The sequence below is a fragment of the Nesterenkonia cremea genome (genome assembly GCF_014642675.1).
GTDB lineage: Bacteria > Actinomycetota > Actinomycetes > Actinomycetales > Micrococcaceae > Nesterenkonia > Nesterenkonia cremea.
Genome location: NZ_BMIS01000005.1, coordinates 56818 through 172160, shown reverse-complemented (window position 1 = coordinate 172160; position 115343 = coordinate 56818). Strand labels below are relative to the sequence as shown.

At 66.6% G+C, this 115343-nt stretch carries 100 protein-coding genes, 3 tRNA genes and 1 riboswitch (2 of these 104 only partly in view); of the genes, 31 read left to right on the top strand and 72 right to left on the bottom strand.

Annotated features, from left to right (window positions below):
* A protein-coding gene (locus IEW85_RS07410; RefSeq protein WP_188684214.1) for a DNA-processing protein DprA crosses the window boundary here: on the top strand, window positions 1–245 show its 3' portion. Its footprint begins 1183 nt before the window's first position; 245 of the gene's 1428 nt are visible here — the last part of the coding sequence; the start codon falls outside the window, past its left edge; it ends in the stop codon at window positions 243–245.
* A 48-nt stretch (window positions 246–293) separates the two neighbouring features.
* On the opposite strand, the gene rnhB is transcribed toward IEW85_RS07410, so the two are convergent.
* The 9 genes from rnhB to ffh form a co-directional block, all read right to left on the bottom strand.
* Window positions 294–962, bottom strand: coding sequence for a ribonuclease HII (gene rnhB / locus IEW85_RS07405; RefSeq protein ID WP_188684212.1), 669 nt, complete (start codon window positions 960–962; stop codon window positions 294–296).
* Between the two features lie 9 nt (window positions 963–971).
* On the bottom strand, window positions 972–1745 hold the full coding sequence (gene lepB / locus IEW85_RS07400) for a signal peptidase I (protein WP_229658882.1): 774 nt from the start codon (window positions 1743–1745) through the stop codon (window positions 972–974).
* Entirely contained in the window at window positions 1738–2460 is a 723-nt protein-coding gene (gene lepB / locus IEW85_RS07395) for a signal peptidase I (protein WP_188684208.1), read from the bottom strand. Before lepB (IEW85_RS07395) ends, lepB (IEW85_RS07400) begins: the two co-directional genes overlap by 8 nt.
* Window positions 2461–2499: 39 nt before the next feature.
* Window positions 2500–2895 (bottom strand): 50S ribosomal protein L19, encoded by a 396-nt coding sequence (rplS, locus tag IEW85_RS07390; RefSeq protein ID WP_188684206.1) that lies wholly within the window; start codon window positions 2893–2895, stop codon window positions 2500–2502.
* A 191-nt stretch (window positions 2896–3086) separates the two neighbouring features.
* Entirely contained in the window at window positions 3087–3869 is a 783-nt protein-coding gene (gene trmD / locus IEW85_RS07385) for a tRNA (guanosine(37)-N1)-methyltransferase TrmD (protein ID WP_188684204.1), read from the bottom strand.
* A 10-nt stretch (window positions 3870–3879) separates the two neighbouring features.
* Window positions 3880–4452 (bottom strand): ribosome maturation factor RimM, encoded by a 573-nt coding sequence (gene rimM, locus IEW85_RS07380; protein WP_188684202.1) that lies wholly within the window; start codon window positions 4450–4452, stop codon window positions 3880–3882.
* 14 nt (window positions 4453–4466) lie between these two features.
* Window positions 4467–4706, bottom strand: coding sequence for an RNA-binding protein (locus IEW85_RS07375; RefSeq protein ID WP_188684318.1), 240 nt, complete (start codon window positions 4704–4706; stop codon window positions 4467–4469).
* Between the two features lie 17 nt (window positions 4707–4723).
* On the bottom strand, window positions 4724–5149 hold the full coding sequence (rpsP, locus tag IEW85_RS07370) for a 30S ribosomal protein S16 (RefSeq protein WP_188684200.1): 426 nt from the start codon (window positions 5147–5149) through the stop codon (window positions 4724–4726).
* A 210-nt stretch (window positions 5150–5359) separates the two neighbouring features.
* Window positions 5360–6985, bottom strand: coding sequence for a signal recognition particle protein (gene ffh, locus IEW85_RS07365; protein ID WP_188684198.1), 1626 nt, complete (start codon window positions 6983–6985; stop codon window positions 5360–5362).
* A gap of 84 nt (window positions 6986–7069) precedes the next feature.
* Here ffh and IEW85_RS07360 point away from each other — a divergent pair, with 84 nt between their 5' ends.
* The 3 genes from IEW85_RS07360 to IEW85_RS07350 are packed head-to-tail and all read left to right on the top strand — an operon-like array spanning window position 7070 to window position 13176.
* Entirely contained in the window at window positions 7070–10144 is a 3075-nt protein-coding gene (locus IEW85_RS07360) for a glycosyltransferase family A protein (RefSeq protein WP_188684196.1), read from the top strand.
* The gene (locus IEW85_RS07355) at window positions 10145–10462 is read left to right on the top strand and encodes a hypothetical protein (protein WP_188684194.1); all 318 of its coding nucleotides are present in this window, start codon (window positions 10145–10147) and stop codon (window positions 10460–10462) included.
* Window positions 10459–13176 (top strand): glycosyltransferase, encoded by a 2718-nt coding sequence (locus tag IEW85_RS07350; RefSeq protein WP_188684192.1) that lies wholly within the window; start codon window positions 10459–10461, stop codon window positions 13174–13176. Before IEW85_RS07355 ends, IEW85_RS07350 begins: the two co-directional genes overlap by 4 nt.
* Before the next feature lie 3 nt (window positions 13177–13179).
* Here the strand turns inward: IEW85_RS07350 and IEW85_RS07345 are convergent, their stop codons facing one another.
* A complete protein-coding gene (locus IEW85_RS07345) occupies window positions 13180–15348 on the bottom strand; it encodes an acyltransferase family protein (protein WP_188684190.1) in 2169 nt (722 codons plus the stop codon).
* 74 nt (window positions 15349–15422) lie between these two features.
* On the opposite strand from IEW85_RS07345, the gene wecC reads away from it, so the two are divergent.
* The 3 genes from wecC to IEW85_RS07330 all read left to right on the top strand — a co-directional run bounded on the left by wecC (window position 15423) and on the right by IEW85_RS07330 (window position 19427).
* Complete coding sequence (gene wecC, locus IEW85_RS07340) at window positions 15423–16673, top strand: UDP-N-acetyl-D-mannosamine dehydrogenase (protein WP_188684188.1); 1251 nt, start codon at window positions 15423–15425, stop codon at window positions 16671–16673.
* An 81-nt stretch (window positions 16674–16754) separates the two neighbouring features.
* Window positions 16755–17930: a signal recognition particle-docking protein FtsY gene (gene ftsY, locus IEW85_RS07335; RefSeq protein ID WP_229658881.1), complete on the top strand. Its 1176-nt coding sequence runs from the start codon at window positions 16755–16757 to the stop codon at window positions 17928–17930.
* 252 nt (window positions 17931–18182) lie between these two features.
* Complete coding sequence (locus IEW85_RS07330) at window positions 18183–19427, top strand: ammonium transporter (protein WP_188684186.1); 1245 nt, start codon at window positions 18183–18185, stop codon at window positions 19425–19427.
* A 132-nt stretch (window positions 19428–19559) separates the two neighbouring features.
* Here IEW85_RS07330 and IEW85_RS07325 read toward each other — a convergent pair whose 3' ends face one another.
* From IEW85_RS07325 to IEW85_RS07300, 6 genes are all read right to left on the bottom strand, one after another.
* Window positions 19560–20738 carry an MFS transporter gene (locus IEW85_RS07325; RefSeq protein WP_188684314.1) on the bottom strand — a complete coding sequence of 393 codons (1179 nt, stop codon included), beginning with the start codon at window positions 20736–20738 and terminating at the stop codon, window positions 19560–19562.
* A 72-nt stretch (window positions 20739–20810) separates the two neighbouring features.
* Window positions 20811–24392: a chromosome segregation protein SMC gene (gene smc / locus IEW85_RS07320; RefSeq protein ID WP_188684184.1), complete on the bottom strand. Its 3582-nt coding sequence runs from the start codon at window positions 24390–24392 to the stop codon at window positions 20811–20813.
* 51 nt (window positions 24393–24443) lie between these two features.
* On the bottom strand, window positions 24444–25760 hold the full coding sequence (locus IEW85_RS07315) for a type II toxin-antitoxin system HipA family toxin (protein ID WP_229658880.1): 1317 nt from the start codon (window positions 25758–25760) through the stop codon (window positions 24444–24446).
* Window positions 25741–26082, bottom strand: a complete 342-nt coding sequence (locus tag IEW85_RS07310) for a helix-turn-helix transcriptional regulator (RefSeq protein WP_188684180.1) — start codon at window positions 26080–26082, stop codon at window positions 25741–25743. The genes IEW85_RS07315 and IEW85_RS07310 overlap by 20 nt, the downstream gene beginning before the upstream one ends.
* Window positions 26083–26176: 94 nt before the next feature.
* The gene (gene wecB, locus IEW85_RS07305; RefSeq protein WP_188684178.1) at window positions 26177–27325 is read right to left on the bottom strand and encodes a non-hydrolyzing UDP-N-acetylglucosamine 2-epimerase; all 1149 of its coding nucleotides are present in this window, start codon (window positions 27323–27325) and stop codon (window positions 26177–26179) included.
* 275 nt (window positions 27326–27600) lie between these two features.
* Window positions 27601–27918 (bottom strand): hypothetical protein, encoded by a 318-nt coding sequence (locus IEW85_RS07300; protein WP_188684175.1) that lies wholly within the window; start codon window positions 27916–27918, stop codon window positions 27601–27603.
* 106 nt (window positions 27919–28024) lie between these two features.
* Here IEW85_RS07300 and IEW85_RS07295 point away from each other — a divergent pair, with 106 nt between their 5' ends.
* The 3 genes from IEW85_RS07295 to IEW85_RS07285 all read left to right on the top strand — a co-directional run bounded on the left by IEW85_RS07295 (window position 28025) and on the right by IEW85_RS07285 (window position 34306).
* Window positions 28025–30373, top strand: a complete 2349-nt coding sequence (locus IEW85_RS07295) for a glycosyltransferase family A protein (RefSeq protein ID WP_188684173.1) — start codon at window positions 28025–28027, stop codon at window positions 30371–30373.
* A complete protein-coding gene (locus IEW85_RS07290) occupies window positions 30373–32463 on the top strand; it encodes an acyltransferase family protein (RefSeq protein ID WP_188684171.1) in 2091 nt (696 codons plus the stop codon). Before IEW85_RS07295 ends, IEW85_RS07290 begins: the two co-directional genes overlap by 1 nt.
* Before the next feature lie 76 nt (window positions 32464–32539).
* On the top strand, window positions 32540–34306 hold the full coding sequence (locus tag IEW85_RS07285) for a hypothetical protein (RefSeq protein ID WP_188684169.1): 1767 nt from the start codon (window positions 32540–32542) through the stop codon (window positions 34304–34306).
* A 577-nt stretch (window positions 34307–34883) separates the two neighbouring features.
* On the opposite strand, the gene IEW85_RS07280 is transcribed toward IEW85_RS07285, so the two are convergent.
* On the bottom strand, window positions 34884–35945 hold the full coding sequence (locus IEW85_RS07280; RefSeq protein WP_188684167.1) for a hypothetical protein: 1062 nt from the start codon (window positions 35943–35945) through the stop codon (window positions 34884–34886).
* Between the two features lie 273 nt (window positions 35946–36218).
* Between IEW85_RS07280 and IEW85_RS07275 the strand changes: the two genes are divergently transcribed.
* From IEW85_RS07275 to IEW85_RS07265, 3 genes are read left to right on the top strand one after another with little or no spacing between them, the layout of a single operon-like run.
* Entirely contained in the window at window positions 36219–37493 is a 1275-nt protein-coding gene (locus IEW85_RS07275; protein ID WP_188684165.1) for a nucleotide sugar dehydrogenase, read from the top strand.
* Window positions 37494–37551: 58 nt separating this feature from the next.
* Entirely contained in the window at window positions 37552–38505 is a 954-nt protein-coding gene (locus IEW85_RS07270) for an ABC transporter permease (protein ID WP_229658879.1), read from the top strand.
* Window positions 38502–39527: an ABC transporter ATP-binding protein gene (locus IEW85_RS07265; protein WP_229658878.1), complete on the top strand. Its 1026-nt coding sequence runs from the start codon at window positions 38502–38504 to the stop codon at window positions 39525–39527. The genes IEW85_RS07270 and IEW85_RS07265 overlap by 4 nt, the downstream gene beginning before the upstream one ends.
* Window positions 39528–39614: 87 nt before the next feature.
* On the opposite strand, the gene ndk is transcribed toward IEW85_RS07265, so the two are convergent.
* From ndk to ileS, 4 genes are read right to left on the bottom strand one after another with little or no spacing between them, the layout of a single operon-like run.
* Complete coding sequence (ndk, locus tag IEW85_RS07260; RefSeq protein ID WP_188684163.1) at window positions 39615–40028, bottom strand: nucleoside-diphosphate kinase; 414 nt, start codon at window positions 40026–40028, stop codon at window positions 39615–39617.
* Window positions 40028–40477, bottom strand: a complete 450-nt coding sequence (locus tag IEW85_RS07255; protein ID WP_188684162.1) for a DUF4233 domain-containing protein — start codon at window positions 40475–40477, stop codon at window positions 40028–40030. The genes ndk and IEW85_RS07255 overlap by 1 nt, the downstream gene beginning before the upstream one ends.
* A complete protein-coding gene (locus IEW85_RS07250; RefSeq protein ID WP_188684161.1) occupies window positions 40464–42005 on the bottom strand; it encodes a bifunctional folylpolyglutamate synthase/dihydrofolate synthase in 1542 nt (513 codons plus the stop codon). Before IEW85_RS07250 ends, IEW85_RS07255 begins: the two co-directional genes overlap by 14 nt.
* On the bottom strand, window positions 42002–45349 hold the full coding sequence (ileS, locus tag IEW85_RS07245; RefSeq protein ID WP_188684160.1) for an isoleucine--tRNA ligase: 3348 nt from the start codon (window positions 45347–45349) through the stop codon (window positions 42002–42004). Before ileS ends, IEW85_RS07250 begins: the two co-directional genes overlap by 4 nt.
* A 285-nt stretch (window positions 45350–45634) precedes the next feature.
* Here ileS and IEW85_RS07240 point away from each other — a divergent pair, with 285 nt between their 5' ends.
* Window positions 45635–46342: an MgtC/SapB family protein gene (locus tag IEW85_RS07240; protein WP_188684159.1), complete on the top strand. Its 708-nt coding sequence runs from the start codon at window positions 45635–45637 to the stop codon at window positions 46340–46342.
* A gap of 80 nt (window positions 46343–46422) precedes the next feature.
* Here the strand turns inward: IEW85_RS07240 and valS are convergent, their stop codons facing one another.
* Entirely contained in the window at window positions 46423–49041 is a 2619-nt protein-coding gene (gene valS / locus IEW85_RS07235) for a valine--tRNA ligase (RefSeq protein ID WP_188684158.1), read from the bottom strand.
* Between the two features lie 130 nt (window positions 49042–49171).
* Between valS and IEW85_RS07230 the strand changes: the two genes are divergently transcribed.
* Window positions 49172–49936: an SDR family oxidoreductase gene (locus IEW85_RS07230; protein ID WP_188684157.1), complete on the top strand. Its 765-nt coding sequence runs from the start codon at window positions 49172–49174 to the stop codon at window positions 49934–49936.
* A 408-nt stretch (window positions 49937–50344) separates the two neighbouring features.
* Here IEW85_RS07230 and IEW85_RS07225 read toward each other — a convergent pair whose 3' ends face one another.
* The 3 genes from IEW85_RS07225 to IEW85_RS07215 all read right to left on the bottom strand — a co-directional run bounded on the left by IEW85_RS07225 (window position 50345) and on the right by IEW85_RS07215 (window position 55973).
* Window positions 50345–50947 carry a mycothiol-dependent nitroreductase Rv2466c family protein gene (locus IEW85_RS07225; RefSeq protein ID WP_188684156.1) on the bottom strand — a complete coding sequence of 201 codons (603 nt, stop codon included), beginning with the start codon at window positions 50945–50947 and terminating at the stop codon, window positions 50345–50347.
* Window positions 50948–51031: 84 nt separating this feature from the next.
* Window positions 51032–52525: a mycothione reductase gene (locus IEW85_RS07220; RefSeq protein ID WP_188684154.1), complete on the bottom strand. Its 1494-nt coding sequence runs from the start codon at window positions 52523–52525 to the stop codon at window positions 51032–51034.
* A 4-nt stretch (window positions 52526–52529) separates the two neighbouring features.
* Window positions 52530–55973 (bottom strand): pyruvate carboxylase, encoded by a 3444-nt coding sequence (locus IEW85_RS07215; protein ID WP_188684152.1) that lies wholly within the window; start codon window positions 55971–55973, stop codon window positions 52530–52532.
* Between the two features lie 203 nt (window positions 55974–56176).
* On the opposite strand from IEW85_RS07215, the gene IEW85_RS07210 reads away from it, so the two are divergent.
* Together IEW85_RS07210 and IEW85_RS07205 are read left to right on the top strand one after the other, a co-directional pair.
* A complete protein-coding gene (locus IEW85_RS07210) occupies window positions 56177–56506 on the top strand; it encodes a putative quinol monooxygenase (protein ID WP_188684150.1) in 330 nt (109 codons plus the stop codon).
* A gap of 88 nt (window positions 56507–56594) precedes the next feature.
* A complete protein-coding gene (locus IEW85_RS07205) occupies window positions 56595–57380 on the top strand; it encodes a ParA family protein (protein ID WP_188684148.1) in 786 nt (261 codons plus the stop codon).
* A gap of 66 nt (window positions 57381–57446) precedes the next feature.
* On the opposite strand, the gene IEW85_RS07200 is transcribed toward IEW85_RS07205, so the two are convergent.
* The 14 genes from IEW85_RS07200 to IEW85_RS07135 form a co-directional block, all read right to left on the bottom strand.
* Complete coding sequence (locus IEW85_RS07200) at window positions 57447–57986, bottom strand: MerR family transcriptional regulator (protein ID WP_188684309.1); 540 nt, start codon at window positions 57984–57986, stop codon at window positions 57447–57449.
* Between the two features lie 192 nt (window positions 57987–58178).
* Window positions 58179–58739, bottom strand: a complete 561-nt coding sequence (locus tag IEW85_RS07195) for a bifunctional nuclease family protein (RefSeq protein ID WP_188684146.1) — start codon at window positions 58737–58739, stop codon at window positions 58179–58181.
* Window positions 58740–58785: 46 nt separating this feature from the next.
* Window positions 58786–59529, bottom strand: coding sequence for a transcriptional regulator FtsR (ftsR, locus tag IEW85_RS07190; protein WP_188684144.1), 744 nt, complete (start codon window positions 59527–59529; stop codon window positions 58786–58788).
* A 128-nt stretch (window positions 59530–59657) separates the two neighbouring features.
* Complete coding sequence (locus tag IEW85_RS07185; protein WP_229658877.1) at window positions 59658–60149, bottom strand: FHA domain-containing protein; 492 nt, start codon at window positions 60147–60149, stop codon at window positions 59658–59660.
* Between the two features lie 30 nt (window positions 60150–60179).
* Window positions 60180–60566: a glycine cleavage system protein GcvH gene (gene gcvH, locus IEW85_RS07180; RefSeq protein WP_188684141.1), complete on the bottom strand. Its 387-nt coding sequence runs from the start codon at window positions 60564–60566 to the stop codon at window positions 60180–60182.
* A gap of 62 nt (window positions 60567–60628) precedes the next feature.
* Window positions 60629–61477: a carbohydrate ABC transporter permease gene (locus IEW85_RS07175; protein WP_188684139.1), complete on the bottom strand. Its 849-nt coding sequence runs from the start codon at window positions 61475–61477 to the stop codon at window positions 60629–60631.
* Entirely contained in the window at window positions 61478–62446 is a 969-nt protein-coding gene (locus tag IEW85_RS07170; RefSeq protein ID WP_229658876.1) for a carbohydrate ABC transporter permease, read from the bottom strand.
* Window positions 62443–63750, bottom strand: a complete 1308-nt coding sequence (locus tag IEW85_RS07165; protein ID WP_188684136.1) for an extracellular solute-binding protein — start codon at window positions 63748–63750, stop codon at window positions 62443–62445. Before IEW85_RS07165 ends, IEW85_RS07170 begins: the two co-directional genes overlap by 4 nt.
* Before the next feature lie 170 nt (window positions 63751–63920).
* Window positions 63921–65213: an ATP-dependent Clp protease ATP-binding subunit ClpX gene (gene clpX / locus IEW85_RS07160; protein ID WP_188684134.1), complete on the bottom strand. Its 1293-nt coding sequence runs from the start codon at window positions 65211–65213 to the stop codon at window positions 63921–63923.
* 137 nt (window positions 65214–65350) lie between these two features.
* Complete coding sequence (locus IEW85_RS07155) at window positions 65351–65989, bottom strand: ATP-dependent Clp protease proteolytic subunit (RefSeq protein ID WP_308420873.1); 639 nt, start codon at window positions 65987–65989, stop codon at window positions 65351–65353.
* An 80-nt stretch (window positions 65990–66069) separates the two neighbouring features.
* Window positions 66070–66657 (bottom strand): ATP-dependent Clp protease proteolytic subunit, encoded by a 588-nt coding sequence (locus IEW85_RS07150; protein ID WP_188684303.1) that lies wholly within the window; start codon window positions 66655–66657, stop codon window positions 66070–66072.
* 213 nt (window positions 66658–66870) lie between these two features.
* A complete protein-coding gene (gene tig / locus IEW85_RS07145) occupies window positions 66871–68226 on the bottom strand; it encodes a trigger factor (RefSeq protein ID WP_188684132.1) in 1356 nt (451 codons plus the stop codon).
* 54 nt (window positions 68227–68280) lie between these two features.
* A tRNA-Pro gene (locus IEW85_RS07140) sits at window positions 68281–68354 on the bottom strand.
* A gap of 173 nt (window positions 68355–68527) precedes the next feature.
* Window positions 68528–68600: transfer RNA gene (locus IEW85_RS07135), tRNA-Lys, on the bottom strand.
* A 231-nt stretch (window positions 68601–68831) separates the two neighbouring features.
* On the opposite strand from IEW85_RS07135, the gene IEW85_RS07130 reads away from it, so the two are divergent.
* The gene (locus IEW85_RS07130; RefSeq protein WP_188684131.1) at window positions 68832–69389 is read left to right on the top strand and encodes a DUF4282 domain-containing protein; all 558 of its coding nucleotides are present in this window, start codon (window positions 68832–68834) and stop codon (window positions 69387–69389) included.
* A 52-nt stretch (window positions 69390–69441) separates the two neighbouring features.
* On the opposite strand, the gene IEW85_RS07125 is transcribed toward IEW85_RS07130, so the two are convergent.
* On the bottom strand, window positions 69442–69975 hold the full coding sequence (locus IEW85_RS07125) for a hypothetical protein (RefSeq protein ID WP_188684129.1): 534 nt from the start codon (window positions 69973–69975) through the stop codon (window positions 69442–69444).
* 48 nt (window positions 69976–70023) lie between these two features.
* Here IEW85_RS07125 and bcp point away from each other — a divergent pair, with 48 nt between their 5' ends.
* From bcp to IEW85_RS07100, 5 genes are all read left to right on the top strand, one after another.
* On the top strand, window positions 70024–70518 hold the full coding sequence (bcp, locus tag IEW85_RS07120; protein ID WP_188684127.1) for a thioredoxin-dependent thiol peroxidase: 495 nt from the start codon (window positions 70024–70026) through the stop codon (window positions 70516–70518).
* A 77-nt stretch (window positions 70519–70595) separates the two neighbouring features.
* Window positions 70596–70676: transfer RNA gene (locus IEW85_RS07115), tRNA-Leu, on the top strand.
* Window positions 70677–70710: 34 nt separating this feature from the next.
* Window positions 70711–72345, top strand: coding sequence for an ABC transporter substrate-binding protein (locus IEW85_RS07110; RefSeq protein ID WP_188684125.1), 1635 nt, complete (start codon window positions 70711–70713; stop codon window positions 72343–72345).
* Between the two features lie 106 nt (window positions 72346–72451).
* Entirely contained in the window at window positions 72452–73969 is a 1518-nt protein-coding gene (locus tag IEW85_RS07105) for a malate:quinone oxidoreductase (RefSeq protein ID WP_188684123.1), read from the top strand.
* Between the two features lie 13 nt (window positions 73970–73982).
* Window positions 73983–74861, top strand: coding sequence for an alpha/beta fold hydrolase (locus tag IEW85_RS07100; RefSeq protein WP_188684121.1), 879 nt, complete (start codon window positions 73983–73985; stop codon window positions 74859–74861).
* Between the two features lie 25 nt (window positions 74862–74886).
* Here the strand turns inward: IEW85_RS07100 and IEW85_RS07095 are convergent, their stop codons facing one another.
* The 3 genes from IEW85_RS07095 to IEW85_RS07085 are packed head-to-tail and all read right to left on the bottom strand — an operon-like array spanning window position 74887 to window position 80863.
* A complete protein-coding gene (locus tag IEW85_RS07095; protein WP_188684119.1) occupies window positions 74887–76221 on the bottom strand; it encodes a hypothetical protein in 1335 nt (444 codons plus the stop codon).
* Window positions 76218–79622, bottom strand: coding sequence for an AAA family ATPase (locus tag IEW85_RS07090; RefSeq protein ID WP_188684117.1), 3405 nt, complete (start codon window positions 79620–79622; stop codon window positions 76218–76220). The genes IEW85_RS07095 and IEW85_RS07090 overlap by 4 nt, the downstream gene beginning before the upstream one ends.
* Window positions 79622–80863, bottom strand: coding sequence for an exonuclease SbcCD subunit D (locus IEW85_RS07085; protein ID WP_188684115.1), 1242 nt, complete (start codon window positions 80861–80863; stop codon window positions 79622–79624). Before IEW85_RS07085 ends, IEW85_RS07090 begins: the two co-directional genes overlap by 1 nt.
* A gap of 79 nt (window positions 80864–80942) precedes the next feature.
* A riboswitch (TPP riboswitch) is annotated at window positions 80943–81063 on the top strand.
* Between IEW85_RS07085 and IEW85_RS07080 the strand changes: the two genes are divergently transcribed.
* From IEW85_RS07080 to IEW85_RS07070, 3 genes are all read left to right on the top strand, one after another.
* Window positions 81054–81686, top strand: a complete 633-nt coding sequence (locus tag IEW85_RS07080; protein WP_188684113.1) for an ECF transporter S component — start codon at window positions 81054–81056, stop codon at window positions 81684–81686. It overlaps the preceding riboswitch by 10 nt.
* An 11-nt stretch (window positions 81687–81697) precedes the next feature.
* Window positions 81698–84052, top strand: coding sequence for an ATP-binding cassette domain-containing protein (locus tag IEW85_RS07075; RefSeq protein ID WP_188684111.1), 2355 nt, complete (start codon window positions 81698–81700; stop codon window positions 84050–84052).
* Between the two features lie 37 nt (window positions 84053–84089).
* Window positions 84090–84839, top strand: a complete 750-nt coding sequence (locus tag IEW85_RS07070; RefSeq protein WP_188684110.1) for an ADP-ribosylglycohydrolase family protein — start codon at window positions 84090–84092, stop codon at window positions 84837–84839.
* A gap of 15 nt (window positions 84840–84854) precedes the next feature.
* Here IEW85_RS07070 and IEW85_RS07065 read toward each other — a convergent pair whose 3' ends face one another.
* From IEW85_RS07065 to clpS, 7 genes are read right to left on the bottom strand one after another with little or no spacing between them, the layout of a single operon-like run.
* Window positions 84855–85970 (bottom strand): 3'-5' exonuclease, encoded by a 1116-nt coding sequence (locus IEW85_RS07065; protein WP_188684108.1) that lies wholly within the window; start codon window positions 85968–85970, stop codon window positions 84855–84857.
* Window positions 85971–86615 carry an RdgB/HAM1 family non-canonical purine NTP pyrophosphatase gene (gene rdgB / locus IEW85_RS07060; RefSeq protein ID WP_188684107.1) on the bottom strand — a complete coding sequence of 215 codons (645 nt, stop codon included), beginning with the start codon at window positions 86613–86615 and terminating at the stop codon, window positions 85971–85973.
* Complete coding sequence (rph, locus tag IEW85_RS07055; RefSeq protein ID WP_188684105.1) at window positions 86612–87388, bottom strand: ribonuclease PH; 777 nt, start codon at window positions 87386–87388, stop codon at window positions 86612–86614. Before rph ends, rdgB begins: the two co-directional genes overlap by 4 nt.
* Window positions 87375–88163 (bottom strand): MBL fold metallo-hydrolase, encoded by a 789-nt coding sequence (locus tag IEW85_RS07050; RefSeq protein ID WP_188684103.1) that lies wholly within the window; start codon window positions 88161–88163, stop codon window positions 87375–87377. The genes rph and IEW85_RS07050 overlap by 14 nt, the downstream gene beginning before the upstream one ends.
* Window positions 88160–89050, bottom strand: coding sequence for a glutamate racemase (gene murI / locus IEW85_RS07045; RefSeq protein ID WP_188684101.1), 891 nt, complete (start codon window positions 89048–89050; stop codon window positions 88160–88162). The genes IEW85_RS07050 and murI overlap by 4 nt, the downstream gene beginning before the upstream one ends.
* A complete protein-coding gene (locus IEW85_RS07040; RefSeq protein WP_188684100.1) occupies window positions 89047–89718 on the bottom strand; it encodes a DUF2017 family protein in 672 nt (223 codons plus the stop codon). Before IEW85_RS07040 ends, murI begins: the two co-directional genes overlap by 4 nt.
* The gene (gene clpS, locus IEW85_RS07035) at window positions 89718–90017 is read right to left on the bottom strand and encodes an ATP-dependent Clp protease adapter ClpS (RefSeq protein ID WP_188684098.1); all 300 of its coding nucleotides are present in this window, start codon (window positions 90015–90017) and stop codon (window positions 89718–89720) included. The genes IEW85_RS07040 and clpS overlap by 1 nt, the downstream gene beginning before the upstream one ends.
* A gap of 24 nt (window positions 90018–90041) precedes the next feature.
* Here clpS and IEW85_RS07030 point away from each other — a divergent pair, with 24 nt between their 5' ends.
* From IEW85_RS07030 to IEW85_RS07015, 4 genes are all read left to right on the top strand, one after another.
* Window positions 90042–91367, top strand: coding sequence for a nicotinate phosphoribosyltransferase (locus tag IEW85_RS07030; RefSeq protein ID WP_188684096.1), 1326 nt, complete (start codon window positions 90042–90044; stop codon window positions 91365–91367).
* A 140-nt stretch (window positions 91368–91507) separates the two neighbouring features.
* Complete coding sequence (locus tag IEW85_RS07025) at window positions 91508–92152, top strand: isochorismatase family protein (RefSeq protein ID WP_188684094.1); 645 nt, start codon at window positions 91508–91510, stop codon at window positions 92150–92152.
* 8 nt (window positions 92153–92160) lie between these two features.
* A complete protein-coding gene (locus tag IEW85_RS07020) occupies window positions 92161–92535 on the top strand; it encodes a VOC family protein (protein WP_188684093.1) in 375 nt (124 codons plus the stop codon).
* Between the two features lie 363 nt (window positions 92536–92898).
* A complete protein-coding gene (locus IEW85_RS07015; RefSeq protein ID WP_188684092.1) occupies window positions 92899–93357 on the top strand; it encodes a GNAT family N-acetyltransferase in 459 nt (152 codons plus the stop codon).
* Between the two features lie 77 nt (window positions 93358–93434).
* On the opposite strand, the gene IEW85_RS07010 is transcribed toward IEW85_RS07015, so the two are convergent.
* The 6 genes from IEW85_RS07010 to IEW85_RS06985 all read right to left on the bottom strand — a co-directional run bounded on the left by IEW85_RS07010 (window position 93435) and on the right by IEW85_RS06985 (window position 101117).
* Window positions 93435–95249: a DEAD/DEAH box helicase gene (locus IEW85_RS07010; protein ID WP_188684091.1), complete on the bottom strand. Its 1815-nt coding sequence runs from the start codon at window positions 95247–95249 to the stop codon at window positions 93435–93437.
* A gap of 11 nt (window positions 95250–95260) precedes the next feature.
* Window positions 95261–95602 carry a DUF3039 domain-containing protein gene (locus IEW85_RS07005; protein ID WP_188684301.1) on the bottom strand — a complete coding sequence of 114 codons (342 nt, stop codon included), beginning with the start codon at window positions 95600–95602 and terminating at the stop codon, window positions 95261–95263.
* A 34-nt stretch (window positions 95603–95636) separates the two neighbouring features.
* Window positions 95637–97217 carry a transporter gene (locus tag IEW85_RS07000; protein ID WP_188684090.1) on the bottom strand — a complete coding sequence of 527 codons (1581 nt, stop codon included), beginning with the start codon at window positions 97215–97217 and terminating at the stop codon, window positions 95637–95639.
* The gene (locus tag IEW85_RS06995) at window positions 97202–97957 is read right to left on the bottom strand and encodes an ABC transporter ATP-binding protein (protein ID WP_188684089.1); all 756 of its coding nucleotides are present in this window, start codon (window positions 97955–97957) and stop codon (window positions 97202–97204) included. The genes IEW85_RS07000 and IEW85_RS06995 overlap by 16 nt, the downstream gene beginning before the upstream one ends.
* 55 nt (window positions 97958–98012) lie before the next feature.
* Window positions 98013–98972 carry a co-chaperone YbbN gene (locus tag IEW85_RS06990; protein WP_188684088.1) on the bottom strand — a complete coding sequence of 320 codons (960 nt, stop codon included), beginning with the start codon at window positions 98970–98972 and terminating at the stop codon, window positions 98013–98015.
* 87 nt (window positions 98973–99059) lie between these two features.
* The gene (locus IEW85_RS06985; RefSeq protein ID WP_188684087.1) at window positions 99060–101117 is read right to left on the bottom strand and encodes a hypothetical protein; all 2058 of its coding nucleotides are present in this window, start codon (window positions 101115–101117) and stop codon (window positions 99060–99062) included.
* Between the two features lie 100 nt (window positions 101118–101217).
* Here IEW85_RS06985 and IEW85_RS06980 point away from each other — a divergent pair, with 100 nt between their 5' ends.
* On the top strand, window positions 101218–102288 hold the full coding sequence (locus IEW85_RS06980) for an AI-2E family transporter (RefSeq protein WP_229658875.1): 1071 nt from the start codon (window positions 101218–101220) through the stop codon (window positions 102286–102288).
* Window positions 102289–102331: 43 nt separating this feature from the next.
* Here IEW85_RS06980 and IEW85_RS06975 read toward each other — a convergent pair whose 3' ends face one another.
* The 16 genes from IEW85_RS06975 to rho all read right to left on the bottom strand — a co-directional run.
* Complete coding sequence (locus IEW85_RS06975; protein WP_229658874.1) at window positions 102332–102631, bottom strand: Rv1322 family protein; 300 nt, start codon at window positions 102629–102631, stop codon at window positions 102332–102334.
* Between the two features lie 38 nt (window positions 102632–102669).
* A complete protein-coding gene (nucS, locus tag IEW85_RS06970; protein ID WP_188684085.1) occupies window positions 102670–103362 on the bottom strand; it encodes an endonuclease NucS in 693 nt (230 codons plus the stop codon).
* 101 nt (window positions 103363–103463) lie between these two features.
* Window positions 103464–103730 carry a F0F1 ATP synthase subunit epsilon gene (locus IEW85_RS06965; protein ID WP_188684083.1) on the bottom strand — a complete coding sequence of 89 codons (267 nt, stop codon included), beginning with the start codon at window positions 103728–103730 and terminating at the stop codon, window positions 103464–103466.
* A gap of 6 nt (window positions 103731–103736) precedes the next feature.
* Complete coding sequence (gene atpD, locus IEW85_RS06960) at window positions 103737–105194, bottom strand: F0F1 ATP synthase subunit beta (RefSeq protein WP_188684081.1); 1458 nt, start codon at window positions 105192–105194, stop codon at window positions 103737–103739.
* A 41-nt stretch (window positions 105195–105235) separates the two neighbouring features.
* Window positions 105236–106123, bottom strand: a complete 888-nt coding sequence (locus tag IEW85_RS06955; RefSeq protein WP_188684079.1) for a F0F1 ATP synthase subunit gamma — start codon at window positions 106121–106123, stop codon at window positions 105236–105238.
* Between the two features lie 50 nt (window positions 106124–106173).
* Window positions 106174–107796, bottom strand: coding sequence for a F0F1 ATP synthase subunit alpha (atpA, locus tag IEW85_RS06950; protein WP_188684077.1), 1623 nt, complete (start codon window positions 107794–107796; stop codon window positions 106174–106176).
* A gap of 56 nt (window positions 107797–107852) precedes the next feature.
* Window positions 107853–108662: a F0F1 ATP synthase subunit delta gene (locus IEW85_RS06945; protein WP_188684075.1), complete on the bottom strand. Its 810-nt coding sequence runs from the start codon at window positions 108660–108662 to the stop codon at window positions 107853–107855.
* Window positions 108662–109213: a F0F1 ATP synthase subunit B gene (locus IEW85_RS06940; protein WP_188684295.1), complete on the bottom strand. Its 552-nt coding sequence runs from the start codon at window positions 109211–109213 to the stop codon at window positions 108662–108664. Before IEW85_RS06940 ends, IEW85_RS06945 begins: the two co-directional genes overlap by 1 nt.
* 80 nt (window positions 109214–109293) lie before the next feature.
* Window positions 109294–109497: an ATP synthase F0 subunit C gene (locus IEW85_RS06935; protein WP_188684073.1), complete on the bottom strand. Its 204-nt coding sequence runs from the start codon at window positions 109495–109497 to the stop codon at window positions 109294–109296.
* An 81-nt stretch (window positions 109498–109578) separates the two neighbouring features.
* Complete coding sequence (atpB, locus tag IEW85_RS06930; RefSeq protein WP_229658873.1) at window positions 109579–110388, bottom strand: F0F1 ATP synthase subunit A; 810 nt, start codon at window positions 110386–110388, stop codon at window positions 109579–109581.
* Window positions 110389–110586: 198 nt separating this feature from the next.
* Window positions 110587–111003, bottom strand: a complete 417-nt coding sequence (locus IEW85_RS06925) for a hypothetical protein (RefSeq protein ID WP_188684068.1) — start codon at window positions 111001–111003, stop codon at window positions 110587–110589.
* Window positions 111000–112136: an MraY family glycosyltransferase gene (locus IEW85_RS06920; protein WP_188684066.1), complete on the bottom strand. Its 1137-nt coding sequence runs from the start codon at window positions 112134–112136 to the stop codon at window positions 111000–111002. Before IEW85_RS06920 ends, IEW85_RS06925 begins: the two co-directional genes overlap by 4 nt.
* The gene (locus IEW85_RS06915) at window positions 112133–112789 is read right to left on the bottom strand and encodes an L-threonylcarbamoyladenylate synthase (RefSeq protein WP_188684064.1); all 657 of its coding nucleotides are present in this window, start codon (window positions 112787–112789) and stop codon (window positions 112133–112135) included. The genes IEW85_RS06920 and IEW85_RS06915 overlap by 4 nt, the downstream gene beginning before the upstream one ends.
* Window positions 112777–113700, bottom strand: coding sequence for a peptide chain release factor N(5)-glutamine methyltransferase (gene prmC, locus IEW85_RS06910; protein ID WP_188684062.1), 924 nt, complete (start codon window positions 113698–113700; stop codon window positions 112777–112779). Before prmC ends, IEW85_RS06915 begins: the two co-directional genes overlap by 13 nt.
* Window positions 113700–114782 carry a peptide chain release factor 1 gene (gene prfA / locus IEW85_RS06905; RefSeq protein ID WP_188684293.1) on the bottom strand — a complete coding sequence of 361 codons (1083 nt, stop codon included), beginning with the start codon at window positions 114780–114782 and terminating at the stop codon, window positions 113700–113702. Before prfA ends, prmC begins: the two co-directional genes overlap by 1 nt.
* Window positions 114783–114921: 139 nt before the next feature.
* Window positions 114922–115343: the final stretch of a transcription termination factor Rho gene (gene rho / locus IEW85_RS06900; protein ID WP_229658872.1), read on the bottom strand. Its footprint extends 1540 nt past the window's final position; 422 of the gene's 1962 nt are visible here — the last part of the coding sequence; the start codon falls outside the window, past its right edge; the stop codon is at window positions 114922–114924.

Here is a 115343-nt window from a genome sequence, read left to right as displayed (position 1 = left end):
CCCTGAGCCCCGGTGAGGAGGCGGAGGCGGCGGCAAGCCGTCCGGAGGATTCACTGGGAGAAGCGGACCGTCTGCTGCTGGACGCGCTGCCCAAACGACGACTCAGCGCACCGGGGAAGCTCTCCGAGGTGGCAGGACTGCCGATGCCCCAGGTCTTGGGCGGGCTGAGCAGGCTTCAGCGCAAGGGTCTGGCCCGATCGGTCAACGGCCAGTGGGGCAAAGCCCTCAGCCGCGCGTCCAGCTGAGACGCAGCTTGGGCCCAGACGCCGGTCCTGCTCAGACGCTGGTTCTACTCACACGCCCAGGTTCCAGCTCCGGCGATGGAAGGAGGTGGCTCCGCTGGTGGCCAACGCCTGCCGGTGTGCGGCCGAGCCGTAGCCGCGATTGGAGTGCCAGCCGTACTCCGGGTGGTCCACCGCCAACTCCTCCATCAGGCGGTCCCGCTCCACTTTGGCGATCACACTGGCGCAGGCCACTGTCAGACAGCGGACATCGGCTTTGACCTCGCAGCGGACACGTGCGGAGGTGCCACCGGTCAGCCAGTCGTGCGAACCGTCCAGGATGACTGCATCCAGCCGGGTGCCCAGCTGCTGCTCCACGGCGTTGAGCGCGGCCAGACCGGCGCTGCGCATGGCGGCACCGATCCCCACGGCGTCGATCTCCTCGGCCTGCCGGTGCTGCACGCTGAAGGCGGCGGCATGTTCGCAGATGATCGGAGACCAGCGGGTGCGGGCCTTGGCGGTCAGCAGCTTGGAGTCCCGGACCCCGTCCAGATGCTCCACCACTCCGGTCTCGGCCGAGACCTGCTGCAGCAACGGGTCGGCCATATCGAAGACGGAGACTCCGATGGTCACCGGACCGGCCAGGGCCCCTCGTCCGACCTCATCGACTCCTGCGATATAGCGCGAGCCGGTGGCCGCCGCCAGGCGCAGCTCCGGCAGCAGTGTTGCGTTCTCAGGCATTCTGCAGGCTCAGCCGTCCTCGGCCCGCGCCTCGTCCTCAGCGGGTGGCTCCTCGGGGACCTGTTCGAAGGGGTCCCGGTCGGACCCACCGCCGGCCCAGTTGTTCATCGGCCAGATGACCGCGGCCGAGCGTCCGATGATGTCGTCCATCGGCACCGCTCCCATATCCGGGTCGGAGGCGTGGGCGCGGGAGTCTGCCGAGGCGCTGCGGTGATCACCCAGCAGCCAGACCGAATCCTCGGGCACCGTCACCTCGAACTCCGTGGCGCTCGGTGCATCGCTGGGAAAGAGATAGGGCTCATCGATGGGCTCGCCGTTGACCAGGATCCGGCCCTCGTCGTCGCAGCACTCGATGTGGTCGCCCTCCATGCCGACCACACGCTTGACCACGTAGTGGGAGGAGGTGTCCGGCATCAGGCCCACGAAGATCATCGCGTCCTGGAAGGCGTTGGTCTCCGGTGCGGCGCCGCTGCCCCACCATTCGCGGGTGTCTTCGAAGACGACCACATCGCCGCGGTCGATATCCATGACCCCTGGGGCCAGCAGGTTGACCACGATCCGGTCGTCCACCTGGAGCGTCTCCTCCATGGACTCCGAGGGGATGTAGAAGGCGCGTAGGAAGAAGGTCTTCACCACGAAGGAGATCACGATGGCCAGCACGATCACGATCGCGCATTCGGTCACGAAGGACAGGAACGGGCTGCGTTCCTTCAGGGTGCCCCGGCGTTGGGAGGACTCCCGCCGCTGCCGGCGGGTCTGCGGTTCCTCTTCGCTCTCAGCCATCGTTCTCTCCGTTCTCGAGCCGGCGGCGATCATCCCAGGGCCAGAACACATCGGTCGCTCGTCCGATGATCCGATCTTCGCTGATCATACCCCCGCCGGGCGCTCCCAGCAGGGCACGGGAATCGATGGAGACCTCACGGTGATCGCCCATCACCCACACCCGTCCCGGCGGGACCGTGGATTCGAAGGAGGTGCCTGAGGCCGGCCTCTCTGCAGTGGGCGGAGTCTGCAGGTAGGGCTCCTCCAGCGGCTCGCCGTTGATGGACACCCGCCCCTGGTCATCGCAGCAGGCCACGGTGTCACCGCCCACAGCGATCACCCGCTTCACGTAGGTGTCCGGAGGGGACCCGATACCGAACCAGTGCCCCACCTGCTCCAGGGTCTGGACCAGCACGCCGGACTCGCCCTCATAGGGGGCGAAGGAGCCTGTTCCGTCGAAGACGATCAGGTCCCCGCGCTGAGCGCCGTCCTCATCCGGGTAGCCTTTCTCCACCAGGATCCGCTCGCCGTCGTCGAGGGTGGGGTGCATGGAGTCCTGGCTGACCGTATAGACATCGGCCACCAGACTGCGCAGCAGCACTGTGGCGATCAGCGCCAGCAGCACTGCGGCGCCGAAGAGGTGGCGAAGCTTCAGCCGTCGTGCCCCGCCGGCATGCGAAGAGCCCCGGGCCGGAAGCTCGGAGGCTTCGGGCCCAGGGCTCTTCTGAGAATTCATTCAGAGAATGATGTCAGCGCATGATGCGTCAGGCGAGGCTCAGGCCTCGGTGACTGCCTCGACGTCCTCGCCCTGCTGACGGGCGATGGCGGACTCGCGCTTCTCGGGGATGCGAGCAGCCTTACCGTGACGGTCACGCATGTAGTACAGCTTGGCACGACGCACATCACCGCGGGCAGCGACCTCGATCTTCTCGATGATCGGGGTGTGCACCGGGAAGGTGCGCTCCACGCCCACACCGAAGGAGATCTTGCGGACGGTGAAGGTCTCACCGACGCCGCGACCCTGGCGACCGATCACGTAGCCCTTGAAGACCTGGACACGAGTGGTCTTGCCCTCAATGATGTTCACGTGCACGTTGACGGTGTCGCCTGGGCCGAACTCCGGGATGTCGTTCCGCAGGCTGGCTGCGTCGACGAAGTCAAGCTTATGCATAGCTCTCTCCTCCAGGGATCTGCCACAGGTCAGTTCCCTGATATCAGGGACCCGGGCCGCACGCACAGGCATGCGGCACTGGTCTACAGTCTTGGGGTTCCGGGTTCGGCGGAATGCCGGCACCCGGGGCCCGTCTGTTGACGCCTCTCCCCTATGGCAGAGTCAGCGCCCAGCAGGCACAGGGGTCCATCCTACCTGGATTCGCGCTCCTGCGCGACCACATGGCGCGCCCAGATGTCAGGGCGTCCCTTCCGGGTCCGCAGCTCCTGCTGCTCACGCCGCCAGGCCGCGATCTTCGCGTGGTCTCCGGAGAGCAGGATCTGCGGGGTCTCGTGCCCGCGCCACTGCGCCGGTTTGGTATAGACGGGATATTCCAGCAGACCGTCGCCGGCATGGGATTCCTCGTCCAGAGACTCGGGGTTGCCGATGACGCCGGGAATCAGGCGAGTGATGGCCTCCGCCATCACCACGACGGCGGCCTCTCCCCCGTTGAGCACATAGTCGCCGATGCTCATCGGACGGACTTCGAAGTGGTCCTGGGCCCAGTCGCTGACCCGCTGGTCGATGCCTTCGAAGCGGCCTGCGGCGAAGACCAGGTGGTCCCGCTGCGCCAGCTCCTCGGCCGCGCGCTGGGTGAAGAGCTCGCCGGAGGGGGTGGGGATGATCAGCACGGGACGCTGCGAAGGGCCCGAGTCAGCCGCAGAATCGGACTCGCCGGCGTGGGGCTCAACGGCGTCACCGCCGGAAGCCTGCAGCACAGACTCCAGCGCCTGGGCGATGGGCTCTGGCTTCATGACCATGCCGGCACCACCTCCGGCGGGCGGGCTGTCCACCGTCCGGTGCTTATCGGTGGTGAAGTCCCGGGGCTGGATGCGGTTGACCTCCAGCAGGCCGTCCTGCTGGGCCCTGCCGATCAGCGAGAGGTCCAGGACGTCGAAGAATTCGGGAAAGATGGAGAGGAGGTCGATGCGCACCGCTGCCTCCTCAGAAGAGACCGTGGGGCGGGTCCAGAGTGATGACCTCGGCCTCCACGTCGATCTCAGGGACGAGCTCCTGGACGAAGGGCACCAGGACCTCCTCGCCCTCAGGGGTCTCCACGGCCAGCAGATCCTGAGCCGGTCCGGTGATCAGCTCGCGGACGGTGCCCAGGGTCTCCCCGGAGGGATCCACGCAGCGCAGGCCCTCGAGCTCGTGGCTGTACCACTCGTCAGCGTCGTCCTCAGGCTCTGCGGCCAGCTCCACGAAGAGCACGGAGCCGCGGAGGTTCTCGGCCGCAGTGCGGTCCCGGACCTCTTCGAAGCCCAGCAGGCAGATGGTCTTGTTCCAGCGCTGGGCCGAGACGGTCAGCTGCCGGGTGCTGCGATCGACGGTGTCCCTGCCCGGTTCGCGCAGCAGCACTGCACCGGGGGCCAGGCGCTGGGCCGGATCATCAGTGAAGAGCTGAACGGTGACTTCTCCCCGGACACCGTGGGGCTTGCCGACGCGAGCGACCCGCAGGCGCTCCCCCTCGGAAGGGGACGCCTGCGGGTCGCTTGCGGCTCGGTTATGTGTGGTCACGGCGGTATGACCGGTCAGCGGCGGTCGGTGTCGACCACGTCGACCCGGACGTTCTCGCCTCCCGGCAGGGCGGTGACCACAGTGCGCAGTGCCTTGGCGGTGCGCCCGGCACGGCCGATCACGCGGCCGAGGTCCTCGGGGTGCACGCGGACCTGAAGGACGTCGTGGCGCCGGCCGTTCTTGCGGCGGACATCCACATCGTCCGGGGAGTCCACGATGCCGCGGACCAGATGTTCCAGGGCGTCGGTGAGCACTGCGTCAGCAACCATGATTACTCGGCCTTCTCCTCAGCGGCTTCCTCAGAAGCCCCCTCCTCGGCAGGAGCCTCCTCAGCCTGCTCGGCAGGAGCCTCGGACTTCTCGACGATGACCGAACCCTTGGAGGGCACGACGTACTCCTCCTTGGCGGTCTTGGCCTTCAGAGTGCCCTCGGCACCCTCGATGCCCTTGAACTTCTGCCAGTCGCCGGTCACCTTCAGAAGAGCCAGCACCTGCTCAGTCGGCTGAGCGCCGACGGAGAGCCAGTACTGAGCACGCTCCGAGTTGATATCGATGAGCGAGGGCTCCTCAGTCGGGTGGTACTTGCCGATCTGCTCGATCGCAGCACCATCGCGCTTGGCCTTGGAGTCCATGACGACGACGCGGTAGAACGGTGCACGGATCTTACCCATGCGCTTCAGACGAATCTTGACTGCCACTTGTGTGGTTTCTCCTGTATGTCTTGGGGTGCGCCGAGGACCTGGTCTGCGTGGGGTATGCAAACAGCCATCGTCCTGCGCCAGAACGTTGGTCAGCATCGAGGGAGTAGAGGGTGCCCCGGACACTGAGCAAAGTACGTATTGATTTTGTCATAAGTCAGAGCTGAGCGCGATTCGGACAGGCCGGACCGCCGCACAGCTCTCACCAGGTCACTTGAGGTACTTCTCGAAGCCCTTCGGCAGGCTCAGGTTCGAGGGATCGAAGTCCTGCTCGCCGCCTCCGAAGCTGGATCCGTCCATGCGCTTCTCCGCGGCCTGTGCGCGGCGCTCTTCGGCCTCGCGGGCCTGCTGAGCGGCCTTCGCCGGGTTGCCGGACTTGGCCTTCTTCTTGTTCTTGCCGGCCTGCTTGCCCTTCTTCTTGCCTCCGCCGGCACCGCCTCCGGGCATTCCGCCCATCCCAGGCATGCCTGCGCCGCCGCCCGGCATCCCCGGCATACCACCTGGCATTCCGCCCCCGCCGCCGGCCATCTTCTTCATCATCTTCTGGGCCTGGCCGAAGCGCTCCAGCAGCTGGTTGACCTCAGAGACGTGGACGCCGGATCCCTTGGCGATGCGGGCGCGGCGCGAGCCGTTGATGATCTTGGGGGCCACCCGCTCATGCGTAGTCATGGAGTTGATGATGGCCTCGATGCGGTCCACCGAGGAGTCGTCGAACTGGTCCAGCTGCTGACGCATCCCCTGAGCGCCGGGCATCATGCCCAGCAGCTTCTTCATGGAGCCCATCTTCTTGAGCTGCTGCATCTGGGACCGGAAGTCCTCGAGGGTGAAGTCCTCCTGATCGGCGAACTTCTGGGCCATCTTGGCGGCCTCGTCCTTGTCCCAGCTGGCCTCGGCCTGCTCGATGAGCGAGAGCACATCGCCCATGTCCAGGATGCGCTTGGCCATACGGTCCGGGTGGAAGACCTCGAAGTCCTTCAGACCCTCACCGGTGGAGGCGTACATGACCGGCTTGCCGGTCACCTGCGCCACCGAGAGTGCGGCGCCGCCGCGGGCATCACCGTCGAGCTTGGTGAGGACCACGCCGGTGAAGTCCACGCCCTCGTTGAAGGCCTGGGCGGTGTTGACCGCATCCTGACCGATCATCGAGTCGATGACGAAGAGGGTCTCGTGGGCGCCCACCGCCGCCTTGATGTCTGCGGCCTGCTGCATCAGCTCCTGATCCACACCCAGGCGGCCTGCGGTATCGACGATGACGATGTCGTGCAGCTTGGACTGCGCCTCGGCCACGGCGTCCCGGGCCACCCTGACCGGATCCCCGGTGGGGGTCTCGGCCTCGGAGCTGATGCCCGGATGCGGGGCGTAGACCGGGACGCCGGCCCGCTCGCCGCCGACCTGCAGCTGGTTGACCGCGTTGGGGCGCTGGAGGTCACAGGCCGCGAGCATGGGGGTGTGTCCCTTGCCCTTCAGGTGCGCGGCCAGCTTGCCGGCCAGCGTGGTCTTACCGGCACCCTGCAGACCGGCCAGCATGATGACTGTGGGCGGATTCTTGGCCAGCTGCAGCTCGCGGGTCTCGCCGCCGAGGATGCCCTTGAGCTCCTCATTGACGATCTTGACGACCTGCTGACCGGGGTTCAGCGCCTCGGAGACCTCGGCACCCATTGCGCGGGCCTTGATCTTGGCGATGAACTCGCGGACCACCGGCACGGCCACATCGGCGTCGAGCAGCGCGCGGCGGATCTCGCGTGCGGTGCCATCGATGTCAGCCTCGCTGAGCCGGCCCTTGCCGCGGAGATTCTTGAACGTCGCTGTCAGGCGATCGGAGAGTGAGTTGAACACGTCGCGCTGTTTCCTCAGATTGTGGTCGGGATGATCCGGGAGGGTCGCATGACCCTTTAAGTCTCAAGCGTCTAGAGTATCAATGTGCGATGGATCGACGGCAGCAGCTCCCCGGCAGAGGACGAGACACCCAGGCAGGACGTGCTCACTGCGGCTCTGCGCAGTTATTCCCACGTGATGGAGACGGTGGAGGAGGCCCATGGGGCGGCCGCCCGAGCCCTGGCCGGAGCGCAGCTGGATGGGGGCCGGACCCCGGCCCCCTGGCAGGAGTCCGCGCAGGCCCATACCGAGCGGGCGCAGGCCTATGCCGAGCAGCGCACGTTCACCGAGCAGATCAGCTCCTTCTCCACCAAGGCGCTGAGTTCGCTGGATCCTCAGGACTTCCGCTCGCTCACCGTCCATCAGCAGCTCTCCCCCGCCGTCCAGACCCCCAGCCGCCTGCTGGGCGAGACTCTGGAGGCCGGGCAGCGTCTGCCCGCCGGTCGGCACGGCATCTCCCATCCTCCGCTGGAGCTGAGGATCGGTGTGATCGGCGACGACGCCGGCTGGGCCCGCTTCGCCGGTCAGGCTGAGCTGGTCCGCATCACCCCGGCGAACTGGGGCAGCATCAGCGGTCTGGACCTGCTGTTGGTCACCGCCCCCTTCACCGACGCCGAGGGCTGGGGTCAGGCTGACCAGCTGCACCCCGCACTGGTGCAGGAAGTCCTTCCCTCCTTCCGCCGCGCCGGAGTCCCCACTGTCTTCACCGCGCTGGCGGAGCCGCTGGCCTTCGAGCAGTCTGCCGGGCTGGCCGCGGCCTGCGACCGCATCGCCACCCCGCGCGCCGAGTCCGTGGAGTCGTACCGCGCCAGCTGCCCGCAGGCGCGCAGCGTCGACGTGCTGCCCGCCTCAGTGAACCCGCTGATCCACACGCCGATCGGCAGCCGCCCGGCCGCCTCGGATCTGGTGCTGCTGGCCGGAACCCCCGCCGAGCCGCTCGCCGCACAGGTGGCCGAGTACGCTGAGCCGCTGATCGACGGGCTGGCCGCCGCCCAGCGCCCGGCCGCGTTCTTCGAGGAGCACGGCACGCTTCACATCCCGGCAGAGCACGCGCTCTCCACCTTTCGCCGGCTGCCCGTCCAGTCGGATGCGCAGCAGGCTGTGCCCGGCCTGCTGCGCAGCGTGGACATCGCTGCGGCCGTCAGCCCACATCCGGCCTCGCAGACAGCTGTGGAGCAGCAGGTCCTGGATCTGCAGGCCTGCGGCACCATGGTGCTCTCCACCTACAGCCAAGGTGTGAACTCCTACTATCCGCAGGTCTACATCGCCAACGACGCCGCCGACGTCGCCAAGACGCTGGACACGCTGACCCTGGAGGAGCTGCGCCGCGTCCAGAACGACGGGCTGCGCAAGGTCTTCCGGGACAACCACGCACGTGATGCGCTGGCCCAGATCTGCACTGCCGCGGGCCTGGAGATCGAGGATCCAGAGCAGCGCGTGGTGGCTGTCGCCGAGGAGATCACCGAGCAGCTGCGCGGGGCCATGGACGCCCAGACCATCCCGGTGGAGCTGCTGAGCTGGGAGGAGCTGGCCCAGGATCCCGAGCAGAATCAGCTCACCATGCTGCTGCCGGTCTCCCCCGCACTGCACTATGCGCCCAACTACGCGCTGGATCAGCTGACCACCTTCGCCTATCAGGACGCCGCAGTGGTCACCAAGCTGCTGGGCAGCGCCGAGCAGACCGACCATCTGGCCCACCGTCACCACAGCGGTGCCGCCGAGGAGATCTTCGCCCTGGAGCGCAGCGCCTGGTGGCGGCCCAGCACCGAGCTGCTGGAGTCGGCGTCGGGACTGCGCCGGGCCGCGGCGGAGACCACGGTCTACGCCGGGGACCACATCGGAGTGCGCCGGGCGCCCTCCGCCGCACCCAAGCGGGTGCGGCGCAGCTTCGACGAGATCATCTTCGGCGGTGCGGCCCAGAAGGCCACGCTTCCCCCGCCGCCTCCGGGTTCGCCGCGCGCTCGGCGCTCGGCGGAGGCGTCAGCCGAGAGCTCGGCCGCGTCCAGGGAGGCATCCGACCGGACGCGCGTGCCTGCTGAGGTGCGGGCCGGCGTCGGGCGCCGCACTCCGGCACAGCTCATCGAGGGTGAGGATCTGAGCGCCGCCGGTGAGCGCTTCCGCCGCACTGCGCGGAGCCAGGATCTGGAGCTGGCCGTGGTGGTGCCCATCTACAACAACGGCGACCACCTGCGGCATAAGGCCTTCGCCTCGCTGCGGCGCTCCAGCATCTTCACCCGGATGCACATCCTGCTCATCAATGACGGCTCCACCGATCCGGGCACCACGGAGACCGTCGAGGAGCTCGCCGCCGCCTGGCCGAACGTCTCGGCCTTCCACCACGGACGCGGCGGGTCCGGCTCTGCCTCCCGTCCGCGGAACACCGGTCTGGCGCTGACCCACACGCCCTTCGTGACCTATCTGGACCCGGATGATGAGGAGCTGGCCGAGGGCTACTCCGAGCTGCTGGACACGCTCAGGGCGCACCCGGAGGCGAACTTCTCGCTGGGGAATATGGCCGTGTGGACCAACCGCCTGCTGGTGCAGGACTACCACGACTGGTTCTCCCAGGCGATCGAGCAGGTGGACGGACTCTTCCGACCCACGCGGGATTCGCTGGTGCGGATCAGGTTCCGGCCGGCCAGCATCGAGGCCATGGTGGCCCGCACCGACTGGCTGCAGTCGCTGGGCCTGGAGCAGCCGGTGGGAGCGGTCGGACAAGACACGTTCTTCTTCCAGCAGCTGCTGTACCACACCGAGGCCTACGCCCCGGTGTTCCGCCCGGTATACACCTACTACGGTGCCGTGGAGACCTCGATCGTCAACGTGGTCTCCCCCAACTACTTCCGCAAGTATCTGGGCCTGGAACAGGCTCGGGCCGCCTGGTTGGAGGAGATCGGGCTGAAGCAGGAGTACCTGGAGACCCGCTTCGAACGCTTCTTCATCACCTGGTACCTCCGGAAGCTCAAGCAGGTCCCGGAGGCCCAGCGCACTGAGGCCGCAGAGGTCCTCCACCAGATCGCCGCACTCTACGGGGATCACCGGTGGAAGGACCTCGAAGCCAGACGCTTCTTCAAGCGTCACCCTCGTCAACAGCTGAACGACCCACTGAAGGATGCCTAAATGACGTCACAGTCTGAGCAGGATGTCATCGTCGCGCTGCTGGAGCAGCAGGAGGCGATGCTGAGTGAGCTGCGGTGGGCCTATGCCCAGCTCGAGCGCCTCCAGGACACCGACATCGCCCAGCTCAAGCAGCGGGTCGCCGAGCTGGAGGAGGGCATGGCCAAGGCCGAGAGCAGCCAGCTGATTCCGGACCTGGGCTTCGCAGCGAAGGCCAAGCGCCGCGTGGAGTTCACGCTGCAGCATCCGGACCGGGCCGCCCGCGTGGCCCGTCAGAAGCTGGGCCGCGTGGCCAAGAAGGCTGGAATCTCCCGGTCATGACAGCTCGTACGTCTCAGCTGAGCCACAGCCTGGAGCGTGTCAGGCAGCTGCAGCAGAACCCCTCGGCCGAGGCCGTGGCCCAGGCCGGGCTGCTCGGCCCGCTGCGCTCGGCGCCTTTCCTGCGCGCTGTGCAGCAAGACAAAGCTGGGCAGCATGGCCAGGAGGAGGATGCCGGCGCGCTGCTGGATGCGCTGCTTCCCGACGCCGGCGATCTCGACGGCCACGGTCCCGACAGCCACAGCTCCCACAGTCTGGGAGAGCTCGGACCGGCCGCGCCCCGGCTGGATCTGCGAGTCGCGGTGCTGGCCGATGAGACGCTGAGCGGGCACCTCAGAGGGCTCTGCGAGGCCATCTCCTGGGAGGCTGATCAGACGCTCAACGAGTCCGCTGATCTGGTGGTGCTCTCCCCTGTCACTGCCGAAGCCTTCGGTGAGGGTGTGCCTGCGCAGCTGCTGCCTGCCGGCACCCCGGTGATCTTCTGGGACTACGGCTTCGAGGACCCCTCGGAGCAGGTGCTGGCTCTGGCTCAGCGCGCCGCAGCGGTGGCAGCCCCCTCAGAGGAGCAGGTCCAGCGCTATGAGAAGCTTCTGGCCGCACAGGCCGTGGGGGGCTCGCGTCAGCCGCGGGTGCACCTGCTGCCCTCCGCGGTGAACCCGCTGCACCACTCGCCGATCGGCTCCCGTCACGCCGCAGGCACGGCCGCCGCGTGCACGGTGTCCTTCGCCGATGCGTGGATGCCGGAGCCGGCCGAGCAGTCCGGGGACCACCTGCAGTGGATCCTCGACGCCGTCATCGATGCTGAGCTGCCGCTGGCGCTGGCCGCCGACGGCTCCTGCCCGGAGGGCACGGATCCGCTGGCGGATCTGCCCATCCGGCACCGGCCCTATGTGACGTCGGCGCGCAGCGCCGCGGAGACGGCCGCTGTGGATCGCCTGACCGACATCGGGATCACGCTGAGCTCAGTGGCCGATTCGCAGTCCGCTGTCGCCCCGAGGGTGCTGCAGCTGCTGGCCTCGGGCAGCTTCGTCCTGGCCAGCTACAACCAGGGTGTGAACTCCTATCTTCCGGAGGTGCACCTGGCCAACTCCCAGCAGGATGTGGCGGATACGCTGCGCAGCCTGACGGTGGAGGAGCTGCGCCGGGTCCAGGCCGATGGCATCCGCAAGGTCTTCCTGGAGCACCATGCCGCCCAGCAGCTGCGCACCCTGTGCGGGGCCGCGGGCCTGGATGTTCCAGAGCTCCCGGAGACACGTGTGGTGGCGGTGGCCGATGAGGTCACCGATCAGTTGCGTGAGGCCCTGCTGGTCCAACAGATCCGGCCGGTCCAGGACCTGATCTCCTGGGAGCGGCTCCAGGACTATGACGAGGGCTATGAGGTCCTGCTCCCGGTCTCCTCCCAGCGGCACTACTCCCCCGGCTATGTGACCGATCATCTGGCGGCCTTCAGCTACCAGTCGGCCAAGATCACTGCCAAGCTCGACGCCGAGGCCCCAGAGGCGGACGTTCAGGCGCACCGGCACCACCAGGGTTTTGCCGCCCTGGACGCTCCGCTGGAGCTGACCGCCTGGTGGAGGCCCACCACGGCGGAGCTGTCCCCGGAGGCCTTGCGCACCGCGGCGAAGACCACCCGGATCTACGCCCTGGACCACCTGGGCCACCGCCGCGCAGAGGAACGCCGACCGGTCGGCGTCGAGGACTCCTCCACAGCGCGCGGACCGCAGGATGCGGGGCTGGATCTGACTGTGGTGGTGCCGGTCTACAACAACGGCGGACATCTGCGGCATAAGGCCTTCGCCTCGCTGCGGCGCTCCAGCGTGTTCTCCCGGATGCATATCCTGCTGGTGGATGACGGCTCCACAGATCCGTTCACGGTGGCCACCATCGAGGAGCTGACCACCGAGTGGTCCAATGTGACCGCCTACCGGCACGCTCCGGGCGGCTCCGGCTCAGCGTCCCGGCCGCGGAACACCGGGCTTGAGCTGACCGAGACCCCCTACGTGACCTATCTGGATCCTGATAATGAGATGGTCGAGGACGGCTTCGCCCGGCTGCTGGAGCAGCTTCAGGAGCATCCCGACGTCGACTTCGCCGTGGGCGGAATGACCATCTGGTCCACCGGACTGCGCATGCAGGACTACCACCAGGTGCTCATGGATGCCTTCGCCGACTGTGTGGACGCCGAGGGGACCATCGAGGTGCCCGATGATGCGCTGGCGCGGCTGCAGTTCCGGCCCTTCGGCATCCAGACCCTGGCAGCGCGCACCGAATGGCTGCAGTCCCTGGGGCTGGTCCAGCCGCTGGGAGCCGTGGGCCAAGACACCTACTTCTTCCAGCAGATGCTGCACTACGCGCAGAGGATCCGGACGGTCACCACACCGATCCACACCTACTACGCAGTGGTCAGCAACTCCACGGTGAACACCATCAACGCCCGCTACTTCGATAAGTACCGTGCCCTGGATGAGGCCCGCTCACAGTGGCTGCGCGAGGTAGGGCTGCTCCAGACCTATAACGAGACCCGCCTGGAGCGCTTCACCGAACAGTGGCACCTGCCCAAGCTGCGCCGCGTCCCCGAGGACCAGTGGTTGGAGGCTGCGGAGAACCTGGCCTCCATCCTGGAGTGCTACGGCCCGCGGTCCTGGAAGAGCACCCGCATCCAGAGCTTCTTCGCCCAGCTCGAAGTCGCCCGCAATAAGGAGCGGAAGAAGGGCTGAAGCTCACTGCCCGCCGGTCAGGGCAGGCTCCATCCGCTCGTGGATCTCCTCAGTCACCGAACGCACCAGGCCCTGGGAGAGGTGGCTGTTGTCGTTATAGGTGATGGCGCCGCCGAGCACCGCGTAGCAGGTCTCCTCGTCCTCGTCGCACACCAGGTCCTCGGTGCCGACGAAGTGGTAGTTCTGCTCCTCGGCGAAGATCTCCTGCGACTGGGTCAGCCAGCGGTCGCCCACGCGGGTGTCTTCGAGGTCGTCGTGGCAGGCGCCGAGGTCGTCGCGGTTGACGTCCACGCATTCGGGAAGCGTCTCATCCTCGTTGCGCTCCTCGTTCATGCGGGGGGTCTCGCCGAAGACCACCACGTCCTTATCGGCGTCCAGCCAATACTGGATGGGGGTGAGCATGCTGGCTCCGGTGGAGGAGTCACCCACCCCCTCGGGCAGGTCGACCTCCACCTCGGGATCGCCGAACTCGCTGTGCTTCTGGCTGGCGGCCATCACCACTGTGCCGATGTCATCATCATCGGCCACGCGGTCCAGGATCTCCAGGTTGGCCTCGCCGCAGGGATCGTCGCCGTCGGAGAGGGAGGCGCGCGGCGAGCAGCCCGACCGCGTCATGACCAGCAGCTGCTTATCCTCCTGCTGGGCGATGGCATCCAGCGCCGGCAGCCACATCGTGGCGTGGGAGTCGCCGAAGACGGCGATCGTGCCGTCGGCATCCTCCTCCTCGGCACCGAGCCAGCATTCGAAGAGACCGTCGTGGTCGGCGTCGGCCTGACAGTCCGGGAAGACCGGATTCTGCGGCTCCTGAGCCACTTCGGCTGGAGACGGGTACAGGCCCATATCCCCTTCGGGAGGAGTGCATTCCTCGGGGTTCTCCAGGGCGCGGAAGCCGTAGCAGGGGTGGTCCTCGGAGAGTTCGGGCTCGGAGGCGCCCTGCTCCTCCTGCTCCACCGTCCAATAGGCGGTGGAGATGACCACGGCCATGCCGGCGGCCGCCGCCGCCAAGGAACGGCCGGTGGGCAGGATGATCTTGGCGTAGCGCAGCGGCTTCTCGAAGTATTCGGTGCTCAGCGCTGAGACCACGATGATTCCACCGATGAGCACCAGCTGGACGGCAAACAGCTCAGCGCCCTCGTGCACATAGGGCGCCATGACCACCACGGGCCAGTGCCACAGGTAGATCGCATAGGACCAGTCTCCCAATTTGGTGGCAGGCTTCAAGGACATCCACCAGTGCATCCCGGTCACCTGCCGCTTGCCGCCGCAGAGGATCATCAGCACAGTGCCCAGCACGGGCAGCAGTGCCGTCCAACCCGGGAACGGGGTCTGATCGTCGTAGAACACCGCCGAGGCCAGCACCATCGCCAGTCCCAGCCAGCCCAGCAGGTTGCCCCAGGCGCCGGTGAACTGGCGTGAGCCCATGATCAGGGCCAGCAGACCGCCGGCGGCGAACTCCCAGATGCGCGTAGGGGTGACGAAATAGGCCTGGGCCTGGTCCTGGGCGGTGAACCAGACGGAGAACACCAACGACGCCGCAGCCAGCAGACCCAGCGTCCACAGGAACAGCCTGCGCACCCTCGGCTCGGTGAGCTCCTGACGTCCTTTGAGCACCAGAGCGGCCACGGCCAGCACCAGCGCCAGCAGCAGCGGCCAGAGCACGTAGAACTGCTCCTCCACCGAGAGCGACCAGAAGTGCTGGACAGCAGTGGCGCCCTGGTCCAGCTTGGAGTAGTCCACCGAATCCTCGGCCAGGATCCAGTTCTGCACGTACAGCGTGGAGGCGATGATCTGGCGCCGAGCGGCCGACCATTCGGTGCTGGGCATGATCAGCACGGTCAGGATGGCGGTCAGCAGCAGGACCAGCAGGCTCAGCGGGAGCAGCCGGCGGATGCGCCGGGCCCAGAACCGGCCCAGCCGCACGGCACCCCGGGTGGAGGCCTCTTTGAACAGATGCGCGGTGATCAGATAGCCGGAGATCACGAAGAACACGTCGACGCCGACGTAGCCTCCGCTGAGCCGCTCCGGCCAGAAGTGGTAGATCACCACCAGGATGACCGCCAGAGCGCGCAGTCCCTGAATCTCGGGTTGGAAGGTCGCTGCGCGACTGCTGCGATCCTGCGCTGTCGCTGCCGAGGCCGGAGGCGCGTCCGGTGTCCTGCTCCGTGTCCGCATAACTGATTTACTGTAACCGGTCTTCCTTGCTATAGAGTCAAGACGCGCGTTTCGACCTGCAGAAAGAGGGCACGTTGAGCAGAGAGATCTCCACTGTCGCGGTCATCGGCCTGGGCTACATCGGCCTTCCGACCGCTGCCATCCTCGCCGACCACGGTGTGACCACCATCGGGGTCGACGTGTCCGAGCACACCGTCGGGGCGGTGAACCGCGGCGAGGTCCCCTTCGTGGAGCCCGGCCTGCGCGAGGTGCTGGAGCGCGCGGTGAAGTCCGGGCAGCTCTCCGCCCAGGACCACACCCCGGCCGCCGATGCCTTTATCGTGGCGGTCCCCACGCCCTTCACCGATACCCACTCGGCTGATCTGAGCTTCATCGAGTCGGCAGCGGACGGCATCGCCCCGCAGCTGCGCGGCGGTGAGCTCATCGTCCTGGAGTCCACCTCTCCCCCGGGGGCCACGGAGCATATGGCTGAGCGCATCCTGGCCTCCCGCCCGGACCTGAGCACCGATCCCTCCCGTGAGGACCACCTGCTGGTGGCTCACTGCCCCGAGCGTGTGCTGCCGGGCAAGATCATGGAGGAGATGATCACCAACGACCGGATCATCGGCGGGATCACTCCCGAAGCGGCCGAGGCGGCCAAGACCCTCTACCGCAGCTTCTGCCGCGGCGAAATCCTGCTGACCACGGCCAAGACCGCGGAGATGGCAAAGCTCACCGAGAACAGCTTCCGCGATGTGAACATCGCCTTCGCCAATGAGCTCTCGGTGATCTGCGATGAGCTGGGCATCAACGTCTGGGAGCTCATCGAGCTGGCCAACCACCATCCGCGGGTCAACATCCTGCAGCCCGGCCCCGGCGTGGGCGGACACTGCATCGCAGTGGACCCCTGGTTCATCGTCGACGCCGCCCCGCAGCAGGCCAAGCTCATCCGGACCGCCCGTGAGACCAACGACGCCAAGCCCACCTGGGTGCTCAGCCGCATCGAGGATGCCATCGGTGAGCGCGGCGAGGGTGCGACGGTCGCGCTGCTCGGCCTGGCCTTCAAAGCCAACATCGACGATCTGCGCGAGTCCCCGGCTCTGCAGATCGCTGAGTCCCTGGCGCTGCGTGCCCCGCAGACTAAGCTGCTGGCGGTGGAGCCGCATATCGACGAGCTGCCCCAGTCACTGGCCGGTGCACCCAACGTCGTCCTGGCGCAGACCGATGAGGCCATCGCCGCCGCCGATGTGGTGGTTCTGCTGGTCGACCATGACGTCTTCAAAGCCATCCCCGCCGAGCAGCTGGGCGAGGCCCGGCTGATCGACTCCCGCGGCATCTGGCGCTGAGCCCACCGGACTGAGCCGTCACCGGCTGTCCGAACCTGAGCGCAGCACCGGATTTCGGCTCGGCTGTGCCAGACTGGTGGGGTGGATTTCGACGTACTGATTCTCTTCATCATCCTTGCCCTCGTCCTGGCCGGCGTGCTGGGCTTCTTCCTGGTTCAGGGCGGCAGGATCCTGCCGCCCGAGAAGCGGGAGAAGTACACCTCGCAGCGGGACGAGGATGATCTCCCGCCCGAAGACGAGAAGGAGGCCGAGGAGGACGGCGACACTCTGGTCGCCGCGCCCGAGGAGGCTGAGGCCGAGGCTGAACCTGCCGAGCCCGAGGTCGAGACCCCGGAACCGGTGGCCGGCCGCCTGGCCCGACTGCGTGCCCGCCTGGTCAAGTCCAACAACGTATTCGGCAAGTCCCTGCTGGCCCTGCTCTCCCAGGACAAGATCGACGACGACGTCTGGGACGAGATCGAGGAGACCCTCCTCATGGCCGACCTCGGCACCGAGCCGACCCTCGAGCTGGTGGACCGGCTCAAGGAGCGTGTCACCGTAGAGGGCACCCAGGACACCGCCAAGGTCAAGGACATGCTGCACGAGGAGCTCACCGCGCTCATCGATCCCTCCCTGGACCGTCGCCTCTCGGTGACCGCTGAGGGCCGCCCCGCAGTCATGTTGGTGGTCGGCGTCAACGGCGTCGGCAAGACCACCACCGTGGGCAAGCTGGCCCGCGTGCTCGTGGCTGAGGACAAGAGCGTGACCCTGGGCGCAGCCGATACCTTCCGTGCGGCCGCAGCCGAGCAGCTGACCACCTGGGGCTCCCGCGTGGGCGTTCCCACCGTGAAGTCGGACACGGAGGGCGCAGACCCAGCCTCTGTGGCCTTCGAGGCGGTCTCCGAAGGCATCGAGAACGAGTCCGACGTGGTCATGATCGACACCGCCGGCCGCCTGCAGAACAAGGCCAACCTCATGGACGAGCTCGGCAAGGTCAAGCGCGTGGTCGAGAAGAAGTCCGAGGTGGACGAGGTCCTGCTGGTCCTGGACGCCACCACGGGCCAGAACGGCCTGAACCAGGCCAAGGTCTTCTCCGAGGTGGTCGATGTCAGCGGCATCGTCCTGACCAAGCTCGACGGCACAGCCCGCGGCGGCATCGTGGTCGCCATCCAGCGCCAGCTGGGCGTCCCGGTGAAGCTCATCGGCCTGGGCGAAGGCGCCGATGATCTCGCTCCCTTCGAGACGGAGAAGTTTGTGGACGCCCTCCTCGAGGGATAAGAAACGTCTTATCACAAATTGAAAACAGGCAGCCCCCGGAGGGCCGCAGCAGGGTCTCAAGACCTCTGACATGCGGAAATCCGGGGGCTGTTTCGTGAGAAAACAGATTCCCCCGGAAAACTTTTACATGGCGGAAACTTTGACGCGCTCCTTATGAAACACATCTGCAGAACGATGGAATCCAGCTCGCACCGGTGAAGTACATCGGTGTGCGACGTTTCCTGGAGGGAACACATGGATCCTGCTGAACTGATGGAATTTGTGGAACCGCTCTGGCTGGTCGTGGCCACAGCGCTCGTCCTCTTCATGACACCGGGCCTCGCGCTGTTCTACGGCGGCCTGACTCAGACCAAGTCTGCGGTGAACATGATGATGATGAGCTTCGCCGCCATCGGCCTGGTGGCCATCACCTGGGCCCTGTGGGGCGACGGCATCGCCTTCGGCGACACTGCCGGCGGCTTCTTCGGCAACCCGAGCGACAACTTCGCCCTGTATTCGATGCTGGAAGAGTCGCCCTACGGCCTCATCGAGGTCGGCTTCGGTGCGACCTTCGCCATCATCACCACCGCACTGATCTCCGGTGCCATCGCTGACCGTGCGAAGTTCTCCGCCTGGATGATCTTCGTGCCGATCTGGCTGACCCTGGTCTACGCTCCGCTGGCCCACTGGGTCTGGGGCGAGGGCGGTCTGCTGGTCGAGGGAGGCCTCATCGGTGACGCTGTGGGCGAGGCCGTCGACTTCGCCGGCGGCCTGGTGGTCCACATGTGTGCAGGTCTGGCAGCACTGGCTCTGGTGCTGGTCATCGGCCCGCGCAGCCACTTCGCTCCCGTCAAGCCGCATAACGTTCCCTTCGTCCTGCTGGGTGCCTCCATCCTGTGGTTCGGCTGGTTCGGCTTCAACGTCGGTGAGGCTGAGTTCCCGGACGAGTCCGGCCTGAACGTCATCAACACCATGCTGGCTCCGGCTGCCGCTCTGGTCGCCTGGCTGCTCACCGAGTGGGCACGCGGCAAGAAGCCCACCCCGGTGGGCGCAGCCTCCGGCATCGTGGCCGGCCTGGTCGGCATCACCCCGGCCGTGGCCTTCGTCTCCCCGCTGGGTGCGATCATCCTGGGCGCCATCGCCGGTGCCGTCTGCTGCTTCGCCGTGGACTTCAAGTACGGCAAGTACGACGACACCCTCGACGTGGTCGGCCTGCACTTCGTGGCCGGCCTATGGGGCACCATCGCTATCGGCCTGTTCGGCCGTGAGGAGCTGATCGGCGACGGCCGTTCCGGCATCCTCCTCGGCGGCGGGTTCGACCTGCTGCTGGCCCAGATCGTGGCCTGCGTGGTCACCCTGGTGTTCGCCTTCGTCGCCACTTACATCATCGGCATGGCCATCCACAAGACCATCGGGTTCCGTGTGGCTGAGGATGTCGAGGAGGCAGGCATCGACGCCGTGGCCCACCAGACTGAGGCCTACGGCACTCTGCCGACGGTCACCGCCGGCCGCGACTGACACCTCAGTAAGAGGTCTGTCTGGTCACTGAAAGAGGGGCCGGGAGCTGATCTTCGGATCAGGTCCCGGCCCCTCTTCACGTGCACAGGCGGCGTCGCTGTGCTGGCCCCTTCAGCTCTGGCCCCGAGGCCGTCAGCCCTGGCGCTGCAGCGTCTCCGGGGCCCTGCTCCAGGCCGCCGCGCCGACCATCATGATCAGGCCGGTCAGGGCGAAGGCCCAGACATAGCCGAACTGGTCTACGATCAGGCCGGCCACCAGCGGGCCGACGATGGCGCCGAGGTCCTGGGTCATCTGGAAGGTGGAGACCACCGATCCCCCGTTGCGCCCCTGGCCGACAACATCGGCCAGGGCCGCCTGCTGGGCGGGCACGATCAGGCCGGTGCCGGCACCGGCCATCAGGCTCAGGAACAGCAGCGTCCAGGGCTCCGGCGCCAGGCCCAGCGTGCCGGTGGCCAGACCGGCGATGATCAGACCCCAGATGATGGGTGGGCGCCGTCCCCAATGGTCTGAGCGGCGGGAGAAGATCATCACCGTGGCCACATTGCCTGCGGCGAAGACGGACAGGGCGAGGCCTGCCAGCTGCCCGGGCTCCAGCCAGGGGTTATGTGTGAACCAGGCACTGCCGGCGAAGGCTGAGGCGGCGAAGAGCGGCACCACGGAGTTCCGCAGACCGAAAGTGGCCCAGCCGTTGGCGAAACCTGCGGTCAGCGCCGCGCGGTAGCCGCGCACGCTCCAGGCCTCGGCCAGTGTGGCCTTCTGCCGGGTGTCACCGGTCTTGCGATCCTCCAGGCGGGAGCGGCGCAGCATCACAAAGACCACCAGAGCGGCCACCACCAGGGCCGCACCGTAGACCAGGAAGGGCACACGGGGACCGAAGACCAGGAGGCCGGATCCCACCAGAGGCCCGGCCACATTGCCGATCAGGAAGGCCGAGGCATAGGCCCCGGAGACCTTGCCACGGATCTGCGGCGGGGCCTTGCGTGCCAGGAAGGTCATCGCGGAGACGGTGAAGAAGGTGGAGCCGATGCCGCCCACAGCTCGGAAGATCAGCAGCAGCTCGTAGGTGGGCGCATAAGCGGTGGCGATCATCGAGGCCGCCACGATCAGCAGGCCGATGGTGTAGACCGGGGTCTCCCCCAGCATCTGGGTGAGCTTGCCGGAGGCCGGGGCGAAGAGCAGCCGGAAGAGGCCGAAGGCTGAGACCACCGCAGAGACGGCCATGGCCGAGACGCCGAAGTCGGAGGCGTACTGCGGCAGGATCGGGGCGATGATTCCGAAGCCGATCGCGATGATGAACGCGGAGACGATCATGACCCGCAGTTCGGCGGGGATGGGGATGCGGGTACCTTCGGCCTCAGTGGTCACATGGAATGGACAACGCCCTCAGACCGTCTCTTGTTCCTGCTCCCTCGAGGCCATCTTCTGAGACACCACCCGGGTGGAGCCGTCCTGGCGCATGGAGACGCCGTAGAGTGCATCGGCGATCTCCATGGTCCGCTTCTGGTGGGTGATGACGATCAGCTGCGAGGAGGCCCGCAGCTCTTCGAAGATCACCAGAAGCCGCGAGAGGTTGGTGTCATCCAGGGCCGCCTCGACCTCGTCCATCACATAGAACGGTGAGGGGCGGGCCTTGAAGATCGCCACCAGCAGCGCCACGGCGGTCAGCGAGCGCTCACCGCCGGAGAGCAGGGAGAGCCGGCGGATCCGCTTGCCCGGCGGGCGGGCGTGGACCTCGATGCCGGTGTTGAGCATGTCCTCCGGGTTGGTGAGCTCCAGGCGTCCCTCGCCGCCGGGGAAGAGCCGGCCGAAGACCCGCTCGAACTGGACCTTGGTGTCCTCCCAGGCCTGGGTGAAGACCCGCTCCACGGTCTCGTCCACATCGGAGATGATGTCCAGCAGATCCTGCTTGGACTTCTTCAGGTCGGTGAGCTGCTCCTGGAGGTAGGTGTGGCGCTCCTCCAGGGCGGCATGCTCCTCCAGCGCCAGCGGGTTCACCTTGCCCAGGGCCTTCAGATCCCGGCGGGCCTTCTCCAGGCGCTTCTCCTGCTCGGCACGCACGAACGGGATCCCCTGGGGCTCCTCGTCCTGCTCCTCACCGTCGGCCAGCTCGGCGTCTGGATCCGGGATCAGCTGATCGGGCCCGTAGTGCTCGATCAGGTATTCGGGACTCAGGCTGAGCTCCTCATGGCCGCGCTGCTCGGCGGCCTCCAGGGCCAGACGCAGCTCGGTGCGGGTCAGCTCGGCCTGGTGGAGACGGCCGGTGACGGCCTCCAGCTCCTCGGCCTCTCCCTTGCGGGCCTGACGCATGCTGCGAATCTGCTCGGTGAGCTGCTGATGGCGCTGCTGGGTGGTCTCCTGGGCGGCACGCGCATCCTCCAGCACGGAGCTGAGACGCTCGACGCCGGCGTCCGCCTCCGCCTGGACGGCCTCGGCCTCCTGACCTCGCTCATTGCGCGCCTCGGCGATCTTCTGAGCCTGCTCGCGGCGGTGCTCCTCGGCCTGGGCGTTGCGGCGCAGCGAGGCAGCCCGTTCCAGCATCTGCTTATGCTGCTCCTCGGCCGCCCGCAGCGCCAGGCGCGCATCGACCTCCTCGCGCCGGTGCGCGGAGGCCTGCTCGGCCAGCTCATCGCGCAGCTGCGTGGAGGGGTCCTCCTCGATCTCCTCGTTCTGCGCGGCCTCCAGGCGCTGGGTGACCTCCTTGAGCTGTTCCTCGGCGTCATCCTTGGCCTGGGCCGCCTCGGTGATCTCCTTCTGTGCGGAGGTGATGCGCTCCTCGGCGCGGGAGACCTCTGCGCTGAGCTGGCCCAGCTGCTCGGTGATGGCGCTGAGTTCGGCGTCGTTGGCGTGGAGGGCCTCCATGGCCTCGTCCACCGTCAGTTCGGCCGCAGTCACCTCCGCTCCTGAGCTCTCGGCCTGCTGAGTGACCTTCTCCAGGTCCTTCTCGGCCTGCTCCAGCGTGGCGGTGAGGTCGTTGATCTGCGCGGTGATGGCCAGATCGGAGTTCTCCAGGGCCGTACCGCCGATCCGCTCGCCGGCCCGCAGGATGGTCCCGTCCGCGGTGACCGCCGCAGAGACCTCGGGCTGCTTCAGCAGGATCTCCGCATTGGGCTGATCGGCACAGAGCACGACGCCGGTCAGTGCGGTCCGCAGCGGGGCGGCAAGCTCCTCGGGCACAGTGATGGCATCCAGCGCCCAGAGCGCACCGTCCACCTCTGCGGGCAGGGCGGGCAGCTCAGGGGCGGCAGAGGCGCCTGGCTCCGGGTAGACCAGGTGGGCGCGTCCGCCGTCCTGCTCGGCCAGCCATTCCAGGGCGCGGACTGCGGCCTCGGCGTCGGCGGTGACCAGGGCGGTGTCCAACGAGCCCAGCACAGTGGCCAGGGCCTTCTCCCAGCCGGAGGTGATGGAGAGCTTCTCGGCCAGGGAGGATTCGATGCCCTCGGCATAGTCCTTCTGCAGGGCGGCCGCGCCGTCCCGCGGGGTCCGTGCCGCGGAGAGCCCGGAAAGGCGGGCGCGGTCCTCGCTGACGGCGTTCTGCAGGCGCCGCTGCTCAGCCAGCAGCTGGTCATGGGTCTCGCGCAGGCCGTCGCAGCGTTCCTGGGCGGACTCGTAGGCGGCGTCGAGACTCTCCTCACCGGTCTCGATGCCGGCGATCTTCTGCTCCAGCTCGGCAAACTCGGCGCGCGCCTTCTCCTGAGAGACCTGAGCCTCCCCCCGCTGCTCCAGTGCCCGACGCCGGCGGGATTCGGCGGCGTCGATGCGCCCCTGGGCGGTGTCCGCCTTGCCCTGCAGGGTGGCCAGCCCCGCTTTGCGGTCGGCCACAGCGCGCAGCTGCTCGGTCAGCCGGGTCTCCTCGGCCTTGAGTTCGGTCTCGGTCTGCTCGCGCTGAGCCGCGATGTTCTCCAGACGCTCGGAGGCGGCGTCGACCTCTGCCTTCTGCTCCTGGGCCTGGGCGGTGACCTGCTCGGCCTGGGCACGCAGCTCCTGAGGGTCCCGGCCGGAGGTGTCCACCACCGCGGAGGCGTAGAGGCTGCGGGCGCGCTCGGCGGCCAGGGATGCCACGGAGCGCAGCCGCTCCTGGACCTGCTCCAACCGGTGATGGCCGCCCACCAGCTTCTCTCCTCGCTGGCGCAGCGACTCGGCCTGCTGGGAGAGGGTGGAGATCTCGGCGTCCTGGCGCTCCAGTGAGTCCTTCAGCTCGGCGGCGCGGGCCCTGTCGGTCTCCTCCCCCTGGCTGGACTCGTTCAGCGCCGTGGCGGCCTGCAGGAGGTCATCGGCGATCAGCCGGGACAGGGCGTCGCGGACGTCATGCTGGATGCGCTGGGCGCGGCGGGCCACTTTGGCCTGTCTGCCCAGCGGGGCCAGCTGCCGGGAGATCTCGCTGATCAGGTCCTCGAGCCGGTCCAGGTTGCCCTGCATGGAGTCGAGCTTGCGGACGGTGCGCTCGCGCCGGCGTCGGTGTTTCAGGACGCCGGCGGCCTCCTCGATGAAGCCGCGGCGCTGCTCCGGAGTGGCGTGGAGGATCTGGTCCAGCTGGCCCTGTCCGACGATGACGTGCATCTCCCGGCCCAGGCCGGAGTCGGAGAGCAGCTCCTGGATGTCGAGCAGACGGCACTTCTGTCCGTTGATGGTGTACTCGGAGCCGCCGGTGCGGAACATGGTCCGGCTGATGGTGACTTCGGTGTACTCGATGGGCAGGGCGCCGTCGGTGTTGTCGATGGTCAGGCTGACCGAGGCGCGGCCCAGCGGCTGGCGCTCAGCGGTGCCGGCGAAGATGACGTCCTCCATGGATCCGCCGCGCAGGGTCTTGGCACCCTGCTCACCCATCACCCAGGCCAGAGCGTCCACCACATTGGACTTGCCCGAGCCGTTGGGCCCCACCACAGCGGTCACGCCGGGCTCGAACTCGAAGGTCGTGGCAGAGGCGAAGGACTTGAAGCCGCGGACGGTGAGGGTCTTCAGATGCACTGGACGGCTTCACTCCTCTGCTGGGCGGGGTCCGACGGGGCCGATGCCAGCCTATTCTGCCTCATCACGCCGCGCAGTCCGGGACTCGCCTGGGACCTGTACCGTCTTCGGCATCCCGCCGAAGACCTGCTGACGCAGTACCACGGATCGGAGACGCTCTCTCCCCCGCGCCGTCAGGCGAGCCCGGTCTGCGGCCTGGGAGAAGGAATCTTCGATTCCGCCAACGATCCGGTCGATCCGCGCCCCCGCCTCACGACGGCTGAGGCCATAATCAGCGTGGGCTGTGAGCAGAGTGGCGAAGTCAGAGTTTCTGGAGCCGGAGGTTGTGATGGGCAGTCTCTGAGTGACGTGCCGTTTCACATCTGCCTGAGGCGCCAGATCATAGGCCGGAGTGAGCTCCAGACTGGTGCCGTCCCAGAAGGCTGCGTGGTTGCGATCGTGGTCGTCGTCGTTGAACACCGCGATGTTGAAGGCGGCCCGGTCGAACACTGCAGGACCGACTGTCTCCGGGGTCACGGACCGCAGCCGCACAGATCGGGCGAATCCTGGGTAGCTGGCCCGCGGCTCCCCCGCTTCCTGGGCCAGGGTGTGGGCGCTGAGGACCATGCGGCGCGATCCGTCATCCCCACGGTCGAAGCGACGCAGCATGAGCACCTCTCTGTCCCGGACCTGCCTGAGCTCCGATTCTGGAACGTCGATGCCCGCACTGACCGCCATGACGTTCGCGGCGTACTCCCACTGGATCGAGGGTTCGGTCTCCCAGCTCTGGGAGAACTTGGCGATCCAGCCGTGCTGGCCGTCATCCACCGAAGCCTTCGGGCGTGCTCCACCGATCGAGGTGCCGCGCAGCACTGCGTGACGCAGCGATTCCGGCACCTCACCGGCCTCCACCGCTTCGGCTGCCTGCTGCATCTCCTCCAAGGTGGCACTCTCGACGCGCGGCACGTACTGCTCCGGAGATGGCTGAAAGTCCAGAGCCCCGGTCCGGTCCGATGCGGAGTGCAGCATATAGGTGATCGGAGAGATCTCGTCGGCGCGGTCCTCCAGTGCGGAGCTTGTCTCAGCAGTCATCCGGTGGAGGATGGCGCGCTGTCCCCAGGAGTCAGGCAACGCATCTTCCACCGCGGGATGCAGCTCCGCTTCATAGGGAGGGTTCTGCCAACCGTCGACCAGGGGCATCCCCGGGCTCAGCGGAACAGCGTCATTGCGCCTCAGGTAGGAGCCCGCATAGGCGAAATCATAGTGGTACGCCGTGATGTTCCCCAGCAGGCGCCGCTGAGACTTCTCCCGCAGAACGCCGGCCACCACAGGGCTGAGCGCACCAGGAACCCATGTCCAGAGGTAGACCCTAGATCCGGTTGAACTCATCGTCATCGTCCTGCACCTCCCTCACTGCGGTGGGGAGCAGGCCGAGGATCTCTTCACCGCGACGACGTTTGCGCGCCAACGCGTGCCGGTCCTCACCGAAGAGTTCGACGCCGACAACCACGGCAGCGTTGAAGACGTTGCCCACTGAGGCTGACGGGGTTCCCTTCTCGATGGAGAGCACCGTGCGCTCTGAGACGCCGATGCGTTTGGCCAGAGAGTCTGCGGTCCACCCGAGCTCCTGGCGCCGAATGCGGATGAGGGTTCCGATGAGGCCCAGAGCATCCTCCGCCTGGGGCATGAGGCTGATCTTCTGCCGTCCCATAGTTGCTCCTGAACTGAAATAGATTGCTACTGAAGCCCTCAGAGAAGCATTCTATTTCAGCTTGGCACACAGAAGAAGAGTCAGTGCCCTCTGATCACACCTGCGGGTCGAAGTCTTCCAGGCGGGGGCCCAGATCGAAGAGCTTCTCGATGGCGGCAGCAGTCCGGGCAGCGGCATGACCGTCCCCGTACGGGTTCACCGCATTGGCCATGGCCCGGTAGGACTCAGCGGAGTCGAAGAGATTGGAGACCTCCTGGACCACACGCTCCTCATCAGTGCCGATCAACCGGACCGTACCGGCATCGACTGCCTCGGGACGCTCCGTGTTCTCCCGCATCACCAGCACCGGTTTGCCCAGCGAAGGAGCCTCCTCCTGCACACCGCCGGAATCGGTGAGGACCACAGTGGCCAGGTTCATCAGCCGGGTGAACTCCCCATAGGGCAACGGCTCAGTGACGATGACATTGCTGTGTCCGGCCAACGCCGGCAGGATCGCCTCACGCACCACCGGATTGCGGTGAGCCGGCAGCACCACCAGCTTCTCCGGGTAACGGTCCGCCAGACGCGCCAGGGCACGGCCAACACCCTCCATGGCAGCACCCTGGTTCTCCCGGCGATGCGTGGTCACCAGCAGAACATCCTGACCGGTGGCCGCAGCGTCCTCCAGCTGCGGATCCGAAAATGGCACCTGCTTCTGAGCGACCTCCAGCAGAGCATCGATCACCGTGTTGCCGGTGACCACGATGTCATCCTCCGGCAGAGACTCACGCAGCAGATTGGCCTTCGACTGCGAGGTCGGCGCCAGATGCAGCGAGGTGATCTGCGAGGTCATCTTGCGGTTGGCCTCCTCCGGGAACGGGGAGAACAGATCGAAGGAGCGCAGACCAGCCTCAGCGTGGATCACCGGGATGCCGCTGTAGAAGGCGGCCATGGCACCAGCAGTGGTCGTGGTGGTGTCGCCCTGGACGATGACGGCGTCGGGCTTCTGCGCGGTGAAGAGCTCATCCAGGCCGTTGACAGTGCGGGTCAGCACCCCGTTGAGGGTCTGGCGGGGCTGGATGATGTTCAGGTCATGGCCCGGCTCGATGCCGAAGAGCTCATTGACCTGGTCCAGCATCTCGCGGTGCTGACCGGTGACGGTCACCTCACAGTCGAAGTGCTCGCTGGACTGGAGCGCTTTGACGATCGGCGCCATCTTGATCGCCTCGGGCCGGGTGCCATAGATCGGCATGATCCTCTTCATGCAGCCAGTCTATTAGCGAGGCGCTCGAGACCGGGTACGGACACGGCCGCCTGATGGAGGCCGCCACCACGGATCGGCCGATACACTTGGAGGCTGAATCGTCACCATAGAACTTGTGACCTGCCATGTTCCCTCACGCTCAGCGGTGCTGAGCCTTCATAGAGCCAGACCCCCCGAGGCCCCATGCTCATGCGCTTGGGCCGCGAGGAAGGAAGCAACGTGAACCCTACCCTGACCAAGCTGCTGAAAGGGCTTGTACGCAGCCTCACCCCCACTCACTGGGCAGCCTTGGCGGTCTTCGCAGCGGCAAGCACCTTCGCCGTGGTTGCGGCCTCGATGCAGTGGTGGACCCTGGTGGTCCTCACTCTCACAGTGCTGTTGCTGGTGGTGGTGCTGATCCTGATCCTCGGCTTCAACAAGGTGTCACACCGGCTGATCACCCACTCGAAGAAGCTCGCCCAGCAGATGCGCAGCGTGAAGAGCCAGCCCACCGGGTTCTCCACAGAGACCAAGCTGTCGCCCATCCATGGCTCGGTCTGGTACTGGAGCAAGCAGCTCAGGGGGCAGCTGAAATGGTTCACCACCATGGCCATGCAGACCCGACTTCACGGCGCCCGCGAGGTGCTGGCCTACGCGGCCACCAAAGACCGGTACAACTACCGCACCCTGGGCGCTCTCCTGGAGTCTGCTCGCATCCCGATGTACCGCGCCGAGGTCATCGCGCATCTTCACCCGTTGCTCTCCAAACGAGTGTTCCTGGCCCTGGGTCGCGTGCTGTACAGCCAGCGGCGCAACGAGATGGATCTGCTGGATGCGCTGACCATCTACGAGCTCGCCGAAGAGATCTACGGAGCCTCCGCCGTGCAGGGGGGGCCGGACCGCTCCATCTATGGTGAGCTGCTGATCTGGCGCGGGCGGTTCGAGAAAGCTCGTACAACACTGGACTCACAGGGGCGCGACGCCACCTGGACCTTCTCTCAGAAACTTCTGCGCCTGAACGCGCTGAACCCCAACATTACCGGGGATCATAAGCGCCGCCACGAGTGGTTGGAGACGATGAACGAGTTGCTCGCCCATCACGGCCTTGCACCCCTGCAGTTCCGTGACCTAGAGAATCCCTCCTTCTTCGACCTGGCCTGTGAAGCTCCTGCTGCGCAGATCGAGAACGCTCCGAAGATCAGCGTGATCATGCCGATCTTCGAACCCGACACCGCCACCGACCTGGCCATCCGTTCACTGCTGAACCAGACCTGGCCGAACCTAGAGATCATCATCGTCGATGACGCTTCCCCTTCGACCGACCAGGCTGGAAATCCCACTCCCTACCGCCGGCAGCTCGAAGGCTGGGCCGAGTCGGACAGCCGGGTGCAGGTTCACTTTGCCGAGCAGAACCGCGGCGCCTATTCCGTACGCAATGACGGTTTGGACATGGCCACCGGCGACTTCGTCACCATCGCGGACAAGGATGACTGGCACCACCCGCAGAAGTTCGAGTTTCAGGCCAAGTACTTGATGGAGAACCCAGAACGAGTGGCTGTCATGACCAACTGGGTGCGAGTGGATCCGGAGATGCAGTTCCTGATCCGATCGGGCACAGGAAAGATCGTCTATCAGAGCTTTGCCTCGCTGATGTTCCGCCGTGAGGAGGTCGTGGAGAAGCTCGGCTACTGGGATGCTGTGCGCAAGGGCGGGGACGCTGAGTTCCGCGCCCGTCTGGAAGCCGTCTGGGGACAGGAGATCTCGCCACAGTGGCAGCCGCCGATGGCCTTCTCCCTGCTTGGCACCGACAACCTCACCAGCTCGGACATGGGCGCCGGCTACCTGAGCCCGGACCGGCGGGCTTACTCCCGTGCTTATAAGGCGTGGCATCAGCAGATCACGGAGGGAACCTCTGATCCGTACATGCCGAAACATCCGGAGAACAGACGCTTCGTGGCACCCCCGAGCTTCCTTCCGGAGCGTGGCTCCTTCGTCACTCCGCACTTCGATGTCGTCTTCATGTCCGAGTTCGGTTTCATGGCCGGCAACTCCACTTCCCTTCGCCAGGAGATCCAGGTTGCTCTGGACCATGGGCTGAAAGTCGGCGTGCTGCCAGTCCAGAACGGGCTGATCGCCTCTGCGGCACGCCGCCAATTCCATCCCAAGCTGGAGAAAATGGTCCTCAGCGGCCAGGTGGAACGGATTTCGCTGGACACCACCGCTGCCGCAGATCTGGTAGTCGTCCGCTGGCCGGCTTCGCTCTACCTGGATCTCGGGACGCGTTCCAGAGTGGAGGCCCAGCAGGTCGTCGTCGTCGCGAACCACATTCCCTACGAGATCAGCGGTGAGCGGCGCAGCTATGACATTCGAGAGGTCTCCGCGAACCTCGAATCCGCCTTCGGGACCCGCCCGACATGGACCGCTCAGAGCGAGGTCATTGAGGAGTACCTCGAACCGTTGGTGCCTCCGAAGGAGCTCACACCCTTCACCTGGAAGGGCATCATCGAGCCTGGCGATTGGGCCAACGCCCCAGGCGCCGAGCCCTCCCGCACTCCCGTCATCGGCCGCCACGCCCGCGACGAGGAGGGAAAGTGGCCTACCGACAAGGCAGATTTCGAGCGCATCTACCCCACCGACGGCTCTGTCCATGTCCAGGTGATGGGTGGTGCAAGGACTCCGATTGACCAAGGCCACCTCCCCCCCGACCCTGGTCCGCACTGGACGGTGATTCCCTTCAACGGGATGCCGGTTCCTGATTACTTGCAGAGCCTGGACTTCTTCGTCTATTACCACAGCGACGGTCTTGTCGAGGCCTTCGGGATGTCCATTCTTGAAGCCATCAATCAAGGTGCAGTTGCTGTGTTGCCGCCGCACTTCAAACCGATCTTCAAGGACGCTGCGGTCTATGCCACACCCAAGGACGTGATCACCACGGTGCTGGAACTGTGGGCAGACGCCGAGAAATACACAACCCAGCAGCAACGGGGATTCGACTTCATCGCCGATGAGTGCACTCCGTCGGCCTACATGCGACGACTGGAACTGCTCAGGTCGTCGAACCGATTCTGATGACACACAGCTCCCCTGGAACCGACGCCACACGCACTGAATCCCCTGAAGTCGAAGCCTTCAGCCGGGGCCTCCCAGAACGGCGCTACAGGCCTGAGCTTCACGGGGTGCGTGGCCTGGCCATCCTTGGGGTCGTCCTGTTCCACCTCTTCGGCGCAGGCCGTATCTCCGGCGGCATCGACATCTTCCTGGCCATCTCAGGCTTCCTCTTCACCGCAATGCTGCTGCGGGAAGCGGCTTACAGCGGAGGCTCAATCCAGATCGGGCGCTACCTCGCCCGGCTCGCCCGACGCCTTCTGCCTCCCGCGCTGCTGGTCATCGCGTTCACCACGATCGTCGGACTCTGGCTGCTTCCTGACACCCGTCATCATCAGCTCTTGGCAGAGGCACGCGCCTCCCTGCTCTACTTTGAGAATCTGGAACTCATCAGGTCTCAGCTCGGATATGGAGCAGCCGGCCCAGAGAGCAGCCCCTTCCAGCACTTTTGGTCACTATCAGTGCAGGGTCAGTTCTACCTCGTGTGGCCCATCGTCACGGTGCTCGCTGTCTGGCTGGCGAAACGGCTGAACCGATCGGCCCTATCTGTCATGAGCCTTCTGGTACTCGCAGTGCTAACAGCTTCCTTCATCTTCGCCTGGTACATGCAAGGTGTGAACCAGGAGGAGGCGTATCTCATGACACGGACGCGCTTCTGGGAACTGGCCTTCGGCGGCCTGCTGGCGCTCCTTGGCGCAAGACTGACGCTGCCCAAACCTCTCCGACTCCCTGCTGGCTGGGCGGGAGTCGCCCTCATCGTTCTCTGCGGCTTCGCTCTCGATGGAGCCGCGCTCTTCCCCGGCCCCTGGGCTTTATGGCCTCTGCTGGGGCTGACTCTAGTTTTGGCAGCTGCCGGACCCGAGGGGGGAGACAAGGACTCCCCCGGGACAGCTACACGTTCTCTGTCGAATAGACCGTTCGCCTTCATCGGCAACATCGCCTACAGCCTCTACCTCTGGCACTGGCCGTTGCTGATCTTCTACCTCGAAGCCCGGAGTTATCCTGCGGTTGGCATCCGGGGAGCCTCAGTGGTGTTCGCTGCCTCTCTGGTGATGGCATGGTTGACATATCGCCTGGTCGAGCAGCCAGCTGCAGTCCGTGCCCTCGCCAGTCGGTCCCTGCTGGCCCTAGCTGCCAGCACACTCATCCTAGGAGCCGCAGCCACGTCGTATGGCGTACAGAGCACTCATGTGGACCGCCCCGATGGCTTCTCTATGGCCGGTGTCGACGAGGAAGATCATCCAGGTGCCGCTGCCACCACTGACGGCGAATTCGAGCCCACCGAGGCGGAGGATTTCTATCCTGAGACGGATGTCCTCGCTGAAGACGAGTCGATGTACTACGACTGGGGCTGCACCCAGGACGGCGATGGGTCAGGCACCGGAGAGGTCCTCCTCTGTGAGGACCCTGATAGGCCTGAGAACCCGGATGCGACCATCATGCTGGCGGGCGGTTCGCACGCGGGGCACTGGCATCATGCATTGAAGATCCTGGCTGCACAGAACAACTGGGAACTCGTCATCGCTGACAAGTCAGGGTGCCGCTTCCGGCACACCAAGGATGTTGAGAACGACACGTGCTCTCAGTGGAATGCCGGCTTCCAAGAATTCGTGACCGAGCAGGAACCTGATCTGGTGGTCACCTCAGGCACAGTTCTGATGCGTTCAGGCAGCGAGGAACGAATCCAGGATGGAGCCCCGGAACGTTGGACTGAGATCACGGAAGCAGGCTCTGAACTCCTCCTGCTCCGCGGGACCGCCCGGCCGGATGAGGATGTTCCTGAGTGTCTCGCAGACGGGGGGCACCCCCTCGACTGCGGCCCAGAATTCGACATCTACGCCGATGAGAACCCTCTCCTCGAGGAGGATCTCCCTCCGGCTACTTACAGCGTAGACCTTACAGAAAACATATGTCCCGACGGCTCCTGTCCCGCTGTGATCGGCGGTGTAGCCGTCTACAACGACGACAGCCATCTGAGCACCTACTACGTGGAGACTCTGGCACCAGTCCTTGATGAGAAGCTTCGCGAGGAGATGCCACACCTCTATGAATAGACTGAACGGAGACTACTTCTCACATGAGGAAGAGAATGACTGACTCCCTGGGCTTCGAACGTGCAGGAGGCGCCCTATGACAGAAACTCCATCTCAAAGGCCAGGGACATCTGGAGAATCCTTCGATGCCGACTTTTCTCTAGTACCGGAGCGTGAAGACTTCAGCCACTTACACTATGCTCGTGGCTACGTCTTCAGCAGGGGGCCGGAACCCAACGTGCCGTCATTCTGGCATTGCATCAACTTCGCTGAAGGACACTTCCATTGGGATCCCCGAGTGCCATTGGCCAGAGTCGCCGATGGCAAGCACGAGGTGCTCATCTGCGGCAATGCCATACATACGGCAAGAGCAGAGTCCGAGCCGTTTCGACTCGCCGAGCTCTTGCTCTCCGCACTCAGCCGTGGCCGAGAAGACTACCTGGACGAGCTAGAAGACTTCAGCGGTCAGTTCGTCCTCTTCTCTCGTTCAGATCACAGCATCACCGTCCAGACTGATGCGATCGGCTGCCGGGCAGCGTTCCATGACGGAGCCGCTCAGGTCATCGCCTCGCATGCGAACCTCGTGGGACGGGCCGTGGGAGCTCCACCAAGCCCCTTTAACGACTGGGTGGCCCGCCCCCAGACCCACGATTTTCCGGGACGAACAACGGCGTTCAGCGACGTCTGGCTGCTGATGCCCAACACCGAAATCGAGCTGAACTCTGGCTCGATCACCCGCGTAGGGCCTCGTCCCTTCGAACCTCTGACTGTCGCTGAAGCCGCCGACGAGATCATCCCTCACCTCGAGGCTCAGGTCGACCTACTGCTGCGGGGCTCGCGCAAAGTGCTGATCTCGGCCAGCGCTGGCGTCGACAGCCGCACCTCGTTGGCCAGCTTCTCAAAGGCAGGCGAAGCAGTGAAGGTCTTCACCTACACCAAGGCCCCAGGAAGCGGACGTCAGGCAGCAGAGCTTCACCGTGACAAACTCGCCTCCGAGATGGCAGCAGATCTCGGACTCCCTCATGTGCTCTTCGACCTCAATAGAGCACCGAAACCTCCCGCTGGATACGTGACAGCACTGGGTGAATCCAGCGTTCGGCGCTCCAATGCACTGACCTCATGGACCTACCACCAAAACCTGGACCACAATGCCGTGCATATACGTGGACAGATCAACGGGGTCGGGAAGTGGCACTTTGCCAAGCGGCTCCACTTCTCCGAACCTCTTGAGCTCAGTGCCCGTCGCATGGCACAGCTGACAAAGCGCGGGAAGGCCCTCCGGAAACACCCTTCATCCCCGCTGTGGACACTTGCGGAAGAGGGTTTCCAAGACTACATCGACACCACATCTCTGCGCTCGGTGCCGAACGGTTACCGTTTGCCCGACCTGTTCCTCTGGGAACATCGTGTGGGCTACTGGAACCACGCACACATCATCGAGTCTGACACCACGTTCGATACTCACCAGCTCTTCGCCTCACGCCGCATCATCCGGCTGATGCTCTCCGTCCCAGAACTTGACCGAGTTCAGCTGTCACTCTTCCGCGAGATCATCAGAAGGATGGAACCGAGCCTCGTGAACTACCCTCTCAACGGAGAGACTTGGGACGAACCTGTCTATGATGCTCCACTATCCTCCTACCAGGTAGGGGTGAGTTCTCTCGAGAAGGAATATCGGGCACGGTTCCTGGAGGAGAAGGGCCTGCGAAAATCCGCAGAATCGTCACAGCAAGTAACTGACGGTGAGAAGAGGGAGCTAGCTGAACAGCTCAAGAACTCCCAGGAACGCTATACCGCTCTCCGCTACTCCAAGCTTGGGAGGCTGCAGCACCGCTACTGGCGATTCCGCTCCTCGAAGCGATGAAAATCCCCGTTGTCGTGGGGCAAGTGATTGTTACCACAGGTGGGCCAATGTGAGTCGTCCTGGAAATCATTCCGCTCCTGTTGAGGGGTAGGAGGAGGGGCGAGTGTCAGGTAGGCAACCGGGGCCTCCGGGGGTCTCACCATCGACGGCGGATCGGTGGGCCGGCCTAAGGCCGCGCAACTCCATGGGGACACACCATTGCGGTTATGGGTGTAGGAGAAGCTGCAGCAACAGTGTTCCCCCGATCAGATCGGTGCCACCGTAGTCAAGGAAATCCCCAATGATTCGGAGATGCGTGTGCGCCACGCGACGATCTACCAGGATCTCTATGCACAGGCCCGCGGAAGGCTGCAGAAACAGGTTCAGGCGGCTGAAGCGCACCGGCCGTGCCGTCGACGGACCGGAACACCTCGAGCACGGAGCTCACCTGCTCAGCGGCAGGCCCTATGAGACACTCACCTGGAACATCCCAGCCGAGAAGATGAGAGCCCTCATCCTCACCAGCTCATCACCTGCTGGCGCAACGATTCTTAGGATCCGCCGTTCACAGCCGCGCGCCATAAACGCGATTGTGATATTAGAACCGTTGAAAAAGAACCTCGTCTGCTATACGTTCTGCAACACTGCGAGGCTGCCCATAGGCCGGGTACCGATGCGGCACGATGCTCGCGCCGGCATTAGCTTCAAGGACCACTGCTCCTTCTGAACTTCCCAGGTCCGGCACCACCAAATCTATAGCCGCAGCCGTCAGGCCTGGAATTGCCCAGAGAGCTTCGACCGCCAGCTCCTTCACTGCCTGGTGAGTCTGATCTGTCACATCTACCGGCAAACCGCCTTCGCGAATGTTCGCCTGTTCCCTCAGCACACGGATCTCGCCGGGGCCGAGGACCGTCTGCGGTGTAAGACCTTGAACTCCCAGCTCTTCCTGAGTGACCTGTGGGGTGTGCGAGGAAAGGTGCTTGTGCCCGGAACGGAGCCGCGCCTGCCCTGAGAGCAGATCCTGCACAGTGCTCCGACCGTCACCAGCCACATAGACGGGGACTCTCACCAGTACGCTGACAGCCTGCTCACCAACGACGAAGACTCTGACGTCGAGACCTTCTCTGAATTCCTCAAGGAGCAGCGTCTCGCGAGAGCCCTCTCCGGTAAGCCGCGCATCGAGGGCCCGCGGCCATGCCCGCCTGAGATCCTCCATATTCTGAAGGCCCAAAGATATGCCATACCCCGAACTTGCTGCCACCGGTTTGAGAACTGCGGGAGCACGCAAGGAACCCAGCAGACTCACCGCAGCGGAGAATTCGGCGGCCAAGAACTCCTGACCGTCAGGCACGGGCAATCCTTGATGCCAGAAATGCTTCTTGGACAACCACTTGTCAGCTGCCACATGTCGAGCTAAGTCACTGACGAGCGTTGTCACCATACGGTCCATGCCACCGACGAGATCGTTGCCGAAGCAGAAATTCCTGTGCTTCGCATCGACTTGCTGAACCTTGACCTTCTTACGCTTCAACGCCGCTTGGAGCAGCGCCGCATGGCTCTGCGGCCTCTTCGTCTCCCTGAAGTCGCTCTGCCTGCTGACAATATATTCGGTGATGAAGCGCTCGAGGATCGAAGACGTATCGCTAGCGGAACTGGCCATGGACAACAGGATATCTTGGCAGACTGTGTGCGCTCAGGAACCCACGCGGACAGACCTTGAAGGTCCAAGCGAAGTGAGAACCACATCCGCGCCACAGGCGAAAACCTCACTTCCTCTCTGTTCTCGTCCAACTATGCCTCCCGCGTCGGGGCACGACAGGACGACACTCTGAGGCTGTGCGGAGCCTGAAGGTTTCTCCGATAGGATCGCCTAGTATTTCAGCTTCTGCGCACTGATATCCGAATGGATGTCTGACCGTGAAAGGGAGAACACTTGGCTGACCAGAACACGCCCGAGACCGTTGCCATCATCGGCCAAGGGTACGTGGGCCTTCCGCTCGCCCAGGCCGCCAGCGCCGCTGGGGTGAAAGTGTACGGATTCGACATCACCCAGCCGCTGGTGGATCAGCTCAACGCCGGGGTATCTCACATCGACGATCTGTCCGACGACGACGTGAAAACCATGCTCTCCCAGGACTATGAGGCCACTTCCGACCCCTCAGTCATCGGCCAGGTGGACGTCGTGATCGTCTGCGTGCCGACACCGCTGAGCGATGAGGGCGGCCCGGACCTGCGCGCCGTCGAGGGATCCGCCCGCACCATCGCGGACAACCTCACCCGGGACACCGTGGTGGTTCTGGAGTCCACCACCTACCCGGGCACCACCGACGGCGTCGTGCTGCCAATCCTCGAGACTTCAGGGTTGAGCCATGGTGACGACTTCCTGCTTGCCTACTCTCCTGAACGCGTGGACCCGGGATCTCAGAAGTACGGCATCACCAACACTCCCAAGCTCGTCGGCGGCATGACCCCCGCCGCCACTGACGCCGCAAGCGCCTTCTATTCGCGCTTCATCGACACCGTGGTTCCGGTGGCCGGGACCAAAGAGGCAGAAACTGCCAAGCTGCTGGAGAACACCTACCGGCACGTGAACATCGCACTGGTCAATGAGATGGCCCGCTTCTGCCACGACCTTGACATCGACATCTGGGAAGTCATTCGAGGGGCTGCAACCAAGCCCTTCGGCTTCCAGAAATTCACCCCCGGCCCCGGCGTCGGCGGTCACTGCATCCCGATCGACCCCAACTATTTGAGCTACCAGGTCAAGAAGACCCTGGGGTACCCCTTCCACTTCGTCGAGCTGGCCCAAGAGATCAACAGCTCTATGCCCAGCTACGTGGCGAGCCGCGTGGCCGACCTGCTCAACGAACAGGGCAAAGCTCTCAATGGCGCGAAGATCCTGCTGCTGGGTGTCACTTACAAGCCGAATATCGCAGACCAGCGCGAGTCCCCTGCGCAGCCGGTCGCGAAAGCGCTCCAGGACAAGAAGGCCAACGTCACCTTCCACGATCCCTACGTGGAGACCTGGCACCTGGACAGCGGCAGCCTGCCCCGCGTGCAGGACTTCGATGCAGCGATCTCGGAGGCAGACATCGTGGTCGTGCTTCAGCCCCACGAGTCCTACGACTTCGATGACATCGCTTCCAAAGCCAAAGTTGTGTTCGACACACGAGGCGCCATCACCGGCGAGGGCGTCACGAGGCTCTGACGCCCCCACTGTTAGACTGGCACACGTTTCGCGCCGGGAGTGTGTCTTGCCTCGGCGCATGATGACGTTGGAAGGACTGATGATGGCCGCTCCCACCACAGAGCGCGAAACCCCCGCATTCACTGCGGGACAGCAGCGCACTGTTCAGCTGGACGGCACCCCGCTGGTCCGTGTCGGGGCGCGCCCCGGTCTCTTCCAATACATCGCAGAGCTCTGGCGATTCCGCCACTTCATCTACTACGACTCCCGGTCACGCAGCTCCTCCCAGAACTCCATGGATTCCATGGGTCGCCTCTGGATGGTCCTGAACCCGATCCTGCAGGCGGCCGTGTACTTCACCATCTTCGGCTATCTTCTGGAGACCCACCGTGGCGTGGTCAATTTCCTGGGCTATCTGATCATCGGCGTCTTCACCTTCCGCTTCATCCAAGGCGCAGTCACCAGCGCGTCGAACTCCATCGCGGGAAATCAGAAGGTGGTCCAATCCTTCAACTTCCCACGGGCTGCCCTCCCCATCTCCTCCGCGGTGCGTGAGCTGCTCGCCGCCGGGCCGGTCTTCGTAGTGATGGCGGTTCTGGTCTATGCGCTCGGCGACTATCAGATCGGCGATATGGTCCGCGAACCGGTCAGCCTCTCCTGGCATTGGCTGCTGTTCTTCCCCGCCATCGCCCTGGCGCTGATGGTGATGACGGGCCTGGGAATGATGCTCGCCCGCGCGGTCAATGCCTACCAAGACGTCAAACACCTGATCAGCGTCGGCACCCGGATCTGGTTCTACGGATCCGCTGTGATCTTCTCGATCGAGCGCTTTGCCACGCATGAGTGGATGCTGTGGCTCATGTACCACAACCCGGCCTACTGCGTGCTCGACATCATCCGCCATGCGTGGGTCTACGACGGCTTCGCCGATCCCTACCGATGGGTCGTTCTGGGATGCTGGGCAGTGGGGTCCCTGGTGATCGGATTCCTGATCTTCTGGCACGGCGAAGAGACCTACGGGAGGGAAAAATGACCACGTCCACAGGACGGTATGTCCCACGCCGCGTCAACTGGAACTCCACCTCGGGGAGCTCCCCGGCATCGCAGGCGCAGGGGGTCGAGGAGGATGCGGTGGCAGAACAGCTGCTCATCGGCCATCCACCGAATGCTCAGGCCCCCGCCGTAGAGAGGATCGATTCACAAGACATCGCCGTGGCAGTCGACGGCGTGTCCATGATCTACCGAGTACGGTCCTCCAGCGAGTACCTGAGGTCGAAGGGCGTGACTGCACGCCAAGTCAAAAAGATCCTCGGCGCCGGCTGGGCAGAGATCCCGGCGTTGGAAGAGATCAGCTTCACGGTCAAGCAGGGCGAGAGCGTCGGAGTCATCGGCACCAACGGGTCCGGCAAGTCCACCCTGATGAAGCTGCTGACCGGCAAGATCCGTCCGACCACAGGAGAGGTCTACGCCACCTCGACTCCGATCATGCTGGGCGTCAACGCCGCCCTGGTCAAACAGATCTCTGGTCGCGAGAATATCCGTCTGGGGTGTCTGGCGATGGGGCTCTCACCCGCACAGGTCAAGGAGAAGTTCGAGATGATCGTGGAGATCTCCGGGCTCAGGAACTCTTTGGACATGCCGCTGAAGAGCTATTCCTCAGGTATGCAGTCCCGCCTCCAGTTCGCCATCGCCACAGCGGTGGACCCAGACATCCTGCTGATCGACGAGGCCCTGAACACCGGTGATGCTCAGTTCCGTGCGCGCACCAAGAAACGCCTGGACGAGGTCCGCGCGCAGGCCGGCTGCGTGTTCCTGGTCTCCCACTCGCTGGGCACCATCAAGCAGATGTGTGACCGGGTGATCTGGATCGAACAGGGCCGGTTGCTGGCCGATGGCGAACCGGAGTGGGTCTGTGAGCAGTACGAAGAGTACACCGACCACAAATCGAACGACCGGAAACGCTCAGCCCAGATCGTCTACGACCGCACCCGGCTCAAACTGAATCCGGTGACGGTCAGCTTCGACCGGGGCACACGCCCCAAGCGCGCGAGCTGATCAGGACGCGACGCCCCATACATAGAGGAGTGCCTCGGTGAGACGATCTCACCGAGGCACTCCTCTATGTATGGAACGTGGGGCTGATCAGGCGAACCAGATGCCGATCTCCCGTTCAGCGGACTCCACCGAGTCGGAGCCGTGGACCAGGTTCTTCTGGACCTTCTCGCCCCAGTCGCGGCCGAGGTCGCCGCGGATGGTGCCGGGCGCCGCCGTCGTCGGGTCTGTGGTGCCGGCCAGAGAGCGGAAGCCCTCGATGACGCGGTCGCCCTCGATGACGGCGGCCACCACCGGGCCGGAGAGCATGAAGTCCATCAGCGGCTGGTAGAAGGGCTTACCCTCGTGCTCGGCGTAGTGCGCGGCCAGCTGCTCGGTGCTGGCGTTGAGCTGCTTCAGCTCGGCGATGCGGTAGCCCTTGGCCTCCACACGGCGCAGGATCTCACCGGTCAGGCCGCGCTCGACGCCGTCGGGCTTGACCAGGATCAGGGTACGTTCAGTCATCAGTTCTCTTCCTCACTTTCGGCTGCCAGAGCCTCTTCCATCCTGTATCTTTCCATCTTTTCGCGATCCAGCTGCGCACCCTTGGTCACGGCGTACCACCAGCAGAGCAGGAAGGCGATACCCACCGGGATCATCATCAGCTCGAAGAAGCCTCCGGCGATGATCGCGAACTGCAGGATCCAGCCCATCCAGTAGCCCAACGGACGGCCGAGGAAGGCGCAGCTGATGACCAGCAGCGCGGAGACCACCAGCGAGCCGCCGAAGAGCCACCAGGCGAACCATTCGTTCTGGTAGAGGCCCCAGGCCATCAGGCCGTAGAAGAACATCAGCAGCGCCTCAAGGCACAGCACCGAGGAGGCGAAGAGGATCTTCACCGATCGCGGCGGTGCCGTCTGATCGGGCTGCCACTCGCGACGCCTGCGCTCCAGGCGGGACTCACGCGGTGCCATCGGGGTCCTCCTCACCGTCTTCGGGACGGATGTCTGCGATGCCGAAGCGCCCCAGGTCCACATCGCTGATGTCCGCGGAGTCCGGGCGGGAGCCCGGCTCGGCGGCGGCACCGGTGTCGATCTCCTCAGCTTCCGGAGCGCCCAGCAGCGTGCGGGCCTCCCCGACCACAGTGATCGAACCGGTGATCAGCACTCCCCCGGCGTCGCCGGTGTCCGAGGCATCGGAGCGGCCCACGGCCCAATCGATGGCCTCGTCCAGGCGCTCGGTGATGTGGATGTCCTCCTCGCGGAACCCGACGTCGATGGCCAGGGCCGCGAGGTCCGCAGCGGGGATGGAGCGCGGCGAGGTGGACTGGGTCAGGCAGATGTCCTCCGCCATGCCGTCGTACTCGCGGTAGAGGGTGGTCAGGATCTCCCGGGCGTCCTTCTCCTGAAGGATGCCCACCACCAGCACCAGCTGGGCCAGGCCGAAGCTCTCCTTCAGCGCCTGGGCGCTGGCCTCGATGCCGGCCGGGTTGTGCGCGGCGTCCACCACGATGGAGGGACCGGTGCGCAGCGTCTCCAGGCGGCCCGGGGAGGTGATGTTCTCCGCGGCCAGCTGCAGGTTCTCGATGTTCAGCTCCTGCTCGCCGCCGCCGATGAAAGCCTCCAGCGCAGAGATGGCCACGGCGAAGTTCTCCGCCTGATGGGCGCCGTGCAGCGGCAGCAGGATGTCCGGGTAGCGTCCGGCGATCCCCTGGATGGTCACCTGCTGGCCCCCGACGCCGGGCACACGGGACTCCACGCCGAACTCCACTCCCTCGAAACGGAACTGAGCGCCCTTCTCCTTGGCGGTCTCCAGCAGCACATCGGCGGCGTCGGGAACCTGGGCGGCCGAGACGAGGAAACCGTCGTCCTTGATGATCCCCGCTTTCTCCAGAGCGATGTCGTGCTCGGTGTCACCCAGCAGCTCAGTGTGGTCCAGGCTGATGGGGGTCACCACGGAGACGGCGGCATCGGCCACATTGGTGGCATCGGTGATGCCGCCCAGGCCGACCTCCACCACCATGACGTCCACCGGAGCGTCGGCGAAGATCGAGAAGGCCAGGATGGTCACGCATTCGAAGTAGGTCAGCGGGACCTCACCCTGGGCCTCCAGGTGGTGGTCCACCAGGGTGATGTGCGGACGGATCTCATCCCAGATCCGCACGAAGGTCTCATCGTCCACCGGGCGGCCATCGATGCAGATCCGCTCGGTGACCCTGGACAGATGCGGCGAAGTGTAGCGGCCCACGCGCAGATCATGGGCCAGCAGGCCGGCCTCGATCATCCGGGCGGTGGAGGTCTTGCCGTTGGTGCCCGTCAGGTGGATGACCGGAGAGGAGCGATTGGGATCGCCCAGGACGTCCATAGCCATCCGCATGGGCTCCATACGCGGCTCGAGCTTATTCTCCGGCGCGCGCGAGAGCAGCTCGGCGTAGACGCTGGCCACGGAGAACTTGTCCAGCGGCTCACCGCCGGCCGGGATCACGGATTCCGAATCGGTCATGCGACCCTCACTTCCACTGCAGGCTCGGCTGCGGCGTCGTCGGTGTTCAGAGTGAGCTCCACGGTCAGGGTCTCCGCGGAGACCAGCTCACGGTGAGCCCCTAGTGCGCTGATGGTCTCTGCCGGGGCGCTCACCGTGGTGGCGATCCGGTCAGAGACCTGCAGATCGGCGTCCTTGCGGGCCTGCTGGATGCTGCGGATCATGTCCCGGGCAGTGCCCTCGGCGATCAGCTCATCGGTCAGCTCGGTGTCCAGGACCAGGAAGCCGCCACCTGCAGAGGTCTCCAGCACGGTGACCGCCTGATCGCCCAGCTCCTCGGAGACGGTGGTGGAGAGCGTGTACTCGCCCTCCGCGAGCTGAAGGCCGCCAGCGGTGACCACACCGTCGGTGACCGACCAGTCGCCGGACTTCGCACCCTTGATGGCGTGCTGGACGTCCTTGCCCAGGCGGGGGCCGGCGGCACGGGCGTTGACCACCAGCTGCTGGCCGATGCCCCAGGCCTCGGCGTCGGTCTGCGAGGCGTCCCGCAGCTCGACCTCCTTGAGGTTGAGCTCATCGGCGATGATCTGCTGGTAGGTGCCGGCCAGCGCGTCGGCGTCGGGGACCACCACCGTCATCTTGGCCAGCGGCTGGCGCACACGGCGGTTGGCCTGCTTGCGCAGACCGGAGCCCGAGGAGCTGATCTTCCGGGTGAGCTCCATGAGCTCCACGGCGCGGTCATCGCGCAGGTAGTCCGAGGGCTCGGGCCAGTCGGAGAGGTGGACCGACCGCTCACCGGTCAGGCCCTGCCAGATCTCCTCCGCGGTCAGCGGCAGCAGCGGGGCGGCCACTCGGGCGAAGGTCTCCAGGCAGGTGTAGAGGACGTCATAGGCGGCGAAGTCCTCCTCGTAGAACCGTGCCCGGGAGCGGCGGATGTACCAGTTGGTCAGCGTATCGGAGTAGCGGCGCAGCGCCTCGCAGGCTCCGGAGACCTCATAGGCGTCCAGGGCCCGGGTGGTCTCGCGGACCAGGTCCCCGGTGGCGGCCAGGATGTAGCGGTCCAGCGGGTTGTCGACCTCGTCGCCGCTGACCTCCTTGGCCTGGTATCCCGCACCCTCGTTCGCAGTGTTGGCGTAGAGGGCGAAGAAGTGCCAGGCGTTCCACATGGGCAGCAGCACCTGGCGGACGCTCTCCCGGATGCCCTCCTCGGTGACGATGAGGTTGCCGCCGCGCAGGATGGGCGAGCTCATCAGGAACCAGCGCATGGCATCGGAGCCGTCGCGGTCCAGGACCTCGGAGACGTCCGGGTAGTTCTGCAGGGACTTGGACATCTTCTGCCCGTCCGAGCCCAGCACGATGCCGTGGCTGATCACGTTGGTGAACGCCGGGCGGTCGAAGAGCGCAGTGGCCAGGATGTGCATGGTGTAGAACCAACCGCGGGTCTGGCCGATGTACTCCACGATGAAGTCAGCCGGGTGGTGGCTGGAGAACCAGTCCGCGTTCTCGAACGGGTAGTGCACCTGGGCGAACTGCATGGAGCCGGAGTCGAACCAGACGTCCAGGACGTCCTCCACGCGGCGCATCGTGGACTTTCCGGTGGGGTCGTCCGGGTTCGGCCGAGTGAGGCTGTCGATCCACGGACGGTGCAGATCCGGCTCGCCCTCGGCGTTGCGCGGGTAGTCGCCGAAGGCCTCCTTCATCTCCTCCAGGGAACCGTAGACCTCGGTGCGCGGGCAGTTCGGGTCATCGGAGACCCACACCGGGATGGGGCTGCCCCAGTAGCGGTTGCGGGAGATGGACCAGTCGCGGGCGTTCTCCAGCCACTTGCCGAACTGGCCGTGCTTGACGTTCTCCGGGATCCAGTTGATCTGCTCGTTGAGCTCGAGCATGCGGTCCTTGAACTGAGTGACCGCCACGTACCAGGAGGTGACCGCCTTGTAGATCAACGGAGTGCGGCAGCGCCAGCAGTGCGGGTAGGAGTGCACATAGGACTGCTCGCGGACCAGCCGGCCGTCAGCCTTGAGCCGGTTGATGATGGCGCGGTTGGCCTCGAAGACCTGGACCCCGGCGATCTCGGCCAGGGGTGCGTCGCCGTCGGGGGTGTTCTCGGCGAACATGTCCAGGAAGCGTGCGCCCTCATCCACCGAGAGGATCACCGGGATGCCGGCCTCCTCGGAGGAGCGCTGATCCTCCTCACCGTAGGCACTGGCCTGGTGGACCAGTCCGGTGCCGCCGGTGGTGGTGACGTAGTCCTCCACCAGCACACGGAAGGCGTGCTCGGTGCCCCATGTCTCGGCGTCGGTGTAATAGCCCCACAGCGGCTTGTACTCGAGGTTGACCAGATCGCTGCCCTGGTAGCGGGCGACGACGGCGGCGGCTGCGGCCTCAGCCGCAGTGGTGGCACCGTCGGTGCCGTCCTCGGAGTCGGTGAAGCCCAGATCCTTGGCGTAGGCGCCCAGCAGCTCGGCGGCCAGCAGGTGCTTGCCCGGCAGCGGGCCCTCCTCCGGGGCCTCCACCACGGCGTACTCGATCTCCGGGCCTACGGCCACGGAGAAGTTGGTGGGCAGGGTCCAGGGGGTGGTGGTCCAGGCCAGCAGGTTGACGCCGTAGAGGGCGTCGCCGTGCTGTCCGCCCCCGGTGATCGGAAAGGCCACGGTCACCGAGGGGTCCTGGCGCTCCTGGTAGACCTCGTCGTCCATGCGCAGCTCGTGGTTGGACAGCGGGGTCTCGTCCTTCCAGCAGTAGGGCAGCACGCGGAAGCCCTGGTATGTCAGGCCCTTCTCGTGCAGCTGTTTGAAGGCCCAGATGACCGACTCCATGTACTCCACGTTGAGCGTGCGGTAGTCGTTCCCGAAGTCCACCCAGCGGGCCTGGCGGTGGACATAGGACTCCCACTCGGAGGTGTACCGCAGCACTGAGGCGCGGCAGGCGTCGTTGAACGTGTCGATGCCCATCGACTCGATCTCGGCCTTATCCGTCATGCCGAGTTCCTTCATGGCGGTGAGCTCGGCAGGAAGCCCGTGGGTGTCCCAGCCGAAGCGGCGCTCCACACGCTTGCCGCGCTGGGTCTGGTAGCGGGCCACCAGGTCCTTCACATAGCCGGTGAGCAGGTGGCCATAGTGCGGCAGGCCGTTGGCGAAGGGTGGGCCGTCGTAGAAGACGAACTCCCGCTCGCGGCTGCCCGCATCGGCCGGACGGTTGTCGATGGAGGCCTGGAAGGTTCCGTCCTGCGCCCAGTACTGCAGAATACGCTCTTCGATCTCCGGGAAGCGCGGGGATGCGGGGATGCGGCGCTGCTCAGGCTGGGCTGAGGCGTCCCCGGCTGCGGGAGTGCGCGGATAGGTGGGCGAGGAGTTCTCGGTCATGGAGGTCCATCCTGCTGTGTTCGACGGTCCGGTCTTCTCGCAAGGACGCCGATCAGCGCGGTACCACCTTGCTTGTCCGCTGCACCGCTGATCAGCGGGCCTCGGACCTCTCCATGACTGCTGTGACGGGCTTACCCGTCCGGGTCTACTGGGGCCGGCGTCGGGGAGTCTGTGCTCTCGCCGCCGCTGGGCCTGTTCTTCCGGAAGCTCACCGGTGATGGCCGGGTCGATGCTGCTCCACAAAAGTGTATCGCCCAGGCCCTATCACGCGTAATCTCGGGAGGCATGGAGATCGACCTGCTGCCAGAGACCTTTGCCACCGAAGCTGTCCTGCTGGTCTGCGCCTTCGTCCTCTCCGCGATCATCGGAGTGGAGCGTGAGGTGCGGCAGAAGTCGGCCGGCGCGCGGACCCACATCCTGGTCGGACTGGGCACCGCATTGTTCACACTGGTCTCCGCCTACGGCTTCGCGCACCTGCTGGGCGACGATGTGATCCTGGACCCCTCGCGCATCGCGGCACAGATCGTCTCCGGGATCGGCTTCATCGGCGCGGGCGTGATCTTTGTGCGCCAGAACATCGTCTCCGGGCTGACCACTGCGGCCTCCATCTGGGTGACCGCCTCCGTGGGTATGGCCTGCGGAGCCGGGATGCCGCTGATCGCAGCGCTGACCGTGGTGCTCTATCTGCTGGCGGTCACACTGGTCTCGAACCTGACCCGACGGCTCCCCCGGCATGGCCGCAGCACGCTGTATTCGGTGCGCTATGTGGACGGCCGCGGTGTGCTGCGCGACATCCTCGGCACCGCCTCCGAGCAGGGCTACGAGGCCGCTCTCTCACACACCAAGCGCAAGGAGACCGATGAGGGCTTTGCCGTGGAGGCCAGCATGCGCTTCACCCGGCCCCAGCGCAGTCCCGACGGCGACCTCATCCGACAGCTCAGCGAGCTCGACGGGGTGATCGAAGTCCGCGCCGTGGAAGAGATGCACGACTGAGGCACCTCTGAGGCGCCTCGCTCACCTGTCCCCGCCGGTCCCCTGCCCTGCCCTCCGCGTGGGTGAGCGCGAGGTGAGGCTCAGGCCTCCGGGGCGGCGTACTCGGCCTGGGACAGCTCGGGAGCCTCTCCCCCGGCGCTGAGCGTGAGCGCCTCAGCCTTGGTGGCCGCCTTCAGATCCTCCAACGCGGACTCCACATGGGTGACCTGCGCCTGGGGCAGGGTCAGCGTGGCGGAGGTGATCGCGTGGCGCTGCTTCACCTCAGCCTCGGACTTGGCCCGACGGACGGCCGCCAGGGCCTCGGCCACAGCCTCCAGAGTCTCGGACTCCCCTGCCGCAGTCTCGAATCCGGCCGCAGTGGGCCAGTCGGCGGCGTGCACCGAGCCGCTGCGCCACCAGCGCCAGATCTCATCGGTGGCGAAGGGCAGCACAGGGGCGAAGAGCCGCAGCAGCGTGTCCAGAGTGGTGGCCATCGCCGCACGGACGGAGGCCTGAGCCTCCTCACCCTGACCGCCGTAGGCACGGTCCTTGACCAGCTCCACGTAGTCATCGGTGAACTGCCAGAAGAAGCTTTCGGTCATCGACAGCGCACGGGCGTAGTCATAGTCCTCGAAGCGAGCGGTGACCTGCTCGACCAGCGCCTTCAGCCGCGCCAGCAGAGCACGGTCCAGCGGCTGGGTCACGACTCCGGCGCCGGCCTCATCGGTGACGATGTGCTCCTCGGTCACGCCCATGCCGAAGGCGAACTTCGAGGCGTTGAGCAGCTTGATGGCCAGGCGGCGGCCGATCTTGAACTGCCCCTCCTCATAGGCGGTGTCCGCACCCAGCTTGGCCGAAGCGGCCCAGTAGCGCACGGCGTCGGTGCCGAACTTGTCCAGCACATCGTTGGGGACCACCACATTGCCCTTGGACTTGGACATCTTCTTGCGGTCCGGGTCCAGGATCCAGCCGGAGATGGCCGTATTGGTCCACGGCACCGAGCCGTTGAGGCTGTTGGCCCGCACCGCCGAGGCGAAGAGCCAGGTTCGGATGATGTCATGACCCTGAGGGCGCAGGTCATAGGGGAAGACCTTCTCGAAGAAGTCGTTCTCCCGCTCCCAGCGGCCCGCGATATGCGGGGTGATCGCCGAAGTCGCCCAGGTGTCCAGCACATCGGCCTCACCGGTGAAGCCGCCGGCCGCATCGCGCTGCGACTCCTCATAGCCGGCCGGAGCCTCAGAGGCCGGGTCCACCGGCAGCTGCTCCTCGCTCGGCAGGATCGGGTTCTCGTAGTCGAGCTCGCCGGACTCGTCCAGCGGGTACCAGACCGGGATCGGCACACCGAAGAAGCGCTGGCGGGAGATCAGCCAGTCGCCGTTGAGGCCCTCCACCCAGTTCTCGTAGCGGGACCGCATGAAGCCGGGGTGCCAGGTGATCTCACGGCCGCGGGCCAACATCTGCTCACGCCGGTCGGCGTCGCGCCCGCCGTTGCGGATGTACCACTGACGCGAGGTGACGACCTCGAGCGGCTTATCGCCCTTCTCGTAGAAGTGCACCGCGTGGGTGATCGACTTGGGCTCGCCGTCCAGCAGATCCTCGGCCTTGAGCATCTCCACCACAGCCTCCTTGGCCGAGTGGACGGTCTTGCCCGCCAGCTGCTCGTAGTTCGCGCGGCCCTGCTCCGTGGTGATCCACTCCGGGGTCTCGCGGGAGAAGCGGCCGTCGCGGCCGATGAGCGCGCGGGTGGGCAGCTGCAGCTCACGCCACCAGGTCACGTCGGTCATGTCACCGAAGGTACAGATCATCGCGATGCCGGAGCCCTTCTCCGGATCCGCCAGCTGATGCGCCTTGACCTCCACCTCGACGCCGAACAGCGGCGAGGTGACCGTCTTGCCGAACAGCGGCTTGTAGCGCTCGTCCTCCGGGTGGGCCACCAGTGCCACACAGGAGGGCAGCAGCTCTGGACGGGTGGTCTCGATGAAGACCTTCTCGCCCTCAGCGGTGGTGAACGGGTAGCGGTGGTAGGCGCCGGGACGCTCCTTGGCCTCCAGCTCGGCCTGGGCCACCGCAGTGCGGAAGGTGATGTCCCACAGGGTGGGGGCCTGGGCTGTGTAGGCGTTGCCGGACTGCACGTCCCGGATGAAGGCCTTCTGGGAGGCCGCGCGGGATGCGTCGTCGATGGTCCGGTAGGTCTGGCGCCAGTCCACCGAGAGGCCCAGACGGGTGAAGAGGTCCTCGAAGACCTTCTCGTCCTCCACCGTCAGCGCCTCGCACAGCTCGATGAAGTTCCGGCGGGAGATGACGTCCCAGTCGCGCTGGTTCTTCGCCGGCTTCTCCGGCGGAGTGTAGTCCTCGATGTAGGGCTTGGAGGGATCGCAGCGCACCCCGTAGTAGTTCTGCACGCGGCGCTCGGTGGGCAGACCGTTGTCGTCCCAGCCCAGCGGGTAGAAGACGTTGCAGCCGCTCATCCGCTTATAGCGGGCCATCACATCGGTCTGCGTGTAGGAGAACATATGTCCGACATGCAGCGAGCCGGAGGCAGTGGGCGGCGGGGTGTCGATCGAGTAGACCTGCGAACGATCGGTGTCCTCGTCGAAGTGGTAGACCTGCTCTTCGCGCCAGGCGGCGTTGAGCTTGTCCTCCAGGCCCTCCAGGGCCGGCTTCTCAGGAACGTCAGGGGTCTTGATGGGCGTGTCTGTGCCCGCGATCTCTTCAGCCATGCGGCCCATTGTTCCATGCTTGGACGCCCCCGCATGCCAGCACCCCTGCGACAGCCCCGACGCCGCAGCGGCCGTCTCAGATTGCGGCCACCTATGGTGACCTCGAGCACCGGCCACTAGTGTTGGAAACATGCTCCACAGCCAGAACTCTTCACGATCCGCCCTGGTCACCGGCGCCTCCTCCGGCATCGGCGCCGCCACCGCACACCGGCTCAGCACCGACGGCTGGCAGGTCTTCGCCGTAGCCCGACGCGCCGAGAAGCTCGAGCACCTCGCCGAGCAGGAGGGCATCATCCCGATCGTCTGCGACATCACCGACCGCGACGCCGTCCGGAAGGCCTACGAGCAGGTCGCCGAGGCCGGCGGGATCGACACTCTGGTCAACAACGCCGGCGGCGCACTCGGCGTGGAGACCATCGGTGAGGGCAACATCGACGACTGGCGCTGGATGTATGAGGTCAACGTCCTGGGCACCCTCAACGTCACCCAGACCTTCCTGCCTATGCTCCGCGAACACGGCGAGGGGACCATCCTCAACCTGACCTCCACCGCAGGCATCGTGGCCTACGAAGGCGGCGCCGGCTACAACGCCGCCAAGTTCGGCGAGCACGGCATGACCGGCGCCCTGCGCCTCGAAGAGGCTGAGAACAACCTCCGAGTCATCGAGGTCCTGCCCGGCATGGTCCACACCGAAGAGTTCACCGCCAAGCGGCTGCGCGGCGACGCTGCCGCCGCCGACGCCGTCTACTCCGGCGTCGAGAAGCCCCTGAGCGCAGAGGACGTCGCGGAGGTCATCGCCCACTCGGTGAGCCTGCCGCACCACATCAACCTGGACCAGATCGTCGTGCGCCCGGTGGCGCAGGCGGCGCAGCACAAAGTGATCCGTAAAGGCTGATCCCTGGCTCAGGTCACAACGGCTCCCGAGAACGGCCGCGGACTCTCCTTCCTTCATGAGCGAAGCGCACCGCGCTGGCGCGCGTTGCGAAACCCTTCGCTCATACAAGGAATCCTTGAGAGTCGGCGGCCGCTCTCTGCTTGTCAGCCCGTGTCAGCTGTCGAGGGGGTAGTGCATTCAGCAGAAATCGTCGCCCCGTGGCGGCATATCGGCCTGAGAGACACCGAAAAGTGTGGAAGGTGCCTCTTCTGCAACGCCCGACGCCGGGCGCACCAGTCCCTAGGCAGAGCGAAGGGCCCGAGGTCATCCCAGGATTCCTTGTGCGAACGGAGGGTTTCGCGACACGCGGCAGCGTGGCGCGCTCCGTGAGCTAAGGAGGGGATGCCATCGGGCCCTTCGCGCACCAGATCAGTCGAACTGGGGGAACTCGGTGCGGGAGCGCTTGAGCTCGAAGAAGTACGGGTAGCTGGCCAGGGCGACGGCGCCGTCGAAGATCTGGCCCGCCTCCTCGCCGGTGGGGATGCGGGTGATGACCGGGCCGAAGAACGCCGTGCCGCGGAAGGCGACCACGGGGGTTCCCACGTCCTGGCCCACCAGGGAGATGCCCTCCTCGTGGGAGGCGCGCATGGCGGCGTCGTTGGTGTCCGACTTGGCCTCGTAGATGAGCTCCTCGTCCGGGCCCAGTTCGCGCAGCGCATTGAGCGTGGCGGACTCGAACTCCTTATTGCCGTTGTTGTGGATCTCAGTGCCCACGGCGGTGTAGAACTCCCCGACCTTCTCCTCGCCGTACTTGAGCTTCACGGCGGTGGCCGCCCGGGACGGAATCCACCGCGAGCGCTGCTCCGAGTCCTCCTCCGGCGAGGGATTCTTATGCTCGTTGAGCACGCCCAGGCTCATCACGTTCCAGTGCACCTCAATGTCGCGGATCTTCTCCACTTCGAGGATCCAGCGGGAGGTGACCCAGGCGAAGGGGCACAGGGGGTCGAACCAGAAATCTACGCGCTCAGCCATTGCGGGGCTCCTTTCGGGGAATGGTTTCCAGTCAGCGCAACTGCCCACCCGCGACGGACATTCCTTGCGGGTCTCTCGGCGGTCCTACAGCGGGGCGTCCTCCGGAATGGGGACCTCCAGGCCGAGCAGCGCATTCTCCACGACCTCCATCAGTGCCGGGTGGATCCAGAACTGGCCGCGGGCCACAGTGTGGGCGTCCTGACCGAAGCTCATCGCCTGGACGATGGGCTGGATCAGGTTGGAGGACTGGTAGCCCATGGCGTGGGCGCCCAGGATGGTGCCGTTGCGGCGGTCGGCGATGATCTTGAAGATCCCATAGCTGTCCTCCATGGCCCAGCCGTAGGCGGTGTCACCATAGTTCTGCACCGTGGTGGTGAGGTTCTCGGAGCCGACCTGCTCAGCGGCCTGCGCCTCGGTGAGTCCCACCTGGGCCATCTCCGGGTAGGAGAAGATCGCCGAGGGGATGGCCACATGCCGGGAGGTGCGCAGCCGCTGCGGATTCTCCAGGTTGTGGGCGACCACCCGGGCCTCGTGGTTGGCCACATGCTTCAGCTGGGTCTCCGAGGAGATGTCGCCCAGTGCGTAGAGGCCCTCCACCGGCTTGCCACCGGCCAGCACGCGCTGGTGCTCGTCCACGGCCAGGCGTCCGTCGGTCTCCAGGTCCAGGCCGGCCTCCTCGGCGCCCACCAGGTCCGTGTTGGGGCGCCTGCCGATGGCTACCAGGACCAGGTCGACGTCGTAGTCCTCCTCACGGCCGTCGGAGGTGACCAGCTGGGCGGTCACGCCGGGGTTGCCGGCCACTCCCCCGTCCTGGCGTTCGACGACCGCGCCCAGGGTCCGCTGGTAGAGCACGGTCCAGTTCTTCTCCGCCTCAACGGAGTAGGCCTTCTGGATGTCCTCATCCAGCACGGACATCAGGCCCACGCTGCGGTTGGCCTGGATGACCTCGCTGCCCAGTCCGGAGAAGATTCCGGCGAACTCGCAGGCGATATAGCCGCCGCCCAGGATCAGCACCCGATGGGGCAGCTCGTCGATCCGCATGATCGAGTCCGAGGTGTGCACCTGGGGCAGGTCGATGCCGGGCACCTGGGGCTTCACCGGCCGGGATCCGGCGGCGATGACCAGCTGCTCGGTCTCCGCAGAGGTCCCGTCCTCCGCGGTGAAGGCGAAACGTCCTGACGCCCGACGCCGGCTGAGCAGGTCGGGAGCCAGGGTCACCTTCTGGGAGATGAGCTCCACATTCTCCAGCTCCACGTCCCGGTAGTTGCGGCCACCCTCTGAGATGGCGTCAACCCGGGAGAAGATCCGGTCCCGCATGCCAGGCCAGTCCACCGACTCGACCTTCAGGTCCACATCGACCCGGGCCGCCTCCTCAGGCCCGCGGGCCAACGCTGAGGGGCGGACGAACATCTTGGTGGGGATGCATCCGACGTTCAGACAGGTTCCGCCGAAGGCGCCGGTGGAGCCGATGCCCTTATCGGCGAGCACGACCTGCTTGTCCTCCCAGTAGGGAGTGATCAGGGAGTTGCCGGAGCCGGAGCCGATGATTCCAAGGTCTGCGGTGACTGGTGTGGACATGCCCCTATTCAATCACCACGAGGAGGTCTCCGCCGTCGACCTGCTGCACCCCGTCGATGACGGCGCGGCTGACCGTTCCGCCCACCGGAGTGGTGATGCCGGCCTCCATCTTCATGGCCTCGATGGTGGCGATGTTCTGCCCGGCCTCCACAGTGTCTCCCTCTTCCACGGTGAGGGTGACGGCCCCGGCGAAGGGTGCCGCCACCTGGCCCTGGCGGGAGGGGTCCGCCTTCTCGGCCGAGCGCACGGCGGCCTCCACGCTCTCGTCGCGGACCATGACCTGGCGCTGCTGTCCGTTGAGCGTGCAGATGACCGCCCGCATCCCCTTCTCATCGGGTTCGGAGATGGTCTGCAGGGTGACCAGCAGCCGCACTCCGGTGCCCAGGGAGATGACGTGTTCCTCCCCGGTGGTCATCCCGTAGAGGAAGTCGCGGGTGTGCAGGACGATGATGTCTCCGTAGCGCTCCTTATCGGTCTCGTAGTCCCGGGTGGGTCCGGGGAAGAGCAGCCTGTTGAGCGTGGCCCGGCGCAGGGCACCGGGTTCTGCGAGCGCGGCGGCGTCCTCCGGGATGAGCGTCTCGTCCAGCGGTTTGACCGTCCGGCCCTCCAGTGCGCGGCTGCGGAAGGGCTCGGGCCATCCGCCGGGCGGGTCTCCCAGCTGTCCGGCCAGGAACTGGATGACCGAATCGGGCAGGTCGAAGGACTGCGGGTTCTGCTCGAACTCGGCGGGGTCCACGCCCATGCCCACCAGCTGCAGGGCGAGGTCGCCCACCACTTTGGAGGAGGGGGTCACCTTGACCAGGCGTCCGAGCATGGTGTCGGCGGCGTGGTACATCTCTTCGATGTCCTCGAACCGCTCCCCCAGTCCCAGTGCCATGGCCTGCTGCCGCAGGTTGGAGAGCTGGCCGCCGGGGATCTCGTGGCGGTAGACCCGGCCGGTGGGGCTGGGCAGGCCGGATTCGAAGGGCCGGTAGATGGCGCGCACGGCCTCCCAGTAGGGCTCCATGGAGGCCACGGCGTCCAGGCCCAGGCCGGTGTCCCGCTCAGTATGCTCCAGCGCGGCCACCAGCGCCGAGGCCGGGGGCTGGGAGGTGGTGGAGGCCATGGAGGCGGTGGCGACGTCGACGGCGTCGACCCCTGCCTCGGCTGCGGCCAGCAGCGTGGCCAGCTGCCCTCCGGCGGTGTCGTGGGTGTGCAGGTGCACCGGCACCTCGAAGCGCTCGCGCAGAGCGGTGACCAGGGTCTTGGCCGCACTCGGGCGCAGCAGCCCGGCCATGTCCTTGATGGCCAGGATGTGGGCGCCGGCCTCGACCATCCGCTGAGCGAGGTCCAGGTAGTAGTCCAGGGTGTAGAGGCTCTCCTGCGGGTCGGAGAGGTCGCCGGTGTAGCACAGCGCGGCCTCGGCCACGGCGGTGCCGGTCTTCCGGACCGCCTCGATGGCGGGGATGATCTGGTCCACGTCGTTGAGCGCGTCGAAGATCCGGAAGATGTCCACACCGGTGGCGGCCGCCTCGGCCACGAAGGCATCGGTGACCTCCAGCGGGTAGGGGGTGTAGCCCACAGTGTTGCGCCCGCGCAGCAGCATCTGGATGGGGATGTTGGGCAGCTCAGAGCGCAGCAGGGCCAGACGCTGCCACGGGTCCTCGGAGAGGAAGCGCAGGGCGACGTCGTAGGTGGCCCCGCCCCAGGCCTCCACGGAGAGCAGCCCCGGGGTCACATGCGCGACGGCGGGCGCGGCGGCCAACAGGTCACGGGTGCGGACGCGGGTGGCCAGCAGCGACTGGTGGGCGTCGCGGAAGGTGGTGTCGGTGACCGCCAGCGCCTGCTGCTCACGCAACCGACGGGCGAAGCCCTCGGGCCCCTCCGATTGGAGGACCTGACGCCATCCCTCCGGCTTGGGGTGCTTGGAGGGCCCGTCGAAGGGGCTGCGGTCGGGCTCCTCGTATTTGTCTCCGGGGAACCGCGGCAGCTTATCGCGCGGGTCGATGCCCTCGATCCGCGGCCCATGCGGCTGGTTCACGGTGATGTGGGCCAGGTACTGCAGGGCCTTGGAGCCGCGGTTCTGTGAGCGGTTGACCTGGGTCAGCTCCGGGTGGCGGTCGATGAAGTCGGTGGCCACATCCCCGGCCAGGAACTCCGGCTCATCCAGCACGTTCATGAGGAAGGGGATGTTGGTGGCCACTCCGCGGATGCGGAACTCGGCCAGGGCGCGGCGGGCCCTGCGGACGGCGGTCAGGTGGTCGCGGCCGCGGCAGGTGAGCTTCACCAGCATGGAGTCGAAGTGTGGACTGATCTCCGCGCCGGCGTAGACCGTGCCGCCGTCGAGCCGGATGCCCGAGCCGCCGGCCGAGCGGTAGGCCGCGACGGTGCCGACGTCGGGACGGAAGTCGTTGGCCGGGTCCTCTGTGGTGATGCGGCACTGCATGGCTGAGCCGCGGATCTGCAGGTCCTCCTGGCGGATGCCCAGGTCTTCCAGGGTCTCCCCCGCGGCGATCCGCAGCTGGGAGGCGACCAGGTCGATGTCGGTGATCTCCTCGGTGACGGTGTGCTCCACCTGGATGCGCGGGTTCATCTCGATGAAGACATGCTGACCGGCCCGCTCACCGGCGGTGTCCAGCAGGAACTCCACGGTGCCGGCGTTGCGGTAGACCATGGCCTGCGCGAAGGCCACAGCGTCCCGGTAGAGCGCCTGCCGGACCTCCTCGTCCAGCTGCGGCGCCGGGGCGATCTCGACGACCTTCTGGTGGCGGCGCTGCAGGGAGCAGTCGCGTTCGAAGAGGTGGACCACGTTGCCCTCCCCGTCGGCCAGGACCTGTACCTCGATGTGCCGGGGCCGGACCACGGCCTGCTCCAGGAAGACGGTGGCGTTGCCGAAGGCGGTCTGTGCCTCGTTCATCGCGGCCCGCAGAGCCTCCGGGAGGTCCTCACGGTGTTCCACCCGGCGCATGCCGCGGCCTCCGCCGCCGGCCACTGCTTTGACGAAGATGGGGAAGCCGATCCGGTCGGCCTCGGCGATCAGCTCCTCGGGGTCATCGGAGGGATCCGAGCTCTCCAGCACGGGGATGCCGGCCTTCTTGGCCGCCCGCAGCGCACGGATCTTGTCTCCGGTGGACTCCAGCACATCGGCCGGCGGTCCGACGAAGGCGATGCCGGCTTCTTCAGCGGCACGGGCCAGCTGCGGGTTCTCCGAGAGGAAGCCGTAGCCGGGATAGATGGCGTCGACCTCAGCGTCCTCGGCCACCCGAATGATCTCCTCGACATCGAGGTAGGCCCGGACGGGGTGGCCCTCCTGGCCGATGCGATAGGCCTCGTCGGCCTTCTGACGGTGGAAGGAGTTGCGGTCCTCGTGGGGGTAGACCGCCACAGTGCGCGCGCCGAGCTCGACGCCGGCCCGCAGGGCTCGGATCGCGATCTCGCCGCGATTGGCGACCAGGATCTTGGAGAACATCGTGTTCCTCTCTGCCAGATGGGAGAAGCAGGCCACGCCATTGTGACCTGCCGGGGATGACGATACCCCTCCCAGAGTCCCTATGGTGTGTGCGACGCCACATGACAGTGGCGAACCGCACGGAGGGTCAGGATGCGGGAAGACGGGACAGTGATTACCGTTGAGCGCAGAAGAGAACCCCACCTCTGCAGCAAGGAGCGACCATGATTCTCATCGCCGTGAAGTTCCAGGTGAAGCCGGAGCTGGCCGACCAGTGGCCCGAGATCACCCGCGAGTTCACCGAGGCCACCCGCAATGAGCCCAAGAACAAGTTCTTCGAGTGGTCCCGCAGCTTGGAGGACCCCAACGAGTACGTCCTGCTGGAGGCATTCGAGGACGACGGCGCCGAGCCGCACGTGAACTCCGACCACTTCAAGAAGGCCACCAGCGAGGAGGGCCCGATGTTCAACGCCCTGGTCTCCACCCCCAAGATCATCTCCCGCCAGATCGAGGGCGATGACTGGGATGAGATGGGCGAGATGAAGGTCTCCTGACCTGCGCTGAGCACGATCGGCCGCGCCGATCTGATCAGGCCCCCGTGGTGATCACCACGGGGGCCTCTTCTATCCCTATGATGGAGGGGTGCAGATCATGAGCGTGTCCAGCTTGAAAGGCGGGGTCGGGAAGACCTCGGTCACCATGGGCCTGGCGTCAGCCGCCCTCCAGCGCGGAGTCAGGACTCTTGTCATCGACCTCGACCCGCATGCTGATTCCACCACGGGCCTCGCCGTCTCCCGCGGCGCCGGCACCGAGGCCGGTCAGCTGCTGCGCGATGCGAAGAAGGCGCAGGTCACCGAACACACGGTGCGCTCCGGCTGGGTGGATTTCCTCCCGGAGGAGGAGCGGGCCGAGGCCGTGCTCGACGTGGTTCCCGGCTCTGCGCTCTCGGCGACCTTCGACCGTCCGGACATCCGGCCGCGCGATATGCGGCGGCTGCGCACCCTCCTGGAAGGTGTCACCGGTTATGACCTGGTCCTGGTGGACTGTCCGCCGTCGCTGGCCGGACTGACCCGGATCGCCTGGGCGGCCTCGACCCAGGTGCTGCTGGTGGCTGAGCCCAGCCTGTTCTCCGTGGCCGGCACCGAGCGCACTATGCGCGCCATACGGATGTTCTCCAACGAGTACGCCCCGCAGCTGACCCAGGCCGGCGTGGTGGTCAACCGCGCACGCGCCGATTCGGCCGAGCACGAGTACCGCCTCCTGGAGATGGAGCGGCTGTACAAGGACAAGCTGATGCTCCCGGTCCTGGAGGAGAACGCCTACTGGCAACAGATCCAGGGTGCGGCCTACCCGGTCCACCACTGGCCCGGAGATCAGGCCCGCGACCTGGCTAAGTCTTTCGACCAGCTGCTGCGCCAGCTGGTCTGAGCAGCAGGAGCGCATGAAAAAAGCGCCCCTCGGGGCGCTTTTTTCATGCTCGGCGGTTACACCCGCTCAGGAGGCCTGGCGGCGCGCCCGCATCTTAGCGAGCTCGTCCTGACCTTCGAAGGCGTCCAGCGTGGGCTGCACACCCTCTGCCGCCTGCTCCTCGGGATCCTCGGAGCGCTCACGCGGGAACTCTGCCAGGCTGCCCTCGACCTCGCGCCATACACGGCCCACGGCGATGCCGAAGACGCCCTGTCCGCCTTGGACCAGATCGATGACCTCGTCCGGGGAGGTGCATTCGTAGACCGAGGCACCGTCAGACATCAGGGTGATCTGCGCCAGGTCGTCCACACCGCGCTCACGCAGGTGCTCGATGGCGCTGCGGATCTGCTGCAGGGAGACTCCGGTGTCCAACAGGCGCTTGACCACTTTGAGGACCAGGATGTCCCGGAAGGAGTAGAGACGCGCCGAGCCGGAGCCCGAGGCGTTGCGGAGGGAGGGCTGCACGAGCTTGGTGCGCGCCCAGTAGTCCAGCTGCCGGTAGGTGATCCCGGCGGCGGAGCATGCGATGGGACCGCGGTAGCCCATCTGCTCGTCGAGCTCAGGCATACCGTCGTCGAAGAGACGCTGCTGCACGGTCGTCACAGCGTTCTCGGTAGCCTCACGCGATGCGCGTGAGTGGAAATCCAGACTCACCTCATACCCTCCTGCAGTCTTCTTCCTCCACGGTATTGCCCCGAGAGTCCGTGGCCAAAGACATTCGCTCCACAGCCTACGGCGTGTCGCCCGGCAGCGCCAGAGTCAGCTGCGGAAATCATCGGGGCCCGCCGAATCGAGGAACTTCTGGAACTCCTCGATCTCCGCCTCAGAGATGGGCCCTTTGGACTGGGCGGGCCGGTCGGCAGGATCCGACGACGCCGCCTGCTCACCGTCGGCGGAGACGGTCCTGAAGCGCGGAGTCACCGCGACGGCGGCCAGAGTGTTCTCATCCATGGTCACCGGACAGTTGACCCGCACCGCCACGGCGATGGCATCGGAGGCACGGGCATCCAGGATGTGGCCGCCGGTCAGGGTGATCGTCCCGGAATAGGTCTGAGAGTCCAGCAGCCCGATCTCAATGGTCTCCACTCCCCCGCCGAGGCCGTTGAGGGCATCCACCAGCAGATCATGGGTCAGCGGGCGGGGCGGGGTCCTGCCCTCCATAGCGGCGGCGACGGCATTGGCCTCCGCAGCACCGACCATGATGGCCACGTGCTGCTTCTCGGTTCCCTCGGCAGCGCCGCGCAGCACCAGGACGGGCTGTTTGGAAGGAAGCTCCACGCGCACTCCGACCACGTCCAGCGGGATCTGCTGGTCATCCATACATCCAGTGTAGGCAGTGGCGCGGCTCGCGTCAGCTGAGGAGCTCTCAGTTCTTGTCGAGCTGCTCCACTGCGGAGTCCATCATCGAGGAGCGCAGGTCCTTCAGGCACTCCAGCATCTCCTTGGAGGACTCGGCCACACGCGCCCGGGCGGCAGCGTCCTTGCGTGCGGCATGCGGGGCCATGGCCCGGCCGATCAGATCCAGCTCCGCATCAGCCGAGCGGCGCAGTGTGACCAGGTGCTTGGGCTCCAGCCCATAGCGCGCCAGGACCCGCACCGACTTCACGGCCTTGAGGTCGTGGTGGCTGTAGTTGCCCTGCCCATCAGCCTTGATGATCCGGAACTTCTCCAGCGTGTCGAGCATGCCGCGCGTAGCCCCTGACTGTGCGCGCAGCTCCTTGCGGCTCAGCGGCCGGATTCGCCCGGTGATCTGGGCGGCCATCTCATTGGTGACCTCCCGCGGACCCACCGGGGCGGCGTCGGGAAGCTCCTCCGGCTGCTCGCCGGCGTCCAGGGCGTCCATCGTCTTCTTGATGACGTCCAGGGGCATATAGCGGTCCCGCTGCAGCGCCAGGATGAAGCGCAGCCGCTCCACATCCGCTGCCGAGTACTTGCGGTAGCCCGACGCCGTACGCGCCGGCTCCACCAGATCCCGCTCCTCGAGGAAACGCAGCTTGGAGGCTGTCAGATCAGGGAATTCGTTCTGCAGCTCGCGCAGAACCTCGGAGATCGTAAAGACATGCGAGTTCGCCGGATCGTCGGCATCAGCCGACGACTTCGGCTTCGGCACAGGCGAAACACTCACTGCGTATCCTCTTTCGGGCTCAGGGGAAGGAAAGAAGTCAGCCCCAGGATAACGTGCTGAGGAAGAGATGGTCGGTATTTGGAACAGCCGCGCACTGCTGCTGGGAGCAGCTCCTATTTGGAGCCGGCGTAGTAGGTCAGCCGGAACTTGCCGATCTGGACCTCATCGCCGGGCTTGAGCTGGTAGCGGTCCACGCGGTCGTGGTTGACGTAGGTGCCGTTGAGGCTGCCCAGGTCTTCGATCTCGAAGCCGCCGTCCACGCGGTGGAAGTTCAGGTGCCGCCGGGAGACCGTCACATCGTCGAGGAAGATCTCGGCGTCAGGGTGGCGGCCCGCAGTGGTGACATCCTGATCCAGCAGGAAGCGGGCGCCCTGGTTGGCGCCGCTGTGGGCGATCAGCAGCGCAGAGCCTTCCGGCAGTGCGCTGATCGCCTCATGGTCGCTCTCGGAGAGGCTCGGCTCAGACGGGCCGACCGCCGCCGGCGGAAGCGAGATGCTCGTGGTCTCGGCAGCGCTGTCATGGGCAACAGGACGGGTCTCCCCGTGCCTGTCGGGTCCCTCAGATGTCCGGCCGTCCTCCTGGCCGAAGGGTGCGGTCTCCATCATGACCTCCTCTCCCCGTGGATCGATGATCTCTCAGCCTACCTGGTTTTTGTAGTCGTCGGCAGTGAGCAGGGAGTCCAGCTCGGAGGCGTCGCTGAGCTTCACGTCAAAGAGCCAGCCCGCGCCGTAAGGGTCCTTGTTGATGGCGGCCGGATCTCCGTCCAGCCCCTCGTTCACGGCCACGATCTCGCCGCTGACCGGGGCGTAGATGTCGGAGACCGACTTGGTGGATTCCACCTCGCCGATGACATCGCCGGCGGAGGCGGTGGATCCGGCCTCCGGGTGCTCCACGTAGACCACGTCGCCCAGGGCATCCTGGGCGAAGTCGGTGATGCCGACGCGCACCACACCGTCGGTGTCCGTGGTGGACACCCACTCGTGCTCGGCGCTGTACTTCAGCTCAGCTGGGATATTGCTCATCGCTTCGGCTCCGCTCCTGGTGAGGCGTCGATTTCTCTCACCTGACAACTTAGCACCTCTGGTCAGTCCTTGACCGCGCCCTGGGTCAGACCGGACACGATCTGACGCTGGAAGAGGATCACCAGGATGACCACCGGAATGGTCACCACGATGGCCGCGGCCGAGATCGCTCCCGTAGGCTGCTCGAACTGCGAGTCGCCCACGAAGAAGGCCAGAGCAGCCGGGACCGGACGCGCCGCCTCCGTGGAGGTCAGGGAGATCCCGTAGACGAAGTCGTTCCAGGCGATGAAGAAGGCGATGATCGCCGCGGTGAACACACCGGGTGCCGCCAGCGGGACGATCACCAGGCGGAAGGCCTGCCACTGGGTGGCGCCGTCGATGGATGCCGCCTGCTCAAGCTCCCAGGGGATCTGCTTGAAGAAGGCCGAGAGCGTCCAGATGGAGATCGGCAGGGTCAGCGACAGATACGGGATGATCAGCCCGAGCCAGGTGTCATAGAGTCCGATGCTGCGCCACAGGTTGAACAGGGGGGTCACCACCGAGATCACCGGGAAGATCGAGACCGCCAGGGCGGTGAAGAGGATGAACCGCTTGCCCGGGAAGTCCAGCCGCGCGATCGCATAGGCGCACAGCGTGGCCAGCACGACTGCTATGACCGTGGAGATCAGGGTGATGCCGATGGAGTTGCGCAGCGCGCTCAGGAAGAGCGTCTGAGCCTCCCCCACGAAGATCATCTCGTAGTTCTGCCAGGTCCAGTTCTGCGGCCAGAACGTGCCGGCACCGACATCGGCCGGGGTCTTGAAGCTGTTGGCGAAGATCGCGACCACCGGGAACAGCGCGTAGATGAACACGACGACGGCGATCAGGGCCCAGATGCCCTTCTGCTTAGGTGTGAGACGAGTCTTGATCATCTACTTGGTCTCCTTCTTCTGCCCGGCGTTGGATCCGGTCCCCTCGGCCAGGTTCACCTTGAAGCCCTTGACTGCGACCACAGCGATGAGCACCACGCAGACGAACATGATCACCGACACGGCCGAACCCAGGCCGATCTCCAGGCGCATGATCGACTGGCGGTAGGCCAGCAGTGAGAGGACTTCGGTGCCGGCGTCGCCGTTGGTCATGATGAAGACGTTGTCGAAGATGCGGAACGAGTCCAGGGTGCGGAAGAGCACCGCCACCATGATCGCGGCCTTCATATTCGGGATGACCACACGGGTCAGCTGCTGCCACCAGTTCGCGCCGTCCACCTTGGCGGCCTCCAACAGGTCGTCCGAGACCTGCGCCAGACCGGCCAGCAGGAGCAGTGCGATGAAGGGGGTGTTCTTCCAGATCTCAGAGGCGATGATGACCGCCAGGGCGCTCCAGGTCTCGGCGAACCAGTCCATCTCCTCGCTGATGCCCGGCACCCAGGAGAACCAGCGGTTCACGAACCCTGAGTTGATGTCGAACATGTAGTACCAGGCGAAGGCCGAGACCACGGTGATGATGCCGTAGGGAACCAGGATCGCAGTGCGCAACGAGCCGCGCAGCTGGACGATGGCCCGGTGCATCAGCAGGGCCAAGGCGAAACCGATGACCAGCTGCACCGCCACGGCGAGCACAGTGATCAGGATGGTCACGAGCATGGCTCGCCAGAACACATCGGTGCTGGAGAAGACCGTCAGGTAGTTCTGCAGGCCGACGAAGTCCCGCTCGTCCGGGGCCGTCAGACGCAGGCTGAACAGCGAGTCGTAGACCGCCTGGGCGATGGGATAGGCGGTGACCAACAGCATCACCACGAAGGCCGGGCCGGCCAGCATCCAGCCGAGCCGCACCTCCTGCCTGCGCCGGTCCTGCTGGGTCACCAGTTTGGCGCGCTTATCAGTGGTCGCAGTGCTCACAGCAGACGCTCCCCTCGCAGAACCTCACCGATGTGCTCATCCGCAGTGCCCGGCGTCGTCTCCGGATCCACGCCGCTGAGCGGACTGAACTGATCCTGCAGCGTCTCGGAGATCTCGTTGTAGAACGGGGTCTGCGGACGCGGAGCGCCGTTGTCGATGGACTCACGGATGTCATCGGCCATCGGGAACTCCTCGGCGATGGACGGATCGTCGAAGGCCGCCTCGGAGGAGGGTGGGTTGCCGTTGGTCAGGAAGTACTCGGTCTGCCGCTCCGGAGAGACGATGCACTCCACTGCGTCATAGGCCAGCTCCGGGTGCTCCGAATCTGCCCCTACGCCGAGGTTGATGCCGCCCAGCGGCGGCGCGGAGGCAGTGCCCTCCTCCATCTGCGGATACTGGGTCCAGGCGATGTCGTCGAGGACCTCCTGATCCAGGGTGCCCTCCTCCACACCAGCGTTGGTGGCCGCCCAGATGAAGGGCCAGTTGACCATGAAGGAGCCGTTGTCACCCTGGAAGAGACGCATGGCCTGCTCCTCATCCATCGAGGAGATGCCCGGTCCGCCCAGGCCCTCCTCCCCGATGGTGGAGAAGACCTCAGCGGCCTGCTGGCCGGCCTCGGAGTCCAGAGTGGTCTCCACATCCTCGGCCGGAGCCTGCGGATCCTCCAGGATGGACTCACCCTGAGACTCCACCAGCGCATTGATCCACACGGAGATGGACTCGCCGCGCACGCCGTGGACGCCCAGGTAGGTGTCGGTGCTCTCGGCGGCCTGCATGATGTCGTCCCAGGTGACCTCGCCGTCCATGTCCAGGCCGGCCTCCTCGGCCACCGACTCGCGATACCAGAGCAGCTGAGTATTGGCCCAGAACGGGACGGAGACGATCTCATCGTCCCAGGTGGCGCTCTGCAGCGAGCCCTCCAGAGTGTCCTCCGTGGTCCGCTCGGCCACGTCATCGGGCACAGGAGCCAGGAAGTCCGGCTCGGCGAACTCCGGGACGAAGACAGGGTCCAGGGACATGATGTCCAGGGAGGAGTCGCCCGCAGCCAGGCGGCGGGCCAGCTGCTCACGCTGGGAGGGGGCGTCAGCGGGAAGCAGAGAGGTGCGGATCTCGTATTCGCCGTCGGCCTCTTCGGTGCACTGCTCCGCGATGACGCGCTGGCCGCCGTCGTCGGGGTTGATGTACCAGGTCAGTACGGGGGTGCCCTCATCGGCCCCGCAACCGGTCAGCAGCAGCATGGCCGCGGAAGCCGCACCAGCGCCCCTCAGGGCGAGCTTGGTGGGGATCCGTCGCGGTTCCGTCATGGATCGCACCTTCCCCTCGTGGAGCCGCCGGGCATATCAGCACCTCGGTGACTCTGCTCACGTTCACAGTTCCGGTCGAATATACACCGGTGACATGGTGCGGAACACATTCCACCACACGTTCTCAATGAATGAGATGGGGAAAATCCTGGTCGATCCAGGTCAGGGGATCAGGCCGACTTCTTGCGCAGCTTCTTCTGCTCGTCGTGGGTGATCAGCTCAGGCTCAGCACCCTCACGCACCGTCTCCTCAGTCACCGTCACAGCAGCGACGTCGTCGCGGGAGGGAAGGTCGAACATCAGCGGATTCAGCACGCCCTCCAGGATGGAGCGCAGGCCACGGGCGCCGGTCCCCCGGGCCTCGGCCTGCTCCACCACGGCACGGAGCGCGCCCTCGGTGAACTCCAGCTCGACACCGTCGATGGCGAACATCTTCTGATACTGCTTCAGCAGAGCGTTCTTCGGCTCGGTCAGGATGCTGACCAGAGCATCGGAGTCCAGGTCCTCCACTGTGGCGACCACAGGCAGGCGGCCGATGAACTCGGGGATCAGACCGAATTTGTGCAGGTCCTCCGGCTCGACGTCGGCGTAGCTGGCCTCACCCTTGGTGATGGTGTTCAGCGGAGCACCGAAGCCGATGCCCTTGCGGCCGGCGCGAGACTCGATGAGCTCCTCCAGACCGGCGAAGGCACCGGCCACGATGAAGAGCACATTGGTGGTGTCGATCTGGACGTACTCCTGCTGGGGATGCTTGCGCCCACCCTGCGGAGCAACCGAGGCGGTGGTTCCCTCGAGGATCTTCAGCAGCGCCTGCTGAACACCCTCGCCGGAGACGTCGCGGGTGATGGAGGGGTTCTCCGATTTGCGCGAGATCTTGTCGATCTCGTCGATGTAGATGATGCCCTGCTCGGCCTTCTTCACATCGCCGTCGGCGGCCTGGATGAGCTTGAGCAGGATGTTCTCCACGTCCTCGCCCACATAGCCAGCCTCGGTCAGCGAGGTGGCGTCGGCGACGACGAACGGGACCTGCAGCTTCCGCGCAAGGGACTGCGCCAGGTAGGTCTTGCCGGATCCGGTGGGGCCCAACATCAGGATGTTGGACTTGCCGATCTCGACATCGTCCAGTGGGCCCTTCTCCAGGGATGCGGTCTTCTTGGCGGAGCCGGTGGCCTGGATGCGCTTGTAGTGGTTGTGCACCGCGACGGCCAGGGAGCGCTTGGCGGGATCCTGGCCGATCACATACTCGTCCAGGTAGCTCTTGATGTCCGCCGGAGTGGGGAGCTCGAAGTCATCGGGCTCCTGCACCTCGTTGAGGTACTCTTCGATGATCTCGTTGCAGAGCTCGATGCATTCGTCACAGATATAGACGCCGGGTCCGGCGATGAGCTTATAGCGGACCTGCTTCTGGCTCTTGCCGCAGAACGAGCACTTCAGCAGATCTGCGCTCTCCCCGATACGTGCCATGGACGTGAATCCCCTCAGCGACTGACGAAACGTAGTACCCATCTAGGGTACGTGACAGAGACAGCACCGGCGGTGACCGCCATGCAGGCAGGTCACCGCCGGTGCTCAGAGTATGGCTGTGCCGTGGATTCCGCAGCTCACACGGGAAGCTTGCGGGACTCCAGGACCTCGTCCACCAGGCCGTAGACCTCGGCCTCGGCGGCGGAGAGGAACTTATCGCGGTCGATATCCTCGCTGACCTGCTCAGCCGTCTTATCGGTGTGCTGGGCCAGCACCTCCTCCATCCAGGTGCGGATGCGGCGGACCTCATCGGCCTGGATGGCCAGGTCGGTGGCGGTTCCGCGCTGGCCGCCCATGGCCGGCTGGTGGATCAGCACGCGCGCGTTGGGCAGCGCCAGGCGCTTGCCGGGGGTGCCGGCGGCCAGCAGCACAGCCGCCGCGGACGCGGCCTGACCCAGGCAGACCGTCTGCACATGCGGACGGATGAACTGCATGGTGTCGTAGATGGCGGTCATCGCGGTGAAGGAGCCGCCGGGCGAGTTGATGTAGAGCGTGATGTCCCGCTCGGAGTCCATGGACTCCAGCACCAGCAGCTGCGCCATGATGTCATCGGCGGAGGCGTCGTCCACCTGGGTGCCCAGGAAGATGATGCGATCCTCGAAGAGCTTCGCGTAGGGGTCGTTGCGTTTGAAGCCGTAGGGGGTCCGCTCCTCGAACTGCGGGAGGATGTAGCGGCTGTCCACGCCCGGGGCCGCGGGGGCGCCCGGCATGGGCATCGCCTGCGGAGTCTGATTGAGATCGAAGTTCATGAAAGCTCCTTGAATGTCCTGTTCTGGCCGCTGACTCGTTCGTTCTCTCAGACTCCGCCGCCGCCGGAGACGGTGGAGGAGCGCTGGGCGATCTTGTCGAAGAAGCCGTATTCGAGGCCCTGCTGAGCGGTGAACCACATGTCGCGGGCGTTGTCCTTCAGGATGGTCTCGATGGACTGACCGGTCTGCTCCGCGGTCAGCTCCGCCATGACCTGCTTCATGTGCTGGATCAGCTCGGCCTGGATGCGGACATCCGACTCGGTGCCGCCGATGCCGCCCGAGGGCTGGTGCATCAGGACGCGTGCATGCGGGGTGGCGAAGCGCTTGCCCGGGGTGCCCGAGGACAGCAGGAACTGTCCCATGGAGGCCGCCAGGCCGGTGGCCACGGTCACCACGTCGTTCGGGATGAACTGCATGGTGTCGTAGATGGCCATGCCTGCGGTGACCGAACCGCCCGGGGAGTTGATGTAGAGGTAGATATCCGCCTCGGGGTCCTCAGCCGACAGCAGCAGCATCTGCGAGCAGATGGCGTTGGCGTTGTCGTCGCGGACCTCCGAGCCGAGCCAGATGATCCGCTCTTTGAGCAGCCGGTTGTAGATGTAGTCGTCCCGGGATGCCGGGTCCACGGTCTGCATCGTCGGCGGGGTTTGCATGCTGGGGCTCTCAGTCATGGACAGCTCCTCCACTGGATGTCTCGAGAAGAATTCGGATACGACATTACTTGCTCTGGGGCCCGCGGTCCCTCCCGGCGCGGGACTGTTCGCTGTTGGGCGAAGGCGGCGCAGATGCACGAAGCCCCGCATCCGTCGGCGGATGCGGGGCTTCGGATGCCTGGGCTCAGGCGGAGATCACTTCTCCTCGGAGGATGCCTCCTCTGCGGGGGCCACCTCCTCGGACTCCTCCTCCTGGCCCTGCGGGGTCACGAAGTCGGTCAGGTCGACCTCTGCGCCCTTGCTGTCCTTGACGGTGGCCAGCTCGAGCACCTTGGCCAGCGCCTTGCGGCGGCGGACCTCGCCCATGATCATGGGCACCTGGCCGGCCTGGTCCAGCATCTGGGCGAACTGGTTGGGCTCCATGCCGTACTGGCCGGCGGTGGAGACGATGTACTCGATGACCTCGCTCTGGTCGACGCCGATCTCTTCCTTCTCGGCGATCTCATCCAGCACGATCTCGTTGCGGAAGGCGTCGCGGGTCTGCTCCTCGATCTCCGCGCGGTGCTCCTCGGAGTCGTGATCGTCACCGGTGGTGTGGCCCTGGCCGGAGAAGTGCTGCTCGACCTGCTCGGAGACCACGGACTCGGGGACGGGGACCTCGACAAGCTCCATGAGCTTCTCGAGGACCTTGTCGCGGGCCTCCACGCCCTGTTCGACGACGACGTTGTCCTCAGCCTTCTTCTTCAGGTCCTCCTTGAGCTCGTCGATGGTGTCGAACTCGGAGGCCATCTGGGCGAACTCGTCGTCGGCCTCGGGGAGCTCGCGCTCCTTCACCGCCTGGAGAGTGACCTTCACGGAAGCCTGCTGGCCGGAATTCTCGCCGCCCTGCAGAGTGGTCTCGAAGGTGGCGTCCTCACCGGCGGAGAGGCCCTCCAGGGCCTCGTCGATGCCCTCGAGCATGGTGCCTGCGCCGACCTGGTAGGACAGGCCGGTGGCGTTGTCCACCTCTTCCTCACCGACGGTGGCGACCAGGTCGATGGTCACAAAGTCATCCTTGGCGGCGGGGCGCTCGATGTCCTTCAGGGTGCCGAAGCGTCCGCGCAGCTCGTCGAGCTGCTCCTGGACAGCGGCCTCGTCGGCCTCGCGCACCTCGACCTCGACCTCCAGTCCGGAGTAGTCGGGCAGCTCGATCTCGGGCTTGATGTCCAGCTCGCCGGAGAACTTCAGGACACCCTCATCGGTCTTGGTGTCCGGAATCTCGTCCACCTCGACCTCGGGGCGGGACAGCGGGGTGATGCCGGCCTCGGCAAGACCTGCCTGGTAGAACTCCTGCAGGTTGTCATTGATGGCCTGCTGGATCACGTACTCGCGGCCGATGCGCTGATCGATGATCGGAGCCGGCACCTTGCCCTTGCGGAAGCCGGGGACCTGAACCTGCTGGGCGATGCTGGTGTAGGCCGCCTTGATCTTCGGCTCAAGCTCCTCCGAGGACACCTCGATGGTCAGCTTGACTCGAGTCGGGTTCAGATTTTCAACGGTGCTCTTGACCACGTGGGGGCTCCTGATTGATGACGACTGATCTGTCTGACGCGGCCCATGCCGCCGTCGGGAAGACAGGATTTGAACCTGCGACCTCTCGCTCCCAAAGCGAGCGCTCTACCAAACTGAACTACTTCCCGCAGTGCCATTGACCATAGAGTCGGCACGGACCGATCTACAATAGCGTGTCCGCCGCGACGGCGGCGAATCGCACCTCCTCCGCAGGGCGCACAGCCGGCCTGTTCGCCTCGGATACGCGAAGAGGCGCCGCCACCTGGTGACGACGCCTCCCGTGCGATCCTCCTCGGAGCTGTGGGCCCCCCGGGACTCGAACCCGGAACCTACAGATTAAGAGTCTGGTGCTCTGCCAGTTGAGCTAGAGGCCCGTCTTCGCGGGCTCCAGAGGATCTCTGCGATGCTGCCCCGATCGCTCCGGGCAACGACATAAAACTTTAGCACCGGTCCTGAGAGGACGCCAACTCGAGCTCAGGGTGATCCTGATCTCACCCTATTCCGCAGTCTTCAGTAGGCTGACCGTGCGAGGCGGAACGCGGCTGGGATCCGCGCCGTCACGCGCCGAACGAACCACTTCACGCGCATCGCTTCGAGGAGCAGCCATGACTCAGCAGCCCGGTCAGCCCAGCGACCCGAACCAGCCGGACCCGAACCAGCCGGACCCGAACCACCCGCAGAGCGGTCACCCCCAGGGAGAACAGCCCCAGGGCCAGCCGCCCCAGCCTCCGCAGGGCGGGCAGCCGCCCCACCCCTGGCAGCCGGGACAGCCGCCGAGCCCGTATCAGCCGCATCCCGGCCAGCCCCATCCGGGCCAGCAGAGCCAGAGTCAGGCCGCCGCCACTGAGGCGAAGGGCTTCTTCGGCGCGCTGTTCGACTTCAACTTCGACAGCTTCGTCACGATCAAGTTCATCAAGTTCATCTACATCCTCTCCAGCGCCTTCCTGGTGCTGCTGTGGCTGTTCTATGTGGTGGCAGGCTTCGTCTGGGAGCCCGCCGCCGGTGCCACGGCTCTGCTGCTGGGCTGGATCCCGGTGATCCTCTACGTGATCTGGATCCGTGTGGTCCTGGAGTTCCTGGTCAGCACTGTGCGCACTGCGCAGAACACCTCAGCCATGCAGGAGGAGTTCCGCGGACTGCGCGAGGTGCTCAGCCGCCGCTGATGGGCACAGAGCCCGCACAGCTGCAGATGGATGGGGCCCGGACCGGGAGCGCTCAGGACTGCTCCCCGGTCTGGGCCTCCACTGTGTCCATGAAGAAGTCGATGAACTCGTAGAAGTCCTCCACGTCCCAGCGCTGCTCGATCCGTGCCTGGGGCATCTCCTCGAAGACCACCGAGCTGCACATGCGCAGCCCCACCCGGTATCCGGTGGAGAAGATGATCTCCACTCCCTCATCATCGGTGGCCAGTCCGGCCAGATTGGTGAGGTTCACCGTGGCCGGCACCGAAGGGACCGGCTCGGCGTCGTTCTCTGCCGCGGCACGGGGCAGAGCCTCGCGCAGATCCACCGGGCAGAGCACCAGCTCCACCGGCTGACGGCGGTAGCCCACCAACAGATGCCTTGCGGAGGCGGCCCGCTGCTGGGCCGAGGAGTCGGCGTCGTCGATCTCTTCAGGGGCGGCGGCGCAGCGATTGGCCGCATAGAGGATGTTGTAGGAGCCGAAGTTCATCACCGAGGCGTCGAAGGTCCCGCGCAGGGCATGCATCAGTCGTTCCGCGGCCTCGTCGCGCTCCGTGATGGTCGCCATGCCGCAAAGTCTACGGACCGTGTATGACCGGCGCGTAAAGTGGGGGCCATGACTGAGCAGAAGAACACTCCCGACGACGCCGGACGCCTCTCCGCAGGCGACGCCGCCCCCGACTTCTCCCTGACCTCCGCAGACGGATCCACCGTCTCACTGAAGGACCTGCGCGGACAGAAGGTCATCACCTACTTCTATCCCAAGGCCTCCACCCCGGGATGCACCACCGAGGCCTGCGACTTCCGCGATTCGCTGCAGTCGCTGGTGGGTGCCGGCTACACCGTGCTGGGCATCTCCCCGGACCCGGTCTCCGCACTGGAGAAGTTCGCCGATGAGCAGGATCTGAACTTCCCGCTGCTCTCCGATGAGGGCCACGCCGTGGCCGAGGCCTACGGCGCCTGGGGCGAGAAGAAGAACTACGGCAAGGTCTCCGTGGGTCTGATCCGCTCCACTGTGGTCATCGACGAGGAGGGCACCGTGGAGCTGGCCCAGTACAACGTGAAGGCCACCGGCCACGTGGAGCGCCTGCGCACCAAGCTCGGCGTCTGAGACGCTCCCGGCTCTCAGAGCCAGTAGAATGGTCAGCCGCGTCCGGACTGCATGTGATGCATCGCCGGGCGCGGCAGGCGCGAGTGGCGGAATTGGTAGACGCGCTGGATTTAGGTTCCAGTGTCTTTGACGTGCGGGTTCAAGTCCCGCCTCGCGCACCGTGATGTCGAGATGATGAGAAACGGAGCCCAGATGGCTGAGATGGACCGGAGACGCTTCTTCGGCGTCACCGGCGCAGCCGTTGCCACCTCGGCCCTGGCGCTGCAGCATGACGAAGCCTCCACCCCGGTGAACCCGGCTGAGCAGAGCGAACATGGAACTCCGGAGAACGCCATCGTCGTCTCCGCCGTCTCCGAGGTCACCTCCCTGGACCCGGCGCTGGCCGTGGACACTGAGACCGAGCGGATCTGCCGGCAGGTCTTCGAGACGCTGGTGGGCATCGAGCAGGAGACCGGCAGCACCGCTCCCCTGCTGGCCGCCGGCTGGGAGATCAGCGACGACCAGCTGACCTACACCTTCGAGCTGCAGGAGGGCGTGACCTTCCAGGACGGCTCCGAGCTGACGGCCGACGTCATCGTGGCCAACTTCGAGCGCTGGGGCCGGCTGGATGAGATCTACGGCGACGAGGTCCTGGACACCACCGTCCCGCTGGCCTTCGCCTCCGTCTTCGGCGGGTTCATGGGCGATGAGGACTGCGTGCTGGAATCGGTGGAGGCCGATGACGAGCACACCGTGGTGCTCACCCTGACCGAGCCGGTGGTCTTCCTGATCCAGGCGCTGACCCTGCCCGCTTTCGGGATCGTCTCCGCCGAGACCCTCTCCGATGACGATCCCGAGCAGGTCTCGGAGAATCCCGTGGGCACCGGCGCCTACCAGGTGATCTCCACCGAGGGCGGCCAGATCGTGCTGCGCGCCTTCGAGGACCACTGGAACGGAGCGGCCCAGGTCGAGCAGGTCACCGTGCGCTCCATCCCCCGCTCCTTCGACCGGCTGCGCGAGCTGCAGCGCGGTCAGCTGGACGTCTATGACTACGTGACCGCGGACAATCTGCGGACCCTGGTCCAGTCGGGCCGGATGTTCCTGCAGCGCGACCCGTTCTCCGTGCTCTACCTGGGCTTCAACCTGGAGCATCCGGTGATGTCGGATCCGCTGGTCCGCGAGGCGGTGGCCCGGGCGGTCAACCGCGGCTCCCTGGTGCAGAACCACTTCCTGGAGGGCACCAGCACCGCCCACCAGTTCACCCCGGCCGCGCTGGGTGTGCACTCCGAGGAGGCGCTGCGCTTCTCCATGAACAGGGATGAGGCCGAGCGCCTGCTCGAGGAGAGCGGCTACGACGGTGAGGAGCTGCCGTTCTTCTACCCGATGAACGCCACGCGCAGCTATCTGCCCCAGCCCGAGGCGATCTTCGCCTCCATCGCCCGGGACCTGACCCGGGTGGGAATGAACGTGGTGCCGCGGCCTGTGCCGTGGAACGACAGCTATGTGGACAGCCTGCTGGCCGACGAGGACCGGGCCATGCATCTGCTGGGCCGCAACGGCGGATACCGCTCCCCGCACTCCTTCTTGGGCCCGCTGTTCTCCTCGGTGACCTCTGAGTTCAACTATGACAACGAAGAGGTCCGCGACCTGATCCATCAGGCCCGCAGCGAGACCCAGGAGGACTCGCGCAACGACCTCTACCGCGAGGCTGCCGAACTGATCGCCGAGGACATCCCGGCGCTGCCGCTGGCCTACCCGATCTCCGGGCTGGCGCTGGGTCAGAACATCGTGGACTACCCCTTCTCACCGGTGCTGCACGAACTGTTCCGGGACATCGTTCCGCAGTGATGTCATCTGATTTCTTCCCCTGAACCGGGCGCGGGTAAAGTCTCAGACGAAACAGGGGGCAGCCGCTCCGGCGCAGCTGCCCGTGGGGACCGACAAGGAGAATTCTGTGGCCACGTCAACGAGGACCAGCACATCAGACTCAAGCGCAGCGGCGGAGAAGTTCGACGTCGTCCTCATCGGAGGCGGCATCATGTCCACCACGCTGGGCACTCTGCTGCAGGAGCTGGAGCCCCACTGGTCCATCGGCCTGTTCGAGACCCTCGACCAGCCCGGCCAGGAGTCCTCCGACCCCTGGAACAACGCCGGCACCGGCCACACCGCCTACTGCGAGCTGAACTACACCCCGCGCGGCGCCGACGGCACTGTGGGCACCGCCAAAGCCGCCGGCATCGCCGAGCAGTTCCACGTGTCCCGTCAGCTCTGGTCCCACTGGGTGGAGCAGGGCACGCTGGGCTCTCCCCGAACCTTCATCAATGCGCTGCCGCATATGAGCTTCGTCTGGGGCGATGAGAACGCCGACTACCTCAAGGACCGCTACGAGGCGCTGAAGGCAGAGCCTCTGTTCAGCCACATCCAGCACACCGAGGACCAGGCCGAGATCGAGTCCTGGGCCCCGCTGCTGACCGGAGGCCGCGACGCCGAGCAGCGCGTGGCCGCCTCCAAGTTCGACAACGGCACCGATGTGGACTTCGGCGCCCTGACCCGCCAGATGGCCGACCATCTGGGCAGCCAGGGCGTGGAGCTGCGCTACGGCCACGAGGTCCAGGACCTCTCCCGCGGCAGCGACGGCCGCTGGGAGATGAAGGTCAAGAACCGCTCCGCCGGCGAGAAGCGCACCGTCTCGGCCCGCTTCGTCTTCGTCGGCGCAGGCGGCGGCGCACTGCATCTGCTGCAGTCCTCGGGCATCGAGGAGATCAAGGGCATCGGCGGTTTCCCCGTGTCCGGCCAGTTCCTGCGCGCCACCGACTCCGAGGTCATCGAGCAGCACCACGCCAAAGTCTACGGCCTGGCCACGGTGAAGAACGCTCCCCCGATGTCGGTGCCGCACCTGGACACCCGGTTCGTGGAGGGACGCCGCTCCCTGATGTTCGGCCCCTACGCCGGCTTCTCCACCAACTTCCTGAAGCAGGGCTCCTACTTCGATCTGCCCTTCTCCGTGCGCCCGCACAACCTGCTGCCGATGATGCAGGTGGGCATGGACAACACCGGCTTGGTCAGCTACCTCATGAAGGAGGTGACCAAGTCCCACAAGCAGAAGGTGGAGCAGCTGCGCGACTTCTACCCCGACGCCGAGGGCGAGGGCTGGGAGCTGGTCCACGCGGGTCAGCGCGTGCAGATGATGAAGAAGGACGCCAAGGGCCGCGGTGTGCTGCAGTTCGGCACTGAGCTGGTCACCGGCGGCGACGGCTCCATCGCGGGTCTGCTGGGCGCCTCCCCCGGAGCCTCCACCGCTCCCTCGATCATGTTCAAGCTGCTCGAGCGCTGCTTCCCCGCGCAGCTGGAGGGATGGAAGCCCAAGCTGCAGGAGATGGTGCCCTCCTACGGCCACCTCCTCAACGAAGAGCCCAAGCTGTTCGAGGAGATCTCCGCGGCCACCAGCGAGACCCTGCAGCTGGACAGCTGAGCCGGGGCCTTCTGTGGGCACGCTGCGCTATCCGGCGCCGGAGTCCTTCCGGACCGATCTCGGCCTGACCGTCCATATCTGGCGCGGCGCTGAGGACTCTGGGGGAAGCGCTGGCGCGCGCTCCGGCGGCGCCGGTGCTGCCGGCACTCACGCTGAGGGTGCTGGCGCTGACACCGCCGCGCCGGTGCTGCTGATCCATGGGTTCGCCTCGAACACCCTGTTCAACTGGGTGAAGACCGGGTGGCTGGATCCCTTGGCCGGCCTCGACGCCGACGGCTCCGGTGCGGCCTCACGCACAGTGCTCTCCGTGGACCTGCCCGGCCACGGCGCCTCCAAGGAGGTGGATCCGGCCGAGATCCGCAGTGCCGACATCCTCGATGACCTCCACGAGATCATCGCTGAGCAGGTGGGCGCCCCGGCGGCGCTGCACGGCTATTCGATGGGCTCCCGACTGGCCTGGCAGTTCGCGCATGACTATCCCCAGGACGTGGTGTCTCTGGTGATGGGTGGATCCCCGGTCTCCGATGATGTCTACCGCGTTGACGCCGAGCAGGCTCGCACCTGGGCCGCCGGCGGACCTGAGCCCGCCGATGAGCTCACCCGGAGATACGTCACCGTGGCGGCGGCTCTGCCGGATCAGCACCTGCCCCATGTGGTGGAGCTGCGGCTGAGCCTGGCCCGGGACCACTATGCCCCGGAAGACGCCGTCCCCTCAGTGCCCACACTGGTGGTGGCCGGAGAGAAGGACCCCATCGCCGCCGGAGCTCAGCAGCTGGCCGACTGGGTGCGCGGCACCGGCGCAGAGGCGGAGTTCGTGGAGATCCCGGGCCGCAATCACGTCAGCGTACTGACCTCGCGGGACTATAAGCGCGCCGTCCTCGACTTCCTCTGAGGCCACGGGCTCCGAGGGCGACTGCTCATCCCCACAGGGACACAGCGAGCCCTCCCACGGCGAAGCCCAGCACCGATCCCGCGAGCATCGCACCGCCCAGCAGCATCTCTGAGGCGCCGCCGTCGGGCTGTGCGTGGTCCGGATGGGACGGGGCCTGTCTGAGCTGATCTGCAGAGAACCGGGCTGCAGGAAACTGGGGCTGGCCGATCTGCTGATACAGCTCCACCAGCAGCCCACCCATAGCCGCGGAGGCCAGGGCCGCGGTCAGCGTGACCAGCATCAGCCCGAACCATCCGCTGAAGACTCCGCTGAACGGGGTCAGTCCCATCAGAGTACTCATCAGCGCGGTGAGGGCCAGCAGCAGGACGGTCAGCGTGCTGAGCAGTCGTCGTCGCCGTGCCGCGGACAGACCGCCCAGAGCGGCAGGCCGTTGGGGGCGCGAGCCGAGGACGCCTCCACTGTGCCGGGCCGCCGCTGCTCCTGCCGCCAGGCACAGGGCGATGCTCAGCGCCGCCGACCAACCGCCCTGATAGACGGAGAGGGCGCTGCCCAGCACGATGATCCAGAGCAGGGCCGCGCCTCCGCCGAGCAGCAACGCCCGCGCTGACACTGCGAGGAGCTCGCCGATCGACAACCGTGAAGGTTGTGCTGGTTCTGAGGTATGCGCTGCTCCCGCCATCACGGCCTGCCGGCGGGCGGCGTCCGTCCCGGGCAGCATAGTCCGCAGCGGCGTCTCCGACTCATCCTCCTCACGGCGACCGGAGCACTGCTGCTCCTCATCCAGGGCACCCACTCTGCTGTCCATGGCGAAGAGCGGAACAGCCGCAGCGGTGACGGCGGCGGCGGCCAGCAGACCTGCTGTGGGTGCCGCGCTCCAGGTCAGCAGAGCGGTGAGCAGGCCGGCCAGGACCAGTGCGGCGTCCTCCCGCAGTCCGTCCCGGCGCAGTCCTTCGGCGGGGCTGAGCCGCAGGGGGCGCCATCGGCCGCGGGCTGCGGCTCCCACCGGCGGGACGGTCAGTCCGGCCAGCACGGTGAAGCCCATCACCAGGGCGAAGAGAGTGATGTCGGAGGTGACGGTGTGCCGATGGGTGAAACGGTCCACGGCGGTGACCAGCAGGACCAGGCTGACCACATGAGCGGCGGCACCGGTGAGCAGCGTGGGCCTGCGGCCCCAGTGTTCTGCGGCGGCTGCGCCCAACGGTCCTGAGAGCGCCAGGGCCGCAGCGGCAGCTGCCACCACCAGTCCTGTGGTGAACAGGGAGCGGGTGCTCAGGCCGATGGCCGCGAGCAGCGCCACAGGCAGCAGCGCGCCCGGCAGACGGGCCGCGACCTCCAGAGCTGTTCTGCCGGCGGTGATCATGACGCTGCCCCGGCCGCCGGGGCTTTCAGATGCATCTGGGTCCGCGAGCCGGAGGGGCTCCTGATGACGCGCAGCTGCACGGGGATGGCCTGGTGCATCTCGGTGACGTGGCTGACCACGCCCACGCGCCGGCCCTCCCCCTGCAGACGGGTCAGGGCACCCATCACATGCTCCAGCGTCTCCTCATCCAGGGAGCCGAAGCCCTCATCGATGAACAGACTCTCCAGCCCGACGCCGCCGGCATCGGCCTGGACGACTTCGGCCAGGCCCAGAGCCATAGCCAGGGAGGCCATGAAGGTCTCCCCTCCGGAGAGCGAGGAGGTGGGACGCTCCTCATCGCTGTGCTGATCGGTGACCTTGAGCTCCAGACCTTGGAGGCCCCCGCCGCGTTTGGAGTCGTCGTGAAGCAGGCGGTACCGGCCCTCGGACATGATCTGCAGATGCCGGGTGGCAGCCTCGGCCACCCGTTCCAGCCGTGCGGCCAGCACGAACGTGGTCAGGGTCATGCCGAAGCGGTTGTCCGGGCCGCGTCCGTTGATCGTATCTGCCAGCTCGGTGCGGCGGACCTGTTCGGCCAGCTGTTCCTCGCGCTGCCGGTGAGCCTGCTGGACCCGCTGCAGGCTCTGCCGCAGATGCTCCAGCCGATCGTCGAAACGGTCCAGGGCCCGCAGGGCTTCCTGGTGCTGCTGGGCTGCGGCCTCCGCGGCATCGGCCCCCTGCTGCACCGCCTCCGGATCCGGGGGCTCCTCCCCCGCCTCAGCACGACGCCGACCGGCGGCCACCTCCTCCAGTTTGGCCTCCTCCTGAAGCCTCAGCTCAGCACGGTCCCAGGCCTCCACACTGCGCTGACGCTCCTGACGCAGCTGCTCCTCCAGCAGGGCGGAGCGCACCGCTCTGCGGTCCTCGAAGGCGGAGGATTCCAGCTTCTGCTGGGCCTCCTGCTGGGAGGAGTCAGCCTGCTGGGCGCTCTGCCGCCACCGCTGCAGAGCTGCCTCGGCCTCATCCAGGGCAGACTGGAGGCGGTCCAGGGCCGCGCTGCGGGTTCGGATGCTCTCGTGAGCGCCGCGCAGCTCCGAAAGTGTGGACTCAGTGCGGGCGGCATCCTCGGTCACCCGTTCCTGCTCGGAGCGGGCCACGGTCAGCGCCGCACGGGCGGAGGTCTCCCGCTGTTCGGCCTCACTGAGCTCCGTCCGGGAGGCGGCCAGTTGAGCCTGGAGCTCGCGCTGACTCCGGCGCAGCTGCTCGGCCTGGGAGGTCTTCTCCCGGGCGGCCTCCAACGCTGCCTGCAGATCCTCGCGGGACTGCTCTGCGGCCTCGCCCAGCTCCTCGGTCAGCGTCTGGACGCGCTGGGTCTTCTCCTCCACCGCTGAGGCTGCGGCGGTACGCGCGCCGGCCGCCTCCTCGGCTGCACTCAGCGCCTGGCGGACCTGTGCACGGGTGACCGTCTGCTCATCAGCCGCAGCCGGTTGCGGGTGATCCACCGATCCACAGACCAGACAGGGCTGGCCGGGGATCAGGCTGCCCGAGAGTTCGGCGGCGATCCCGCGCAGATGTTCATTGAGCGCCTCCTCGTGGGCCGCAGCGGCTGCCTCGGCCTGGGAGGTCCTCTCCCTCAGCCGCTCCTGGGCCGTCTGCAGCTCCTGCTGGGCAGAGTCCAGGACGCGGCGCGACTCGGCCTGGCCGGAGAGCCGGTCCTGCTCAGCCCGGGCGGCGTCACGCTGCTCCTCCAGCTCTTCAGGGTCGCGCAGCTCCTTCTCCTGGGACGCACTCTGCTCGGCCAGCCTCACCTGGGCGGCCTCAGCGGCGCTCAGCGTCTGCTGCTGAGACTCCACCTGCTCGCCCAGCTCCCGGGCCCGGCGGGCCAGCTCCTTCTGCCGGGTCTCCAGAGCTTGGGCGTCCTGCGCGCGCAGCTGCCCCTGGAGCTCAGTCAGCTCCCGACGCGCAGCCTGCAGCTGGTCACTGTCGATCTCAGCGCCGGTTCCGCTCTCTGCGCCGGAACCTGTGCCGTCGTCGGGTGTGTATTCCGCGCCGCCTTCGACCTCATCGCGCAGCACGGCGTAGGCCGCGACGTCCTGCTGGGACTCCAAGAGCTCCTGCAGGCTCTGGGCCCGCTGGACGGCCCTGCTGTGATGCTCAGCGGCCTGCTGCCTGGTCCGCTCGGCGGAGCGGAACCACTCCTCCAGCGTCTCGGCCGCACGATACCGGTCCAACGAGGCGCGCTGCTCGGCGACCTCCTCGCTGCGGCCCCGATGCTCCTGAAGCTGACGCTGGTGCGCGGTCCAACGGGCCAGCTCCCGAGCCCGAGCGCTCAGCTCCTCGGCCTGATGCTGCGCTCGGCGCCGCCGATCCTCAGCAGCACTCAGGGCCGCGGCCAGACCGGCGCGCTGCGACTGCGCCTCCGCGGTGATGCGCCGTGCCAGGGCGTCGACCTCCGACTCTGGATGCGCAGGCTCTGCTGCGTCGCCGGTCTCAGCAGATCCATGATCGCCGGGGCCCTGCTGAGCCTCGTCCTGGCCCGCCTGATCCAGCTCAGCCGACTCGATCTCAGGCTGGGCAGCACCTTCTGGGGCACCATCCAGGGCGTCTTCCGCGGCACCGCCCGGCTCAGCCGAGATCTCCGATTCGGCCCCAGAACCTGTCTCGGGCTCTTCCGCCGGCTCGGACTCCCCCGGCGGCGTCTCCTCCCCCGGCGCTGCCTCTTCGTCCGGCTCCTGTGAGAAGTCCACTCCGGTCAGCTGCTGTGCACCGTCCAGCACGCCCGCGCGCAACGCCTCGATCTCGCGGTCGGCCTCCTCCACCTGAGCCTTGGCCTCTTTGGCCTGCTCCCGCAGGTGGTCCTCCAACTGTTGGAAGGTGGTGGTGTCGAACAGCCGCTGCAGCAGCTGCTTCTTCTCATTGCTGCTGGAGTGCAGGAACTCGGCGAAGTCGCCCTGGGGCAGCAGGATGACCTTGGTGAACTGATGCCGGTCCAGCGGCAGGATCTCGCTGAGCTCCTTGCCCACAGCCTGGGATCCGTTGGCCGCGGCCTTCCAGCTTCCGGCCTCCTGGACCTCCAGATGGGCTTTCTGGTTCTCCTGGATGAATCCGCTGCCCCGCTGTTTGGGCCGCCAGTGCTGCGGATCGCGGGTGACCCGGTAGCGCCTGCCGCTCAACGTGAACTCCAAACTCACCTGGGGCACCGCACCGGGCGCGGCGTGGTCGCTGCGCAGCCGGGTGACCCCACGCTCGCCGGCCACCTGACCGTAGAGAGCGAAGGTGACGGCGTCGAGGATGAAGGTCTTCCCTGAGCCGGTGCGGCCGTTGAGCAGGAAGAGGCCGTCCTCGCTGAGCGCGTCGAAGTCGATGGTCTCGGTCCCCGGGAACGGGCCGAAGGCGTGCAGGATCAGCTGGTGCAGCTTCATCAGGCCTCAGCTCCGCTCCGACGGACCGCCTCCAGCGCCTCCTGCAGCAGCTGCTGCTCCTGTTCCCCCGGGCCGCGTCCGCGGACATGTTCGAGGAACCCGGTGACGATCTCGGCCTCGGAGACCGCTTCCTCCACGGCGGAGGAGTAGGTGCGCAGAGTCTGTGAGCCGCCGTCGCCGCTGTGGGTGAAGGAACACAGCTGCGGATAGGCCTCCCGCACCCGCTGATAGGCCCGCTCGGGACGGAAGGGGTCGGTCAGGGTGACCTGCAGATAGGCCTCCTGGTGCTTCTCCACGGTCTGCGGGTCCAGGACCTCCTCGATCCCACCCTTCAGCTGGGCCAGCGGCCTGCCGATGGACCAGTCCACCGGATGGATCTGCTCCCAGTCCTGGAAGTCCCCGAGCCATGCGCCCTTGGCCTGGTCGGTCTCGGAGAAGGAGTAGCGCAGCGGCGAGCCGCTGTAGCGCACCGTCGGTGAGAGCTTCTGGCGCCCGTGCAGGTGCCCCAGGGCCACATAGTCGAAGCCGTCGAAGAGCTCCAGCGGGACCACGGCCAGGCCGCCGGCAGTGTGCTCCTGGTGATCCATCTGCTCCCCGGCGAGGGCCTCCACGCCGATGTTGCGCTCGGAGTCCGAGCCCACGCCGCGGGCGGCGAAGAGGTGGGCCATGAGCACCGTGCGGATGCTGCGCTGCTCACCGAGCTCACGACGGCGAGCGCTCACGTCCTCCCAGATGCGGCGGACCACCTCGGTCATCACCGAGGTGTGGTCGGCCCGGTCCAGGCCCAGCTCCTCACGGACCAGGGCAGGTTCCAGATACGGCACGCCGTAGACCAGGGTGAGCGGGGCGGAGCCGCGCTCCTCTGCGGAGGCCTCCGGGCCGGCGTCGGGGACCTCCACAGGAGTGAAGGCGTCCTCCAACGAGGTGCGCAGGTGCACTCCGGCGGCCCCCATGAGGCCGCGGCCGAAGCCCAGCCGCTGGGCCGAGTCATGGTTGCCCGAGGTGATGATGACCCGGGTGCCTCCGGCCACCAGCTCCTCCAGGCAGGATTCGAGCTCACGGACCGCCCATTCCGGAGGCAGCGCGCGGTCATAGACGTCCCCGGCGATCAGCAGGACATCCACCTTCTCCTGGCTGACGGTGCGGCAGACGGTCTGCAGCATCTCCTGCTGGGCGGTCTGCAGCGAATGCCCGTGGAAGCCGCGGCCGAGGTGCCAGTCAGAGGTGTGGAGCCATCGCATGGGACCACGCTATCGCTCGGTGGGGACATGGACCCGTGACCTCGCCGGTGCTACTGTGAACGGCACAACTGAACATTCTCTTGTCCGACAGGGGAGCGTCCGCCGCAGGCATGCGGCCAGGCGCTGAGAGTGGGCTCATGGCCCAGACCCTAGAACCTGCCCAGGTTAGAACCTGCGAAGGAAGTCGCATATGCCTATCTCTGCGCCCTCAGCGCATCCATCACCTGCCCGCACCCGCCGCACCATGCGCTGGAGCGTGGCCGACATCCTCGTCGCCTCCACCCTGGCCGTGGCCTCCGGTGTGATCTTCTGGGGCTGGAACCTCAGCTATCACCTGGTGGGCAACCTCTTCGCCGTCTACCCGCCGGTGGAGACCCTGGTCCACGGCATGTGGCTCTTCCCCGCAGTGCTCGGCGCCCTGGTCATCCGCAAGCCCGGAGCCGCCCTCTACTGCGAGCTCGTGGCCGCCGCGATCTCCGCGCTGCTGGGCGCCCAGGCCGGTCTGACCGTGCTGGTGGCCGGATTCTTCCAGGGCCTGGGTGCGGAGCTGATCTTCCTGGCGCTGCTCTACCGCCGGTTCAGCCTGCCCCCTGCCCTGCTGGGCGGCGCCGCGGCGGGACTGCTGGGCGGCATCAACTATCACTTCGTGCTCCACTCCTATGCCTACGCGCCGCTGGAGACGATCATCCACATCAGCTGCTTCGCCCTCTCCGGGGCGGTGATCGCGGGTCTGCTCCCCTGGATGGGCACCCGCAGCCTGGCCCGAACCGGTGTGCTCAGCCCGCTGTCCTCCCGCGGCGCCCACCGCGAACCCGTCCTGTGAGGGGCCGGGCTGTGAGGGAGACGGAAGATCTCCGACAGGAGGCGGAGCAGACAGCCTCACCGGCTGGATGGAGCTCGCCGGAGACGGCGTGCACGGAGACTGCGAGCGCGGAGGCCCCGCTCGGTGCCGCAGTGCGCGCCGAGTCCTGGACCTGGCAGCATCCCGATCGCAGCTCCCCCGCCGTGGAGGACCTCAGCCTGGACATCCGTCCCGGGGAGAGGGTGCTGATCACCGGTGCCTCCGGATCGGGGAAGTCCACGCTGCTGCACGGCTTGGCCGGCGTGCTCCCCGCTGAGGGTGCGAGCATCTCGGGACGGCTGCTGATCGACGGGGCCGAGCCCTCCCAGAGGCGCGGCCGGGCCGGGCTGATGCAGCAGGATCCCGAGGCGGCCGTGGTCCTCTCCCGGGTGGGCGATGACGTGGCCTTCGCCCCGGAGAACCTGGCGGTGCCCCGCAAGGAGATTCCAGACCGGGTCCGCGAGGCGCTGCAGGCCGTAGGCCTGGAGCGCCTGCCGCTGGAGCATCCCACCGCTCAGCTCTCCGGCGGGCAGAAGCAGCGCCTGGCGCTGACAGGGATCCTGGCGATGCGCCCGGGGCTGCTCCTGCTGGATGAGCCCACCGCCAACCTGGACCCCGACGGCGCCCTCCAGGTCCGCGACGCCGTCCTCTCCGCGGCCGAGGCCACCGGGGCCACTCTGCTGGTGGTGGAGCACCGCACCCACCGCTGGGCTGCCGCGATGGACCGGATCGTCCGCCTCGACGCCGGACAGAGCGGCAGCTGGGCAGGGCATGACAGCTCAGGCCAGTACAGCGCCGACGAGAACAGCCCAGGTCAGCACAGTCCTGATCATTTCCTCGCAGCGCTGCCCGACTGGTCCCCACCCTCTCCCGCCGGTGAGACCCTGCTGCGGGCCGAGGAGCTGGCTGTGCACCGGCATCCGCCCACCACCACCTGGCGAAGCCATCAGCCTCCTGCCCCGGTGCTCAGCAGGGTGAGTCTGAGCGTCCGAGGCGGTGAGGCGGTGGCCGTCACCGGGCCCAACGGCGTCGGGAAATCCACGCTGCTGCTGACTCTGGCCGGGCTCATCCCCCGTCATGGCGGCCGGCTGGACCCGGACCCGGAGACCATGACCCCCCGGGAGCTCATCGGGCATTCGGGGGTGGTCTTCCAGGAGCCCGAGCATCAGTTCCTCCGCGCCACAGTGGCCGAGGAGCTGGATCACCGGCAGGACCTGCTGGAGCGGCTGCGGCTGAGTCATGTGGCCCAGGCCAATCCCTTCACCCTCTCCGGCGGCGAGAAGCGGCGGCTCTCGGTGGGCACCGCCCTGGCCTCCGGGGCGCAGATCCTGCTGCTGGATGAGCCGACCACCGGCCAGGATGCCGCCGCCTTCGCCGATCTGGTGACGCTGCTGCGCGATCACCTCGACACCGGCGGGGCCGTCATCGCAGTGACCCATGACCAGGACCTGCTGACCGCGCTGCAGGCCAGGCGCCTGGAGGTGACGAGCTGCAGCCCCACTGCCTCCTCGCAGGAGCAACCCTCTGCCGAAGCGCCAGAGACGGCTTCCTCCCCTGAGCTGCCGGGCTTCGGCGCCGTGCGCTCCACCTCCTGGCTGGGCCGGCGCGGCCCGCTGGGCAAACTGATCGCCCTGGTGCTGATCACTCTGGCGCTGGTGGCCTCCATCGACCTGGTCTCCGCGGCCGTGGTGGTCATGGGCTGCTTCGCCCTGCTGCCTCTGGCGGGGATCCGGCCGCTGGCCCTGATGCGCCGGATCTGGCCCTTCGCCGTCGGGGCACTGCTGGCGGTCTGGGGCACCGCCATCGCCGGTGAGGAGTCGGGGCGGGTGCTGGTGGACTTCGGCTTCACCACGGTGAGCACCGGCTCGGTGATGCTGGGCCTGGCTCTGGGCCTGCGCGGCTTCGCCATGGTGCTGCCCAGTGTGATCATCCTGTCCACCACCGATCCCACCGATCTGGCCGATTCCCTGGCCCAGCAGCTGAAGCTGCCGGCGCGGTTCGTGCTCGGCGCCCTGGCGGCCATGCGGCTGATGGGGATGCTGGCCCAGCAGTGGACCACGCTGGGCCATGCGCGGCGGGCCCGGGGCCTGGGCAAGGGACGGGGCTTCGGCTCCCGGCTGGCCAGCACGCTCTCGCAGATCTTCGGTCTGCTGGTCCAGGCCATCCGCACCGCCACACGGCTGGCGGTGACGATGGAGTCCCGCGGCTTCGACGGCGGTCCACGCAGCTGGGCCCGGCCGGCACAGTTCACCGCAGCAGATCTGCTGGTGGTCCTGGGCGGTGCGGCTCTGGCGGCTGCGGCGACAGCTGCGGCCATGGCCGCCGGCACCTGGTCGCTGGTCTGGTGAGGCGGCGTCCCGGGGCGGGAGCTTATAGGCTGAAGAGGTGACTGACGCCCGACTCATCGACCGCTTCTCGCCCGTCCTGTTGGCCGCGCTGCCGCGGGAGGAGCCCCAGGCCCCCGTCCATGCGGAGGTCCTGCACCAGTACTGCCTGAGCGACGGCCTGCTGGAGCTGCTGGACTGGACCCGCCAAGGCGTGGGCGCCGATCCCCTGGCCTGCATGTGGCTGGCCTCGCTGCGCTGGTACCGGCTGATCGCTGGTCAGTTCCCCTCCGGCGCGCCAGAGCCCCCGGCCCGCGACGCCGACGCCGCCCTGCTCAAGGCCATCAGGAGCCGTCAGCTGCGCGTGGGCGAAGGCACCGGCGCGGTGAGCCTGGCCGGTCTGGCCGAGGGAGAGATGGCCTACCCCAGCGCCCCGGCCCAGCCGGAAAGCGCCGATGCCGCAGCGCTGCTGCGCGTGGTGCCGCTGGGCCTGGTGCCCTATATCGACCAGCAGATGCGGCGCAGCTGGGTCTCCCAGGCCGTCTCGCTGACCCAGGGAGCCCCAGCGCTGATCGAGGCCGCCGAGCAGCTGGTGATGCTGGTGCACCGCAGCGCCTCCGGTGAGCTGGAGGAGCCGTCCTCAGAGCTGAAGGAGATCCTCACCCGGGTGGAGGCTCCGGAGGAGATCGCCCAGGTGCTGCGCGTTCAGCTGCAGGCCTGCGTCAGCGGTGAGCCTCATCCGCGGGGCCCTGCCGTTGAGGCGGTGACCGCTCTGGGTCAGGAGTGGGCGCGGGTCACTCGGCCGGCCTGAGCCGATCAGCAGAAATCAGGGCCGGTCAGCGGGGATCATGCTGCCGTCCTCGGCCACTGCCCCCACGGGCCAGGACTCGGCCAGTGCGGTGCGGAACTCAGGCTCAGACATCAGCCGGATCGGCTGTCCGGCCTCGATGCGGCGCAGCGCCTCCCGGGCCTTATTGCTGCCCAGCGCCCGCCCGGCGGCCGGGTCGATCCGTCCGGCGGGAGCCTCCAGATCGGTGAGGGCGAAGCCGTCGCCGATGACCAGCACTGTGGTGGCGCCGTTGACCTTCGAGGACATCGCTCCCCCGTGCAGGGCCACCAGCCGTTTGGCCTCTGAGCGGGAGACTGCGAGGTTGCCGGTGAAGACGAAGCTCTGCCCGCAGAACGGGTGGGAGGGGTCGGCGTCGAGGGCCGGAGGCAGGTTCTTGCCCTCGTCCTGCCAGCGCATCAGATCCGGCAGGTCCTCGGCGGCGACGTTCGGCGTGCGGCTGTCGAAGAGATAGGCCATCTGACGCACCTGGGCCGTGGCCCGAGACTCCTGCTCCCGGGGCGCGGTCCAGGGCTCCAGCTCCTCGGCCGGGATTCCGCAGTCGGCGGCCAGCTGCTCCACCGAGCGCGCTGAGCGGCGCCGGGCGATGTCGCAGACGATGGCGGCCGAGGCGCGCGCATCCTCCAGGGCGTAGTGGTGCTCCTTCAGCGGGTAGCCGGCCTCCTCAGCCGCCTTGGGCAGCGCATGGGAGGGCAGGTCATAGACCGCCCTGGAGAGCTGGACCGAGCACAGGCAGCGCATCCCCGGGGAGTCCAGTCCGCTGACCTCCAGGGCGGCCTCGAAGACCTCGATGTCGAAGCTCGCGTTATGAGCCACCAGCACATCTGTGCCGATGAACTCCAGCATCTCGGCGAAGAGCTCGCCGAAGCGCGGAGCGCCCTGTGCAGACTCTGCGGTGATCCCGTGGATGGACACGTTCTTGGGGTCGAAGCGGTCGAAGCCTCCCGGCGGCCGCATGACCGCGTAGAAGGTGTCCACCTCGAGTCCGTCGCGGACCTTGACCAGCCCCACCGAACAGGGCGAGCCGCGGAAGCCGTTGGCCGTCTCGAAGTCGACGGCGGTGAAGTTCAGACCTGGGACAGGTTGAGCGGACACCTAGGACAGCACCTGCACCACATGATCGCGCAGCTGGGCGAAGGCCTTCCCGCGGTGGGAGATCGCGTTCTTCTCCTCCATGCTCAGCTCAGCGCAGCTGCGGGTCTCCCCCAGCGGCTGCAGGATGGGGTCATAGCCGAAGCCCTCCTCGCCGCGGGGTGCGGTCAGCACAGTGCCCTCGAGCCGTCCGAAGGTGGTGACCTCATGAGGCGGAGCCCCTTCGGCGCTGGGGACCACCAGGGAGGCGGCACAGACGAAGGCCGCCGCGCGGTGGTCCTCGGAGATGTCGCCGAGTTGCTCCAGCAGCAGCTGGAGGTTGGCGGCGTCGGAGGCGTTCTTCCCAGCCCAGCGGGCGGAGAAGATCCCCGGGGCTCCGTGGAGGACGTCCACGGCCAGGCCCGAATCGTCGGCCACAGCCGGCAGCCCGGTCTGGGCTGCGACTTCCCGGGCCTTGATCAGCGCGTTCTCCTCGAAGGTCACCCCGGTCTCGGGGATCTCCGAACAGCCGGCCGTCTGGGCGTCGGTCACGGCAGTCTCCAGGTCGACGTCGGCCAGCTGCGGACTCTGCGCCAGCAGCGCCCGGAACTCACGGACCTTGCCCTGGTTACGGGTGGCCAGGACGATGCGGGCACCCGATGCGCTCATGCTGCGGAGATCCTCTGCTGGCCCAGGGCCTCAGCCTGTGCCTCGGCCAGCCGTCCGGTGCCCGCCAGGGCCAGGTCCAGCAGCTGATCGAGCTCGGCCCGTCGGAACGGGACGCCTTCGGCGGTGCCCTGGACCTCGACGAAGTCCCCGGATCCGGTGGCCACCACGTTCATATCGGTCTCTGCCGTGGAGTCCTCGGTGTAGGGCAGGTCCAGCACTGCAGTGCCGTCGGGCAGGATGCCCACGGAGATCGCCGAGACCGAGTCGGTCAGGACCTTGGCGCTCTTGGCCACGTGACCCTCGCCGCGGGCCCATTCGATGGCGTCGACCAGGGCGACGTAGGCACCGGTGATCGCCGCGGTGCGTGTGCCGCCGTCGGCCTGCAGGACGTCACAGTCCAGGGTGATCATGTTCTCGCCCAGCGCCTTGGTGTCCACCACGGCACGCAGCGCCCGGCCGATCAGCCGCGAGATCTCATGGGTGCGTCCGCCGATCTTGCCCTTGACCGACTCGCGGGCGGATCGGGTGTTGGTCGCCCGCGGCAGCATGGCGTACTCGGCAGTCACCCAGCCGGTTCCCTGGCCCTTGAGCCAGCGCGGCACATTCTCCTCGAAGCTGGCGGTGCACAGCACTTTGGTGCGGCCGAACTCGATCAGCGCCGAACCCTCGGCGTGGGCCGACCAGCTGCGGGTGATGCGCACCTCGCGCAGCTGGTCCACGGCCCGGCCGTCGGCGCGGCGGTAGGTCTGTGGGGTGTTCTCAGATGATGTCATAGGTGACTCCTGCGACGGCGACGGCGAGGTCGCCGTCGTAGTTTTCCTTGGTCTTCTCCAGGACCACCTTCTGTGAGGTCCAGACAGGGATATGGGTCAGCAGCACACGTCGAGCGCCGGCCTGGGAGGCCATCTGCCCGGCCCGGGCGCCGTTGAGGTGGATGCCTTCGAGATGATCGTCCCGGCCGTCCTCGAAGGCGGCCTCACAGAGGAACACATCGGCGTCACGGGCAGCCTCCACCAGGTCCTCACAGGCGTCGGTGTCACCGGAGTAGGTGAGCACTGTGGTGGTCCCGTCCTCGCCGGGGCCCTCCACACGCAGTGCATAGGCCTCGTCGATGGGGTGACGCACCGGCACCGGGGTGATGGTGAACGGCCCGATCACCACGGGACGGCGCGGCTGCCAGACGCGGAAGTCGAAGTCGGGGTGCATGCCCGGATCGGGATCCAGGCCGTAGGCATTGGCGATCCGTTGGTCGGTATCGGTGGGCCCGTAGACCGGCAGGTGCTTGCCGGGCCAGCCTCCGGGACGCCAGCGCACCGCCACATGCATGCCGCAGAGATCCATGTAGTGGTCCGGATGCAGATGGCTCAGGCAGATCGCGTCGAGGTCCTCGAGCTGTGTGTGCTGCTGGAGATTGCCGAGTGCGCCGTTGCCCAGGTCCAGGACGATCCTCCAGGTCCTGCCCTCGTGCTCGGCGCTGAGCAGATAGCAGGAGGCCGGAGACTCGGGTCCCGGGAAGGAGCCGCTGCATCCGATGATGGTCAGCTTCATCCTGCCAGCCTATCCTCCGTGATGCGTTCGATCACACCGGTGGGGTAGGTCTCGGTGACGTGGTCGACCTGCTTCACGCTGAGCACCTCAGGCCCCAGGAAGCGGCGGGCCAGCTGCTCGAAGGCCTCGGCGTCTCCGGTGGAGAGGAACGAGTGGGAGGCTCCGGCGGCCCCGGTCTGAGCGGCGGACTCCTCACGCAGCAGCCCCTCCCGGGTCAGCGCCCGGTACAGGTCCTTTGCCGTCTCCTCGGCCGAGGAGACCAGGGTGACAGTCTCTCCCATCACATAGGAGAGCACACCGGTCAGCAGCGGGTAGTGCGTGCAGCCCAGCACCAGAGTGTCGACGCCGGCGGCCTTCAGCGGGGCCACATAATCCTCCGCGGCGGCCAGCAGCTCATCACCGGCGGTGATGCCGCGCTCCACGAACTCCACGAACCGCGGGCAGGCCGCCGAGTGGACCTCCAGCTGGGGCGCTGCGGCGAAGGTGTCCTCATAGGCGCGGGAGCCCACTGTGGCCTGAGTGCCGATGACCCCGATCTTCCCGTTGCGGGTGGCGGCCACCGCGCGGCGCACCGCCGGCTGGATCACCTCGATGACGGGGATGCCGCAGCGGTCGGTATAGCGCTCCCGGGCATCGCGCAGCACAGCCGCCGAGGCCGAGTTGCAGGCGATGACCAGGGCCTTGACCCCGTTCTCCACCAGCTCGTCCATGATGCCCAGGGCGTGGGCGCGGACCTTGGCGATGGGCAGCGGGCCATAGGGGCCGTGGGCGGTGTCTCCCAGGTAGGTGACCGACTCATCCGGCAGCTGATCCAGCACCGCGCGGGCCACGGTCAGACCGCCGACCCCGGAGTCGAAGATACCGATGGGGGCTTTGCGATCCCTCACGTGTCACCGCCGTCGTCATCGGGAAGATGGGCGAGCATGGCGCTGAACAGCGTCTCCTGCAGCCAGGTGATGAAGGTGTAGATCTCGGCCATGAAGCTCTCGGTGTCCTTGGCCTTGGAGCTCATGGCCTTCTGGTGGACGGCCTCGGCGTCGGACTCCTCCTCGATGCCCAGGCGGACCGAGAGGGTCAGGCGCAGATCGTTCAGGGCGCGGCCCAGGATGGGGGCCTGCTCCTCACGGACCCGGATCGGTGAGCTCTCCAGCCACATGCGCGCCGCCCGCAGGTCGGCGATCTTGGCCTCCCGCAGAGAGGCCTCGGAGAGGCGGCGGAACTGGCCGGCCTCCCCGGTGTCCTCGGAGGCATCGGGCAGCAGGCGGGCCAGCACCGGATCCTCCGGAGCCTCCAGGGATTCGTCCTCACCCAGGCCGGCCAGCTCGGCGCGGAAGTGGGCGAACAGGGGGTCCTCAGCTGCGGCGTCGTCCTCTGGACCTGTGGTCTCGGCCTGGTCAGCCTCAGCGGCATCCTGCTCGGAGTCGGTCATGACATCTTCTGCGCGGCCCTCGAACAGCTGAATGACATCGCCGCAGAGCATGCTCAGCAGACGCCGCTCATGGGCGTCCAGCTCGGCGCGATATCCCGTGGAGGTGGCGCGGAATCCGACCGCCACTACTCGGACTCCTCGAGCGTTGCCTGCAGTCCGTACTGGTGCATGGCGGTGACATCCTTCTCCGCCTTCTCACGCGCCCCGCCGGCGACCACGGCGCGGCCCTCATGGTGCACCTGCAGCATGAGTTCATGGGCGCGGGCCTCGGAATGGCCGAAGTAGGAGCGGAAGACCCAGCTGACATAGGACATCAGATTCACCGGGTCGTTCCAGACCACCACCTGGTACGGGCGCTGCGGCAGAGACGTGGTGCTGAGGTCAGTCTCTTCGCTGGTGAGTGTGGATCCCTGAACGGAACTCATGGCCGATATTCTACGCTGGAGCCTGTGACACACGAATCCTCTGCCGCCGTGGGCTCCACGGCACTGCTGACCGATCAGTACGAGCTGACCATGGTCGAGGCCGGTCTGGCCTCCGGCGCCGCCCACCGGCGCTGCGTCTTCGAAGTCTTCGCCCGCAGCCTGCCCCAGGGCCGGCGCTACGGCGTGGTCGGAGGCACCGGGCGCATGCTCGAAGGCCTGGAGCAGTTCCGCTTCGGCGGGGCTGAGCTGGACTGGCTGGCCTCCCGCCAGATCGTCGGCGAGCAGACCCTGGAGTTCCTGCGCGACTACCGCTTCTCCGGCAGCATGTGGGGCTACCCGGAGGGTGAGGTCTACCTGCCGCACTCCCCGGTGCTGCGTGTGGAGGCCAGCTTCGCCGAGGCCTGCCTGCTGGAGACCTTCATCCTCTCGGTGTTCAACCACGACACCGCCATCGCCTCCGCCGCCTCGCGGATGACCGTGGCCGCCGGCGAGCGCCCCTGCGTGGAGATGGGCTCCCGGCGCACCCAGGAGATGAGTGCCGTGGCCGGGGCCCGTGCCGCCGCAGTGGCCGGGTTCTCCGCCACCTCCAACCTGGAGGCCGGACGGCGCTGGGACCTGGGCAGGCTGGGCACCGCCGCCCATGCCTTCACCCTGCTGCACGACTCCGAAGAGGACGCCTTCCGCGCACAGGTGGAGGTCTTCGGGCCGGGGACCACACTGCTGGTGGACACCTATGACGTGGAGGCCGCCGTGCAGAAGGCCGTGGACATCGCAGGACCTGAGCTGGGTGCGGTGCGCCTGGACTCCGGGGACCTGGTGGAACAGGCCCATGAGGTGCGCCGCCAGCTGGATTCCTTGGGCAACACCTCCACCAAGATCATCGTCTCCTCGGACCTGGATGAGCACGCCATCGCCCGGCTGCAGTCCGCGCCGGTGGACTCATACGGCGTGGGCACCAAGCTGGTCACCGGTTCCGGGGCCCCCACCGCCTCCATGGTCTATAAGCTCGTGGAGCGCAGCGACGACGCCGGCGAGCCCGTCCGAGTGCGCAAGAGCTCCTCCGGCAAGGAGTCGGTGGGCGGGGCCAAGCAGGCCGCCCGCCGCTACGACGCCCAGGGACGCGCCGACGCCGAGCTGGTGGGCCTGGGCGAACTGCCCACCTCCTCAGGGCAGCGCACCCGGGAGCTCATGGTGCCCCTGGTGCTCGACGGTCAGGTCCAGCCCGGGCACACCGGGGCCGAGGGCGTGCACCGGGCCGCCCTGCGGCACCGGGAGTCCGTGGCCGAGCTGCCGGCCGCCGCGCAGCGCCTGCAGGAGGGCGAGGCGGTCATCCCCACGATCTTCGCCTGAGACCTCGGCGCGCGGCATCGAGGTGAGCAGCCGGCGTCGAGAACCGGAGTTCCACCACGGTTTCCTTCTTCCCCGGTCCTATCTGCAGTGGAACTCTGCACACACTGTGGAAGCTCGGAGGAGATCCGTAGACTGGAGCCATGAGTGAGGCACTGATCATCGTCGACGTCCAGAACGACTTCTGCGAAGGGGGCTCGCTCGCTGTGGCCGGCGGCGCCCAGGTCGCAGCAGACATCAGCGAATTTCTGGAGGAGAACTCCGCGGACTTCGACGCCGTGGTCACCACCCAGGACTGGCACATCGACCCGGGGACCCACTTCTCCGAGGACCCGGACTTCCGGGTGAGCTGGCCGGTGCACTGCGTGGCCGGGACCACCGGTGCCGAGCTGCACGAGAACCTGGACACCGAGCATGTCGACGCCCGCTTCCTGAAAGGCCTCTACTCCTCGGGCTACTCCGGCTTCGAAGGCCTGTGGGGCGATCCGGAGAAGGTGGGAACCCTCGCCGGTGAGAAAGGCATCAAGGTGGAGGCCCCCGACGCCGTCGAGGAGCACGCCGAGGACCTCCACGCCTGGCTGCAGGACCAGGAGATCGACTCGGTGACCATCGTGGGCCTGGCCACCGACCACTGCGTGCGCGCCACTGTGCTGGATGCGGTGGAGAACGACTACAGCGTCCGCGTCATCCGCGAGCTGACCGCCGGTGTGGACGTGGACGCCGTGAAGGAGACCTACGGAGAGTTCGCCGCCGCCGACGTCGAGGTCATCTCGCTCGACGAGTTCTAGGAGCTGATATGGAGATCACCCGCCGGACCATCACCTTCGACGCCGCCGATGTGGAGCTGGAGTCCGCCTTCTGGGCGGCGCTCTTCGGCGGAGTCAGCGAAGGCGACCATGAGTGGCGAGTGGTCCGCGCTCCTGATGGGACCGTCCCGGTCGGCGTGCAGCTGGCGCAGCTGCACCGGGTGGAGCCGCAGTGGCCCGGCAAACCGGCGGATACGCATCTGGATCTGTGGGTCAGCGATATCGACGCCGCCCACGATGAGGTGCTCGCCCATGGCGCCGAGCTTCTGCAGCCGGCCTCACGCGGGGAGAACTTCAACGTCTACGCCTCGCCGTCCGGGCACCCGTTCTGCCTGTGCTGGCCCGTGGAGCAGCTCGGTACCTGATCAGCTGATCCCGTGATGCTCCACGGGTGAACCGTCGGCGGCAGAAGGTGCCGAAATCGACTCAACAACCTACGCCTGCGGATCCTCTCACGACCGCGACGGCGGGCCTGCAAGAGTGGCTACACGTTCCGTCGGTGTGCTTGTGCGCGACTCGTCGAGGAATGGAAAGTACACCAGTCAGTTACGCGAGCCCAATCTACTGACGAGCTCTCGTGACCGGCCGCAATCCGCAGGAGCTGGCGTAGGGATGGGTGGAACGGCAGTCACACCATAGAGCAGTTCAAGGCCCAAACCGGCTCACACAGCAGCAGTTCCGACACATCGCGTTCTGCCCAGGCCCCAACAATGCAGCAGGATAGACACATGACCGAAATCCGACCCGCACGGGCTGCAGACGCTGAGGACATGACAGAGGTCCAGAACGCGATCCATCGGGCAGGCCTCCGGCCCAGCCCTGTCGACGTCGCGCTGATCCACCAGCGTTACCTCGACATGGACTACCGGGTTGCGTGCACCGTCGCCGAGCGGGAAGGCCGGGTTGTCGGGTTCCAGTCGCTCAAGCGGGCTTGGCCCGGTAACCCCTACGACGTCGCTGAGGGGTGGGGCATCATAGGCACGCACATCCACCCTGAGGCTGGTCGAAGCGGATTAGGTCGCCGTCTCTTCACCACGTCTCTGGAAGCGGCAGAGACTGCCGGGCTCAGGCATATCGACGCGAGCATCGCCGTGGACAACGCGCCCGCTCTGGCTTACTACTCGGCTCTCGGCTTTAGGCCGTACCAGCAGGGCAACGGGACCATCCAGCACCGCTTCGACCTCTGACAGCTGGGCCTGGCGCCACGATGTCTTCGAACTGGCCGAGCCGCGGCACTGCCTGAGGAGCTCACAGGGACTGCGCCTCAGCGCTGTCCGACGAACCAGCCCTGCAGCTTCTTGAGCCGCTCCTCCAGCTGAGGCTGGTCCGCCTGGGGAACTGCCGGGCCGCCGCAGGCCTCGCGCAGCTTATTGTGGATGGTTCCCTGGTGCATGCCGGTCTTGGCCGAATACGCCGAGACCGACTTGTTCAGCTGGGACCGCAGGTCCTTGAGCCGTCGGTGGTCCACCACGTCGGCGGCCTTCTGCTCAGCGGCCTGGGGGCGGCGCTTGAGCTGCTCCGCCTGATGCTGGCGCAGCAGCGTGGAGACCTGTTCAGGCTCCAGCAGCCCGGGGATCCCGAGGAAGTCCATCTCCTCATCCGAGCCTACGGCTCCGCCGAGGCCGAACTCGTCTCCGTCGAAGAGCACCTTGTCGAAGGATGCGTTGGAGTGCAGCGCTGAGAACTCTCCCTGGGTCAGCGACTCGGAGGCGCGCTCCTCCTTATTCGCCTCCTCCAGGAGGTCATCCTCCAGGCCCTCCTCAGCCTCTTCCTCCACGGCCGACTTGGGCACATCCAGAGCGTGGTCGCGCTCCTCCTCCATCTCATTGGCAAGGCCCATGAGCACCGGCACCGAGGGCAGGAAGACCGAGGCCACCTCAGCCTTCTTCCGCAGACGCACGAAACGGCCGATCGCCTGGGCGAAGAACAGCGGCGTGGAGGTCGAGGTCGCATAGACGCCCACACACAGCCGCGGGACATCCACCCCCTCAGACACCATGCGGACAGCGACCATCCACATCTTGGAGCCGTCGTCGGAGAACTCCTCGATCCGGTCCGAGGCGCCCTTGTCATCGGAGAGCACCACAGTGGTCTTCTGGCCGGTCAGCCGGTCCAGCTGCTCCGCATAGGCGCGGGCATGCTCATGATCGGTGGCGATGACCAGGCCGCCGGCGTCGGAGATCCTGTCCCGGACCTTCAGCAGACGCTTATGCGCCGCCGCCAGCACTGAGGGGATCCACTCCCCCTCCGGGTTCAGCGCCGTGCGCCAGGCATGGTTGGTGATGTCCTTGGTGGCCGCCTCGCCGAGCTGGGCTTCCATCTCCTCACCTGCGGAGGTCCTCCAGCGCATGTTCCCGGAGTAGGCCATGAAGACCACCGGACGGACCACGCGGTCGGTCAGCGCCGGGCCATAGCCATAGGCGTAGTCCGCTTTGGAGCGCCGCACGCCGTCGGCGTCCTCCACATAGTCCACGAACGGGATCGGCGCCGTATCCGAACGGAACGGAGTACCGGTCAGGGCCAGGCGGCGCACCGCAGGCTCGAAGGCCTCACGGACGCCGTCGCCCCAGGAGAGCGAATCGCCGGCATGGTGGATCTCATCGAAGATGACGAAGGTCCGTCCGGCCTCGGTCTTGTTCCGGTGCAGGGCAGGCTTATTCGCCACCTGGGCGTAGGTCACCGCCACACCGATGAACTGCTGGCCGTGCCGACCGTCGGAGTTCTTGAAGTTCGGATCGATGTTCAGACCCACGCGCCCGGCCGCATCGGCCCACTGACGCTTCAGGTGGTCGGTGGGCGCGACGACATAGATCCGGTTGATCTCCCCGGACTCCACGAGCATCTTGGCCACACGCAGCGCGAAGGTGGTCTTACCCGCACCCGGAGTCGCGACGGTCAGGAAGTCCTTGGGCCGACGCTGGATGTAGAGATCCAGGGCCTCCTGCTGCCACTGGCGCAGTGAGCCCGCCGTGCCGTGGGCAGCACGGTGCGGGTAGACCGGTGGGAGCGATGATCCGACGTCGGTGCCGACGTCGAAGAGCGTCTCTGCCTCAGCGGCAGAGGAGTTCGTCTCTGTCACAGGTGGCTGGATCAGCTGCGGCCGAAGCCGAAGAAGCCGCCGCGCTTGCCGCCCTTGCCGGAGTCGTCGTCTCCGTCTCCTCCGCCCTGCATCTCTTCATAGATCTCTTTGCACTCGGGGCAGACGGGGAACTTCTTAGGGTCCCGCGAGGGCGTCCAGACCTTGCCGCAGAGTGCGACCACGGCACCGCCCTCCAGGGCGGACTCCATGATCCTGTCCTTCTTCACGTAATGCGCAAAGCGCTCGTGGTCACCCGGCTCGGCCGGCTGCTGGACGGTCTCCCGCTCGATGGTGGCCGCCCCTCCGCCGGCAGGAGCCGAGGCTGGGTCAGCAGCTGGGTCAGCGGTGCGCATGAACGGATTCTGTTCGGCCATCATGTTCTCCATTCTACGCGTAGGAGCGGACCTGCTGATAGATCTCGGGCAGGCGCCGGTCATAGACGCGGGCCCCCATTCGGATGCCCCACCCCAGCACCAGCAGGCCTTTCCCGAGCGCGATCAGCAGGAGCGTCGCGGCCGCCCAGGTCTCCGAGGTGATGAGCCACACGATCCACAGCACCAGCTCCGGGATCATCAGCCCGATCATGATCAGCCAGGAGGCGCTCTGCATCACCAGAGATCGCCCGGCCGACCCCTGCGGCGTGGCGAAGGGGCTGTCTCCGGGCTGCGGCACCGGGTAGAGCAGCCGCGCCGAGGTCACAGAAGAGACCCCGACCCCGACCAGCAGCATCCCCAGGCTGAGCCCCACTGAGACCACCACAGTGCCTGCGCCGCCCTCCAGCGCCGCCGGGATGCCTGCGGCCAGCAGCGTCAGCGGCAGGGCGAAGACCAGCAGCGCCGCGGCCCGGCCGAGCCGGTCGTCTGTCCCACGCACGCCGGCGGTGACGTGCTGGGCGAAGGCGGTGCTGTCATAGGAGATGTCTGCGGCGATCCCGAAGCCCAGCACCCAGGCCACGAACGGCCCCAACGCCAGGAGCATCCACACCGTGCCCACCTGGGCAGACATGAACACAGCCACCACGGCCAGGACCGGCACGATGATCAGCGAGCCGCCGTAGCGGGGATCCTTGAGCCAATAGGTCAGACAGCGCGCGGCCACCGCGCCCCAGGGCTTGGCCGGCACCAGCGAGAAGAAGCCGATGGCTCCGCGCCGGGCCGTCCTGCTGCGCGAGGCCGCGGCTGGACGTTCGGTGATGGACACCAGCGCCGCCCGGATCACCAGCAGAGCCAGCAGCACCGTGCCCAGCACGACGCCCAACCGTGCGGCCGCACCCAGCAGATCGCCTTCGGCCACGGCCGCCGGCAGCGCGGGCCCAGCCGCCAGCGGGGTGAAGCTCAGCACCTCCACGATCACCGGCAGCGCCTCGCCGAACGTCTCGAAGGCATTCATCACGGTGATGACGATCGGGGCGGCGCCCACTGCCGCCGCCATGCCCAGCAGGGCCAGCACATCGCGGGAACGGCGTCCGCCGAACCAGGCACTCATCGCGGTGGTGATCGCCTGGGCCACCATGGAGTAGGTGATCAGCAGCAGCGGCAGACTCAGCAGCGCCACCGCCAGAGCACCGAGATCCCAGCGCCACAGCATCACCTGTCCGATCAGCCAGACCACGGTGATCACCGAGCCCACCGAGATCATGGCCGAGAGGATCAGCCCGAGGATCAGGGAGCGCCGCGGCACCGCGAAGGTGACGAATCGGCGCGGGTCCATCAGCGCATCCCCACCGGCCACGAAGACCGGGATGAGGATCCAGAAGAGGAAGGCCGCCGCCCCCAGAAGCACCGACATGCTCAGCACGTTCTGGAAGGACTCGTTCCCATCGCCCATCCGGATCTGGATGACCAAGAAGATCGTGGCCATGCCCAGCCCATAGATGAGCACCAGCGCGGTGCCGAAGATGGTCCACAGCGAGCGGCCGAAGTCATTGGCCATGAGCCGCAGCTTCAGGCGGATCAGAGTCGCAGCCATGAGAGCTCCTCTCCCCCGCCCTCGACGCCGACCAGCTCCACGAACCGGGACTCCAGGTCCTGGCCCCCGCGCACCTCGTCCACCGTGCCGGCCGCCAGCAGCTGACCCTCGGCGATGATGCCCACATGGCTGCACATGCGCTGGACCAGGTCCATCACATGGCTGGAGACGATGACGGTGCCGCCGGAGGCCACGAAGCTGTCCAGCAGACCGCGGATGGTTCGGGCGGAGACAGGGTCCACCGCCTCGAAGGGCTCATCCAGGACCAGCAGCTCCGGGGCATGGACCATTGCAGAGGCCAGGGCGATCTTCTTGGTCATACCGGCCGAGTAGTCGGAGACCGGCTTGCCCGCGGCCTCCTCCAGCCCGAGCACGCGCAGCAGATCCTCGGTGCGCTCAGCCACAGTGGAACGGTCCATGCCGCGCAGCAGCCCGGCATAGGTGACCAGCTGCTCGCCGGTGAGCTTGTCGAAGAGCAGGACCCCGTCGGCCAGCACGCCCATGATCTGCTTGGCGGCGATGGGGTCCTGCCAGACGTCGAGGCCGCCGACCACTGCCCGGCCGCCGTCGGGCCGCAGCAGACCGGTGGCCATGGAGAGCGAGGTGGTCTTGCCCGCGCCGTTGGGACCCACGAAGCCGTAGAAGGACCCGCGCGGGACCTCCAGGTGCAGGTCCGCCACGGCGAGCTGGCCGCCGTAGCGCTTGGTCAGTCCTTCGAGCCTCAGTGCGGGGGTGTCCATGCCTTCACAGTAGCTGGAAGGCGATCACCCCTGGAAACGTGACCGAGGGATCGCCTCAGAACAGGGCGCGGGCCAGCTGCTTGCGGGAGGACTGCACGCGCGGGTCACTGTCGCCCACCACGGAATAGAGCTCCACGAGGTGCGCCCGGACGGTCTCACGGTCATCGCCCTGGTGCAGCTGGATGAACTTCACCAGACGGGCGAAGGCGTCCTCCACGTGGCCGCCGAGCACATCCACATCGGCCACTGCGATCTGGGCCTGGGGATCATCGGGGTTCTCCGCGGCCTTCTGGCGCGCCTCGTTGAGATCCACATCGGAGGTCCGCTGCATCAGCTGGACCTGGGAGAGGCCGAGCTTGGCGTCCTCATCCCCCGGGTTCTCCCGGATGGCCTCCTCATAGGCGGCCTGGGCTGCGTCGAGGTCGCCCTGCTCCAGTGCGTCGTGGGCCTTCTGGTGCAGCGGAGGCAGCTCCTGCTCGGTCTCCTCCGCAGCGCCGCCGGAACGCTTGGACTGCGGGGGCAGAGCCTGGGTCATGCCGTTCTGCGTGGCCAGCTGGACCATCTGGGAGACCAGCTGACCCAGCTGCTCCTGAGGCACCGACTTGTCGAACTCGCCCACCGGGCGTCCGCCGATGAAGGCCGTGGCCACCGGAACCTGGTCAGCACCCTGGGCCTGAGCCATCTCCGGGCTGGAGGCATCGATCTCGGCCATCAGGACCCGGCCCTGCTGAGCATCCACCAGATCCTCCAGCGAAGTGCGCATGCGCTCGGAGTCGGCGTCGGTGCCGTGGATCAGCACGATCACCGGCACCTGGGACGAGAGCTGGACGACCTGCTGGAGCTCCTGGGGCGAGACCGAGATGACCCAGCTGTCCGCGCCGGACGCCTGGGCAGGCTGCCCGGGCTGCGCGCCGGGGGCGCCGGCTCCGGCTCCGGCTCCCGCGGGAGCCGAGGCCTGGCCTGCCTGGCCGTCGGGGGCCAGCGAGGACAGATCGACTGCTCCCTGGGTGTTCACGGACCGCGACTCTGGCTGCGGCTGGGGCTGCTCGGAGCCCTGCGGAGGGTTGACCGACAATTGACACCTCTCAGTATCGGTTGCGCATCACTCGTGGATGTTCACGTCACTGACAATATAGTCGACACCCAGGACCGTGATCTGCTCGTCCTCCTCAGCGGGGATGTGCAGGATCAGCGACTCGCGGCTGAGGATGTCGGCATCGTCAGTGGTGGAGCTGGTGCCGGCCAGCTCGTTGAGCAGGCCCTCCTCACCGAAGTTGATCGCAGCACCCTCCTCATCGGGACGCAGCTGCTCGGTGGCGTCGAAGCTTCCCACTGCCAGCACGGAGCCGTCGGGAAGACGCAGCGCGGCAGCGTCGTTGAGCGGACGGGTGTAGGAGACGGTGACATCCGGGGCGGAGTCGCGGACCTCCTGCTGGTAGCTCTGCAGGTCCTCGATGTAGGCACTCTCCTGGACGTGCATGCCGAAGTAGTAGTCGGCGCTGTTCAGGAAGACCGCAGTGCGCTCCACGGCCAGATCCGCGGGGAACCGTGCGGTCTCCGAGGAGGGGCTGACGGCGCCCACGCCGCCGTCCTCAGTGGACAGGCCGGGGAACTCGGCCGAGGGGTCCATGGTGACGGCCTGGGTCAGCTTATAGTTCTCGCGGGGGGACTCCTGCTCCAGCATCAGCACCTGCGGCAGCTCCGCATCCTCATGCTGGGTGATGACGATGGCCTGGCGCGGGAAGTCCTGCTCCGAGGTCACAGCGGCGGAGAGGACCTCAGTGCCGATGGGCTCGGGCTCAGCGTTGTCGCTGATCTCGCTGTTGCGGTAAGACAGCTCGCGGACGTCCAGGGCGTTGCCGTCCACACGGTCCTCGAGCAGCTCCGCGTCGCCTGCCTCGTCACCCTCGGCGACGACGCCGGCGATGTCCTCCAGGATGCGCTCGAGCTGGCTGTCCACCAGCACGGAGTACTCCTGGGTCTCAGGATCCTCGCCGGGGGTCCCGTCCTCCTCGGAGATCTCCTCCTCGGCGCCCGGGGTCTCCTCAGCGTCCTGATCGTCCTGCTGAGCGGGCTCCTGCTGAGCGGGCTCCTCGCCCTCGTCCTCAGCGGCGTCCTGCTGGGCGGCGTCGTCCTGCTCGGGCTGCTGCTCCTGCTGGGGCTGCTCGTCAGCCTCATCCTGAGCAGTGGTCAGAGCCGAGGGGCTCAGCGCGATGGCGACTGCCGCAGCAGTGGCCACGGAGGAGCGCTTCCAGCCACCGCGCTGGTCGTCCTCGCCCTCACCGTTCACGTCGTCCTCCTCAGCGGCAGCAGGGATCACAGTGGTCTCGTCCTCGGCAGAGGTCTCCTCAGCCTCGGATGCGTCTTCAGCGGCATCCTCCTCAGACTCCTGCTCGGAGCCTGCGGCGGCAGCACCGGTGGCGGCACCGGCGGCAGCACCGGCGACGGCGGCCTGCTCAGAGGTCTGTGCGGCGTCGACCTGTGCGGGCTCCTCCTGCGCAGCACCTTCGTGCTCAGCGGTCTCCTCGCCCTGCTCCTCACGCTGGGCCCGACGCGCGGCCAGAGCCCAGTAGAACAGCACGATGCCCAGCAGGATGCCCAGGGCTCCCAGGACGATGAGGATCACCGGCAGCGCCGTGTCCTCCTCCGCGGTGATCTCCGTGGTGAACTGAGCCGGGGCCGGCTCACCGCCGTCGCGGAAGAGCATCAGTGCCCACTCGCCGGACTGATCCGGGGCGGCCCACTGGTAGTCCATGGGGCCCTCAGTGGTCTCGGTGGCGACCCACATATCGGAGTCGGAGGGGTTGGGGACCTCAGTCTCACCCTCGAGGTACTCCACGTCCCAGCTGCCGCCGCCTTCGCCGTCCTCGACGACGTCATCGACACGCACGTGAGCGGCGCCATCCACCCAAGACTCGATATCGTGCAGGCGGGCCAGGGCGACGGTGTACTCGCCCTCAGCCTCGATGGTGAAGGTGTCGCGGTCCGACTCGGGGTCCACGACGTCCTCGGTGATCACGGTCAGCGGGGCCTCGCCCTCAGCCTCCTCGCTTTCGACGACGGTGCTGGTCTCCGGCGCCCAGGCGGTCAGCTGACCGATCCCGGTGCCGAGAGCAGCCAGGCCTAGGACGAAGGCAATGATGGATGAGATAAAACGCACGAGACGACAGTCCTTATGGAATGGTGAAAAGACAGTGGGCTGATCCAGCCCTCTAGGATACCGTAGGTAACAATACGATTACAATCAGGAGGGTCAGTCCGTGACTGAGGAGCACGAACGTCCGTTGCAGCCGGTCTATGCCACACGACCGATCTACAGCGGCTTCATGTTCACCGTGGGCGTCGGCCTGGCGCTGCTGATCTTCTTGGTGGCTCAGGCCAACACACAGCTGCTGGTCTGGATCGGCGCTGCGCTGTTCATCGCCCTGGGCCTGAACCCCGTGGTCCGCGCCCTGGAGAAGGCCGGTCTCCCCCGGCCGGTGGGCGTGCTCGCCACCACGCTGGTCTTCCTGGGCGCGGTCGGCACCTTCATCGCCGCTGTGGCGCCTACGCTCACCCACCAGATGACCCGATTCATCACTTCGCTGCCGGGGATGATCAACGACATCTCCCACTCGAACTGGTTCCAGCGCCTGGACGAGGACTTCGAGATCCAAGACATGGTCCTCTCCGAGGTCAACCGCTTCGCCCAGGACCCCACCAACATCACCAATGCCCTGGGTGGGCTCTTCGGCGTGGGCACCGCCATCGTGACCACAGGCTTCGGCATGCTCGTGGTGGCTGTGCTGGCCCTCTACTTCCTCGCCTCGCTGCCAGCCATGAAGTCTTGGGCCTACAACCTGACCCCGCGCTCACGGCGCATGCGCGTCCGGCAGCTGGGCGACCGCATCCTCAACGGCGTGGGCTACTACGTGATCGGCCAGGGCTGTGTGGCGCTGATCAACGGCATCGTGGCCTATATCGCCATCAGCATCGCCGGAGTCCCCTTCGGGGCGCTCTTCGCCGTGCTGGCCGGAATCCTGGCCTTCATCCCGCTGGTGGGACCGGTCACCGGAGGCACCATCGTCACGCTCTTCGCGCTGACCGTGGACTGGCAGACCGCCCTGACCTTCGGCCTGATCTACTTCATCTACCTGCAGATCGAGGCCTACTTCGTCTCCCCGCGCATCATGTCCCGGGCGGTGAAGATCCCCGCGGCGGTGGCTGTGATCTCAGTGATCGCCGGCGGCTCGCTGCTGGGTGTCCTCGGCGCGCTCATGGCCATCCCGACGGCGGCGGCCCTGATGCTGCTGATCCGTGAAGTGGTCATCATCCGCCAGGAGAACCGTTGAGCTGACCAGAGCCGCCTTCAGCGGCCCACCCCAGCGGCAGGCTTCAGGAGATCTTCCAGCAGTGGCGGTGCCAGTGGCGCCGCTCCCCCGCCGCATGCTCATCGCCGAAGATCGAATCGGCGGGCCAGACGACCACATGAGGGGTCTGCGGCGGAATCTCACGATGGCACCCCGGGCAGGTGTAGCTCTTCTGCGCGGCCGCCGCTGAGATCCAGCGGACGTGATACTCACGGCCGCGGCGCTTCACCGTCCCGGCCGAGATCCCGCCGGGCGCGAAGGTGCCCGTGGAGAGCGGGCGATGCTCCCGCTGCCACTTGCTGCTGCCGCGCCGCTTCTTACCCATAGCTCAGATCCCGATGGCCCAGGTCCCGACAGCCCGGCTCAGAACAGGCGGCTCTCGGCGTCGTCCACGCCGCGCATCTCGTCATAGTCGAGGACCACGCAGCGGATGCCGCGGTCCTCGGCCAGGGTGCGGGCCTGAGGCTTGATCTGCTGGGCGGCGAAGATGCCCTCCACCGGAGCCAGCAGCGGATCGCGGTTGAGCAGGTCCAGGTAGCGGGTCAGCTGCTCCACGCCGTCGATGTCGCCGCGGCGTTTGAGCTCCACGGCCACATGACCATCGGGGCCCTTGGCCAGAATGTCCACCGGGCCGATCGGCGTCGGGTGTTCGCGGCGGATGAGGCTGTGTCCGTCACCCAGGCGTTCGATCTGCTCGGCCAGCAGGCGCTGCAGATCCGACTCCACACCGTCCTTGATCAGGCCAGGATCCATGCCGAGCTCGTGGGAGGAATCGTGCTCCACCTCGGAGACGAGAATGCGCAGCGTGTCATCGGACTTGTCCGCATTGACGGTCCAGACCTCGGTGATGCCGGCCTCGCGCTGCTGATCGTCCGGCTCAGAGACCTTCATCCGGGCCGGCGGGGACATCCAGTTCAGCGGCTTATAGGAGCCGCCGTCGGAGTGGATGAGCACACCTCCGTCCGCCTTGACCATGAGGAGACGTTTGGCCCTCGGAAGCTGCGCGTTCAGCCGTCCGGAATAGTTCACCGAGCATGTCGCAATCACCAGTCGCACAATGCACGATCTTATCGGACCCACGCTGGGAAGCACGAAGCCCCGCACCCCTCCGTGAGGAGGGATACGGGGCTTGCGTGCATGTGAAGTGAGAGTGCCGCTCAGCCCTCGCTGAGCTGAGCGTCGTCGGCGACGATGGTGACCCGGTCGGAGTCCACCGAGAAGAACCCGCCGTTGACCTGAGCCTTCACCGGCGCTCCCTGGACGGGCTCGATGACGAGCTCACCCTCGGAGAGCAGCGACAGCACCGGAGTGTGGCCGGGCAGGATGCCCATGTCGCCCTCGATGGTGCGCCCGCGCACCGCCTTGGCAGCTCCGGACCACACGGCATGGTCGCTCGCGACGACTTCGACGTCGAGTTCAGCCATGATCGATCACGCCTTCTTCTGCATCTCGGCGTACTTCTTCTCGACGTCGTCGAGTCCGCCGATGTTGTAGAAAGCCTGCTCAGGCACATGGTCCAGGTCACCGTTTGCAATGGCGTTGAAGCCCTCGATGGTGTCCTTGATCGGAACCGTTGAGCCCTCCACACCGGTGAACTGCACTGCCGTGTAGGTGTTCTGGGACAGGAACTGCTCGATGCGGCGTGCACGCGATACGACGATCTTGTCCTCTTCGGAGAGCTCGTCCACACCGAGGATCGCGATGATGTCCTGCAGCTCCTTGTTCTTCTGCAGGATCTGCTTCACGCGGGTGGCGCAGTCGTAGTGCTCCTGGCCGATGTACTGCGGGTCCAGGATGCGCGAGGTCGAGGTCAGCGGATCAACTGCCGGGTACAGACCACGGGAAGCGATCGCACGGGAGAGCTCGGTGGTCGCATCCAGGTGGGCGAACACGTTGGCCGGTGCGGGGTCGGTGTAGTCATCCGCGGGGACGTACACGGCCTGCATCGAGGTGATGGAGTGGCCGCGGGTGGAGGTGATGCGCTCCTGGAGCACACCCATCTCGTCCGCCAGGTTCGGCTGGTAGCCCACTGCCGAGGGCATGCGGCCCAGCAGCGTGGAGACCTCGGAGCCGGCCTGGGAGAAACGGAAGATGTTGTCGATGAAGAGCAGCACATCCTGGTTCTTCACATCGCGGAAGTACTCCGCCATGGTCAGACCGGTCAGCGCCACACGCAGACGGGTTCCTGGGGGCTCGTCCATCTGGCCGAAGACCAGGGCGGTGTCCTTGAGGACTCCCGCCTCCTCCATCTCGACCCAGAGGTCGTTGCCCTCACGGGTACGCTCGCCGACACCGGCGAACACGGAGGTACCGCCGAAGTTGCGGGCCACACGAGTGATCATCTCCTGGATGAGCACGGTCTTGCCCACACCTGCACCGCCGAAGAGGCCGATCTTGCCGCCCTGGATGTAGGGGGTCAGCAGGTCGATCACCTTGATGCCGGTCTCCAGCATCTGGGTGGAGCCCTCCAGGGTCGCGAAGCTCGGGGCCTGGCGGTGGATGGGCCAGCGATCCTCGACCTCGAGGTCGGAGATCGGCATGTCCAGGGTCTCGCCCAGAACGTTGAAGATGTGGCCCTTGACACTGTCGCCCACCGGCACGGAGATCGGGGCGCCGGAGTCCTGCACCGGCACACCGCGCACCAGGCCGTCGGTGGCCTGCAGGGAGATGGCGCGCACAAGGTGGTCACCCAGGTGGGCTGCCGTCTCGAAGGTGATGGTGCGGGTCTCACCGGCGAGGGTGATCTCCGCGGTCAGGGCGTTGTACATCTCCGGGATGGCGTCAGCGGGGAACTCGATGTCCACGACCGGGCCGATGACCCGGGCGATGCGACCGGTCGCACCCGGCTGAGCAGTCCCGGCGGACTGTTCTGCAGTAGTGGCAGTCATCTCTCTCACTTCACTTGATTGTCGATGATGTCGAACGTTCGTCAGCTCGATGCCAGGCTGTCGGCACCCGCGATGAGCTCGGAGAGCTCCTGGGTGATCTCTGCCTGACGGGCGTTGTTGCGCAGCAGCGTGTACTTGCGGATGAGCTCGTCCGCGTTGTCCGCAGCCGACTTCATAGCCCGCTGGCGTGCCGCCAGCTCGGAGGCGGAGGCCTCCAGCATGGCGGAGAAGATGCGGGACTCGATGTACCGCGGCAGCAGTGCGTCGAGAACCTCTTCTGCGCTGGGCTCGAACTCGTAGAGCGGGTGGGCTTCGGCGTCCTCGCCGCCCTGCTTCACAGCAAGGGGCAACATCCGGTGGGCCACGGGCTCCTGCTTCACCATGGATTGGAACTCCGTGTAGACGAGGTAGAGCTCATCCACACCGCCTTCCTCGGTGGGCTGGAGGAACCGGTCCACCAGTGTGCGTCCGATCTCCCGGGCACGCTCGACGTCGGGGCTGTCGGTGTTGCCGGTCCAGACGGCGGCGTACTCGCGCTCCCGGAAGTCGTAGAAGGCCTGGGCCTTGCGTCCGTACAGGTACGGAACGACTTCCTTGCCTTCTTCGCGCAGCAGCGCGGTGAGGGACTCAGCGCGCTTGAGCGCATTCGTCGAGTATGCCCCGGCGAGCCCGCGGTCAGAGGTCATGACCAGCACTGCCGCGCGGGTGGGGTTCTCCACCTTCTGGGTCAGCACATGATCGATGTCATCCTGCGAGGCCACGGCCGACACCGCACGGGTGATGGCGTTGGCGTACGGCGATGCCGCCTGAGCACGGTCGCGCGCCTTGCCGATGCGCGAGGTCGCGATCAGCTCCATCGCCTTGAAGATCTTCTTCATCGACGAGGTCGATGCGATCTTCTGGCGGTAGACCCGGATCTGGGCTCCCATGCTTGTCCTTCCTGTTGGGCCGGAGGCTTATCAGAGGGGGAAGAAGGGCCTCAGCGGCCGATCTCCTCCTGGCTGATGTCCTCGGCGGACAGGGCCTCGGCCTGCTCGTTGCCGACCAGCGACTCGCCGCCCTCAGCCTGGAAGTTGCGCTTGAACTCGACGATGGCCTCGTTCAGCCCGCTCAGGGTGTCCTCCGAGAGCTTGCCGGTGGAGGCGATGTTGGTCAGCACGTCGGTCTTCCGGCGCAGGTGGTCGATCCACTCGGACTCGAAACGCTTCACATCTGCGGTGGCGACGTCGTCGAGGTGGCCCTCACCGCCGGCCCAGATGGAGACGACCTGCTCCTCGACCGGGTACGGCTGGTACTGGCCCTGCTTGAGCAGCTCGGTCTGGCGCTCACCGCGGGTCAGCTGCTGGCGGGTCGCCGGGTCCAGGTCCGAGGCGAACATCGCGAAGGCCTGCATGTCACGGTACTGAGCCAGGTCCAGCTTCAACGTGCCGGAGACCTTCTTCAGCGCCTTGGTCTGAGCGGCACCACCGACGCGGGACACCGAGATGCCCACGTCCACTGCGGGACGCTGGTTGGCGTTGAACAGGTCCGACTGCAGGAAGATCTGGCCATCGGTGATGGAGATGACGTTGGTCGGGATGAAGGCCGAGACGTCGTTTGCCTTGGTCTCGATCAGAGGAAGACCGGTCATCGAGCCGCCGCCCATCTCGTCGGAGAGCTTCGCGCAGCGCTCCAGGAGACGGGAGTGGAGGTAGAAGACGTCACCGGGGAATGCCTCACGTCCCGGCGGACGGCGCAGCAGCAGGGACACGGCACGGTAGGCCTCAGCCTGCTTGGAGAGGTCATCGAAGATGATGAGGACGTGCTTGCCGCCGTACATCCAGTGCTGGCCGATGGCCGAACCGGTGAAGGGCGCCAGGTACTTGGTGCCGGCCGGGTCGGATGCAGGTGCGGCCACGATGGTGGTGTAGTCCAGAGCGCCCTGCTCTTCCAGGGTCTGGCGCACACCGGCGATGGTTGAGGCCTTCTGGCCGACGGCGACGTAGATGCAGCGCACCTGCTTGTCGACGTCGCCGGAATCCCAGTTCGCCTTCTGGTTGAGGATGGTGTCCAGGGCGATCGCAGTCTTACCGGTCTGACGGTCACCGATGATCAGCTGGCGCTGGCCGCGGCCGACCGGGATCATCGCGTCGATCGCCTTGATGCCGGTCTGCAGCGGCTCACCCACGGACTGGCGCTGGATCACCGACGGTGCCTGCAGCTCCAGGGGACGGCGACCCTCCGGCTCGATGGCGCCGAGATCGTCGATGGGGTTACCCAGCGGATCCACGACGCGGCCCAGGAAGTTGTCACCCACCGGTACGGAGAGGACCTCTCCGGTGCGGGTCACCTCCTGGCCCTCTTCGATGCCGGAGAACTCACCCAGGACCACAACACCGATCTCTCGGGTGTCCAGGTTCTGGGCCATGCCCAGAGTGCCGTCCTCGAAGCGAAGAAGTTCGTTGGCCATGGTCGAGGGAAGTCCCTCGACACGTGCGATGCCGTCGGCCGCGGAGATCACGCGTCCCACCTCGGTGCGCTCAGCGCTTCCCGGGTCGTAGGACGCGGCGAACTCGTTCAAAGCATTGCGGACGTCGTCGGCGTTGATGGTCAAGTCGGCCATCTGCAGTCCCTGCTCTCCTCTATCATGGCCGCAGCGAGCGGCCGAGTGGTTCAAAATTAACTAGCCAGTTTCCGGTTCAGGTCGTTCAGCTTGGCCGCAGCAGTGTTGTCCACGACCTCATCACCCACCTGCACACGGATGCCGCCGACCACCTCGGGGTCGACGACGACGTCGAGCTTCAGCTCCCGGCCGAAGTAGCGGTTCAGGCTGGTGCTGAGCCGCTCACGGTAGGCCTGGTCGAGATCCTTGGCCACAGTGACCTGCGCGATCCAGCGCTGCTGGCGTGCGGCGACCTGTTCGGCGAAGCGCTCCACCAGCGCCTCCGGACGCAGGCCGCGCGGAGCGGTCACCGCCCGGTCGATGAGCAGCCGAGCTTCCGCAGAAGCCTGCGGTGAGAGCTTGGCGGCCAGTTTCTGCTTGGCCTCGGCGCCAGCCTGGGGCTCGGTCAGAGCACGCTGGACATCGTGGGACCCGGACACGGTGCGCCGGAAGCCCAGCAGTGCGGACTCCAGCTGCTCCAGGCCCTGCAGTCCGGTGCGCTCGGCCTGTGCGGCCACCACGGAGACAGCCAGGGTCTCCACGGCGTCGCTGAGGTCGCGCTCACGGCTCCACCGCTTGGAGACCAGGGCCTCCAGGATGCTGTTGGTGGGGCTCTTGAGCTTGGACCCGAAGAGGTTCTTCAGCAGACCCGTGCGAACCTGGGGCTCGCGGGAGGGGTCGGTGAAGCTGCGCCTCAGGGCTGCCGAGCCGTCCAGCACATCGAGGGCGCTGAAGAGTTCGTCGGCCACGGCCAGATCGGCGTGGGCAAAGGTGCTCTCCAGCTCCTTCTGTGCTGCTGCGATGGATTCGCTGGTCGCCGATGCCATTACTGAGCTGCTCCTGCCTGTTCAGCGTCGAGGTCCTCGAGGAAGCGGTCGACCACTCGCTGGGAGCGGGCGTCGTCCTCCAGCGCCTCACCGACGATGCGGCTGGCCAGCTGGGTTGCCAGGGAACCGACGTCGGCACGCAGAGATGCTGCAGCGGCAGTGCGCTCGGCAACGATATGCTGCTGAGCCTGCTCGGTGATGCGGGCTGCCTCTGCGGCGGCCTTCTCCTTGTGCTCAGCGACGATCTGGGCACCCTCGGCACGTGCCTCTTCGCGCATGCGACTGGCCTCGGCGCGGGCGTCGGCCAGGTTCTGCTCGTACTCAGCCTTCAGAGCCTCGGCCTCAGCCTTGGCCTGCTCAGCCTGGTTGAGCCCACCCTCGATCGCCTCGACGCGGTTCTGGTAGGCCTTCTCGAAGGCCGGCCAGATCCACTTGATGACGACGAAGAGCAGCACGACGAAGCCGATGAGGGCAACCAGGGCTTCCCAGGGGTTGGGAAACAGCGGGTTGGCGTCGCCTTCGGCTGCCTGGATCAGAGTTGCGCTGATCATGTGTTCACCCATTTTCACTAGTCTGACGGTCTCAGAGGGTCCGGGGCACCCGGAACCCCCTCACACGGTGACGATCTGTGTCAGAGCACGAAGGCGAAGACGATCGCCAGAACGAAGACCGCTTCAGCAAGTGCGAAGCCGAGGATGGCGATGGGCTGGAGGACACGCTGGGCCTCCGGCTGACGGGCCACACCGTTGATGTAGGCCGCGAAGATCATACCGATGGCGATGGCAGCGCCGAGACCGGCGATGCCCATACCGAGCATGTTCAGGGTGCCTTCCATGTGATTCTCTCTTTCTAGTCTCGATCCCGGTGCGTTTCACCGGGACAGTCTGATTTGTCGGGGACGGACAGAAAACTCAGGTCAGTGTGCTTCTGCTTCGATCGAGCCCTGGATGTAGATGGCGGTCAGCAGGGCGAAGACGAATGCCTGCAGGACCATCATGATGAGCTCGAGGAAGTACAGCGGGATGGAGCCGATCAGGATCAGCACGCCCAGGCCGGTGCTGCCCAGACCCTCCTGCTGAGTGATCATGAATTCGGCTCCGGAGCCGGCGAGCATCACGATGATGTGGCCGGCGAGCATCACAGCCATCAGACGCAGCGAGTGCGTCAGCGGGCGGATGACGAAGTTGGAGAGGAACTCGATGGGCACCAGCAGCGGAAGCAGGAACTTCGGAACGCCGGAGGGCACGGTCACGAGCTTGATGAACTTGCCGCCGTGGAGCTTGAAGCCCAGGACGACCCAGGCGAACCACACGATCAGGGCCATGGCGTAGGCCGGGCCGGCGTGGGAGAAGGTCGGCATCTGCAGGCCGGGGACCGCTCCGAAGAGGTTGTTCACCAGGACGAAGAAGAAGATGGCGAACAGGAAGGGGACCCAGGGCTTGAAGTGCTTCTCACCCAGGATGTCCCGGCCCAGGGTGTGGCGGACGAATCCGTAGGCGGACTCTGCGATGAACTGCGTCCGGGAAGGCACCAGTGCCTGCTTCCGGATGGCCCACATGAAGAACCAGGAGATGACGAAGACGGCCAGGAGCGCCATCAGCATGTTCTTGCCGAAGCCGGTCCCCCATTCAGCCATCCACGGGAAGATCTCCGGAAGGTGTGTCTCGCTGATAGTAGGGGCCTGGAAGCCACCTTCATCGGCGGCTGCGAGCGCAAGCGACTGCAACGCTGGTCCTCTCTGCGGTGTCCGTCATCGGGCATCTGCCCCGGGCATCGGCGAGCCGGAGGAAGTCCGTCTCTTAGATAGTGCGAGTGGGAAGAACTCTTGTGGTCCGATCCTTGGAAAGCTTACCAAAGGCCAAAGTGACTCACGGCATGTTTCCGCACCGCCCACACTTTACTACGTAGCGTAGAAAAAACCGAACTACTGCTGGTCTTCCGGCGTCACAGACAGCCGCAGACGGCTGAAGGTGGCGATCTGCACCGCCTGGACGGTGACCACGACGCCGGCCGCGGTCAGCACCGCCCAGATCGGCTCGATCCAGCCCGGTGCCGGGACCAGCATCAGCAGCAGCGTCAGCAGGCTGATCTTCAGCGCGAAGGTCAGCATGAACATCATCATGCTCAGATGCGGAGCCCTGCGCTCGGTGCGGTCCACCACGAACAGGCTGATCCCGGTGAGCAGCAGCACCGCCGCTCCGCCGAAGGCCGCACTGGCGGCTGCCGCGCCCGAGCCGACCAAGGTTGCCAGCGCCGCTGCGGCTGACGTGACCGCAGCGCCGGCCGTCGTGGTGGTGATCAGGATGCGGCGCCATCCTGTGGCGCGAGGGAAGACCTTCATGCCGCAGACTCCGGCGGGGAGTGCTCACGGTTGACCCGCCGGGCCCGGCGGCGAAGCCAGGGTCCCAGGGTGAGCAGCGTGGCTCCGCCCAGGCTCAGCAGCATGGCCGTGCTGACCAGCCACCAGGGCAGGAAGTTGAAGGAGACCGCCCCGTAGGCGAAGAGGAAGGACCACAGGTAGAGCAGCAGCACCGCCTGGGGATGGGAGTAGCCGCCGTCGATGAGCTTGTGGTGCAGGTGTCCGCGGTCAGGGCTGAAGGGCGAGTCTCCGCGGGCGGTGCGGCGCACCACGGCCAGCAGCAGATCCAGCAGCGGCAGCAGGGTCACCGCCAGGGGCAGCAGCACCGGCATATAGGCCGGAATGTTCCGGAAGCGGAAGCCGTCGGACATCTGTCCCAGATCCGAGGTCACCGCCAGGGCGGCCGCGGCCATGACCAGGCCCAGCAGCATCGCCCCGGTGTCCCCCATCAGGATCTTGGAGGGGTGGAAGTTATGCGGCAGGAAGCCCAGGCAGGCACCCACCAGCACGGCCATCAGCAGGGTGACCAGGTTGGAGGCGTCGAACTCGTTGATCGACAGGGTCAGCAGGTAGCTGTAGATGAAGAAGGCGCTGCCGCCCAGAGCCGCGACGCCGGCTGCCAGACCGTCCAGCCCGTCGATGAAGTTGAAGGCGTTGATGGTCAGCACCACCAGGAAGACGGTCAGCAGAGCCTGGACCCATTGGTCCCCCACACCCAGCCAGCCCACCGGCATGACCTCCAGACGGATGTCGTGGAGCACGAGCAGCACGCCGGCTCCCACCTGTCCCACCAGCTTGAGGGCCCAGTGGATGTCCCAGGCGTCGTCCATCATCCCGACCACCAGGATCACCAGCATGGCCAGGAAGACGCCGCGCACCGGGGTCAGATCCGCGAAGATCCCGTTGAGATAGGGAATGGCCGCAGCGGCCCCGAGCCCGACGATCATGCCCACATACATGGCCACGCCGCCCCAGCGGGGCTTGATGGTCCGGTGGATGTCGCGTGCCCGCACCGGGGTGTAGACCCCGAGCCGCAGTCCGATGATCCGGACCAGCGGCGTGAGCAGGTAGGTCACCACCGCAGAGATGGTGAGCACCGTGAGGAAGTAGATCATTCGCCGCCCAGCACCTCAGGCACGACGGCGCGCAGCTCCTCCAGCGTGATGGCGCCGTCGCGCGCGACCTTCACCGGGCTGACCGTGCAGTCCACGATCGTCGAGGGCCGCGTGGTGCTGCGGTCGCCGTCGGCGAGGTAGACCGCGACTGCCTCCCCCAGCATGGTCTTGGCCTGTTCGGCTGTGGTGGCGGCTTCCAGCCCGGTGCGGTTGGCCGAGGAGACGGCCAGCGGTCCGGTGCGTCCCAGCAGGTCCAGGGCGAGATCATCGGCGGGCATGCGCAGAGCGACGGTGCCGCGGGTCTCCCCCAGGTCCCAGGCCAGCGAGGGTTGGGCCTGCAGGATCAGGGTCAGACCGCCGGGCCAGAAGGCCTCCGCCAAAGAGCGGGCCTCCTCGGGAATGTCTGTGGCCAGAGCGTCCATCACAGCCATGCGCCCGATCAGCACCGGAGGCGGCATCGTGCGGTTGCGGCCCTTGGCCGCCAGCAGCACGGTCACCGCATGCGCAGAGAAGGCATCCGCACCGATGCCGTAGACGGTGTCGGTGGGGAGCACCACGCATTCACCGGCCTGCAGGGCCTCCTGGGCGGTGGTCAGTGCGGCTTCACGGGTTTCGGGGTCATGACAGTCGAGGATCTCGCTCACGCGCGCCATTTTGCCACGTCTCCCCTCTGAGGCCGGGCAAGCACGGCGCTGGTGGCCCGGTCTCGGCCGGTCATGTCCTGATGGGTGGTCACCGCGTCCAGCCCCGGCCGCTGGGCACAGTGCTCAGCGATGGCCGCGGCCTGCGCCTCGGCATGCTCCATGATGAACCAGCCGCCGGTGTGCAGCAGCTGCTCAGCGGCCGCGACCACGGCGAAGGGCAGCTCCAGGCCGCCCTCTCCTCCGCCGTAGAGGGCCAGCTCGGGGTCATGCTCACGGACCTCCACCTCCGTGGGCACCATATCCGGCGGGATATAGGGAGGGTTGGAGACCACGACGTCGAAGGTTCCGCTCAGATCCCCGAGGATCTCAGGGGCATCGCGCAGATCCCCCTGGTGCAGTCTGACCGGGGCCGCGTCCGCGGGCTGGGCCTCGAAGTTCAGCTGAGCCCAGGCTGCGGCCTCCTCGGAGAGCTCCACGGCGTGGACCTCGGCCCAGCGATGCTCTGCGGCCACTGCGGCGGCGATGGCACCGGAGCCGGTGCCCAGATCCACCACCCGTGGCCGGGAGATCCCCTCCTGCTGCAGCCTGCACAGCCTCTCCAGGACGGACTCCACCACCGTTTCGGTCTCCGGGCGCGGGATGAAGACTCCGGGACCCACCCGCAGCTCCAGGGCACGGAAGGGTGCGGTGCCGGTGAGGTGCTGCAGCGGAGTCCTGCGGCACCGTTCTGCCACCAGATCATGGAAGCGCTCGGCCTCGGGAGCGCTGACCTGAAGACCGGTGAGGGCTTTCAGAGTCAGCTCGCCACGGCTGAGTCCCAGCACATGGGAGGCCAGCAGCTCGGCATCCACCCGCGGTGAGGTGATCTCTGCCTGGGTGAGCCGCCGGACCGCCTCACGGAGCAGCTGATCGAGCTCCATCAGTCGGCGTTCTCGCCGAGTGCCGCCAGCCGCTCCTGCTCCTCCATCTGGATGCAGGACTGCAACACAGCTTCCAGGTCGCCGTTGATGACGGCATCGAGGTTATAGGCCTTATAGCCGGTTCGGTGATCAGCGATCCGGTTCTCCGGGAAGTTATAGGTGCGGATGCGCTCGGAGCGGTCCATGGTGCGGACCTGAGACTTGCGCGCCTCGGCGTTCTCCGCGTCGATCTGCTCCTGCTGGTGGGCCAACAGGCGGGAGCGGAGCACGCGCATGGCGGCTTCCTTGTTCTGCAGCTGAGACTTCTCGTTCTGCATGGCCACCACGATCCCGGTGGGCAGGTGGGTGATGCGCACGGCGGAGTCGGTGGTGTTCACCGACTGCCCGCCCGGACCTGAGGAGCGGTAGACGTCGATCTTCAGATCGTTCTGGGCGATCTCGATCTCCTCGGGCTCATCCACCTCCGGCAGGACCAGGACACCGGCGGCCGAGGTATGGATACGTCCCTGGGACTCGGTCTCCGGCACACGCTGGACGCGGTGGACTCCGCCTTCGAACTTCAGATGCGCATGGACGCCCTGGGCGGGATCGTTGGTGGAGGACTTGATGGCCATCTGGACATCCTTATAGCCGCCCAGATCAGAAGGGGTGGAGGAGATGATCTCGGTCTTCCAGCCCTTGGACTCCGCATAGCGGGTGTACATGCGCAGCAGGTCTCCGGCGAAGAGCGCCGCCTCATCACCGCCGGCACCGCCTTTGACCTCGATGATCACATTGCGCACGTCGTTCTCATCGCGCGGGATGAGCATGCGCAGCAGTCGGTCCGAGGCGACCTCGAGCTCCTCCTGCAGGCGCGGGACCTCAGCGGCGAACTCGGGATCCTCATCGGCCAGCTCGGCGGCGGCCTCGAGGTCCTCGGTGAGCTGCTTCCAGGTCTTATGCGCCTCCACGACGCCGTTGAGCTGGGCGTAGCGGCGGCCCAGCTTCTTGGCCAGCGCCTGATCGGCATGGACATCGGGATCCGCCAGCTGCTGCTGCAGCTCCTGATGCTCCTGCAGCAGGGTGCCGACCGAATCGAACATGTGGGCGTTGGTGTCAGTGTTCATCGAAGACCTCTGTGTTGATCAGGATGGGCGCGATGCCCCGAAGACTCTGTGGGCTGATACGGGTGAGGCCCTGCCGGCGCCCCACAGGACGCCGACAGGGCCTCGGACCGCTCAGCTAGGAGTCGGTGTTGCCCAGAGTGGTCTTCTGCGTGAGCATCAGGAACTCAGCGTTGGACTGGGTCTCCTTGATTTTCTTCAGCAGCAGGTCCAGGCCCTGCTCCTGTTCCAGACCGGAGAGCACACGACGCAACTTCCACATGATCTTGATCTCCTCCGGCGAGAGGAGGTTCTCCTCGCGGCGGGTGGAGGACTCGTTGACGTTGACCGCCGGGAAGATCCGCTTATCGGCCAGGCGGCGGGACAGGCGCAGCTCCATGTTGCCGGTGCCCTTGAACTCCTCGAAGATGACCTCGTCCATCTTGGATCCGGTCTCCACCAGTGCGGTGGCGAGGATGGTCAGCGAGCCGCCGTTCTCGATGTTGCGCGCAGCGCCGAAGAACCGCTTGGGCGGGTACAGCGCGTTGGCGTCCACACCTC

Excerpts from the sequence above, each read along its gene's own strand:
- rnhB (WP_188684212.1), bottom strand. The coding sequence starts at position 962 with ATGCCTGAGAACGCAACACTGCTGCCGGAGCTGCGCCTGGCGGCGGCC.
- lepB (WP_229658882.1), bottom strand. The coding sequence starts at position 1,745 with ATGGCTGAGAGCGAAGAGGAACCGCAGACCCGCCGGCAGCGGCGGGAG.
- lepB (WP_188684208.1), bottom strand. The coding sequence starts at position 2,460 with ATGAATTCTCAGAAGAGCCCTGGGCCCGAAGCCTCCGAGCTTCCGGCC.
- rplS (WP_188684206.1), bottom strand. The coding sequence starts at position 2,895 with ATGCATAAGCTTGACTTCGTCGACGCAGCCAGCCTGCGGAACGACATC.
- IEW85_RS07355 (WP_188684194.1), top strand. The coding sequence starts at position 10,145 with ATGACGTCACAGTCTGAGCAGGATGTCATCGTCGCGCTGCTGGAGCAG.
- IEW85_RS07350 (WP_188684192.1), top strand. The coding sequence starts at position 10,459 with ATGACAGCTCGTACGTCTCAGCTGAGCCACAGCCTGGAGCGTGTCAGG.
- IEW85_RS07345 (WP_188684190.1), bottom strand. The coding sequence starts at position 15,348 with ATGCGGACACGGAGCAGGACACCGGACGCGCCTCCGGCCTCGGCAGCG.
- IEW85_RS07330 (WP_188684186.1), top strand. The coding sequence starts at position 18,183 with ATGGAATTTGTGGAACCGCTCTGGCTGGTCGTGGCCACAGCGCTCGTC.
- IEW85_RS07325 (WP_188684314.1), bottom strand. The coding sequence starts at position 20,738 with ATGATCGTCTCCGCGTTCATCATCGCGATCGGCTTCGGAATCATCGCC.
- IEW85_RS07315 (WP_229658880.1), bottom strand. The coding sequence starts at position 25,760 with ATGAGTTCAACCGGATCTAGGGTCTACCTCTGGACATGGGTTCCTGGT.
- IEW85_RS07310 (WP_188684180.1), bottom strand. The coding sequence starts at position 26,082 with ATGGGACGGCAGAAGATCAGCCTCATGCCCCAGGCGGAGGATGCTCTG.
- wecB (WP_188684178.1), bottom strand. The coding sequence starts at position 27,325 with ATGAAGAGGATCATGCCGATCTATGGCACCCGGCCCGAGGCGATCAAG.
- IEW85_RS07300 (WP_188684175.1), bottom strand. The coding sequence starts at position 27,918 with ATGGCCATGGTGGTGAACCATTTCAGCTGCCCCCTGAGCTGCTTGCTC.
- IEW85_RS07295 (WP_188684173.1), top strand. The coding sequence starts at position 28,025 with ATGTACCGCGCCGAGGTCATCGCGCATCTTCACCCGTTGCTCTCCAAA.
- IEW85_RS07290 (WP_188684171.1), top strand. The coding sequence starts at position 30,373 with ATGACACACAGCTCCCCTGGAACCGACGCCACACGCACTGAATCCCCT.
- IEW85_RS07285 (WP_188684169.1), top strand. The coding sequence starts at position 32,540 with ATGACAGAAACTCCATCTCAAAGGCCAGGGACATCTGGAGAATCCTTC.
- IEW85_RS07280 (WP_188684167.1), bottom strand. The coding sequence starts at position 35,945 with ATGGCCAGTTCCGCTAGCGATACGTCTTCGATCCTCGAGCGCTTCATC.
- IEW85_RS07270 (WP_229658879.1), top strand. The coding sequence starts at position 37,552 with ATGATGACGTTGGAAGGACTGATGATGGCCGCTCCCACCACAGAGCGC.
- IEW85_RS07265 (WP_229658878.1), top strand. The coding sequence starts at position 38,502 with ATGACCACGTCCACAGGACGGTATGTCCCACGCCGCGTCAACTGGAAC.
- ndk (WP_188684163.1), bottom strand. The coding sequence starts at position 40,028 with ATGACTGAACGTACCCTGATCCTGGTCAAGCCCGACGGCGTCGAGCGC.
- IEW85_RS07255 (WP_188684162.1), bottom strand. The coding sequence starts at position 40,477 with ATGGCACCGCGTGAGTCCCGCCTGGAGCGCAGGCGTCGCGAGTGGCAG.
- IEW85_RS07250 (WP_188684161.1), bottom strand. The coding sequence starts at position 42,005 with ATGACCGATTCGGAATCCGTGATCCCGGCCGGCGGTGAGCCGCTGGAC.
- ileS (WP_188684160.1), bottom strand. The coding sequence starts at position 45,349 with ATGACCGAGAACTCCTCGCCCACCTATCCGCGCACTCCCGCAGCCGGG.
- IEW85_RS07240 (WP_188684159.1), top strand. The coding sequence starts at position 45,635 with ATGGAGATCGACCTGCTGCCAGAGACCTTTGCCACCGAAGCTGTCCTG.
- valS (WP_188684158.1), bottom strand. The coding sequence starts at position 49,041 with ATGGCTGAAGAGATCGCGGGCACAGACACGCCCATCAAGACCCCTGAC.
- IEW85_RS07230 (WP_188684157.1), top strand. The coding sequence starts at position 49,172 with ATGCTCCACAGCCAGAACTCTTCACGATCCGCCCTGGTCACCGGCGCC.
- IEW85_RS07225 (WP_188684156.1), bottom strand. The coding sequence starts at position 50,947 with ATGGCTGAGCGCGTAGATTTCTGGTTCGACCCCCTGTGCCCCTTCGCC.
- IEW85_RS07220 (WP_188684154.1), bottom strand. The coding sequence starts at position 52,525 with ATGTCCACACCAGTCACCGCAGACCTTGGAATCATCGGCTCCGGCTCC.
- IEW85_RS07215 (WP_188684152.1), bottom strand. The coding sequence starts at position 55,973 with ATGTTCTCCAAGATCCTGGTCGCCAATCGCGGCGAGATCGCGATCCGA.
- IEW85_RS07210 (WP_188684150.1), top strand. The coding sequence starts at position 56,177 with ATGATTCTCATCGCCGTGAAGTTCCAGGTGAAGCCGGAGCTGGCCGAC.
- IEW85_RS07200 (WP_188684309.1), bottom strand. The coding sequence starts at position 57,986 with ATGCCTGAGCTCGACGAGCAGATGGGCTACCGCGGTCCCATCGCATGC.
- IEW85_RS07195 (WP_188684146.1), bottom strand. The coding sequence starts at position 58,739 with ATGGATGACCAGCAGATCCCGCTGGACGTGGTCGGAGTGCGCGTGGAG.
- IEW85_RS07185 (WP_229658877.1), bottom strand. The coding sequence starts at position 60,149 with ATGATGGAGACCGCACCCTTCGGCCAGGAGGACGGCCGGACATCTGAG.
- gcvH (WP_188684141.1), bottom strand. The coding sequence starts at position 60,566 with ATGAGCAATATCCCAGCTGAGCTGAAGTACAGCGCCGAGCACGAGTGG.
- IEW85_RS07175 (WP_188684139.1), bottom strand. The coding sequence starts at position 61,477 with ATGATCAAGACTCGTCTCACACCTAAGCAGAAGGGCATCTGGGCCCTG.
- IEW85_RS07165 (WP_188684136.1), bottom strand. The coding sequence starts at position 63,750 with ATGACGGAACCGCGACGGATCCCCACCAAGCTCGCCCTGAGGGGCGCT.
- clpX (WP_188684134.1), bottom strand. The coding sequence starts at position 65,213 with ATGGCACGTATCGGGGAGAGCGCAGATCTGCTGAAGTGCTCGTTCTGC.
- IEW85_RS07155 (WP_308420873.1), bottom strand. The coding sequence starts at position 65,989 with ATGCCCATGCCGGGCGCCCCCGCGGCCCCGGGCGTGGACAGCCGCTAC.
- IEW85_RS07150 (WP_188684303.1), bottom strand. The coding sequence starts at position 66,657 with ATGCAGACCGTGGACCCGGCATCCCGGGACGACTACATCTACAACCGG.
- IEW85_RS07130 (WP_188684131.1), top strand. The coding sequence starts at position 68,832 with ATGACTCAGCAGCCCGGTCAGCCCAGCGACCCGAACCAGCCGGACCCG.
- IEW85_RS07125 (WP_188684129.1), bottom strand. The coding sequence starts at position 69,975 with ATGGCGACCATCACGGAGCGCGACGAGGCCGCGGAACGACTGATGCAT.
- bcp (WP_188684127.1), top strand. The coding sequence starts at position 70,024 with ATGACTGAGCAGAAGAACACTCCCGACGACGCCGGACGCCTCTCCGCA.
- IEW85_RS07110 (WP_188684125.1), top strand. The coding sequence starts at position 70,711 with ATGGCTGAGATGGACCGGAGACGCTTCTTCGGCGTCACCGGCGCAGCC.
- IEW85_RS07095 (WP_188684119.1), bottom strand. The coding sequence starts at position 76,221 with ATGATCACCGCCGGCAGAACAGCTCTGGAGGTCGCGGCCCGTCTGCCG.
- IEW85_RS07090 (WP_188684117.1), bottom strand. The coding sequence starts at position 79,622 with ATGAAGCTGCACCAGCTGATCCTGCACGCCTTCGGCCCGTTCCCGGGG.
- IEW85_RS07085 (WP_188684115.1), bottom strand. The coding sequence starts at position 80,863 with ATGCGATGGCTCCACACCTCTGACTGGCACCTCGGCCGCGGCTTCCAC.
- IEW85_RS07080 (WP_188684113.1), top strand. The coding sequence starts at position 81,054 with ATGCCTATCTCTGCGCCCTCAGCGCATCCATCACCTGCCCGCACCCGC.
- rdgB (WP_188684107.1), bottom strand. The coding sequence starts at position 86,615 with ATGAGCGCATCGGGTGCCCGCATCGTCCTGGCCACCCGTAACCAGGGC.
- rph (WP_188684105.1), bottom strand. The coding sequence starts at position 87,388 with ATGACATCATCTGAGAACACCCCACAGACCTACCGCCGCGCCGACGGC.
- IEW85_RS07050 (WP_188684103.1), bottom strand. The coding sequence starts at position 88,163 with ATGAAGCTGACCATCATCGGATGCAGCGGCTCCTTCCCGGGACCCGAG.
- clpS (WP_188684098.1), bottom strand. The coding sequence starts at position 90,017 with ATGAGTTCCGTTCAGGGATCCACACTCACCAGCGAAGAGACTGACCTC.
- IEW85_RS07025 (WP_188684094.1), top strand. The coding sequence starts at position 91,508 with ATGAGTGAGGCACTGATCATCGTCGACGTCCAGAACGACTTCTGCGAA.
- IEW85_RS07020 (WP_188684093.1), top strand. The coding sequence starts at position 92,161 with ATGGAGATCACCCGCCGGACCATCACCTTCGACGCCGCCGATGTGGAG.
- IEW85_RS07015 (WP_188684092.1), top strand. The coding sequence starts at position 92,899 with ATGACCGAAATCCGACCCGCACGGGCTGCAGACGCTGAGGACATGACA.
- IEW85_RS07005 (WP_188684301.1), bottom strand. The coding sequence starts at position 95,602 with ATGCGCACCGCTGACCCAGCTGCTGACCCAGCCTCGGCTCCTGCCGGC.
- IEW85_RS07000 (WP_188684090.1), bottom strand. The coding sequence starts at position 97,217 with ATGGCTGCGACTCTGATCCGCCTGAAGCTGCGGCTCATGGCCAATGAC.
- IEW85_RS06995 (WP_188684089.1), bottom strand. The coding sequence starts at position 97,957 with ATGGACACCCCCGCACTGAGGCTCGAAGGACTGACCAAGCGCTACGGC.
- IEW85_RS06975 (WP_229658874.1), bottom strand. The coding sequence starts at position 102,631 with ATGGGTAAGAAGCGGCGCGGCAGCAGCAAGTGGCAGCGGGAGCATCGC.
- IEW85_RS06965 (WP_188684083.1), bottom strand. The coding sequence starts at position 103,730 with ATGGCTGAACTCGACGTCGAAGTCGTCGCGAGCGACCATGCCGTGTGG.
- atpD (WP_188684081.1), bottom strand. The coding sequence starts at position 105,194 with ATGACTGCCACTACTGCAGAACAGTCCGCCGGGACTGCTCAGCCGGGT.
- IEW85_RS06955 (WP_188684079.1), bottom strand. The coding sequence starts at position 106,123 with ATGGGAGCCCAGATCCGGGTCTACCGCCAGAAGATCGCATCGACCTCG.
- atpA (WP_188684077.1), bottom strand. The coding sequence starts at position 107,796 with ATGGCCGACTTGACCATCAACGCCGACGACGTCCGCAATGCTTTGAAC.
- IEW85_RS06945 (WP_188684075.1), bottom strand. The coding sequence starts at position 108,662 with ATGGCATCGGCGACCAGCGAATCCATCGCAGCAGCACAGAAGGAGCTG.
- IEW85_RS06940 (WP_188684295.1), bottom strand. The coding sequence starts at position 109,213 with ATGATCAGCGCAACTCTGATCCAGGCAGCCGAAGGCGACGCCAACCCG.
- IEW85_RS06935 (WP_188684073.1), bottom strand. The coding sequence starts at position 109,497 with ATGGAAGGCACCCTGAACATGCTCGGTATGGGCATCGCCGGTCTCGGC.
- IEW85_RS06925 (WP_188684068.1), bottom strand. The coding sequence starts at position 111,003 with ATGAAGGTCTTCCCTCGCGCCACAGGATGGCGCCGCATCCTGATCACC.
- IEW85_RS06920 (WP_188684066.1), bottom strand. The coding sequence starts at position 112,136 with ATGATCTACTTCCTCACGGTGCTCACCATCTCTGCGGTGGTGACCTAC.
- IEW85_RS06915 (WP_188684064.1), bottom strand. The coding sequence starts at position 112,789 with ATGGCGCGCGTGAGCGAGATCCTCGACTGTCATGACCCCGAAACCCGT.
- prmC (WP_188684062.1), bottom strand. The coding sequence starts at position 113,700 with ATGGAGCTCGATCAGCTGCTCCGTGAGGCGGTCCGGCGGCTCACCCAG.
- prfA (WP_188684293.1), bottom strand. The coding sequence starts at position 114,782 with ATGTTCGATTCGGTCGGCACCCTGCTGCAGGAGCATCAGGAGCTGCAG.